This is a genomic window from Streptomyces sp. NBC_01216, from assembly GCF_035994945.1.
Lineage (GTDB): Bacteria > Actinomycetota > Actinomycetes > Streptomycetales > Streptomycetaceae > Streptomyces.
Window position 1 is genome coordinate 1204923 of record NZ_CP108677.1, and the last position, 113743, is coordinate 1318665.

Annotated in this window: 99 protein-coding genes (2 of these 99 only partly in view); 50 read left to right on the forward strand and 49 right to left on the reverse strand. The window is 71.8% G+C overall.

Going from position 1 to position 113743, the window contains the following annotated elements; all coding sequences use genetic code 11:
• Nucleotides 1-2261, forward strand: partial view of a polysaccharide lyase 8 family protein gene (locus OG393_RS05155; RefSeq protein WP_442817263.1) — the 3' portion only. The gene continues 175 nt to the left of window position 1, outside the view; the window shows 2261 of its 2436 coding nt (coding positions 176-2436); the start codon falls outside the window, past its left edge; the stop codon is at nt 2259-2261.
• A gap of 42 nt (nt 2262-2303) precedes the next feature.
• On the opposite strand, the gene OG393_RS05160 is transcribed toward OG393_RS05155, so the two are convergent.
• The 4 genes from OG393_RS05160 to allB form a co-directional block, all read right to left on the reverse strand.
• A complete protein-coding gene (locus OG393_RS05160; RefSeq protein ID WP_327378316.1) occupies nt 2304-3221 on the reverse strand; it encodes a DMT family transporter in 918 nt (305 codons plus the stop codon).
• A 273-nt stretch (nt 3222-3494) separates the two neighbouring features.
• A complete protein-coding gene (locus OG393_RS05165; protein WP_327373394.1) occupies nt 3495-4106 on the reverse strand; it encodes a dihydrofolate reductase family protein in 612 nt (203 codons plus the stop codon).
• A 230-nt stretch (nt 4107-4336) separates the two neighbouring features.
• Entirely contained in the window at nt 4337-5452 is a 1116-nt protein-coding gene (alc, locus tag OG393_RS05170; protein ID WP_327373395.1) for an allantoicase, read from the reverse strand.
• Nucleotides 5453-5455: 3 nt separating this feature from the next.
• Nucleotides 5456-6790: an allantoinase AllB gene (gene allB / locus OG393_RS05175; RefSeq protein ID WP_327373396.1), complete on the reverse strand. Its 1335-nt coding sequence runs from the start codon at nt 6788-6790 to the stop codon at nt 5456-5458.
• Nucleotides 6791-7125: 335 nt separating this feature from the next.
• On the opposite strand from allB, the gene OG393_RS05180 reads away from it, so the two are divergent.
• Nucleotides 7126-7935, forward strand: coding sequence for an IclR family transcriptional regulator (locus tag OG393_RS05180; protein ID WP_327373397.1), 810 nt, complete (start codon nt 7126-7128; stop codon nt 7933-7935).
• A gap of 103 nt (nt 7936-8038) precedes the next feature.
• Here the strand turns inward: OG393_RS05180 and OG393_RS05185 are convergent, their stop codons facing one another.
• Together OG393_RS05185 and OG393_RS05190 are read right to left on the reverse strand one after the other, a co-directional pair.
• Nucleotides 8039-8719 (reverse strand): ABC transporter ATP-binding protein, encoded by a 681-nt coding sequence (locus OG393_RS05185; RefSeq protein ID WP_327373398.1) that lies wholly within the window; start codon nt 8717-8719, stop codon nt 8039-8041.
• A complete protein-coding gene (locus OG393_RS05190; RefSeq protein ID WP_327373399.1) occupies nt 8716-9801 on the reverse strand; it encodes an ABC transporter permease in 1086 nt (361 codons plus the stop codon). Before OG393_RS05190 ends, OG393_RS05185 begins: the two co-directional genes overlap by 4 nt.
• Nucleotides 9802-9912: 111 nt before the next feature.
• On the opposite strand from OG393_RS05190, the gene OG393_RS05195 reads away from it, so the two are divergent.
• The gene (locus tag OG393_RS05195; RefSeq protein WP_327373400.1) at nt 9913-11103 is read left to right on the forward strand and encodes a sensor histidine kinase; all 1191 of its coding nucleotides are present in this window, start codon (nt 9913-9915) and stop codon (nt 11101-11103) included.
• Nucleotides 11100-11726, forward strand: coding sequence for a response regulator transcription factor (locus OG393_RS05200; RefSeq protein WP_327373401.1), 627 nt, complete (start codon nt 11100-11102; stop codon nt 11724-11726). The genes OG393_RS05195 and OG393_RS05200 overlap by 4 nt, the downstream gene beginning before the upstream one ends.
• A gap of 259 nt (nt 11727-11985) precedes the next feature.
• Here the strand turns inward: OG393_RS05200 and OG393_RS05205 are convergent, their stop codons facing one another.
• Complete coding sequence (locus OG393_RS05205) at nt 11986-12189, reverse strand: hypothetical protein (RefSeq protein ID WP_327373402.1); 204 nt, start codon at nt 12187-12189, stop codon at nt 11986-11988.
• Nucleotides 12186-12506 carry a DUF5955 family protein gene (locus tag OG393_RS05210; protein WP_327373403.1) on the reverse strand — a complete coding sequence of 107 codons (321 nt, stop codon included), beginning with the start codon at nt 12504-12506 and terminating at the stop codon, nt 12186-12188. The genes OG393_RS05205 and OG393_RS05210 overlap by 4 nt, the downstream gene beginning before the upstream one ends.
• A gap of 178 nt (nt 12507-12684) precedes the next feature.
• Here OG393_RS05210 and OG393_RS05215 point away from each other — a divergent pair, with 178 nt between their 5' ends.
• The 3 genes from OG393_RS05215 (at nt 12685) to OG393_RS05225 (ending at nt 16576) form a co-directional block, all read left to right on the forward strand.
• Entirely contained in the window at nt 12685-13299 is a 615-nt protein-coding gene (locus OG393_RS05215; protein WP_327373404.1) for a nucleotidyltransferase family protein, read from the forward strand.
• 227 nt (nt 13300-13526) lie between these two features.
• Nucleotides 13527-15158 (forward strand): malate synthase A, encoded by a 1632-nt coding sequence (gene aceB, locus OG393_RS05220; RefSeq protein WP_327373405.1) that lies wholly within the window; start codon nt 13527-13529, stop codon nt 15156-15158.
• A 251-nt stretch (nt 15159-15409) separates the two neighbouring features.
• Nucleotides 15410-16576, forward strand: coding sequence for a GDSL-type esterase/lipase family protein (locus tag OG393_RS05225; protein ID WP_327373406.1), 1167 nt, complete (start codon nt 15410-15412; stop codon nt 16574-16576).
• Between the two features lie 51 nt (nt 16577-16627).
• Here the strand turns inward: OG393_RS05225 and OG393_RS05230 are convergent, their stop codons facing one another.
• Entirely contained in the window at nt 16628-18475 is a 1848-nt protein-coding gene (locus OG393_RS05230; protein WP_327373407.1) for a hypothetical protein, read from the reverse strand.
• A gap of 82 nt (nt 18476-18557) precedes the next feature.
• Nucleotides 18558-19520: a fibronectin type III domain-containing protein gene (locus OG393_RS05235; protein WP_327373408.1), complete on the reverse strand. Its 963-nt coding sequence runs from the start codon at nt 19518-19520 to the stop codon at nt 18558-18560.
• Nucleotides 19521-19663: 143 nt separating this feature from the next.
• Here OG393_RS05235 and OG393_RS05240 point away from each other — a divergent pair, with 143 nt between their 5' ends.
• Nucleotides 19664-20242: a hypothetical protein gene (locus tag OG393_RS05240; RefSeq protein WP_327373409.1), complete on the forward strand. Its 579-nt coding sequence runs from the start codon at nt 19664-19666 to the stop codon at nt 20240-20242.
• Nucleotides 20243-20552: 310 nt separating this feature from the next.
• Here OG393_RS05240 and OG393_RS05245 read toward each other — a convergent pair whose 3' ends face one another.
• The 8 genes from OG393_RS05245 to OG393_RS05280 all read right to left on the reverse strand — a co-directional run bounded on the left by OG393_RS05245 (nt 20553) and on the right by OG393_RS05280 (nt 26862).
• Nucleotides 20553-21902: a nucleobase:cation symporter-2 family protein gene (locus tag OG393_RS05245; protein ID WP_442817402.1), complete on the reverse strand. Its 1350-nt coding sequence runs from the start codon at nt 21900-21902 to the stop codon at nt 20553-20555.
• A gap of 414 nt (nt 21903-22316) precedes the next feature.
• Nucleotides 22317-23705 (reverse strand): 8-oxoguanine deaminase, encoded by a 1389-nt coding sequence (locus tag OG393_RS05250; RefSeq protein WP_327373411.1) that lies wholly within the window; start codon nt 23703-23705, stop codon nt 22317-22319.
• A gap of 48 nt (nt 23706-23753) precedes the next feature.
• Entirely contained in the window at nt 23754-23933 is a 180-nt protein-coding gene (locus OG393_RS05255) for a hypothetical protein (protein WP_327378626.1), read from the reverse strand.
• A gap of 202 nt (nt 23934-24135) precedes the next feature.
• Nucleotides 24136-25059, reverse strand: a complete 924-nt coding sequence (gene pucL, locus OG393_RS05260; protein WP_327373412.1) for a factor-independent urate hydroxylase — start codon at nt 25057-25059, stop codon at nt 24136-24138.
• 5 nt (nt 25060-25064) lie between these two features.
• Entirely contained in the window at nt 25065-25454 is a 390-nt protein-coding gene (gene uraH, locus OG393_RS05265) for a hydroxyisourate hydrolase (RefSeq protein WP_327373413.1), read from the reverse strand.
• A complete protein-coding gene (gene uraD / locus OG393_RS05270; protein WP_327373414.1) occupies nt 25451-25966 on the reverse strand; it encodes a 2-oxo-4-hydroxy-4-carboxy-5-ureidoimidazoline decarboxylase in 516 nt (171 codons plus the stop codon). The genes uraH and uraD overlap by 4 nt, the downstream gene beginning before the upstream one ends.
• Nucleotides 25967-26212: 246 nt before the next feature.
• Nucleotides 26213-26551: a helix-turn-helix domain-containing protein gene (locus tag OG393_RS05275; protein ID WP_327378317.1), complete on the reverse strand. Its 339-nt coding sequence runs from the start codon at nt 26549-26551 to the stop codon at nt 26213-26215.
• Between the two features lie 56 nt (nt 26552-26607).
• Nucleotides 26608-26862 (reverse strand): hypothetical protein, encoded by a 255-nt coding sequence (locus tag OG393_RS05280; protein WP_327373415.1) that lies wholly within the window; start codon nt 26860-26862, stop codon nt 26608-26610.
• A gap of 137 nt (nt 26863-26999) precedes the next feature.
• On the opposite strand from OG393_RS05280, the gene OG393_RS05285 reads away from it, so the two are divergent.
• The 3 genes from OG393_RS05285 (at nt 27000) to OG393_RS05295 (ending at nt 30414) form a co-directional block, all read left to right on the forward strand.
• Nucleotides 27000-27833: a TIM barrel protein gene (locus OG393_RS05285; protein ID WP_327373416.1), complete on the forward strand. Its 834-nt coding sequence runs from the start codon at nt 27000-27002 to the stop codon at nt 27831-27833.
• Between the two features lie 41 nt (nt 27834-27874).
• Complete coding sequence (locus OG393_RS05290) at nt 27875-28789, forward strand: 2-hydroxy-3-oxopropionate reductase (protein ID WP_327373417.1); 915 nt, start codon at nt 27875-27877, stop codon at nt 28787-28789.
• Nucleotides 28790-28956: 167 nt separating this feature from the next.
• The gene (locus OG393_RS05295; protein ID WP_327373418.1) at nt 28957-30414 is read left to right on the forward strand and encodes a catalase; all 1458 of its coding nucleotides are present in this window, start codon (nt 28957-28959) and stop codon (nt 30412-30414) included.
• Between the two features lie 1096 nt (nt 30415-31510).
• On the opposite strand, the gene gcl is transcribed toward OG393_RS05295, so the two are convergent.
• Nucleotides 31511-33298 carry a glyoxylate carboligase gene (gene gcl / locus OG393_RS05300; RefSeq protein ID WP_327373419.1) on the reverse strand — a complete coding sequence of 596 codons (1788 nt, stop codon included), beginning with the start codon at nt 33296-33298 and terminating at the stop codon, nt 31511-31513.
• A 743-nt stretch (nt 33299-34041) separates the two neighbouring features.
• On the opposite strand from gcl, the gene OG393_RS05310 reads away from it, so the two are divergent.
• From OG393_RS05310 to OG393_RS05320, 3 genes are all read left to right on the forward strand, one after another.
• On the forward strand, nt 34042-34785 hold the full coding sequence (locus OG393_RS05310) for a hypothetical protein (RefSeq protein WP_327378318.1): 744 nt from the start codon (nt 34042-34044) through the stop codon (nt 34783-34785).
• Between the two features lie 144 nt (nt 34786-34929).
• Entirely contained in the window at nt 34930-35772 is an 843-nt protein-coding gene (locus OG393_RS05315) for a TIGR04222 domain-containing membrane protein (protein WP_327373421.1), read from the forward strand.
• Between the two features lie 19 nt (nt 35773-35791).
• The gene (locus OG393_RS05320; RefSeq protein WP_327373422.1) at nt 35792-36337 is read left to right on the forward strand and encodes a GNAT family N-acetyltransferase; all 546 of its coding nucleotides are present in this window, start codon (nt 35792-35794) and stop codon (nt 36335-36337) included.
• A 129-nt stretch (nt 36338-36466) separates the two neighbouring features.
• Here OG393_RS05320 and OG393_RS05325 read toward each other — a convergent pair whose 3' ends face one another.
• Nucleotides 36467-38056, reverse strand: a complete 1590-nt coding sequence (locus OG393_RS05325) for an AMP-binding protein (protein ID WP_327373423.1) — start codon at nt 38054-38056, stop codon at nt 36467-36469.
• Nucleotides 38053-39732 carry an AMP-binding protein gene (locus OG393_RS05330; RefSeq protein WP_327373424.1) on the reverse strand — a complete coding sequence of 560 codons (1680 nt, stop codon included), beginning with the start codon at nt 39730-39732 and terminating at the stop codon, nt 38053-38055. Before OG393_RS05330 ends, OG393_RS05325 begins: the two co-directional genes overlap by 4 nt.
• Nucleotides 39733-39823: 91 nt before the next feature.
• Here OG393_RS05330 and OG393_RS05335 point away from each other — a divergent pair, with 91 nt between their 5' ends.
• Nucleotides 39824-40648 (forward strand): LuxR C-terminal-related transcriptional regulator, encoded by an 825-nt coding sequence (locus tag OG393_RS05335; protein ID WP_327373426.1) that lies wholly within the window; start codon nt 39824-39826, stop codon nt 40646-40648.
• A gap of 59 nt (nt 40649-40707) precedes the next feature.
• Here OG393_RS05335 and OG393_RS05340 read toward each other — a convergent pair whose 3' ends face one another.
• Nucleotides 40708-41823, reverse strand: coding sequence for a winged helix DNA-binding domain-containing protein (locus tag OG393_RS05340; protein WP_327373427.1), 1116 nt, complete (start codon nt 41821-41823; stop codon nt 40708-40710).
• Nucleotides 41824-41991: 168 nt separating this feature from the next.
• Between OG393_RS05340 and OG393_RS05345 the strand changes: the two genes are divergently transcribed.
• Both OG393_RS05345 and OG393_RS05350 read left to right on the forward strand, forming a co-directional pair.
• A complete protein-coding gene (locus OG393_RS05345; protein WP_327373430.1) occupies nt 41992-43119 on the forward strand; it encodes a magnesium and cobalt transport protein CorA in 1128 nt (375 codons plus the stop codon).
• 431 nt (nt 43120-43550) lie between these two features.
• Nucleotides 43551-44966, forward strand: a complete 1416-nt coding sequence (locus tag OG393_RS05350) for an amidase (RefSeq protein WP_327373432.1) — start codon at nt 43551-43553, stop codon at nt 44964-44966.
• Nucleotides 44967-45140: 174 nt separating this feature from the next.
• On the opposite strand, the gene OG393_RS05355 is transcribed toward OG393_RS05350, so the two are convergent.
• Nucleotides 45141-46412 (reverse strand): mannosyltransferase family protein, encoded by a 1272-nt coding sequence (locus OG393_RS05355; protein WP_327373434.1) that lies wholly within the window; start codon nt 46410-46412, stop codon nt 45141-45143.
• Nucleotides 46413-46983: 571 nt separating this feature from the next.
• The gene (locus OG393_RS05360) at nt 46984-47484 is read right to left on the reverse strand and encodes a SigE family RNA polymerase sigma factor (protein ID WP_442817403.1); all 501 of its coding nucleotides are present in this window, start codon (nt 47482-47484) and stop codon (nt 46984-46986) included.
• A gap of 332 nt (nt 47485-47816) precedes the next feature.
• Here OG393_RS05360 and OG393_RS05365 point away from each other — a divergent pair, with 332 nt between their 5' ends.
• Complete coding sequence (locus OG393_RS05365) at nt 47817-48617, forward strand: IS1096 element passenger TnpR family protein (protein ID WP_327373436.1); 801 nt, start codon at nt 47817-47819, stop codon at nt 48615-48617.
• Between the two features lie 158 nt (nt 48618-48775).
• On the opposite strand, the gene OG393_RS05370 is transcribed toward OG393_RS05365, so the two are convergent.
• Nucleotides 48776-49282, reverse strand: coding sequence for an RNA polymerase sigma factor (locus tag OG393_RS05370; RefSeq protein WP_327373438.1), 507 nt, complete (start codon nt 49280-49282; stop codon nt 48776-48778).
• Nucleotides 49279-50580, reverse strand: coding sequence for a phthiocerol/phthiodiolone dimycocerosyl transferase family protein (locus OG393_RS05375; RefSeq protein WP_327373439.1), 1302 nt, complete (start codon nt 50578-50580; stop codon nt 49279-49281). The genes OG393_RS05370 and OG393_RS05375 overlap by 4 nt, the downstream gene beginning before the upstream one ends.
• Nucleotides 50581-51421: 841 nt before the next feature.
• Between OG393_RS05375 and OG393_RS05380 the strand changes: the two genes are divergently transcribed.
• From OG393_RS05380 to ccrA, 3 genes are all read left to right on the forward strand, one after another.
• The gene (locus OG393_RS05380) at nt 51422-60199 is read left to right on the forward strand and encodes a non-ribosomal peptide synthetase (protein ID WP_327373440.1); all 8778 of its coding nucleotides are present in this window, start codon (nt 51422-51424) and stop codon (nt 60197-60199) included.
• Nucleotides 60192-64040 carry a type I polyketide synthase gene (locus tag OG393_RS05385; RefSeq protein ID WP_327373442.1) on the forward strand — a complete coding sequence of 1283 codons (3849 nt, stop codon included), beginning with the start codon at nt 60192-60194 and terminating at the stop codon, nt 64038-64040. The genes OG393_RS05380 and OG393_RS05385 overlap by 8 nt, the downstream gene beginning before the upstream one ends.
• 276 nt (nt 64041-64316) lie before the next feature.
• Nucleotides 64317-65540 carry a crotonyl-CoA carboxylase/reductase gene (ccrA, locus tag OG393_RS05390; protein ID WP_327373443.1) on the forward strand — a complete coding sequence of 408 codons (1224 nt, stop codon included), beginning with the start codon at nt 64317-64319 and terminating at the stop codon, nt 65538-65540.
• Nucleotides 65541-66706: 1166 nt separating this feature from the next.
• On the opposite strand, the gene OG393_RS05395 is transcribed toward ccrA, so the two are convergent.
• From OG393_RS05395 to OG393_RS05405, 3 genes are read right to left on the reverse strand one after another with little or no spacing between them, the layout of a single operon-like run.
• Nucleotides 66707-67513: a 4'-phosphopantetheinyl transferase family protein gene (locus tag OG393_RS05395; RefSeq protein ID WP_327373445.1), complete on the reverse strand. Its 807-nt coding sequence runs from the start codon at nt 67511-67513 to the stop codon at nt 66707-66709.
• Complete coding sequence (locus tag OG393_RS05400) at nt 67506-68975, reverse strand: class I adenylate-forming enzyme family protein (protein ID WP_327373446.1); 1470 nt, start codon at nt 68973-68975, stop codon at nt 67506-67508. Before OG393_RS05400 ends, OG393_RS05395 begins: the two co-directional genes overlap by 8 nt.
• Nucleotides 68975-69223 carry an acyl carrier protein gene (locus OG393_RS05405; protein WP_327373447.1) on the reverse strand — a complete coding sequence of 83 codons (249 nt, stop codon included), beginning with the start codon at nt 69221-69223 and terminating at the stop codon, nt 68975-68977. The genes OG393_RS05400 and OG393_RS05405 overlap by 1 nt, the downstream gene beginning before the upstream one ends.
• Nucleotides 69224-69442: 219 nt before the next feature.
• On the opposite strand from OG393_RS05405, the gene paaA reads away from it, so the two are divergent.
• From paaA to OG393_RS05445, 8 genes are all read left to right on the forward strand, one after another.
• Nucleotides 69443-70462, forward strand: coding sequence for a 1,2-phenylacetyl-CoA epoxidase subunit PaaA (gene paaA / locus OG393_RS05410; protein WP_442817264.1), 1020 nt, complete (start codon nt 69443-69445; stop codon nt 70460-70462).
• Nucleotides 70459-70761 carry a 1,2-phenylacetyl-CoA epoxidase subunit PaaB gene (gene paaB / locus OG393_RS05415; protein WP_327373448.1) on the forward strand — a complete coding sequence of 101 codons (303 nt, stop codon included), beginning with the start codon at nt 70459-70461 and terminating at the stop codon, nt 70759-70761. Before paaA ends, paaB begins: the two co-directional genes overlap by 4 nt.
• Nucleotides 70751-71527, forward strand: coding sequence for a 1,2-phenylacetyl-CoA epoxidase subunit PaaC (gene paaC, locus OG393_RS05420; protein WP_327373449.1), 777 nt, complete (start codon nt 70751-70753; stop codon nt 71525-71527). The genes paaB and paaC overlap by 11 nt, the downstream gene beginning before the upstream one ends.
• Nucleotides 71521-72021 (forward strand): 1,2-phenylacetyl-CoA epoxidase subunit PaaD, encoded by a 501-nt coding sequence (paaD, locus tag OG393_RS05425; RefSeq protein ID WP_442817404.1) that lies wholly within the window; start codon nt 71521-71523, stop codon nt 72019-72021. Before paaC ends, paaD begins: the two co-directional genes overlap by 7 nt.
• Nucleotides 72022-72029: 8 nt before the next feature.
• Complete coding sequence (locus tag OG393_RS05430; protein WP_327373451.1) at nt 72030-73172, forward strand: 2Fe-2S iron-sulfur cluster-binding protein; 1143 nt, start codon at nt 72030-72032, stop codon at nt 73170-73172.
• A 66-nt stretch (nt 73173-73238) separates the two neighbouring features.
• A complete protein-coding gene (locus OG393_RS05435; RefSeq protein WP_327373452.1) occupies nt 73239-74027 on the forward strand; it encodes an SDR family oxidoreductase in 789 nt (262 codons plus the stop codon).
• A gap of 42 nt (nt 74028-74069) precedes the next feature.
• Complete coding sequence (locus OG393_RS05440; RefSeq protein WP_327373453.1) at nt 74070-74903, forward strand: tryptophan 2,3-dioxygenase; 834 nt, start codon at nt 74070-74072, stop codon at nt 74901-74903.
• Nucleotides 74896-75729 (forward strand): alpha/beta hydrolase, encoded by an 834-nt coding sequence (locus OG393_RS05445; RefSeq protein ID WP_327373454.1) that lies wholly within the window; start codon nt 74896-74898, stop codon nt 75727-75729. Before OG393_RS05440 ends, OG393_RS05445 begins: the two co-directional genes overlap by 8 nt.
• 237 nt (nt 75730-75966) lie before the next feature.
• Here the strand turns inward: OG393_RS05445 and OG393_RS05450 are convergent, their stop codons facing one another.
• Complete coding sequence (locus tag OG393_RS05450; protein ID WP_327373455.1) at nt 75967-77184, reverse strand: MFS transporter; 1218 nt, start codon at nt 77182-77184, stop codon at nt 75967-75969.
• 206 nt (nt 77185-77390) lie between these two features.
• On the opposite strand from OG393_RS05450, the gene OG393_RS05455 reads away from it, so the two are divergent.
• Both OG393_RS05455 and OG393_RS05460 read left to right on the forward strand, forming a co-directional pair.
• Nucleotides 77391-78197 (forward strand): hypothetical protein, encoded by an 807-nt coding sequence (locus tag OG393_RS05455; RefSeq protein WP_327373456.1) that lies wholly within the window; start codon nt 77391-77393, stop codon nt 78195-78197.
• A gap of 139 nt (nt 78198-78336) precedes the next feature.
• Entirely contained in the window at nt 78337-79020 is a 684-nt protein-coding gene (locus OG393_RS05460; RefSeq protein WP_327373457.1) for a sigma-70 family RNA polymerase sigma factor, read from the forward strand.
• Between the two features lie 254 nt (nt 79021-79274).
• On the opposite strand, the gene OG393_RS05465 is transcribed toward OG393_RS05460, so the two are convergent.
• Together OG393_RS05465 and OG393_RS05470 are read right to left on the reverse strand one after the other, a co-directional pair.
• A complete protein-coding gene (locus OG393_RS05465) occupies nt 79275-80297 on the reverse strand; it encodes a hemolysin family protein (protein WP_327373459.1) in 1023 nt (340 codons plus the stop codon).
• Nucleotides 80294-81610 carry a hemolysin family protein gene (locus OG393_RS05470; protein WP_327373460.1) on the reverse strand — a complete coding sequence of 439 codons (1317 nt, stop codon included), beginning with the start codon at nt 81608-81610 and terminating at the stop codon, nt 80294-80296. Before OG393_RS05470 ends, OG393_RS05465 begins: the two co-directional genes overlap by 4 nt.
• Nucleotides 81611-82027: 417 nt before the next feature.
• On the opposite strand from OG393_RS05470, the gene OG393_RS05475 reads away from it, so the two are divergent.
• Nucleotides 82028-83035, forward strand: a complete 1008-nt coding sequence (locus tag OG393_RS05475) for a sporulation protein (RefSeq protein ID WP_327373461.1) — start codon at nt 82028-82030, stop codon at nt 83033-83035.
• A 152-nt stretch (nt 83036-83187) separates the two neighbouring features.
• The gene (locus OG393_RS05480; RefSeq protein WP_327373464.1) at nt 83188-83643 is read left to right on the forward strand and encodes a tellurite resistance TerB family protein; all 456 of its coding nucleotides are present in this window, start codon (nt 83188-83190) and stop codon (nt 83641-83643) included.
• Between the two features lie 73 nt (nt 83644-83716).
• On the opposite strand, the gene OG393_RS05485 is transcribed toward OG393_RS05480, so the two are convergent.
• Both OG393_RS05485 and OG393_RS05490 read right to left on the reverse strand, forming a co-directional pair.
• Complete coding sequence (locus tag OG393_RS05485) at nt 83717-84649, reverse strand: M56 family metallopeptidase (RefSeq protein WP_327373465.1); 933 nt, start codon at nt 84647-84649, stop codon at nt 83717-83719.
• A 4-nt stretch (nt 84650-84653) separates the two neighbouring features.
• On the reverse strand, nt 84654-85073 hold the full coding sequence (locus OG393_RS05490) for a BlaI/MecI/CopY family transcriptional regulator (protein ID WP_327373466.1): 420 nt from the start codon (nt 85071-85073) through the stop codon (nt 84654-84656).
• Between the two features lie 240 nt (nt 85074-85313).
• Between OG393_RS05490 and OG393_RS05495 the strand changes: the two genes are divergently transcribed.
• Both OG393_RS05495 and OG393_RS05500 read left to right on the forward strand, forming a co-directional pair.
• The gene (locus tag OG393_RS05495) at nt 85314-85889 is read left to right on the forward strand and encodes a TerD family protein (RefSeq protein ID WP_327373467.1); all 576 of its coding nucleotides are present in this window, start codon (nt 85314-85316) and stop codon (nt 85887-85889) included.
• Between the two features lie 82 nt (nt 85890-85971).
• Nucleotides 85972-86292, forward strand: a complete 321-nt coding sequence (locus tag OG393_RS05500) for a twin-arginine translocase TatA/TatE family subunit (RefSeq protein WP_327373468.1) — start codon at nt 85972-85974, stop codon at nt 86290-86292.
• A 117-nt stretch (nt 86293-86409) separates the two neighbouring features.
• Here the strand turns inward: OG393_RS05500 and OG393_RS05505 are convergent, their stop codons facing one another.
• Nucleotides 86410-86766 (reverse strand): STAS/SEC14 domain-containing protein, encoded by a 357-nt coding sequence (locus OG393_RS05505; protein WP_327373469.1) that lies wholly within the window; start codon nt 86764-86766, stop codon nt 86410-86412.
• Nucleotides 86767-86978: 212 nt separating this feature from the next.
• Nucleotides 86979-88322, reverse strand: a complete 1344-nt coding sequence (locus tag OG393_RS05510; RefSeq protein WP_327373470.1) for a hypothetical protein — start codon at nt 88320-88322, stop codon at nt 86979-86981.
• A 161-nt stretch (nt 88323-88483) separates the two neighbouring features.
• Between OG393_RS05510 and OG393_RS05515 the strand changes: the two genes are divergently transcribed.
• The 5 genes from OG393_RS05515 to OG393_RS05535 all read left to right on the forward strand — a co-directional run bounded on the left by OG393_RS05515 (nt 88484) and on the right by OG393_RS05535 (nt 93440).
• The gene (locus OG393_RS05515; RefSeq protein ID WP_327373471.1) at nt 88484-89140 is read left to right on the forward strand and encodes a 4'-phosphopantetheinyl transferase family protein; all 657 of its coding nucleotides are present in this window, start codon (nt 88484-88486) and stop codon (nt 89138-89140) included.
• Nucleotides 89141-89713: 573 nt separating this feature from the next.
• On the forward strand, nt 89714-90865 hold the full coding sequence (locus OG393_RS05520) for an acyl-CoA dehydrogenase family protein (protein WP_327373472.1): 1152 nt from the start codon (nt 89714-89716) through the stop codon (nt 90863-90865).
• A gap of 28 nt (nt 90866-90893) precedes the next feature.
• Nucleotides 90894-91679 carry an electron transfer flavoprotein subunit beta/FixA family protein gene (locus tag OG393_RS05525; RefSeq protein ID WP_327373473.1) on the forward strand — a complete coding sequence of 262 codons (786 nt, stop codon included), beginning with the start codon at nt 90894-90896 and terminating at the stop codon, nt 91677-91679.
• Nucleotides 91680-91713: 34 nt separating this feature from the next.
• Nucleotides 91714-92670, forward strand: coding sequence for an electron transfer flavoprotein subunit alpha/FixB family protein (locus OG393_RS05530; RefSeq protein WP_327373474.1), 957 nt, complete (start codon nt 91714-91716; stop codon nt 92668-92670).
• Nucleotides 92671-93248: 578 nt separating this feature from the next.
• Entirely contained in the window at nt 93249-93440 is a 192-nt protein-coding gene (locus OG393_RS05535) for a hypothetical protein (RefSeq protein WP_327373475.1), read from the forward strand.
• Nucleotides 93441-93851: 411 nt separating this feature from the next.
• On the opposite strand, the gene OG393_RS05540 is transcribed toward OG393_RS05535, so the two are convergent.
• Nucleotides 93852-95195, reverse strand: a complete 1344-nt coding sequence (locus tag OG393_RS05540; RefSeq protein WP_327373476.1) for a tetratricopeptide repeat protein — start codon at nt 95193-95195, stop codon at nt 93852-93854.
• Between the two features lie 146 nt (nt 95196-95341).
• Here OG393_RS05540 and OG393_RS05545 point away from each other — a divergent pair, with 146 nt between their 5' ends.
• The 4 genes from OG393_RS05545 to OG393_RS05560 all read left to right on the forward strand — a co-directional run bounded on the left by OG393_RS05545 (nt 95342) and on the right by OG393_RS05560 (nt 97678).
• Nucleotides 95342-95527, forward strand: coding sequence for a hypothetical protein (locus tag OG393_RS05545; RefSeq protein ID WP_327373477.1), 186 nt, complete (start codon nt 95342-95344; stop codon nt 95525-95527).
• Between the two features lie 79 nt (nt 95528-95606).
• Nucleotides 95607-95759: a hypothetical protein gene (locus OG393_RS05550; protein WP_327373478.1), complete on the forward strand. Its 153-nt coding sequence runs from the start codon at nt 95607-95609 to the stop codon at nt 95757-95759.
• A gap of 250 nt (nt 95760-96009) precedes the next feature.
• The gene (locus tag OG393_RS05555) at nt 96010-97131 is read left to right on the forward strand and encodes an adenosylhomocysteinase (RefSeq protein ID WP_327373479.1); all 1122 of its coding nucleotides are present in this window, start codon (nt 96010-96012) and stop codon (nt 97129-97131) included.
• Nucleotides 97132-97135: 4 nt separating this feature from the next.
• Nucleotides 97136-97678 (forward strand): NUDIX hydrolase, encoded by a 543-nt coding sequence (locus tag OG393_RS05560; protein ID WP_327373480.1) that lies wholly within the window; start codon nt 97136-97138, stop codon nt 97676-97678.
• Between the two features lie 66 nt (nt 97679-97744).
• Here the strand turns inward: OG393_RS05560 and OG393_RS05565 are convergent, their stop codons facing one another.
• Entirely contained in the window at nt 97745-98008 is a 264-nt protein-coding gene (locus tag OG393_RS05565; RefSeq protein ID WP_327373481.1) for a GntR family transcriptional regulator, read from the reverse strand.
• Between the two features lie 173 nt (nt 98009-98181).
• Between OG393_RS05565 and OG393_RS05570 the strand changes: the two genes are divergently transcribed.
• Both OG393_RS05570 and OG393_RS05575 read left to right on the forward strand, forming a co-directional pair.
• Nucleotides 98182-98568, forward strand: a complete 387-nt coding sequence (locus OG393_RS05570; RefSeq protein ID WP_327373482.1) for a hypothetical protein — start codon at nt 98182-98184, stop codon at nt 98566-98568.
• The gene (locus OG393_RS05575; protein WP_327373483.1) at nt 98565-98786 is read left to right on the forward strand and encodes a hypothetical protein; all 222 of its coding nucleotides are present in this window, start codon (nt 98565-98567) and stop codon (nt 98784-98786) included. Before OG393_RS05570 ends, OG393_RS05575 begins: the two co-directional genes overlap by 4 nt.
• A 79-nt stretch (nt 98787-98865) precedes the next feature.
• Here the strand turns inward: OG393_RS05575 and OG393_RS05580 are convergent, their stop codons facing one another.
• From OG393_RS05580 to OG393_RS05600, 5 genes are all read right to left on the reverse strand, one after another.
• The gene (locus OG393_RS05580; RefSeq protein WP_327373484.1) at nt 98866-99219 is read right to left on the reverse strand and encodes a VOC family protein; all 354 of its coding nucleotides are present in this window, start codon (nt 99217-99219) and stop codon (nt 98866-98868) included.
• A 282-nt stretch (nt 99220-99501) separates the two neighbouring features.
• Nucleotides 99502-99876, reverse strand: coding sequence for a Zn-ribbon domain-containing OB-fold protein (locus OG393_RS05585; protein ID WP_327378320.1), 375 nt, complete (start codon nt 99874-99876; stop codon nt 99502-99504).
• Nucleotides 99877-100110: 234 nt separating this feature from the next.
• Nucleotides 100111-100842, reverse strand: coding sequence for a TetR/AcrR family transcriptional regulator (locus OG393_RS05590; RefSeq protein WP_327373485.1), 732 nt, complete (start codon nt 100840-100842; stop codon nt 100111-100113).
• Nucleotides 100843-100951: 109 nt separating this feature from the next.
• A complete protein-coding gene (locus OG393_RS05595) occupies nt 100952-101713 on the reverse strand; it encodes an SDR family NAD(P)-dependent oxidoreductase (RefSeq protein WP_327373487.1) in 762 nt (253 codons plus the stop codon).
• Nucleotides 101714-101756: 43 nt separating this feature from the next.
• On the reverse strand, nt 101757-102908 hold the full coding sequence (locus OG393_RS05600) for an acyl-CoA dehydrogenase family protein (RefSeq protein ID WP_327373488.1): 1152 nt from the start codon (nt 102906-102908) through the stop codon (nt 101757-101759).
• 124 nt (nt 102909-103032) lie between these two features.
• Here OG393_RS05600 and OG393_RS05605 point away from each other — a divergent pair, with 124 nt between their 5' ends.
• The 3 genes from OG393_RS05605 (at nt 103033) to OG393_RS05615 (ending at nt 104714) form a co-directional block, all read left to right on the forward strand.
• Complete coding sequence (locus OG393_RS05605) at nt 103033-103638, forward strand: TetR/AcrR family transcriptional regulator (protein ID WP_327373489.1); 606 nt, start codon at nt 103033-103035, stop codon at nt 103636-103638.
• A 183-nt stretch (nt 103639-103821) separates the two neighbouring features.
• The gene (locus OG393_RS05610; RefSeq protein WP_327378321.1) at nt 103822-104484 is read left to right on the forward strand and encodes a TNT domain-containing protein; all 663 of its coding nucleotides are present in this window, start codon (nt 103822-103824) and stop codon (nt 104482-104484) included.
• On the forward strand, nt 104481-104714 hold the full coding sequence (locus OG393_RS05615; protein WP_327373490.1) for a hypothetical protein: 234 nt from the start codon (nt 104481-104483) through the stop codon (nt 104712-104714). Before OG393_RS05610 ends, OG393_RS05615 begins: the two co-directional genes overlap by 4 nt.
• Before the next feature lie 6 nt (nt 104715-104720).
• Here the strand turns inward: OG393_RS05615 and OG393_RS05620 are convergent, their stop codons facing one another.
• The 6 genes from OG393_RS05620 to OG393_RS05645 all read right to left on the reverse strand — a co-directional run bounded on the left by OG393_RS05620 (nt 104721) and on the right by OG393_RS05645 (nt 112890).
• On the reverse strand, nt 104721-105899 hold the full coding sequence (locus OG393_RS05620; RefSeq protein WP_327373491.1) for a glycoside hydrolase family 6 protein: 1179 nt from the start codon (nt 105897-105899) through the stop codon (nt 104721-104723).
• A gap of 199 nt (nt 105900-106098) precedes the next feature.
• Nucleotides 106099-107235 carry an XdhC/CoxI family protein gene (locus OG393_RS05625; RefSeq protein WP_327373492.1) on the reverse strand — a complete coding sequence of 379 codons (1137 nt, stop codon included), beginning with the start codon at nt 107233-107235 and terminating at the stop codon, nt 106099-106101.
• 42 nt (nt 107236-107277) lie between these two features.
• Nucleotides 107278-108753, reverse strand: coding sequence for an NCS2 family permease (locus OG393_RS05630; RefSeq protein ID WP_327373493.1), 1476 nt, complete (start codon nt 108751-108753; stop codon nt 107278-107280).
• A 233-nt stretch (nt 108754-108986) separates the two neighbouring features.
• Entirely contained in the window at nt 108987-111389 is a 2403-nt protein-coding gene (gene pucD, locus OG393_RS05635) for a xanthine dehydrogenase subunit D (RefSeq protein ID WP_327373494.1), read from the reverse strand.
• Between the two features lie 2 nt (nt 111390-111391).
• Nucleotides 111392-111997 carry a (2Fe-2S)-binding protein gene (locus OG393_RS05640; RefSeq protein ID WP_327373495.1) on the reverse strand — a complete coding sequence of 202 codons (606 nt, stop codon included), beginning with the start codon at nt 111995-111997 and terminating at the stop codon, nt 111392-111394.
• A gap of 2 nt (nt 111998-111999) precedes the next feature.
• The gene (locus OG393_RS05645) at nt 112000-112890 is read right to left on the reverse strand and encodes an FAD binding domain-containing protein (RefSeq protein WP_327373496.1); all 891 of its coding nucleotides are present in this window, start codon (nt 112888-112890) and stop codon (nt 112000-112002) included.
• A gap of 357 nt (nt 112891-113247) precedes the next feature.
• Between OG393_RS05645 and OG393_RS05650 the strand changes: the two genes are divergently transcribed.
• On the forward strand, nt 113248-113743 hold the start of the coding sequence (locus tag OG393_RS05650) for a PucR family transcriptional regulator (RefSeq protein WP_327373497.1). It continues 1202 nt past the right edge of the window; the window shows 496 of its 1698 coding nt (coding positions 1-496); it begins with the start codon at nt 113248-113250; the stop codon falls past the right edge of the window.

A 113743-nucleotide genomic window follows, 5' to 3' on the forward strand; every position in this document is an offset into this window, starting at 1 on the left:
TCCCGCCGGCCGCCGCACCCTTCGCTTCGAAACTCTCGGAGCTCGGCGACACGGCCCGCGGCCTGCGCGCCTCGATGGTCCCGGCAGCCGGTTCCCTGTGGCCCGACCTGCCGTACGCGGACCCCGACCCGGACACCGACGCCGAGTCGTACGCCTTCTCCGGAAACCTGGCCGTCAGCTACCGGCGGCTGCGTACCCTCGCCGAGGCGTACGCGCAGCCCGGTACCGGCCTCACCGGTGACGCCGACCTGCGGGCGGACCTGCTGGCCGGGCTCGACCAGCTGCACGACGAGGCGTACCACGCGGGCCAGGCCCGCTACGGCGACTGGTACGACTGGCAGGTCGGCATCCCGCAGACGCTGCTCGACATCGACGTCCTGCTGTACGACGCGCTCGGCCCGGCCCGGATCAGCCGGCACTGCGCCGCCGTCGACCGCTTCGTGCCGGACAGCGCCGTCGCCCGCTACAGCGGCACGTCCACCGCGGCCAACCGGGTCGACCTGTGCCGGGTGTTCGCGCTGCGGGGCGTCGTCGGCGGGTCCGCCGCCAAACTGTCCCTCGCCCGCGACGCGCTCTCGCCCGTGTTCCCCTATGTCACGGCCGGCGACGGTCTCCACGCCGACGGCAGCTTTGTGCAGCACACCTGCGTCCCTTACGCCGGCGCGTACGGGGCCGTCATGCTCGGCGGTCTGTCGCTGCTGCTCGCCCTGCTCAGGGGTTCGGCCTGGGAGGTCACGGACAGCGGACGCCAGGCCGTGTTCGACTCCGTCGAGAAGGCGTACGCGCCGTTCCTCTTCAACGGCCTGGCGATGGACACGGTGTCGGGGCGCGCGGTCAGCCGCGGAGTGCGGACGTCGGACACGCGCGGTGTCCGGCAGGACGACCATCTGCGGGGTCACGCGGTCATGGCGTGTGTGGCCCTGCTCGCGCGGAGCGCCTCCGGGGCCGAGAGGGCACGCTGGGAGGGCCTGCTCAAGGGCTGGATCGCCCGCGACCGGGTCAGTCCGGTGCTGGACAGCCCGGCCCTCGGTGTCGCCGCGCTCGCCCGGCTCAAGAGCGTCGCCGACGGCACGGCCGCCGCGAGCCCCGAACCGTCCGGGCACCGGCTGTTCCCCGGCATGGACCGCGCGGTGCACCGCCGTCCCGGCTGGGCGGCCGGCCTGTCCATGGCCTCGCACCGGATCACGTACTACGAGAACGGCAACGGCGAGAACCTGCGCGGCTGGCACAGCGGTTCGGGAATGCTCTACTGGTGGGGCGACACCTTCGCCAACGACCAGTACACGGACGACTTCTGGCCGACGGTCGACCCCTACCGGCTGCCCGGCACCACCGCGTCCCGCAAGCCGCTCGCCGACGGAGAGGGGGGCGCCTGGGGCGCGGCCCGGCCTGACGTGCGCTGGGTCGGGGGGACGACCGACGGGACCTACGCGGCGGTCGGCCAGCACCTGAAGGGCCTGTCCTCCACCCTGCTGGCCAGGAAGTCCTGGTTCTTCCTGGACGATTGCGTCGTCTGCCTGGGCTCCGGCATCCGGGGCCGTGACGGCACGGGGGTCGAATCGGTCGTCGACAACCGCAACCTGGGTGCGGACGGCGTCCACGCCTTCACCGTGGACGGTGCCGTCCAGCCCGCCGAGCCGGGCTGGACCGCCTCCCTCACCGGGGCCCGCTGGGCTCATCTCGCCGGACACGCCGGATACGTCTTCCCCGGCGGAGCCGCCTCCCTGAAGGCGCTGCGGGAGACCCGTACGGGACGGTGGTCCGACATCAACCGGGGCTCCGTGACCGATCCGATCACCCGGAGGTACCTCACGCTCTGGTTCGACCACGGCACCGACCCGACAGGAGCGGCGTACGCCTACCTCCTGATGCCGGGCGCCGGGCGGGACCGGACGGCGGCCCGCGCCGCCGACACCGGCTGGCTCACCGTCCTCGCCAACACCGCCGAAGGGCAGGGTGTCCGCGTGCCGTCGCTGGGCTTCACCGGGATCAGCCTGTGGTCCGCGGGCACGGTGGGCGAGGTCACGACGACCGCTCCGGCGTCCGTGCTGATCCGTGAGTCCGGTGCCACGGCCACCGTCTGCGTCTCGGGTCCGACGCGCGACGGCGCGACGATCGACCTCACCTGGAACCGTCCGGTGTCCTCGGTGACGTCGAGCGACCCGGGCGTCCGGGTGCGGGGGACGGGCTCCGCGCTCCGGCTGCGCATCGCCCCGGGCGCGCTCGGTGCCACCCACCGGTCGGTGGTCGCCCTGACGTGACGCCCGCCGGGGCGGGCGCGCGGGGCGTGGGCGCCCGGGCCGCTAATCGTCGACGGCGCGGCGGCCCCAGGCGGTCCCCGAGAGGACCAGGACGGCGCCCGCGACGCCGAGCGCGCCCAGGCGGTCGCCGCCGAGCGCGATACCGGTGGCGGCGGCCCACAGCGGTTCGGTGCCCAGCAGGAGGCTGACGCGGGACGGGGAGGTGCGGCGTACGGACCACATCTGCACGAAGAAGGCGACGAGGGTGCAGAACACCGAGAGGAAGAGCAGCCCGGCCCATTCCGCGGGGCCGAAGCCCGCCGCCACCGCCCAGGGGGCGGCGCCGGTCCCCGGGACGGCGACGAGGAGCGCGAAGACGGCGACGGCGGAGCCGAGCTGGACTGTGGTGAGGGACAGCGAGTCGGCACCCCGAACCGCCTTGATGCGGGACATGGCGAGGACGTGAACGGTACGGGCGAGGGCCGCGAGGAGCATCAGCAGATCACCGAGGGAGGGTGCGGTGAAACCGCCGCCCTGCGTCAGCAGTACCACGCCCGCCACCGACAGCGCGGCGGCGGCCAGGAAGGCGCGGGGCGGGCGGACGCGGGTGACGGCGGCCTCGGCGAGCGGGGTGAAGATCATGGTGAGGCTGATGATCAGCCCCGCGTTGGTGGCGGAGGTGTGGACGACCCCGTATGTCTCCAGCAGGAAGATGCCGCTGAGGACCAGGCCGAGCAGACCCGCGCCGCGCCACTGTGCGGCGGTGAGCGCCCGCAGCCCGCGCCACCCCGCCACGGCGAGCACCGGCAGCACCACGGCGAACCGCAGGACCAGGACCGCGATCACGGTGTGGCTGGTGGTGATGCCCTTGGCCGCGAGATAGCTGGCGCCCCAGACCACGGCGACGAGGAGGACCGGAAGATCGGTCAGCCAGGCGCGGCGCGGGGCACCGAGGGGGACGGGAACGGCGGTCGAGGACATGGCGGCCTGCTCCGACTCGTACGACGGGGTGGAGGCGTCGGCGGCTCGCACGCGGGACGATCACCGTACCCGGACGGGCGGATGGTGGCTACACCTTTCCGCCGGGCGGGACCGGAATCCGAGGTGCCGTCGCCGCCACCGGGCCGGCCGGGCGGGTGACCGGGCGTCCTCGTGACGGGTGGCCGGGCGTGACCTCCGGCCGGGGAGGGGTCCGAGGCCGCCCCCGGCGATCCGGCCCGGCGGGGGGCGGCCCGAGCTGTCTCGCGTCCGGGATCAGTAGTCGCCGTACGAGGGCCGACCCGCGAGCGCGTACGTGTGGATGCCGACCCCCGCGCCCGTGGTACTCGCCTCGATGTGCCGGAAGGCGGTGGGACGGGCACCGTCGGCGAAGAGACGACGGCCCTTCCCGAGGACGACGGGGAAGACGAGCAGGTGCAGCGTGTCGATCAGGTCGTGCTCCATGAGGGACCGGGCGAGGCCACCACTGCCGTGCATCTGGATCTCGCCGTCGGTGCGCTCCTTGAGCGTGGCGACCTCCTTGGCCACGTCGCCGCCGAGGAGGGTGCTGCCCGCCCAGTCGGCGGTGTCGAGTGTGTTCGAGGCGACGTACTTGGGGAGGGTGTTGAGTTTGCCGGCGACCGGGTCCGCGGGGTCGGTCTGCTTCGGCCAGTAGCTCGCGAAGATCTCGTAGGTGCGCCGGCCGAGGAGGAACGCCGTGGGCCGCTCGAACACCTCGGACACGAAGCGGCCGAAGTCCTCGTCCCCGTACGGCACGGACCAGCCACCCAGGTCGAAGCCGTCGCTGGGGTCCTCCTGTGAGCCCCCGGGGGCCTGGCAGACGCCGTCGAGCGTGAGGAACTGGGTGAGGCTGAGCGTGGCGGCCATGACGACTTCCTCTCGGTTTGTCCGGGAATACCGGGTCCATGGTGTCTCAGATGCTCTGACTCCACCGCCCGGCGGAACTCATCGGAGTCACCTCGGATGCCGTGCGCCGCCGCCCCGGCCCCCGGCCCCGCCCGTCCTCACCGGCCGGAGAGGACGGGCGGGAGAGATACGCGGGAGGCGTACCGGTGCTGTCGGGCCGGTGCGCCCCCCGCGTGCCGAGCGGGGTGTCGTCACCCGCCCAGTTCCTGATGGCGGGCGGTCAGCCGCGCCGAACCCGCTTCGGTCAGGGAGCCGAAGAGGCGGAGGCGGGAGATTCCGCCGTCGGGGTAGATGTCGACCCGGACCCGCGAGCCGACCGCCGGGGTGTCCAGCACGAAGCGGTGGTCGGTGTCGGGCTGGAGGCGGGTCCGGGGCAGGATCTCGGTCCACTCCTCGGAGCCTTCGGCCGCGACGGACAGGGCCGCCCAGCCGGCGCTGTTGCCCTTGAGATAGGCGGTGTCGATCTCGACGGCGCGGATCTCGGCCTGGGCGACCAGGCTGTAGCGGATCCAGTCGTTGCCCCGGTCGCGGCGCCGCCGGGTCTCCCAGCCGTCGTCCATCTTGCGGGAACGGCCGGGCTGGATGGTGTTGGTCGCGGGCGAGTAGAACCGGTCCGAGGCGTCCTCGACCTGGCCGCCGTTGACCAGCGCGGCGAGGTCGAAGGTGCCGAGGACACCGAGCCATCTGGGGTCCGGGGCCACCTCGCCGTGGACACGCAGCCGCGCGATGCCGCCGTCCGGGTGCTGGTTGACCCTGAGGTGGGTGAAGCGCCGCTCGACGTCCACGACGAAGCCGTTCGCCGCGTGACCGCCGATCGCGGTGCGCGGCACGAGAGTCGTCCATGTGACGTCCCCGGCGAGGAGTTCCTCCGGGGAGGGGACGCCCGGGACGGACGCCGCCTCGACCGAGACGGCCTGGGGGTAGTTGCCGCGGAAGTGCGCGGTGTCGACGACGACGCCGCGGACGACTCCGGGCGCTCCGAGGCGTACCAGGGCCCAGTCGTGGTCCTCGGCGGTGGGGTGCGGCTCCCGGGCGGAGACGCCACGGCGGCGGCGGGTCTCCCAGCCGTCCATGATCTTGCCTTTGTGGCCGAAGTGCTCCGGGTCGAACTCCGCGGCCTCCGGCTTGAGCATGTTCTCGCGCTCGGCGAAGAACTCGTCGTTCGCGGCGATCACGCCGGCGCCGAGCCGCCGGTCGGCGAGGTCGGCGTAGCGGGTGAAGGGGAAGTCCGCGGTGCGGTAGTCGGCGTACGGGTCGCCGCCGCGGTAGGGGCTGGCGTCGCCGGTGAAGGAGGGTATGCCGGTCACGGGTCAGTCGTTCCTTTCGAGGAGGCGGCCGGAGGGCTCTGCGAGGGTGCCGTCGACGGCGACGCGCGCGCCGCGCAGCCAGGTCGAGCGCACCACTCCGTGCAGGGTCCGGCCGGCGTAGGCGGTGACCCGGTTGCGGTGTTCCAGCTCGGCGGGGTCCACGGTGAAGGTCGCGTCGGGGTCGACGACGGCGAAGTCCGCGTCCCGGCCGGCCTCGATCGCGCCCTTGCGGTCCAGCCCGGCGAGCCGGGCCGGGCCTTCGGACATCCAGCGGGCGACGTCCTCCAGGCCGTGGCCGCGGCGGCGGGCCTCGGTCCAGATGGCGGGCAGGCCGAGCTGGAGGGAGGAGATCCCGCCCCAGGCGGACGCGAAGTCGGACGTCTTGAGGTCGGCCGTGGAGGGCGAGTGGTCGGAGACGACGCAGTCGATCGTGCCGTCGGCCAGGCCCTGCCACAGGGCGTCCTGGTTGGCCGCCTCGCGGATCGGCGGGCAGCACTTGAACTCGGTGGCGCCGTCGGGGACCTCCTCGGCCGTGAGGGTGAGGAAGTGGGGGCAGGACTCGACGGTGACGGAGAGCCCCTCGGCCTTGGCGGCGGCGATCATCGGCAGCGCGTCCGACGAGGACAGGTGCAGGACGTGGACCCGGGCGTCGAGGCGGCGGGCCTGGTCGATGAGGTTGCCGATGGCGGTGTTCTCGGCGCCCCGGGGCCGGGAAGCGAGGAAGTCGGAGTACCGGCCGCCGCTCTTCTGCGGGGCGGCGGCCAGGTGGTGCGGGTCCTCGGCGTGCACGATCATCAGCCCGCCGAAGCCGGCGATCTCGGCGAGGGAGTTCGCCAGCCGCTCCTGGTCGAGTTCGGGGAACTCCTCCACGCCGGACGGCGACAGGAAGCACTTGAAGCCGAAGACCCCGGCGTCGTGGAGGGGGCGCAGGTCCTTCACGTTGTCGGGCAGCGCGCCGCCCCAGAAGCCGACGTCGATGTGGACCTTGGACCGGGCGACCTCCTGCTTGGTCCGCAGGTGCTCGACGGTGGTGGTCGGGGGGAGGGAGTTGAGCGGCATGTCGAGGAGGGTCGTGATGCCGCCGGCCGCGGCGGCGCGGGTGGCGGTCCAGAAGCCCTCCCACTCGGTGCGGCCGGGGTCGTTCACGTGCACGTGCGTGTCGACGAGCCCGGGGAGCACGACGTCGTCGCCGACGTCCTCGAGCCGGGTGCCGGCCGGCACCTCGGCGTCGTGCGGCAGCACCGCGGCGATGGTTCCGCCGGAGACGGCGATCGACGCGGGGCGTGCCCCCTCGGGGGTGATGACGCGTGTCGAGCGCAGTACCAGGTTGACGTCCACCCGTACCCCTTCTTCTTCCACCCAGCAGAAAATTCAACGAACTGTTGAAGGAGTCTTCACTCAGGACGACATGCCGTCAAGGGCACACTCCCAGGATGGCCCGACCCCGGCCGGACGCGACCGGACTCCTTGGATGTTTCCATGAAGTGGAATATATTTTTCGTAAGGTAGAACGTAGCTCCGCACATGCGGCCCGGAGCCGGACACCTCCGGGTGGCCGCCGACGCCGGACAAACACCCCCTGACCGGCCCGGACAGCGGGCCCGTGGCCGTGTGTCCCACGGGACCGCCCGGTAGGCTGCAGCCTTGCCCGCCCGCCTCGAAAGGACCTCGACGTGCCGACGTCCAGCGCCAGCGCCACCGACTCCGCCAAGCCCGCTGCCGCGAGCGGCGGCGTCCAGTCCCTTGAGCGTGCCTTCGATCTCCTGGAGCGGATGGCCGACGCCGGCGGCGAGGTCGGACTGAGCGAGCTCTCCGCCAGCAGCGGGCTGCCGCTGCCCACCATCCACCGGCTGATGCGGACCCTGGTGGCCTGCGGCTACGTGCGCCAGCAGCCCAACCGCAGGTACGCGCTGGGCCCCCGGCTCATCCGGCTCGGGGAGTCCGCCTCCCGGCTGCTCGGGACCTGGGCCCGCCCCTACCTGGCGCGGCTCGTCGAGGAGACGGGCGAGACCGCGAACATGGCGTTGCTCGACGGCGACGAGATCGTCTACGTCGCCCAGGTGCCGTCCAAGCATTCGATGCGCATGTTCACCGAGGTCGGGCGGCGCGTGCTGCCCCACTCGACGGGCGTGGGCAAGGCGCTGCTCGCGCACACCCCGGCGGACGAGGTCCGCGCGCTGCTGGCCCGCACGGGCATGCCGGCCGCGACGGACAAGACGATCACCACGCCGGAGGGATTCCTGGACGCGCTGGCCGTCGTACGCGACGCCGGGTACGCGGTCGACGACAACGAGCAGGAGATCGGGGTCCGGTGCCTCGCGGTGTCGGTGCCCGATTCCCCGACGGCGGCGGCGATCTCCATCTCCGGGCCGGCGGGCCGGGTGACGGAGGCGGCGACGGAGAAGATCGTCCCCCTCCTCCTGGAGGTCGCGCGGGAACTGTCGACGGCGCTCGCGAACCCCGCGGGCAACGGCCAGGTCTGAGCTGAGAGCCTGTCGGCCGAAGGCCACCCGACGGGCTTCGAGGACCGCCCCGCCCGCCCCGCCCGGGACGGCGGGCGGGGAACGGCCGCCCCGGGCGGGCCCGTCAGGCCGCCGCCGGCGCCGACAGCCGGCCGTCGCGGACCAGCACCGTCCGGTCCGTGCGGTCCAGGTGCGCACGGTCGTGGGTCACCAGGACCGTCGCCGTCCCCCGGCGCGCGGTCAGCGCCACCAGCAGGTCGACGACCGCCGCGCCCCGCTCGTGGTCCAACGCACTGGTCGGCTCGTCGACGAGCAGGACGGCCGGCTGGTTCATGAGGGCACGGGCGATGTTGACGCGCTGGCGCTGACCGCCCGAGAGCTGGTGGGGGCGGCGGCCCGCCAGGTCCGCGAGCCCGACCGCGTCGAGCAGCTCCCGGGCCCGCTCCCGCGCCGCCTGCGGACGGCCGCCCGAGAGGTGGGCCATGACCTGGAGCTGTTCCAGCGCCGTCAGCGAGGGCAGCAGGTTCGGCTGCTGGAAGACGATCCCGATCCGCTCCCGCCGCAGCGCCGCCCTGGCCCCGGGGGCCAGCGTCCCCGTGTCCGTCCCGGCCACGACCACCCGCCCCCGGTCCGGCGCCACGAGCGTCGCCGCGACCGCGAGCAGACTGGACTTGCCGGAACCGGAGGGCCCCACGACCGCCGTGACGCTGCCGGCCGGCACCTCGAGGCCCACGGAGTCGAGGGCGGTCAGCCGCCCGTCTCCGTCCGGGTAGGTCAGCGTCACGTCTTCGAGGATCAGGCTCATCGGGCACTCCCGAGTGCGGTGAGGGGGTCGACGGCGGTGATCCGCCGGATGGACAGGGCCGCGCCGAGCATGCCGAGAGCGATCATCACGGCGGCCGGACCGAGCACGGTGAGCGGTTCCAGGACGAAGGGCACGTTCCCGCCGCTCACCACCGCACCGACGGCGACCGCGAGTGCGGTGCCCAGCACGGTGCCCGCGCCGAGCATCAGCACCGCCTGCCCCAGCGCGTCCTTCAGCAGGTAGGGAGTCGAGGCCCCGAGGGCCTTCAGGACGGCCACGTCGGCGCTGCGCTGGATCGTCCAGACCGTGAAGAAGGCGCCTATGACGAGCGCGGAGATGGCGAAGAGGAAGCCTCGCATCAGCTGCAGGGAGCCGTTCTCCGCCTGGTAGGACCCTATGGCGGTGAGCGCGGCGTCGACCGTCCGCGTCCGCGTCCCCAGGGACTCGTCGCCGGCCCCGAAGGCGGTGCCGTCTTCCGCCGTGAGCGCGACGACGGTGGCCACCCGCTCGGTGGCGGCGCCCTCCCGGCCGAGTGTCTGCCAGTCGTCGAGCGAGGTCCACACGACCGGCGTGTGGCTGTACGAGGCGTCGCCGGCGACGGCCGCCACGGTCGCCTCCAGCGGGCCGAGGCGTACCGTGCCGCCCACGCCGGTCCCCAGCTCCTCGGCGGCCGACTCCGACAGCACGACCCGGCCGGGCCCGAGCCGCCCGCTCTCCGGGGCGAGACCCGACCCGGACTCCGTGCCGAAGGCCGACAGGGCGGCCGTCCGGTCCCCCGCGGCGCCGTTGACGGTCCGGATGCCCAGCGGCTCCGCCCTCGTCACCCCGGGCCGCTCCGCCCATCGCCGCCACTGCCGCTCGGTCACCGTGGACTCGGTGAAGGAGACCGACCGGCCGGCGGGCGGGGCGGCGAAGGCGAGCCGGTCGGCCGGCAGACCGGTGATCGCCGAGGTGTTCTCCCGGGCGAGTCCGGCGGTCAGCCCGGACAGCAGTCCGACGAGCAGTGTGATCAGCACGATCACGGTGCCCATCAGGGTGAATCGCCCTCGGGCGAATCTCAGGTCTCTCCATGCCACGAACATGGACCAAGACTGCGGGCCGGACCCGGGGCGCGACATCGCGCCACGGATGGCTCCGCAATCAAACTTTCGGTTGAGTGCGGACCGTCCGCTCCCGCCTACGCTGGAGAGATCATGGACCCGCGTTCCCTCACCCCCGCCCTGCGCGTGCTGCGCCTCTGCCTGCACCTGCTGATGGCGGGCCTGCTCGTCCTGGCGGCGGTCCGGGCGGACTCGGCGGCAGGGGTCACCGCGGCCGCCGTGACCGGCGCGGTCTACGCGGCCGGTTCGCTGCTGCCGCCGGTGCGCGCCTCGCAGCGGTCCGCCGGGCTCTGGCTGGTGGCGCTGTGCGCGTCCTGGCTGGTGCTGCTGTGGCTGACGCCGGAGGGCCTGTGGGTGGCGTTCCCGCTGTACTTCCTCCAGCTGCACCTGCTGCCCGCCCGCTGGTCGCTGCCCGCGGTCGCGCTCACCGCCTGCGCCGCCATCCTGTCCTACCTGCGCCACGGGGACGAGCTCAGCCCGGGAGTGTTCATCGGGCCACTGCTCGGCGCGGCGGTGGCCGTGGCGACGGTGCTCGGATACCAGACCCTGTACCGGGAGAGCGAGCGGCGGCGTCGGCTGATCGAAGAGCTGCTGTCGACGCGGGCGGAGCTGGCGGCGGCCGAGCGGCACGCCGGGACGCTGGCGGAACGGGAGCGTCTGGCGCGGGAGATCCACGACACGCTGGCGCAGGGCCTCTCCTCGATCCAGTTGCTGCTGCGGGCCGCGCAGCGGACGCTGCCGGAAGGCTCCCCGGCCTCCGGGCACGTCGAGCGGGCGCGTCGCGCCGCTCAGGACAATCTGGCCGAGGCCCGGCGCTTCGTCCGGGCGCTGACGCCGCCGGACCTGGAGCACGGCTCGCTCGCGGCGGCGCTGGAGCGGCTGTGCGAGCAGGACCCGCAAGGCTTGTCCGCGGCGGGGCAGGAGGGCCCGCCGCGGGCCCGATTCACGCTGAGCGGCACTCCGGTGGAGCTGCCGACGCCCTACGAGGTGGCGCTGCTGCGCATCGCCCAGTCGGCGCTCGCCAACACGGTGCGGCACGCGGACGCCTCGCGGGCGGAGATCACGCTCTCGTTCATGGACGCCTCGGTGACGCTGGACGTGGTGGACGACGGCCGGGGATTCGAGCCCGCGCGGCTCACGGCTCCGGCACAGGGCGGCTTCGGTCTGCCGGCGATGCGCTCGCGGGCGCATTCGCTCGGCGGCACGTTCACGGTCGAGTCCGCCCCTGGTCAGGGCACGGCCGTCGCCGTGTCCCTCCCTCTGCCCGCCGGAGCGCCGGAATGACGATCCGTCTTCTTCTGGCCGATGATCACCCGGTGGTCCGGGCGGGGCTGCGCGCGGTTCTCGACACGGAGCCGGACTTCACCGTCGTCGGCGAGGCTGCGACGGCCGAGCGCGCGGTGGAACTGGCCGCGGCGGGAGGGGTGGACGTGGTGCTGATGGACCTCCAGTTCGGGCCCGGCATGCATGGCTCGGAGGCGACCGCGGCGATCACGTCCGTACCGGACGGGCCCCGGGTCCTGGTGCTGACCACCTACGACACCGACGCCGACATCCTGGCGGCGGTGGCGGCGGGCGCCGCCGGATACCTGCTGAAGGACGCGCCGCCGGAGGAGCTGGCGGCGGCGGTGCGTACGGCGGCGGCCGGCCAGTCGGCGCTCGCCCCGACGGTGGCCCACCGGCTGATGGACCGGATGCGGACACCGGCCCAGGCTCTGACGAAGCGGGAACTCGAGGTGCTCCAGCTGGTGGGCGAGGGCCTGTCGAACCAGCAGATCAGCAAGCGGCTCTTCCTGAGTCAGGCGACGGTCAAGTCCCACCTGGTGCACGTCTTCGCCAAGCTGGGCGTGGACTCACGCACGGCGGCGGTGGCGGCGGCGACGGCGCGACGGCTGATCAGGCGCTAGAAGAATGATGAACGTACTGATGAAGGTCACCTCGATCGAGAGGCTGTCCGCCCGGAGGCCGGGCAGCCCCTGGTGGTCATGTGCCGGCTGAGGTCGAGGGCGGCTGCTCGGGTGTGGAGTGGACGCCTGTCCCACCGCCCGATGCGGCGACGGAGTGCTTCGGCCAGGCGCCGGGGTGCTTCGTCGGCGTAGGCGAGAAAGAGGAAGGGCTCGATCAGCTCGGCTTCGACCACGAGTGGGCGCCCCGACCCGTCGCGGATCAGGTCGATCCTGGCGTAGAGGGGGTGTCCGGGTCGGGGAGACTGTCGAGGACCTGCCGGGCTGTGGCGAGGTGGTCGGTGTCCGGGGCGCAGGGGTGGGCTGTCCCGTCGGCCCCGGGTTCGGGGAGCAGGATGTCGGTGCGCAGGGAGTCCGCCGCCAGGTGGCGGTCGGCGCGGTGCCCTCCGGGCGGGCTCGCGGTCATTCCCCCCGCGATGCCTCTCCGAAGAGTTCCACGGCGTCACGAACCCCCGTGAGGGCGTTCGACAGGGCGCTGACCGAGCCGACCGCTCCCGCGACCAGCAGCAGGGACCGGCGCAGCCGCCGGATCTCCGGTTCTCCGCCGGCGGCCATCGCGTCCAGCGAGGCGAGCTCGTCCTCGGCGATGCCGCGGTCGGCGAAATCGGCGCGGTGACCGGCCAGTTCACGTCGGAGCCGGGACACGGCGGCGCGCAGCTCCGCCACTCTCGGGTCCTCGTCACCGCCGGTCGTCACACGCCTCTGCCCCACACTCCGTAACAAGGTTCCCCCTTCGCGCGGTGGCGCGCGTCGCACTCCACACCCCGGCCCGGCCCCGTCGTGCCGCGGCCGGGCACCGGGAGACGCGGGCCAGTTAACGCCATCGCGCGGGCGGCGCGCCACTCCGCGGACGTGATTGCGGGCATCCGTGTCCCCCGCCCCATGGGGTATGCACGTCCTTATGACGGATACACGCGACACCCGGCCCCTGGTGGCCGGTCTCCTGCTCGCCGCGGGGGGCGGACGGCGCCTCGGCGGGCGGCCCAAGGCCCTGCTTCCGCACCGAGGGCGGCCCTTGGTCGAGCATGCGGTGCGGGAGCTGCGGGAGGGCGGCTGCGAGGTGGTCCACGTGGTGCTCGGCGCCTCGGCCGGGCTGGTGCGCGAACGGGCGCTCCTGCCCGGCTGCGTCCTGGTGGACAACCCGGACTGGGCCGAGGGGATGGGCTCGTCACTGCGCGCCGGTCTGGGATCGCTGGCCGCCGAGGCCCTGCCGGTGGACGCGGCGCTGGTGAGCCTGGTGGACCAGCCGGGAATCGGGGCGCGGGCGGTGGACCGGGTCCGTTCGGCGTACCGCTCGCGCGCGTCGCTGGTGGCCGCCTCGTATCACGGGGAACGGGGCCATCCGGTGCTCTTCGGCGCGGACCGCTGGGCCCGGGTGGCGGCGTCGGCGGTCGGCGACCGGGGAGCGCGCGACTACCTGCGGGCGCACCGGGATGCGATCACGCTGGTGGACTGTTCGGATGTGGCCGAGCCCTACGACATCGACACGGAGGCCGACCTGGCGCACCTTGAGTGAAAGGGGTGGCACTCAGCGCCACGGTCTGTCGATCCGGAGAATCTCGACATCAACAAACCATTGAACTTCCACTATGAGGAAACTACTATCCACTGTTCAGAAGCGCCTGCTACCTCTGACGGCGCTCGCGGCCGTATCCCGGCACCGTGGCACGCAGTGCCGCTTCCGTGACGCCCGGCGGTCGCAAAGGCATCGCCCGTGAAGCCCGCTGAAGGAAGTGACCGTTCATGTCCGCACCAGCGCCGTCCCCCTCGGCCGTCGTCGAAGCCGAGCCCCTGCCGCGGCAGGAGGAGGTGCTCACCGATGCGGCCCTCGCCTTCGTGGCGGAGCTGCACCGGCGGTTCACGCCGCGCCGCGACGAGCTTCTCGCCCGGCGTGCGGAGCGCCGCGCCGAGATCGCCCGCACCTCCACCCTCGACTTCCTGCCGGAGACCGCGGCCATCCGCGCGGACGACTCGTGGAAGGTCGCGCCGGCCCCGGAGGCCCTGAACGACCGCCGCGTGGAGATCACCGGCCCGACCGACCGCAAGATGACGATCAACGCGCTGAACTCGGGCGCGCGGGTGTGGCTCGCCGACTTCGAGGACGCCTCCGCACCGACCTGGGAGAACGTGGTCCTGGGGCAGGTCAACCTGATCGACGCGTACGCCCGGAACATCGACTTCACCGACCCGGGGTCGGGCAAGACCTACGCCCTGAAGCCGGCCGAGGAACTGGCGACGGTCGTCATGCGTCCGCGCGGCTGGCATCTGGAGGAGCGTCACCTGACCTTCGAGGGCCGGCCGGTCCCCGGCGCCCTGGTGGACTTCGGCCTGTACTTCTTCCACAACGCCAAGCGCCTCATCGAGCTCGGCAAGGGCCCGTACTTCTACCTCCCGAAGACCGAGTCACACCTGGAGGCCCGCCTCTGGAACGACGTCTTCGTCTTCGCGCAGGACTACGTCGGCGTCCCGCAGGGCACCGTGCGCGCCACCGTCCTGATCGAGACGATCACGGCCGCGTACGAGATGGAGGAGATCCTCTACGAGCTCCGCGACCACGCGGCGGGCCTGAACGCGGGCCGCTGGGACTACCTCTTCTCCATCGTCAAGAACTTCCGCGACGGCGGCCCCTCGTTCGTCCTTCCGGACCGCAACGCCGTGACGATGACCGCGCCGTTCATGCGTGCCTACACCGAACTCCTCGTCCGGACCTGCCACAAGCGCGGCGCCCACGCGATCGGCGGCATGGCCGCGTTCATCCCGTCGCGGCGCGACGCGGAGGTCAACAAGATCGCCTTCGAGAAGGTCAAGGCGGACAAGGACCGCGAGGCCGGGGACGGCTTCGACGGCTCCTGGGTGGCCCACCCCGACCTGGTCCCGATCGCGATGGCCTCCTTCGACGCGGTGCTCGGCGGCAGGCCGAACCAGAAGGACCGCCTGCGCGAGGACGTCCACGTCGAGGGCCCCGAGCTGATCGACATCGCCTCACTGGATGCCCGTCCCACCTACGACGGGCTGCGCAACGCGGTCCAGGTCGGTATCCGGTACATCGAGGCGTGGCTCCGGGGCCTCGGCGCGGTCGCGATCTTCAACCTGATGGAGGACGCCGCCACCGCCGAGATCTCGCGCTCGCAGATCTGGCAGTGGATCAACGCGGGCGTCGAGTTCGAGCACGACGGCGAGACGGTCAGGGCGACACCCGAGCTGACCCGCCGGGTCGCCGCCGAGGAGCTGGCCGCGATCCGCGCCGAGACCGGCGAGGCGGCCTTCGCGGCCGGAAAGTGGCAGCAGGCCCACGACCTGCTGCTGCACGTCTCCCTGGACGCCGACTACGCCGACTTCCTCACCCTCCCCGCATACGACCAGCTGGTCGGCTGATCGCACGGCGGCCGAGCGGCGACGCACCCGTTCGGGGCGCCGCGTACGCACCTCCGCGGACGGGCTCCGCCCCCGGTGACGCAGGTCACCGGGGGCGGAGCATTTTCGCTCCCGTGCGTTTCACAGGGCATGTGACGCAACCGAGATACGCAGCTACCTAGCGGTAACAAGCCACGGCATGCGAGATTCCGCCATGCCACCGGCCGGCGGCTGTCCCCCACTCCTCTGCACCGACGCAGGAGAACACAGCCATGCCCTCCACCCCCCCACGCGCGCTCCACAGACTCATCGGCACCGCGCTCGCGCTGCCGCTCGTCCTCGGCGGGCTGCTCGGACCGGGCGTCTCCCCCGCCGCCGCGAGCCCCGGCTCCGGGTCCACCACCGTCGTGACCATGGGCGACAGCTACATCTCCGGCGAGGCCGGACGCTGGCGGGGCAACAGCCTCACCAACAGCGGCAGCCGCAACGGCACCGACCGGGCATGGACGGGCGGCGCGTACGACCCCGCTCGCGTCTACGGATCCACCGCCGCCAACGGCTGCCACCGCTCCGACTCGGCCGAGGTGCACAGCGCCGGGGCGATCGCCTCCCAGCTGATCAATCTGGCCTGCTCCGGAGCCACCACGAAGAACGTCTTCCGGGCGGCGAACGGCGGACAGTCCTACAAGGGCGAAGCCCCCCAGGCCGACCGTCTGGCGGCGGTCGCCTCGGCGCACGACGTCAGGATGGTCGTGCTGTCCGTCGGCGGCAACGACCTGGGCTTCTCCGACATCATCCGGACCTGCGCGACGGACTACATCGTCTGGTACTCGTACTGCCACGACGACCAGCAGGACGCGGTCGACGCGAAGATCGACGGCGCCATGGCGAACGTCGCCAAGTCGGTCGATGAGATCCGCGCGGTGATGTCCGGCGCCGGCTACGCCTCCTCCGACTACCGGATCGTCCTCCAGTCGTACCCGTCACCCATCCCTCGCGCCGCGGAGAACCGCTACCCGGAGAGCGGCTGGAGCCGTGTCACCACGGGCGGCTGCCCGTTCTGGAACCGCGACGCCGACTGGGCGCGGGACTCGCTGGTCCCCCAGGTCGCGAACCGCCTGAAGGCCGTCGCCGCCGCCAAGGGCACCCAGTTCCTGGACCTCCGCGACCTGCTGCAGGGCCGCGAGGTGTGCGCGAAGTCGTCGAAGCTGGTGACCGCCTCGGTGCCGCCGTCGGCCGCGGGCAGCGAGTGGGCGCGCTGGATCGACAGCAACGGGACCCAGGGCCCGGTGCAGGAGTCGGTCCACCCCAACTACTACGGCCAGCTCGCCCTCGGCCGGTGTCTGGGGCTCATCCACGCCCGGCCCACCGGCGACTACAGCTGCCGCAACACGGCGGGGGCGGGGACGTCGGGCGTCTACCTGTCGTCGCTCTCCTGAGCGTCCTCCGCGCGCACGGCCGTCCTCTCCCCCTCACGCCCCCCACGGGGTTCAGCGGGCGCGGCGCCTTCCCCGGCGCCGTGCCCGCCGCTCCGTGCGCGCCTGCGCGCGGGCGACGCCGAGGCGGTGCAGGACGCGATCGGCCCGGTACGGATCGGCCGCCGTCATCTCCTTGGTCAGTGCGGCGGCGCCGCCGGGCCAGCCCGCGGCGGCGGTGTCGAAGGTGGTGCGATGCGGCGACCGGGCCAGCTGGTCGAGCACGGCGACGGCGTAGGCGGACAGGGGCACCGCGCCCTCGTCGGCCTCCTCGTCCCGGTCCAGCAGCATCTCGCGCGCGTACGCGCCGATGACGGGGTCGGCGAGGGCGCCGCGCAGGGCGTCGACGGGGGCGCCGGCGGTGTCCAGGACGGCGAGGAGTCCACGGGTGCCGGCGGCGTGGATGGTACCCGCGTTGACGGTGCCGAGAGCGGCGAAAAGCCGGGCCCAGGCGTCCGCGGATCCGTCGCGCGCGCGGAGCCAGCCGGCGAGGATCCGCGCGGCCGCCGGGGCGGACCAGCCCTCCGCGGCGGCGACCACCGTCGTGGCGTCCCATGCGGCGGTCTCGGCCGCGTCGGGCGCCGCGATCCTGCCGACGCGCAGCAGGTACCGGACGACCCCGGCGCCCCGCGGGGTGAGTCCGAAGGCGTCGCCGACCCGGAAGACCATCGCGGTCCCGGCGAGCCGGTCCACCGTCTCGGCCATGGCGCGCGCCGAGGGCGCGAGGGCGGCCCGCTCCTCCTCGGTGACCGGCGTGCCCAACAGGCGGGACAGCTCGTCGGCGGGCGGCACCACATACGTCTCACCGGCCGGGACGGAAGCCACCACCGGGGCGTCCTCAAGGGCCGGGTCGACCTCCCACGCCTCGAACTCCGCCACTCTGCGGGCGACCGACTCGGGACAGGACCCCCGCTGGTAGAGGGCGTACAGCAGATGGGCCGCCTCGCCGTCGTAGGGCCCGCCGGTCTCGCTCCGCATCTCCTCGACGGCGGCGGCCAGCAGGTCGGCGGCGGCCTCGACCTCCCGCTGCGGCTCGTGGACCTCCTCGGGCGGCGGAGGCACGGGGGTCCAGGAGTCGCCGTAATAGTCGAGGTGCTCGTCGACGAGGATGTCGGCGAGGACGAGATGGGGGAAGGCGTCGGGGCCGGGCGCCAGCCGGATGTGGGGCCCCTCGAGCTGCTCGGCCAGCCCGGCGGCGGTCCAGCGGTCGACGAGCGCGCCCGCCAGCCTGCCCACGCCGTGGGACACGTCCGCGTCGGTCAGCAGCGGACCGGCGGGCGAGGGCTTCTCGGCGTCCCGGACGTACGCACCGGTCAGCAGTTCGGCGAGGACCATGTCCGCGAGGACGCTCCGGTTCATCAGATCGGCCCGCCGCAGACCGTCCGGCGGTGTCACCGCCTGATGGGCGGCCAGCCACTCCCGTACGGCCGCGGGGTCCCGGGGGTCGGTGCCGTCGGCCCGCAGCAGCGAGGCGTACCAGCGCTGCCAGGTCAGGTTCCCCGGGTCGTTCATCGCACGTTCGAAGTCGGGCACGGTCTCCTCGACCGCCGCCACGATCCGGGCCTGCCGCTTCCCGTTGAGCCGGCCGGCCTCGCGCACCCGGGCGGCCAGGTCCACCAGCACGGCCGGGTAGTCCGCCAGTTCACCGGGCGCGGCGTACACGAAGGCGGGCACGTCCTCGACGAGCAGGTGCCGCACCAGTTCGACGGTCGGCTCGGGCAGTCCGCTGCGCCGGTCCGCCCCGCGGAGCGCGAGCAGCCCGAGGACGGCATCGGCCGCCCGCAGGTAGGAGGGATCACGGCGACCTGGGTTTCCGTCGAGGAACGCGTCGAGCCCGGTGTTGGAGAGCACGGTGACAGCCACGCCTCCAGGGTAGTTCCGCGGGGTGCGGGAAGCGGTTCGCCGGGCCCGGGTGTCGGTGCCCCGCGCGCCGTGTGGCGGCCGGTCACCCGGCGGTGTCGCCCACCACCACCGTGCGCTGCGCCGAGAAGTCGCCCCAGGTGCCGTCGGGGAGCCTGGCGCGGAGTTTGACGCTGTAACGGGTGCCCGGTGGGTCGGTGACCGCGAAGGTGTAGGTGGCGCGGCCGGCCGGGGGCGTTGCGCCCCAGATGACGGTCGTGGCGAAGGCGCCGTTGAGATAGAGCTGGTGGCGGTCCACCGGCCCGTCGGTCTTCGGCGGGTTCCAGGTGAGGGTGATCTCGCCCCGGCCGGCCGTCACGCGCAGGTCCGTGGGGGCGGTGTCGGGGGGTGCGCCGGGCGACGGCGCGGTCGTGAGGTCGAGGGTGCCGCTGTCGGCCGAGGAGTTCTCGGCGGCGTCGCGGGCCCGGACGGTGAAGGAGTAGATCGTGCCGGGGCTGAGCATGGTGAGGCGGGTGGTGGTGACGGTGCCGGGGACCGTGTGGACGCGCGTGTCGGCATGGTAGATGTCGTATGCCGTGACCTTCGTGTCGTCGCGGGACGGGGTCCAGGTCAGGGTGGCGGCGCGGCTGCCGTCGGCGGCGCCGCGCAGGTGCGTCGGCGTGGTCGGGGGCGTGGTGTCCGCCGTGGTGGCGGCGAGGGTGGTGGCGGGGACGGGAGCGCTGTGCGGGGAGCGGTTGCCGGCGGCGTCGCGGGCTCGGACGGTGAAGGTGTAGGGGGTGGCCGGGGTGAGGCGCACGATGTCCGTCATGAGGGTCGTGGCGGGCAGGTCCCGGACCTTGCGGCCCTGTGCGTAGACCTCGTACCCGGTGACGGCGCGGTCGTCGGCGGCGGCACTCCACATGACGTGGACGGTGGTCGCGCTGCCGGAGGTCGCGGTCACGCCGGTGGGGACGGTGGGGCTCCGGGTGTCCTTGCCGGGGCCGGTCGAGCAGGCCGCCACGCAAAGCAGGGCGAGGGTCAACAGGCTTGTGGCGAGTGGGCGTTGCATGGGAATACCTCCTCCCTCGACATGGTCCAGACCTTTATGGCACCTCGGTGCGCGGGAGGGCAAGGGGGCGACCCGAGGGTGTTGTCAGTGGGGTGCGCTTCACTGGAGTCGTCACTCTACGTAACCAACCCTGGGAGGGAATCGTGACGGAGTGCACGACCTATGTGACGCTCGGCGGACTGCGGGAGCGGGGCTGGTCCGATGCGATGGTGCGGGACCTGTTGGGCCAGGCCGACGTCCAGGGGCGGGACCCCCGGCGGTGGTCGCCCGCGCCGGTCCGCCTCTACCGAGTGTCGCGGGTGGAGGCCGTCGAGCGGACGCCGGAGTTCATGCGGTGCGCGGCGGACTCGGGGCGCAGGTCGGCCGCCGCGACCGCGGGCGCCGAACGGAGGCGGCGGGCGGTGCTCGCGGCGATCCGGGCACAGCCGATCGACGTGCCCCGGCTGCCCGCCCCGGAGCTGGAGCGCAGGGCGGTACGTCACCGGCACCTGCTCGGCGCCCGGGCCCCGGGCGGAGTGGCGTCCGGCGCACTGGTGCGGTGGCAGGTCGGCTATCTCCGTCACGCGCTCTCGCGGTACGAGACGCTGCTCGACGGACTGTACGGGGCGACCGGACGGGCCGAGGCCGAACGCCTCCTGAACAGAAGGCTGTACGAGGCGATCGCCGAGACCTACCCGGGGCTGACGACGGAGTGCCTGCGCCGGATCGGGAGCGAGCGATGAACAGCGGGCGGCCCTGGGCACCGTGCGCCGTCTGGCCGGCCCCCGGGCCGGTCAGGCACGGCCCGGACCGCATGCCTCCACGGTGCCGGAGCGCCGGGCCGGGCGGGGCGGGGCCCTCCGGAGCCCCGGCGCGGCGGGGGCCGGAGGGCGGATCCGGCGGCAGGCGGCCGGGACCGGCTCGATCACCCGTGTCCCGAAGCGGGCACGCAGGCACTCGGCCGCTTCGCCGAGCGGCCCGCCCCCGATGACGACGGCCCGGACCTCGCGGCGTCCGCGGGGACCGGGCCGGCGGGGGCCGGGTGTGGCGTGCTCAGTGGACGTGCGCCGCCTTCCCCGTCCGGGCGCCGGAAATCTCCTCACCGGGCTCCATGGGCGCGGTGACCATGTCGTCGTCCCGGCCGCGCCCCAGGTGGTTGAAGACCAGGTTCAGCAGCACGGCGGCGACACAGCCGGTGGAGATACCCGAGTCCAGGATGATCTTCGCGGTCTCCGGGAACGCGTGGTAGAACTCCGGCTCCGCGATCGGGATGATGCCGACGGCCAGCGACACCGCCACGATCAGCACGTTGTTGTCCTTCTCCAAGCCCGCCTTCACCAGCGTCTGGATGCCGCTGGCGGCGACGGAACCGAAGAGGACGACGCCCGCGCCGCCCAGCACCGGCCGTGGGACGACGGAGATGAGCGAGGCGGCGATGGGCGACAGGCCCATCAGGACGAGGAATCCTCCACCGCACGCCACCACGAAGCGGCTGCGGATCCTCGTCATCGCCACCAGGCCGATGTTCTGCGCGAAAGCGCTGCACATGAAGCCGTTGAAGAGCGGGCTGAGAGCCGAACCGAGGGTGTCGGCCCGCAGCCCGGCCGCGATCGTCCGCTCGTCCGCCGGCCGTTCCACGATCTCGCCGAGGGCCAGCATGTCCGCGGTCGACTCGGTCATCGACACCAGCATGACCACGCACATGGAGACGATCGCGGCGAGTGCGAACCGGGGCGCGCCGAAGTGGAACGGGCTCGGGAAGCCCACGACGGCCGCCTCGGTCACCGGGCTGAAGTCCGTCACGCCGAAGGGGACGGCTATCAGCGTGCCGACGGCCAGGCCGACGAGCACGGCGATCTGCTTGAGGAAGCCGCGGGTGAAGCGTCGCAGCACCAGGACCACGACGAGGGTGAGGGCTGCGAGGGTGAGGAAGGTGGTGGAACCGTAGTCCTCCGCCCGGGGGTCGGGCCCCTGGGCCCAGCCGAAGGCGACCGGCAGCAGCGAGACGCCGATGAGGGTGATCACGGTGCCGGTGACGACCGGCGGGAAGAAGCGGACCAGCTTCGAGAAGTAGGGAGCGGCGACGAAGCCGAGCATCCCGGCGACGATGATCGCCCCGAAGATGATCGGCAGGGCGTCGGACTTGTCGTCCGTGGTGTCGACGATCGCGAGCATCGGGGCGACGCCGGCGAAGGTCACTCCGTTGACGAAGGGAAGCCGGGCGCCGATCTTCCAGATCCCGAGTGTCTGGAGGAAGGTGGCGAGTCCGGCGGTGAAGAGGCTGGCTCCGGTGAGGAAGGTCAGTTCGGTGCCGGAGAGCCCGACGGCCGATCCGACGATCAACGGCGGGGCCACCACCCCCGCGTACATGGCGGCCACGTGCTGGAGGCCGCTGGTGAACATCTTCAGGGGCGGCAGCGTCTCGTCGACCGGATGCTCCCGGTCCTCGGAGTCGGCGGCGGCGCTTTCATCGTGAGCATCATTGCGAAACCTGGGCTGGGTGGCCACGGGCGGTTCCTCCGGTCGGTTACACGTCGGCGGTGACGCGGATGTCAGGGAGGTGGTGCAAAGTGGTGCGATCGTGCGCCTCACGACGTGCGGCTCATGAGGAGGTGCGGGCCTGCGTGGTGGGGGGTCCGGTCGCGCGGCGCGAGGTGCCGTGCCGGGTGTCCCGGGAGGAGGACGTCGATCACCGTCCGGGGGGCGCCTGTGCGTGGTGTTCGTACGGGCGCCCCCCGGTCCGGCTGCCACGGACCCCGCTCGGGTCCGCGGCGTCCGACCGAGGGCCGTCCCCCTCGGTCGGACGTGGTGGGGAGGTCAGCCCTGGGCCGCGATGCGGGCCAGACGCTGTGCCTCGGCGCGCGCGTCACGCGCGATCGCCTCTTCGTCGGCGAGGAGCAGGCGGTTGTTCTCGACGATCTGCCGGCCGTTGACGAACGAGGCGGTCACGGGGGCGGCGGCCCCGAACACGATCGCGGTGACCGGGTCGGCGATCGAGGAATGGCCGAGGCCGTCGATCTTCCAGAGGACGAAGTCCGCGAGCTTGCCGGCCTCCAGCGAGCCGATCGAGTCGGCGCGGCCGAGGACCTGGGCGCCCCCGTACGTGCCGAGACGCAGGGCCTGACGGGCGTTGAGCGCGGCCTCGCGGTGGGCGCCGAGCCGGTTGATGAGCAGCGCGTTGCGCAGTTCGGTGTGCAGTTCGCCCGACTCGTTGGAGGCGGTGCCGTCCACGCCGAGGCCGACCGGGACGCCCGCCCTGAGCATGTCGGGGACCCGGGCGATACCGGCGGCGAGGCGCGCGTTGGAGGAGGGGCAGTGGGCCACACCGGTCTTCGTCCGGGCGAAGGCGGCGATGTCGGAGTCGTTCATGTGGACGCAGTGCGCCATCCACACGTCCTCGCCGAGGAAGCCGGTCGACTCGAAGTAGTCCGTGGGGCCCATGCCGAAGAGCTCGTGGCAGAACTTCTCCTCCTCCACGGTCTCCGAGCCGTGCGTGTGCATCCGCACGCCGAGACGGCGGCCGAGGGCCGCGCCCTCCCGCAGCAGGTCGGTGGAGATGGAGAACGGGGAGCAGGGGGCGACGGCGACCTGGGTCATGGCGTCGAAGGAGCCGTCGTGGTGCTTCCGGACCGTCTCCTCGGTCGCGGCGAGCGCGCCCTCGGTGGTCTCGACGGCGAAGTCCGGCGGCAGACCGCCGTCCTTCTCGCTGCGGTCCATCGAGCCGCGGGCGAGGGTGAAGCGGACACCCATGTCGGAGGCCGCCCCGATGATGGCACCGGACAGGTCGCCGGAGCCCTTCGGGTAGACGTAGTGGTGGTCCATGGCGGTGGTGACACCGCCGCGGGCCATCATGGCCAGCGACCCCTGGGCGGCGACGCGGACCATCGCCTCGTCGATACGGGCCCAGGTCGGGTAGAGCGCGACCAGCCAGTCGAAGAGGTTGTGATCGGTGGCCAGGCCCCGGGTGATCCACTGGTAGAAGTGGTGGTGGGTGTTGACCAGGCCGGGCGTCACCAGGTGACCGGTGGCGTCGATCCGGCGGACCACGTTCTCCAGCCCTTCGGGCGCCTTGCCGGCGCCGATGGACTCGATCCGGTTGCCGGCGACGACGAGGTACCCGGAGGCGTACTCGGTGTCGTCGGCGTCCACGGTGGCGATCGCGCAGTTCTCGATGACGATGCGCTGGGGTGCCGAAGGTGCTGCCATGGCGGTGGTTCCTTCATTCCTCTTCGGTGGTGTGGGCACGGCAGGACCCTAGGAGGATTTGAGTGCCGGGGCCTGGTGGCGGCTCCGGGTGCCGAGATGGTGGAAGAACAGGTCGAGCAGGACGGCGACGAGCGCGCCCGCGCTGGTGCCGGCTCTGAGGGTCCGTCCGTCGGTGCGGCGTCCGCGGATCTCGCCGAGGGCGAGCGTGCCGGCGCTGGACTCGGTCATCACGACCAGCACCACATCCACGGGGTGGACCGGGGCCCCCGCGGGGTCGGAACACGGACCTTCGGTGGATGCCGGCCCCGTCGCAGGCTGTGCCATGGTGGATTCCCTCCGGACTGGTGGCGGCCCCGCCCGACTGCGGGCGGGCGGGGCCGCGCTCAGGGCCGCTGAGAGCCTGTCGGGTGGCCTTCGACCGACGGGGCTCTCAGAGGTTGGTCATGTCGACCGGGATGTGCGCCGTGGCTCCGTCACGCAGCACGGTGGCCTCGATGAGCCCGTACATGCGGTCGGCGGCGTAGTAGACCTCGTTGTCGTTCTTGAGCCCGAAGGGCTCCAGGTCGACGAGGAAGTGGTGCTTGTTCGGGAGCGAGAAGCGGACCTCGTCGATCTCCGAACGGTGGTTGATGATGCGCGAGGCCATCTGGTAGAGCGTCTGCTGCAGCGAGAGGGAGTACGTTTCGGCGAATGCCTGCAGCATGTGCTTCCTGGTCTCGGCGTACGACTTCTCCCAGTTGGGCATCCGCTGGTCGTCGTCGGTCCAGTTGAAGCGCCACAGGCCGGAGACCTGGGTGGCCAGAATGCGGTCGTACGCCTCCTGGAGCGTGGTGTACTTGTCCTTGATGTAGCCCCAGAACTCCGAGTTGGTGGAGTTCATGACGACGAGGTCCTTGAGGCCGGAGATGACCTCCCACTTCTCGCCGTCGTAGGTGATCTGGCTGACCCGCGTCTCCTGGCCCTTACGGACGAAGGAGTGGTTGACCTCGTCGGAGCCGATGAACCGGGAGTTGGAGTCCGAGGAGGCGATCCGCTCCCAGGAGTACTCCTCGATCCTGATCCGGGCCCGGTGGATGGGCTCCTGGCTGGTCACGAAGTGGCGGGCCAGGTGGATGCCGAATTGTTCGGCCGACGCGATCCCGTGTTCCTTGGCGAAGGCGAACACGGTGTTCTTGGTCGTGTCGGTCGGCAGGCAGTGGGCGTTGGAGCCCGAGAGGTGGACGTCGTCGAGGTCGCCGGAGAGCGCGACGGAGACGTTCAGGTCCTTGATGTGGTGGGTGTCGCCGTCCCGCGTGATCTTGACGACGCGGTTCTCTGCTTTGCCGTACTGGTTCTGGCCGAGAATCGTGGGCATGTCTGCTAGCTCCCTCGGTATACGGAGTAGCCGAACGGGTTGAGCAGCAGCGGTACGTGGTAGTGCTCGCCCGGTGTGACGGCGAACGTGATCGCCACCTCCGGGAAGAACGCACCGCTGTCCCTTACGCGGGGGGCGTCCTGCTGCGCCTCGGCTTGCTTCTTGGAGAAGTACGCCTCGGTATCGAAGTCGAGACGTACGTGGGTGGTGCCTTCCGGCAGCGCCGGAAGGTCCTTGCAACGCCCGTCCAGGTCGGTGGCCGAGCCGCCCAGCGTGACCCAGGCCGCGTCGGAGCCGGCCCGGGCCGCGAGCGTGACGGCCACGGCTCCGGCCGGTCGTCCGACGCTGGTGTCCAGGATGTGGGTGGACACCGATGCGGTGGTGTCGGTGCTCATGCGGCGCTCTCTTCCTCTACGAGACGGCTCAGGCGGATGCGGTTGATCTTGCCCAGTTCGGTGCGGACGATCTCCCGCTCCTGTTCGGGCGAGTGCGCGATCCGTTCCCGGACCGCGTCGCGCATCTGCTCCCCGGTCCGGCCGGTGGCACAGATCAGGAAGACGTGCCCGAACCTCTCCTGGTAGGCCAGGTTGAGTTCGAGCATCTCGGCTCTGAGCGCGTCGGAGGCGCCGGCCATCCCGCTCTGCTCGCGGGAGGAGGTCGGGTCCCCTGCCTTCGGACGACCGATCGGCGGGTGGCCCGCCATCGCCTCGGCCAGGTCCTCGACGGTCAGCTCGGCCATGGCGGCGTCGCTTGCGAGGAAGAGGGCTTCGGCGGTGGCGTACGGGCGCTGGGCGAGAATCCTGCTCCCCCACGCCGAACTGGAACACACCTCGTGGAGGGCGGCGACGGTGTCGCCGTCCGCCGAGGTGTTGAAGCGGGCGAGGCCCGGTGTCGTACCTGAAGTCACGGGAAGCCTCCGTGGCTGTTTTTCGCTGTGCGTCGGACGGGCTGCGGATAGCTAACGCCCTCCACCACACAACGTCAACACTTTGTTGAAAAGTCGGCCGACAGGAGAGCCGTCGTCCCGACATCCGGACGACGGCTCGTGGCCCCCGTGATCAACCAGTGCCGCATCAGGCGATGTTCGCCCGTCGAGGAGCGGCGTCCGGTGCACTGGACCGCAAGGCGCCGGATTCACCTCATTGACGCGGCACTAGCCGTTCTCGGCGGCCTTTTCCCTGCTCAGAGCGGTCTCCCTGTTCAGGTAGTTGTACACGGTGAAGCGGCTGACACCCAGCGCTCCGGCCACCGTCTCCACCCCGTGTCGCACCGAGAAGGCGCCGCGCGCCTCCAGGGTCCGCACGGCCTCCTGCTTCGTCTTACGGTCGAGCTCGGACAGCGGCCTCCCGTGCCGACGCTCCATCGCGGCCAGGATGTGGTCCAGGGACTCGGAGAGCTGCGGCAGCCGCACGGCGCACACATCCTCCCCCTCCCAGGCGAGGACCACGTCTTCGGCCCCGGCCTGACCAGGGCCGAGTATCTCGGCGCCCATCGCGTCGACCAGCGGCTTCACCGCGGCGACCAGCGGGTGCCCCAGGGGCTGCTCGGTCACTTCCGACCCTCCCCGACCACGTTGACCTGGAGCGAGACGCGGGTGGCACCCGCCGCCAGAGACCTGCGCAGCAGCGCGTCCACGGCCGTCAGCACCGCGTCGGCGCCGCCTTCCGCCGTGTTGCCGAAGGGGCCGACGTCCACGGCGTCCAGCTCGGCCGCCTGGATGACCTCACGGGCCACGACCGCGTGCGCCGGCGCCTCGTCGAGGTCGAACGGCTCGGTCGTGAACTCCACTCTCAAACGCTCCATGCCCCCACGCTACTGGCCCGGTACCAGCCCGCGGCAGCCCCGGCCCGACGAACCCCCTTGACAAGCGAGCCGCTCGACTTGCAGCATTCCGTCAGACAGAAACTTACTTCCGCGATACGGAAGGAGCGCCGCCCCTCATGGGATACACGGACCAGCGCTTCGATGTGAACCTGTCGATCCTCTTCACGGAACTCCCGCTCCTGGAGCGCCCCGCGGCCGCCGCCGCGGCGGGCTTCACCGCGGTCGAGCTGTGGTGGCCCTGGATCGACACCGCCACCCCTGACCAGAGTGAGCTCGACGCTCTCAAGCAGGCCCTGGACACCGCCGGCACCCGGCTGGTGGGCCTCAACTTCTACGCCGGACAGCTGCCCGGCCCGGACCGCGGCGCGCTCTCCGTGCCCGGCGAGGAGTCGGACCGCTTCCGCGCCAACATCGAGGTGGCGGCCGACTTCGCCGCCTCGGTCGGCTGCACGGCACTCAACGCGCTGTACGGCAACCGCGTGGAAGGCGTCGACCCACGGCTCCAGGACGCCCTCGCCCTGGAGAACCTGGTCCTGGCCGCCCGCGCGGCCGACCGGATCGGCGCGATCCTGCTGGTCGAGACCCTCAACAAGCCGGAGTCGCCGCTCTATCCGCTGGTGAGCGCCCCCTCGGCGATCGAGGTCGTCGACAAGGTCAACGCGGCCACCGGGCTCGGCAACGCCAAGTTCCTCCTCGACATCTACCACCTGTCGATGAACGGCGAGGACGTCGCCGAGGTCATCGCGCGGTACGCCGACAAGACCGGTCACGTCCAGATCGCGGACAACCCGGGCCGTGGCACGCCGGGCACCGGGGCCCTCCCGCTGGAGCGGCTCCTCGACGAGCTCAGAAAGGCCGGCTACGACGGCTGGGTCGGCCTGGAGTACAAGGCCGCCGACGCCGCCTCGTCCTTCGAGTGGCTTCCGGCCGAGGCACGCGCGGCCCTCTGACTTCTTCCCGTACCACCAGATTTCCGAGAGGCACCCTCCCCATGAGCAACCCCGCTGGCTCCTCCCAGCCCACCCGTCCCTCGATCGCCTGGATCGGCCTCGGCATCATGGGTTCGCCCATGTCCGAGAACCTGCTGAAGGCCGGCTACCAGGTCACCGGCTTCACCCTGGAGCAGGACAAGCTGGACCGTCTGGCCGCGGCCGGCGGCACGGCCGCCGGATCGATCGCCGAGGCCGTCGGGGACGCCGACGTGATCATCACGATGGTCCCGGCCTCCCCGCAGGTCGAGGCGATCTCGTACGGCCCCGAGGGCATCCTGGAGAACGCGAGGTCCGGCGCGCTGATCATCGACATGTCGTCGATCACCCCGCAGACCTCCGTCGACCTGGCCGGGAACGCCGCCGAGAAGGACATCCGCGTCATCGACGCCCCGGTCTCCGGCGGCGAGGCCGGCGCCATCGAGGCCGTCCTGTCCATCATGGTGGGCGGCGAGCAGGCCGACTTCGACGAGGCCCTGCCGATCCTCGAGGCGCTGGGCAAGACCATCGTGCTCTGCGGCCCGCACGGCTCCGGTCAGACGGTGAAGGCCGCCAACCAGCTCATCGTCGCGGTCAACATCCAGGCATGCGCCGAGGCCGTCGTCTTCCTGGAGAAGTCCGGCGTGAACCTCCAGGCCGCCCTGGACGTCCTCAACGGCGGACTGGCCTGCTCCACGGTACTGACCCGCAAGAAGGACAACTTCCTGAACCGGGACTTCAAGCCCGGCTTCCGGATCGATCTGCACCACAAGGACATGGGCATCGTCACCGACGCCGCCCGCAACGTCGGCGCGGCCCTCCCGGTCGGCTCCGTCGTCGCCCAGCTCGTCGCCTCCCTGCGCGCGCAGGGTGACGGCGGCCTGGACCACTCGGCCCTGCTGCGCGCCGTCGAGCGTCTCTCCGGCCGGCAGGTCTGACCCAGATCTCCGGGCGGCGGCGGCGCTGACACCTGTCCTGTCGCGCCCAGGCGTCGCCGCCGCCCGGAGCACCACACTTCAATTTCAACAAACTGTTGACGTCGCTCCAGGGGCTCCTTACGCTCCAGAGCACCCCCAGCAGTGCAGCTCCCGTACGGAAGGTCACGATGTCGAAGCGCGTGCTCACGACCGAGTCCGGCGCCCCTGTCGCCGACAACCAGAACTCCGCCACCGCCGGCGTCGGTGGACCCCTCCTGCTTCAGGACCAGCAGCTGCTGGAGAAGCTGGCACGCTTCAACCGTGAGCGCATCCCGGAGCGAGTGGTCCACGCCCGCGGCTCCGGCGCGTACGGCTACTTCGAGGTGACCGACGACGTCACCGGCTTCACGAAGGCGGACTTCCTCTCCCAGGTCGGCAAGCGGACCGAGACGTTCATCCGTTTCTCGACCGTCGCCGACTCACTCGGCGGCGCGGACGCCGTCCGCGACCCGCGCGGCTTCGCGCTGAAGTTCTACACCGAGGAGGGCAACTACGACCTCGTCGGCAACAACACCCCGGTGTTCTTCATCAAGGACCCGATCAAGTTCCCCGACTTCATCCACTCCCAGAAGCGCGACCCGTTCACGGGCAAGCAGGAGCCGGACAACGTCTGGGACTTCTGGGCGCACGCCCCCGAGGCCACGCACCAGATCACCTGGCTGATGGGCGACCGGGGCATCCCGGCCTCGTACCGTCATATGAACGGCTACGGCTCGCACACGTACCAGTGGACCAACGAGGCGGGCGAGGCGTTCTTCGTCAAGTACCACTTCAAGACGAACCAGGGCATCCGTTCGCTCTCCGCCGGGCAGGCCGCCGAACTCGTCGGCCAGGACGCCAACTCGCACCAGACGGACCTGCTGCAGGCCATCGAGCGTGGCGTGAACCCGTCCTGGACGCTGTACGTGCAGGTCATGCCCGCCGCCGAGGCGGCGGACTACCGCTTCAACCCGTTCGACCTCACCAAGGTGTGGCCGCACGGCGACTACCCGCTGCAGCGCGTCGGCCGTCTGGTCCTCGACCGCAACCCGGACAACGTCTTCGCCGAAGTCGAGCAGGCCGCGTTCTCTCCGAACAACTTCGTCCCGGGTATCGGCCCCTCTCCCGACAAGATGCTCCAGGGCCGCCTCTTCGCCTACGCCGACGCCCACCGGTACCGCCTCGGTGTCAACCACACCCAGCTTCCGGTGAACGCCCCGAAGGCGACCGTGGCCGAGAACTACGGCCGTGACGGCTTCATGGCCACCCGCCAGGGCTCGCGCCACGACAAGAACTACGAGCCCAACTCGTACCAGGGCCCCGCGCAGACGGACGCAGCGCTCTCCGCGCCGCTCGCCGTCCACGGCTGGACCGGCACCCACGCGGCGCCCGAGCACGCCAAGGACGACCACTTCTTCCAGGCCGGCGAGCTCTACCGGCTGATGTCGGAGGACGAGAAGGGCCGTCTGGTCGCCAACATCGCCGGCGGCCTGTCCCAGGTCTCCCGCGAGGACGTGATCGAGAAGAACCTCGCGCACTTCGCCGCCGCCGACGCGGACTACGGCAAGCGCGTCGAGGAGGCGGTCCGCGCCCTGCGCGAGGACTGACCCCCTCGGTACCCAGACCGCGTGCGGCACATGACGGGAGGTCAGGTGTCGTACGCCGTCCGGACCGCCGACCCGGATGAGGGGTGGCCGGTGGTACGGACAAGCGTGAGGACCGCGGCGGCGAGCGAGCCAGTGCGGTGGTAAGGACGACCGGCTCCCCTTCCAGACCTGAAGGAGGGGGCACGCGCGGAGCGTCCGTCGCCCCCGCCGCGGTCCCAGCGTCCCCTCACGGGGATTCCCCCGAGCACCGCCCGGCAGCGCGAACGTCCTGTCGCGCCGGTCTCGCGCCGTCGGGCGGTCGACGACGAGAGCGCGGAACCAGGTTTACGGTCCCTGGTTCCGCGCTCTTTCGCATGCCCGCGCCACGGGCCCGAGGCGTCGGCAGGCCGCCGGCGCACCCGGGGACACGCCGGTGGACGGGGGTGGTGCCGTGTCGGCGGGACAGGCCGCCACCGGAACGGATCCAGGCAATCTCCGCGGCATCCAGCCTCGCAATCCGCCCGGGAAAGCCGGGAGAGCCGGGAGAGCTCGGCCCCCGCTCCCCTACCCGGGCGTCATCGGCCGGGCACCGCGCCGGTACGAAGCGTTCCCGGGGCTTCCAGGGCGTCGCCCCTCAACCCGCGGGACAAGGAGCGTGGCTGCCGGGGCCACGCTGATGCGTGGTGGTCCCACCGCCTCCGGTATCCCCGTGAGACGTGGTGGCCGCCCCGCCCGGCGGTGGCCGTCGTGCCTCACCCCGGGCGCGCCGGTCCCGCTGTCGACGCCTCTGTCCACCGCGGCGCCCGTGACCCCGTGCGGGCACCCGCCGGACCGCGGTTCCGGACATGGCGGACTCAGGCGGTGCTCGCCGTGAGCGAGAACGGAAGCCGAGAGCGCTTCAGCCCGAACCCGCCGGCCCCCGGTCCGCCGAGAACGACGGCGACGGGCAACAGGCCACGAGCCATACCCAGAGCCCCTGGGCTCCACCGATCCTACGCATGACCAGTTCGAGCCCGCCAAGACGGTATGACGGGCAACGGGCGTGACGGGATACGGCAGCGGCCCCCGCCCCGGTGCTTTCGCACGCGGGGCGGGGGCCGCTCGGTGAACCGTCGGATCAGACGGTCAGGGGCTTGATCGCCGTCGGTGCGTGGCCGGGCTCGGTGGCGAGCTCCTCGAACTCGGTGACATCGCTCATGTCGACCGTCTTGCTCATCGCGATGTTGGTGACGCGCTCCAGGATCGCCTCGACGACGACGGGGACACGGAACTCCTGAGCCATCTTCTTGGCCCGTTCCAGTGCCTCGCCCAGCTCGGCCGGGTCCTCGACGCGGATCGCCTTGACTCCCAGGCCCTCCGCGACCTTGACATGGTCGACGCCGTAGACGCCGATCTCCGGGGTGTTGATGTTCTCGAACTCCAGGTTGACCTCGAAGTTGATGCCCAGACCGCCCTGCGCCTGCCGGATCAGGCCCAGGTAGGCGTTGTTCACCAGGACGTGGACGTAAGGGATCCTGTGCTGGGCGGCGACCGCCAGCTCCTCGATCATGAACTGGAAGTCGTAATCGCCGGAGAGGGCGACCACCGGGGTCTCCGGGTCTGCCGTGGCGGCACCGATCGCGGCCGGGATGGTCCAGCCGAGCGGCCCCGCCTGGCCGCAGTTGATCCAGTGGCGCGGCTTGTAGACGTGCAGGAACTGCGCCGCGGCGATCTGAGACAGGCCGATGGTGGTGACGTAGCGGGTCTCCGGGCCGAAGGCGCGGTTCATCTCCTCGTAGACGCGCTGGGGCTTCATCGGCACGGCGTCGAAGTGCGTACGGCGCTGGAGGGTCGCCTTGCGCTCCTGGGCGGAGGCTGCCCAGGCGCTGAAGTCCGGCAGTTCGCCGCGGGACTTGAGCTCCGTGGCGACCTCGATGAAGAGCTCCAGCGCGGCCTTGGCGTCGGAGGCGATGCCGAAGTCCGGGGCGAAGATCTTGCCGAGCTGGGTGGGCTCGACGTCGACGTGGACGAACGTGCGGCCCTTGGTGTACGCGTCCAGGTTGTAGCCGGTGTGGCGGTTGGCCCAGCGGTTGCCGATGCCGAGGACGAGGTCCGACTCGAGGAAGGTCGCGTTGCCGTAGCGGTGCGCCGTCTGGACGCCGACCATGCCGGCGGCCAGCTCGTGGTCGTCGGGGATGACGCCCCAGCCCATGAGGGTGGGGATGACCGGGATGCCGGTCAGCTCGGCGAACTCGACGAGCAGGTCGGAGGCGTCGGCGTTGATGACGCCGCCGCCGGCGACGATCAGCGGGCGCTCCGAGTCGAGCAGGAAGCGGATCACCTTCTCCGCCTGGGCGCGGGTGGCCCGCGGCTTGTAGACCGGCAGCGGCTCGTAGGTCTCCGGGTCGAACTCGATCTCGGTCAGCTGGACGTCGATCGGCAGGTCGATGAGGACCGGGCCGGGGCGGCCGGAGCGCATCAGGTGGAATGCCTGCTGGAAGACGCCCGGGACCTGGGCGGCCTCCAGCACGGTGGTGGCGGCCTTGGTGACCGGCTTGGCGATCGTGGCGATGTCTACGGCCTGGAAGTCCTCCTTGTGGAGCTTCGAGACCGGCGCCTGGCCCGTGATGCACAGGATCGGGATCGAGTCGGCGATCGCCGAGTAGAGGCCGGTGATCATGTCGGTGCCGGCGGGACCCGAAGTACCGACGCAGACACCGATGTTGCCCGCCTTGGCGCGGGTGTACCCCTCGGCCATGTGCGAGGCGCCCTCGACGTGGCGGGCGAGCGTGTGGCTGACACCGCCGACGTTCTTGAGCTCTCGGTAGAAGGGGTTGATGGCCGCGCCGGGCACGCCGAACGCGTGGGTGACGCCTTCGCGCTTGAGGATCTCAACGGCCGCTGCGGCGGCGGTCATACGGGGCATGGGAGGGCTCCTGCTTCAGCCAGGCGGAGTCGGGTGCGCCACCGTCTCGTGGACTCCGATTCCGTATTGCGGAAGTAATGTTCTGCTATGTGGAAGCAATGTAGGTCGGGGTGGTGAGAACCGTCAAGGGAAAGCTCGGGGACGTTGGCCGAAGTACACCCCCTCCGGTGGCGGATTGAGAGACGATGGGGTGGAACGTCAGGGGGTTCGGAGTGGGTGAGTCGGTACCGGTGCGCTGCCCGGAGTGCCGCCGTACGCACGCGTACACGGCGCCCGCCTTCCCGTGCGCCTGCGGCGCCCCGGTCGCACCCCCCGTGGTCCCGGGCGCGACGTGTGAGCCGGTCACACACCGCAACTGGTCGGACGAGTGGGTCGTGGTGCCCTGCCCCGCCTGCGGGCGGGAGGACGCGTGGCCGCACCCGGAACTCGGGTGCGCCTGCGGCACGGTCCTGCGCGTGCCGGTACGGGGCGCGGGCACGACGGAGGGCGCGCCGGGCGGCGATACGGGATCCGGCCACCGGCCGGCGGACACCTCCACCACCGCCCATGCCGCCCGGGACACCGGCGACGGAGGGGGAGGGAACGCCGGCGCCCCGCCGGAAGGCCACGGGGACGGACCCGCGCACGCCGGAACACCTCCGGGAACCCGCGCCGCCCCCGGGGCGGGCACGACCTGGGGGGCGGCACCGGAGCAGTGGACGGACACGGGGACGACGTCGGGGACGTCATCGTCCGCACCGGGCGTGTCCGGTGCGGTGCACGACGCCCGGGACGCCCGTCGGGCGGGGCCGGACCTCGGCACGGGCACCGGAACACCCGCGGAGCCCGGTCCGGACCGCCAGTGGATCTCGGACCGGACCGTCGACCGCGGCCTCGGCCCGGCCTACGGCCGAACCTCCGAACCAGCCGCGGAACCGCCGGCCGGGGGTGTCACCGGACCCGCCCGTGAGACCGGCGAAGACGGGGGCGACCCACCGCCCCCGGTCGCCCCCGGGACGGGCTACCGCGCCCCGGCACGCGCCACGGGCGGGGGCCACCGACCGTTCTCCGACCGCTACCCCGCCCACATCCCGGTGCCGCCTACCGCGCCGTACCCGCACCCCACGCGCTCCTCGTTCCGGCCGGTGACCATCCGGACCGCCCGGGACGCGGTGGCCGCGTCCGCCGGATACCTGCGTTGGCTCGGCTTCCGGGACGTGGTCCAGCCCGAGGAACGAGTGACCGGCGGGGTCGACCTGCGGGCACCCGGCCTCGTCGCCCAGGTCGACCCGAGCACCCGCCCGGCCTCGCTGCGGGCCGTGGAGTGCCTCTGGCTGAACGGTCTCAGCACCTCGGCCGTGAGCGTCTTCTTCTCACTGGCCGGCTACACCCCGGAAGCGCGGTCCCGCGCCGACGAACTAGGGGTCCCCCTCTTCGTGCTCGATCTCACCGGCACTCCACAACCGGTCAACGGCGCGGCGGGCGATCTCGCCTCCGACGGCGTCTGAGAAAAGCCTCCGGCACCCTTTCCGCCGGGCCGCGCGCGGTGCGCCGACGGCCGTCGCCGGCAGCTCAAATCTCCCTCAGAATTCGGCCATTCACGCGTGATGATCACGGTTCCCCGGGCACAACATCTTCGGGGGTGGGGCTCCATGCCGACGGAGATGTGGTGGTTCATCGGTGCGGCCTGCGGGCAACTGCTGTGCGCCGTGGCCTTGTTGCGAACGCGCAGCATGGACTGGGGGAACCTGGCTCCGCAGGCGCTCGCGCTGCTCCGGGGCGGACGGCGGGCGGCCGTCACCGTGGCACTCGTCGCCCTGCACCAGCGGGGTGCCGTGGCGGCGGGCCGCAGGGGCACGATTCGGGCCAACGGCGGGCCCGGGAAGACCCGGGACCCACTCCAGCTCGGGGTGCACGGTTCGCTGCACCGCGCCCTGGGCATAGGGGTGCTGACCACGCGCCCCCGGGCGCGGCAGGCCCTCGACGCCCTGCGGGCGGAACTCGGCATGGCGGGACTGGTCCGCCCCGTCGGCCGGCTGTGGACCGCGCGCGTGCTGCTCGTCGGCGCTGTCGCGACGGTGCCGGCCGGGCTGCTGGTGACCGAGCCGTCGCGCACGGGACTCGCCCTCGCCCTGGGCCTCGCCGCGGTGCCCGGCGCGGTCGCGCTCGTCCTGCTGCGGCTGCCCGTGACGACCCGCGCCGCCCGCCGGCTCCTGCGAGGACTGCGCGAGCGGCATCCACTGCCCGCCCACCGCGGCGAGGTCACCGACGGCGAACTCGTCCAGTTGTACGTCGCGCTCTACGGCGATCCGGCGCTCGCTCTCTTCCTACCGCGTTTCTCACGCGACGGCGGCCTGCTCGGGCACGGCGGCCGGACCGACGACCACGTCACCGGGCGCGGCTGGTACTCGGCCCGGCACGACGGACCCGGGGACGGAACGGCGGGCGGAGGCGGGAGCTGGAGTGAGGGTGAGGGTGGGGGCGGTTCCGGCTGACTCCGCGCCATACTGGGTCATGCGCATCCGAGCGGCCGCACCGGCCGAACTCCCGCTGCTCCAGGACATCGAACGAGCGGCGGGCGACCCCTTCCGCTCCCTCGGCATGACGGCCGTCGCCGACGACGAGCCCCTGCCCCTGGACGTTCTCGACGCCTACCGCCTGGCCGGACGTGCCTGGGTGGCCGTCGACCCGGGCGACCGGCCGGTCGCCTACCTGCTGACGGACACGGTCGACGGAGCGGCCCACATCGAACAGGTCTCGGTGCATCCGGTCGCCGCCCGGCGTGGCATCGGCCGGGCACTGATCGAGCATCTGGCTGCCGGTGCGGCGGCGCGCGGCCTGACCGCGCTGACGCTGACCACCTTCAACGACGTCCCGTGGAACGCTCCGTACTACCGGCGGCTCGGCTTCCGCGACCTGGCCGCGTCGGATCCGGAACTGACCGAGGGCCTGCGCGCCATCCAGCGGGCCGAGGCCGCGCACGGACTGGCCACCTGGCCGCGGATCTGCATGCGCCGCGACCTGGTGCCGGTCCCCCGGCTCCAGCCCTCGGACGGCTGAGAGCCTGTCGGGCGAAGGCCACCCGACAGGCTCCGAGCCGGGCGTCGGCGTACGACACTGTCCCGCGGGTACCGGCCGCGGGACCGCGTCGTACGCCGGCCGACGACCCTGGCGCGCACCGGCCGGGCCTCAGGCTTCGCCGTACCGCTGCCTCAGTTCGATCTTGCGCACCTTGCCGCTGACCGTCATCGGGAACTCGTCGAGGATCTCCACCGCGCGCGGGATCTTGTAGTGCGCCAGCCGGCCGCGGCAGAAGGCGGTGATCTCGTCCAGGGCCGGCGGGTCCGCCGGGTCGCGCGGGATCACGCAGGCGAGGATCTCCTCGCCGTAGCGGGCGTCGGGAACGCCGACGACCTGCACGTCGGCGATCTTCTCGTGGCCGTGCAGGAACTCCTCGATCTCCCTCGGGTACACGTTCTCACCACCCCGGATGATCATGTCCTTGATGCGGCCGACGATCCGGACGTAGCCGTCCTCGCGGAGCACCGCCAGATCCCCGGTGTGCATCCAGCGGCTCGCGTCGACGGCCTCCGCGGTCTTCTCCGGCTCGTTCCAGTAGCCGAGCATCACTCCGTAGCCGCGGGTGCACAGCTCGCCGGCCGTGCCGCGCTCCACCGTGAGGCCGGTGACCGGGTCGACGACCTTCACCTCGACGTGCGGCATGACCCGCCCGACGGTGCCCGTGCGCCGCTCCAGGTCGTCGTCGCGCCGGGTCTGGGTGGACACGGGTGAGGTCTCGGTCATGCCGTAGCAGATCGACACCTCGGCCATGTTCATCTCGGCGACCACCCGCTTCATCACCTCCACCGGGCAGGGCGAGCCGGCCATGATGCCGGTGCGCAGCGTGGAGAGGTCGTACGAGGCGAAGTCGGGGAGGTTCAGCTCCGCGATGAACATCGTCGGGACGCCGTACAGGGAGGTGCACCGCTCCCGCTCGACCGCGCGGAGGGTGGCCGCCGGGTCGAAGGACGGCGCGGGAATGACCATGCAGGCACCGTGCGAGGTCGCCGCGAGATTGCCCATGACCATGCCGAAGCAGTGGTAGAAGGGCACCGGGATGCAGATGCGGTCCTGCTCGCTGTAGGCGATCATCTCGCCGACGAAGTAGCCGTTGTTGAGGATGTTGTGGTGCGAGAGGGTGGCGCCCTTCGGGAACCCGGTGGTGCCCGAGGTGTACTGGATGTTCACCGGTTCGTCGCAGGACAGCTCCGCCGGGCGCAGGTCCCCCGCGGTCCGGGCGAGCAGGGCGTCCCAGCTCGGGTCGCCGATGTAGACGGCCTCCCGTAGCGCGGGACAGGCGGGCCGCACGCGCTCGACCATCGCGCGGTAGTCGCTCGACTTGTGGCTCAGGGACGCGAAGAGCAGGGAGATACCGGCCTGCTGGAGCACGAACTCCAGCTCGTGGGCGCGGTAGGCCGGGTTGATGTTCACCATGATCGCGCCGATCCGGGCGGTCGCGTACTGCACCAGTACCCACTCGGCGCAGTTCACCGCCCAGATACCGACCCGGTCCCCCTTGGCTACCCCGCTGCCGAGCAGGGCGTCCGCGAGCCGGTCGACGTCCGCACCGAAGGCGGCGTACGTCCAGCGGCGCCCGCTCGCGACGTCGACCAGCGCCTCGCGGTCCGGCCAGGTGGCGACGGCCCGGTCGAGATGGGCACCGATGGTGTCGCCGAGCAGCGGCGTACGGCTCGTGCCGTGCGTGTAGGACAGGCTCATCCCAGATCCCCCTCGGTGTACTCCGTGCCCTCGCCCTTGGCCGTGCGCTCGCGCAGTTCGATGCGGCGGATCTTGCCGGAGACGGTCTTCGGCAACTCGGCGAACTCGATCCGGCGTACCCGCTTGTACGGGGCGAGCACGGCGCGCGAATGGGCGAAGAGCAGCTTCGCGGTGCCGGCGTCCGCCGCCCACCCCTCGGCGAGGACCACGTACGCCTTGGGGACCGCCAGCCGCAGTGCGTCGGGAGCCGGCACGACCGCGGCCTCGGCGACCGCCTCGTGCTCCAGGAGCGCGCTCTCCAGCTCGAACGGCGAGATCTTGTAGTCGGACGCCTTGAAGACGTCGTCGGCGCGCCCGATGTAGGTGATGTACCCGTCGGCGTCGCGGGAGCCGATGTCGCCCGTGCGGTAGTAACCGTCGGCCATCGCCTCGGCCGTGCGTTCCGGGTCGCCGTGGTACCCGGTCATCAGGCCCACCGGGGCGGCGGAGAGGTCGAGGCAGATCTCGCCCTCCGCCACGTCCGCGCGGCCGCTCACCGGGTCGACGAGCGTGACCCGGTATCCGGGACTCGGCCGGCCCATCGAGCCCGCCTTCAGCGGCTGGCCGGGGCTGTTGGAGACCTGGACGGCGGTCTCGGTCTGCCCGAAGCCGTCCCGGATGGTGAGACCCCAGGAGCGGCGCACGGCGTCGATGACCTCGGGGTTGAGCGGCTCGCCCGCCGCGACGACCTCGCGGGGCGGGGTGCGCAGCTGGGTGAGGTCGGCCTGGATCAGCATCCGCCAGACGGTCGGCGGGGCGCAGAAGGAGGTGACGCCGTTGCGGTCCATCTCGGCCATCAGACGGGCGGGGTCGAAGCGCGTGTAGTTGTGGATGAAGACGGTCGCCTCCGCGTTCCACGGCGCGAACAGGTTGGACCAGGCGTGCTTGGCCCAGCCGGGCGAGGAGATGTTCAGGTGGACGTCGCCGGGCCGGAGGCCGATCCAGTACAGGGTGGCGAGGTGCCCGACCGGGTACGAGACATGGGTGTGCTCGACCAGCTTGGGGCGGGCGGTGGTACCGGAGGTGAAGTAGAGCATGAGCGGGTCGTGGGCGTGGGTGACGCCGTCCGGCTCGAAGGTGTCCGGCTCGCCGTACGCCGCCTCGTAACCCAGCCAGTCGGCGCGCGCCCCGCCACCGACGGCGATCCGGGTGTACTCGCCTGGTACGTCGTCGAACTTGGCGGCGTCCTCGGCGCGCACGATCACGTGCCGGGCCCGGCCGCGCTCGACGCGGTCGCGCAGGTCGGCCGGGCCGAGCAGTGGCGTCGCCGGGATGACGACGGCGCGCAGCTTCATCGCGGCGAGCGCGGTCTCCCAGAGTTCCGTCTGGTTGCCGAGCATCACGATGATCCGGTCCCCCGCACGCACACCCCGGGAGCGCAGCCAGTTGGCGGCCCGGTTCGAGCGGGCGGACATCTCGGCGAAGCTCAGCCTGGTCTCGCGGCCGTCCTCCTCGACGATGTGCAGGGCGGTCCTGTCGTTGTCGGCGGCGATGACGTCGAACCACTCCAGCGCCCAGTTGAAACGGTCCGGCCGCGGCCACTCGAAGCCCTCGTACGCCGTCTCGTAGTCCTCACGGTGCCGGAGCAGGAAGTCGCGGGCGGCCCGGAACCTCTCCGTCGCGCTGCTTGCCGTCATGTGTCCTCCTGGTTGCGGGACCGGTCCCGGACATCGTGTAATCGGTGACCCAGGTCTCACTACCCCCGTTCGGGGGTGAAGGAGAGGTTCCGTGTCCGAGCGGACGGAAACGGTGGAGCTGCGCGCCGCGCTGCTGCGGCTGCGCCGCGCCACCGGACTCCCGGTGGTCTTCGGCGGGCTGCTGCACGACGGCCGCCGACTGCGGATCGCCGAGCTGGACGGTGCGGTGACGCCCGCCCTGCGCGGTCTGGCGGTCTCGACGGGCAGCGGACTCGGCGGCAAATGCCTGCGGCTGTCACGGCCCTGCGCGGTCACGGACTATCCGGCGGCCCGGCACATCACGCACGAGTACGACCGTCCGGTCTCGGTGGAGGGTCTGCGTTCGGTGATCGCGGTACCCCTGGTCGTGCGGCGCAAGGTCCGGGGCGTGCTGTACGGTGCGCTGCGCGACGCCCTGCCGATCGGCGAGCGGGTCTTCGACGCCGCGGTCGCGGCGGCCCGGGACGTGGAACAGGCGCTCGCGGTAAGGGACGAGACGCGGCGACTCCTGGCGGCCGAGCGGCAGGCGGTGCCGGGGCCGTCGTGGGAGGAGGTCCGGCAGGCCCACGGCGAGTTGCACGCACTGGCACCCCGGGTCCCGGACCCGGAACTGCGGGCCCGGCTCCTCGCGGTGTGCGGACGGCTGGAGACCGCGGCCACGGGGCCGGCGCGGCCGGTGGAGCTGACGCTCACCCCTCGCGAGCTGGACGTCCTCGCGGCGGTGGCACCGGGGGCGACGAACGCGGCGGCGGCGGACCGGCTGGGGCTGCGACCGGAGACCGTGAAGGGATACCTGCGCTCGGCGATGCGCAAGCTGGGCGCCCGCACCCGCTGGGAGGCGGTCGTGACGGCCCGCCGGGCGGGGCTGCTGCCGTAGGGCCCCGGCGGCCCCTCCGGACCATCACCCCGGCGGCCCCTGGCCCGCGGTCCGGTCGGTCAGCGGGCCACGGTGCCGAAGGCGATCGTGTGGGGTACGCCCGCCGGTGCCATGATCGCCAGCATCCGCTCGGCCTCCTCGGTCAGCTCCGCCCGCCGGGTACGGTTCGGCAGGCCGAAGGGTTCGATGGTCATCGTCGTGCGTTGCTCGGTCTCCTCGATCCGCCAGAGTCCGGCCAGGAAGCCGTCGAGCAGGAAGACGCGGTACGGCTGGTTGCCCTTCCACGTGCGGACCTTGTGCTCGGCGGCCACGACCCGGCTCCGGTCGGCGTGCGAGAGGAGCAGGTTGTCGAACTCGGGAAGGAAGCGCGGCGGCGCGGGGGTCTCCCCGTCGGGGCGTGGCGCGTCCGGCAGGTCGAAGAGCTCGACGCCCTGCTCGTCCCGGAAGGCGAGGAGGCGGGGGCGCAGGCGTTCGAAAGTCTCCCGGAGGCGAGTGAGACCGCACCAGGTCTGCATGTCCTTGACGGACGCCGGGCCGAAGGCGGCGAGGTAGCGCAGCACGGTGTCGTCCGGGGCGGGGACCGGCTCGGCGGGACGGCCGAGCCAGTGCTCGGCGGTCGTCAGACAGACCTGTCCGCCGCGGCGCCACAGGCCGCGCGGGGTCACCTGGACGAGCGGCAGCCGGCAGCGGGCGGCGACGGTGAGGGCCTGCGGGTCGGCGTCCGGCCATTCGGCGAGGAGTGCCTCACGGATCTCCTTCGGGGTCCGGGGACGTTCTTCGACGAACCGGCGGGCGAGCGTCGCCAGCCGGTCGAGGTCGACGCCGTCCAGGCCCTTGCGGAAGATCCTCACCTCACGGTCCCGGGCTCCCTGCACCAAGGGCCGCAGGGTGAGCACGTCAGCGGCGGTGTGGGTGTGGAGGGTGGACCGCAGCGTCACGATCCGGGCGACCGCCCGCTCCTCCATCAGGGTGGACAGGTCCTCGGGCCGGAAGTCCGCGAGCCGGGCGGCGAGTGCGTAGTAGGGCGGCTTGGTGTTCTGCGCCTGGAGGCCGAGGAGATGGGAGACAGCTTCGTCGGGGGCCATCGTGGCACGGCTCAGGAGCAGTTGGCGGGCCAGCGTGGCACGGTTCAGCGCACGGACGGAGAGCACCGGGGGCGTCGTCTTGGGGGCCATGGACGGCACGCTACCCAGCCTTGGGGACAGGTCCGGTCCGCAAGCATGGCCCGCACGGGTCGCCCGGGGAGGTGGCCGAGGCTGCCGCGCCCGCGCGACTCACCCCGTATATCCTGCACGGAGTCCCGACAGCCGACCCCGATCACGCACCACGGAGGTGGAGCCACCGTGTCGGATCGCCACCCCCGCCCCGCGCGGCGCCGCCGGACCGATCCCGCCGCCCCGCGGTCTCGTCCGGAACCGGACACCGGCCCCGAGGGAGCGCCTGAGGACAAAGCGAGCGTGGTGCAGGCGACGCTCTACCGGGGCGGCCGCCAGGTCTCGTCACCCGACACCCTCGCCGAGACCTTCCGCCAGCTGCGCGAGGCACCCGACGGCATGGCGTGGATCGGCCTGCACCGCCCCTCGGAGACGGAGCTCCACTCCCTTGCGGCCGAGTTCGACCTCCACGAGCTCGCCGTCGAGGACGCGATGGAGGCCCACCAGCGCCCCAAGCTGGAGCGTTACGGGGACACCCTCTTCGTGGTCCTGCGCGCGGCGCGCTACCTCGACGCCCCGGAGGAGGTCGACTTCGGGGAGCTCCACGTCTTCGTCGGCCGGGACTTCGTGATCACGGTCCGCCACGCCGACGCACCCGACCTCTCGGCGGTGCGTCACCGTATGGAGGAGAACCCCGAACTCCTCGCCCTGGGGCCCGAGGCGGTCCTGTACGCCATCCTCGACGCGGTGGTGGACGGCTACGCGCCGGTGGTCGAGGGGGTGCAGAACGACATCGACGAGATCGAGACCGAGGTCTTCGGCGGAGACCCGGCGGTCTCCCGTCGCACCTACGAACTCTCCCGCGAGATGGTCGAGTTCCAGCGCGCCACCCGCCCCCTGGTCGGCATGCTGCACGGTCTGATGGCCGGCTTCGCCAAGTACGGCACGGACGAGGAACTCCAGCGCTACCTCCGCGACGTCGCCGACCACGTCACCCACACGAGCGAACGTGTGGACGGCTTCCGCCAGGCCCTGTCGGAGATCCTGACGGTCAACGCCACGCTCGTGACCCAGCAGCAGAACGCGGAGATGCGCGCGCTGGCGGAGGCGGGCTTCGAGCAGAACGAGGAGATCAAGAAGATCTCCTCGTGGGCGGCCATCCTGTTTGCACCCACGTTGGTGGGAACCATCTACGGCATGAACTTCGACCACATGCCGGAACTGCACTGGGCCGGCGGGTATCCGTTCGCAATCCTCCTCATGGCGGGGGTGTGCACAGGGCTGTACTTCGTCTTCAAGCGGCGACGCTGGCTGTAGCCGACCTCCCCGCGACCAGCTGAACGACTTCGCAAACGCGAACGTCTGAGAGGGGTCGTCCGGTGCTCTTGGGGAGAATCCGGGGAGAATGCGCAGCGCCGAGGAGTCGACTTCCACTGCCACCGCCTGCAGTTCTGCGGCCACCACGGGGACGGCCCCACAGGCCAGGTTGAGGGTCGCTGGTCACAGAGGGTGTCCAGTGAAGCCCTGCAGGCCATCCCCTGAACGCTGTTGACGTCCACTCAAGGCACCGCGCACAGGGAGGACCGGCTGGAACCGAGAAGTGCGGCGGCTGCGGGAAGGGGGACCGGCCAACGTCGTTTGACAGACCCGTACAGCGGTACAGCGGCAGAGTCCGAAACCCTCGCTTGTTACTCGATGGTAAGAGATGATGGTGGGCAACCATCCACGCGGTCGAGGCGGAGCCAGCGGTGACGACTTTCGGGGAACAGACCACGGTGCACGTCTTCCGGGACGACGCCCTCGGCGACCACGACGCCGTCGGCCTCGCCGAGGCGATCCGGCGCGGTGACGTCGGCGCCGCCGAGGTCGCCCGTGACGCGGCGGCGCGCGTCGCCGTCGCGGAGGAGCGGCTCCACGCCGTCCAGGTGCACGTCGAGCAACCGGTGACCGGGTCCGTGGCGGGCGGCGCCTTCGCGGGAGTGCCGACCTTCGTCAAGGACAACACCGACTACCTGGGGCTTCCCACCGGTCACGGCAGCGAGGCGTTCACTCCGAGGGCCGCACGGCGGCACGCCCCGTTCGCCCGGCAGCTGGTGAGCAGCGGCGTCACGGTGCTGGGCAAGACCCGGCTGCCCGAGTTCGGATTCAGCCCGACCACGGAGTACGAAGACGCCGAGCCCGTCCGGAACCCGTGGAACACCGGCTTCTCCGCGGGCGGTTCGTCGGGCGGCAGCGCGGCGCTCGTCGCGGCCGGGGCGGTGCCGATCGCGCACGCCAACGACGGCGGAGGCTCGATCCGGATCCCGGCCGCCTGCTGCGGACTGGTCGGGCTGAAGCCGACCCGCGGCCGTGTCCTGCCGAACGCGCAGAGCCGCCAACTGCCCATCGACCTCGTCACCGACGGCATCGTGAGCCGATCGGTCCGGGACACCGCCGTGTTCCTCGCCGCCGCCGAGACGCACTGGCGGAACCCGAAGCTGCCGCCCCTCGGCCTGGTCGAGGGCCCCGCCGAGCGGAGGCTGCGCATCGGATTCCTGCCGGACTCGCCGAACGGTGTCCGCTCCGACACCGCCACCCGGGCCGCTGTCACGGAGACGGCGGAGACTCTCGAACGGCTCGGGCACACCGTGGAGCCGGTCGAGTTGACGATCGACCCCCGCTTCACGGAGGACTTCCTCACCTACTGGGGTCTGCTGTCGTTCCTCCTCGGCGTCACCGGCCGGACCCTCGGCGACGGCTTCGACCGGCGCCGGATGGACGCCCTCAGCCGGGGACTGCGGGAGACCTACCTGGAGAACTGGCGGGGCACCCCAGCTGTGCTGCGGAGACTGAAGCGCACCCGGGAGCCGTACGCGGCGGGCTTCCGCGGGCTGGACCTGATCCTTTCCCCCGTCCTCGCGCACACCACGCCGCCGATCGGTCACCTCGCCCCGGGCGTCGACTACCCGACGCTGATCGAACGGATCCTCGCCTACGTGGCGTTCACGCCCGTCAACAACGTCGTCGGGACGCCGGCGATCTCGTTGCCCGCCGCCCGTGCGACGGAGGACGGGCTACCCATCGGCGTCATGCTCTCCGGCCGCCCCGGTGCCGAACGCACCCTGCTGGAGGCCGCTTTCGAGCTGGAGGCCGACCGTCCCTTCCGGCGCGTCCAAGACCTCTGACGAGTCCAGAAGGAGGCACTCAGCCCCGTGCGGACCACCGGTGACGGCGGGACGAAGCCGGCCGGTCGGCGTGCCCGACCGGGTGTCCCGGGGCGCCCAGGGCCTGGCCGCGGGGCCTCTCCCGATCTCACCGAACCCGGCGAGCCGCCGCGTCCCGCGGTCCGCCGGTCACCCCTATCCGGCCCACCGCCCTGACAGGAAGGTGACGGCGAACACCGTGCCGAGGGGGGCGGCCAGGCAGAGGTACACGGTCGCGACCCGCGGCCGGCGCAGGCTCCAGGCCGCGAGGCCGATCCACAGCGGCCACCACAGCAGCGTGGACCGCGGCAGGGACATGTACCAGTACGAGGTGCCGAGCGCCGCCAGTGTGAGCCCGATGTACACCGCCTCCGACCAGCGCCGCCGCCGCAGTTGGACGCAGCACAGGACCAGTCCGGCGACCATCGACAGGAGCTCGGCCTGGAACATGACGGCGTAGCCGGTGGTGTGCACGCCGTCGAACGCCGCGTCCCAGGTGACGGACCAGCTCTCCCACGGGGTGTGGAACGCGCGGTACCAGCCGCGCTCCTGGGCGTGGTTCCAGGCGAGCCAGTCACCGGTGTGTGCGTGCAGGTACCAGGCGTACAGGGCCGCCGGGACGGCGGGCAGGGCCAGCCACGGCAGCGCCCGCAGGTCGCCTCGGGACCGGACGGCGAGGAGGAAGTGCACGGCCACGGCGGCGGCGAGGAAGAGGCCGCTGACGCGCACGGTGGTCGCAAGGGTGGTCAGGCCGGCCGCGAGCGGCCAGCGGTGGCGCAGGGCGGCGAGCCAGGCGGGCAGGGCCAGCGCGAGGAAGAGCGCCTCCGTGTAGCCGGCGGCGAGGAACACCGCGCATGGGGAGAGCAGGAAGAGCAGGACGGTGCGCCGCCCGGCGCGGGGGTCCGGCAGGTACCAGCGGGCGAGGCGGGCCAGTGCCAGGACCGCGACGGCTCCGGCGACGAAGGAGATCAGCAGACCCGCGCCGGTCCAGTGCGGCACCATCGCGTGCACGGCCCGCAGCGCCAGCGGGAAGCCGGGGAAGAACGCCTCCCGGTTGTCGCCGTCGTCCTGCCCGGAGCCGCCGCCGGCCGGTTCGGGGAAGTACCCGTCGCGGGCTATGTGCAGGTAGTGGTGCCAGTCCCATTGCTCGAACGCGGCGAGGACCGAGCCGGCGGCGCGGGTGTCGGACCGGCCGGGGAACAGCCACCGGGTGCAGTAGGCGGTGACCCACAGGGACATCCGGGTCAGCAGGTACAGCCAGAGCACCTCGCGGTCGGCACGATCCAGCAGGGCGGCCGCCCGCGTCCCGAGCGTCACCCGGGGCGGGAGGCACGGCCGCGGCGGGATCCGCACGCGCGGTGCCTGCGGGCACGGCGCCTTCGGGCGCACGGAGCGGGGGCGGCGCAACGGCGGCGGCGTCAGGGTCATAGTGTCATCTTTCGGGCATCGGTGAGTGCGGCGGGGCGCGGGCGGGCGTGCGCAACCACCCGGTGGCGGTCCGCCGGGGGCGGCGAGAGGGCAGGGTCAGTCCGCTGTGTACGACGCACCGCCCGACTGCGGCTGAGTGGTGGCCTGAGCGGTGCGTGTCGCGGACGGGCCGCCGTCCGGCCGTGGCGAGGTGCCCGGCCGTGGCGAGGTGCCCGGCCACGAGGTGCCCGGTGCTGTGGACGTCGGAGGCGGATAGCCCGGCCGGGTCGACCCCGACGGCGCCAGGCCGGTCGGACTGCCCGACGGTGACTCGCTCGACGGAACGGGAGAGGTGTGAGCGGGCGAGGGGCTGACGGCCGGCGGAGCGGGCACGGGGTCGCTCCGCATCAGCGTGAACGCGGCAGCGCTGCCTCCGCCGACAAGCAGGCACGCGCCTGCCGCCAGCGCGGCGAGGCGCCGCCGGTACGACTGCCTCCCGCGGTCGGTGATGTGCGCGGCGGGCGCGGGGTGGGCACGGCTCCGCCCGAAGTCCCCGGCCGCTCGGAAGAGGGACCGCAGCGGGTCCTGGGGGTCAGACATCGGGGCCCTCCTCGATGCGGGAGTTCCGCAGGCGGTGGGCGAGTGCGGCCCGCCCGCGGACCAGGTGCGTCTTGACGGTGCTGCCGGAGAGTCCGGTCTCGGCGGCGATCTGCTCGACGGTGAGGTCGCAGAGGTAGTGCAGGGTCAGGGTGCGGCGCTGTTGGCCCGGCAGCTCACGCAAGGCGTCGACCAGCACCACCTGGTCCGGTCCCGGTGCCTCGACGTGGGGCGGGGGCGCGCCCCCTCGCTTCCAGGCGTCGGCCGTACGGCGCCGGCCGCGCCACCGGCTGACCGCCAACCGCCAAGCCACGGTGCGGATCCATGCCTCGGGGTGGCCGTCGCGGTCGATCTGCCGCCGACGGGTCCACCCTTTGACGAACGCCTCCTGCACGACGTCCTGCGCCTCGTGCAGGTCGCCGAGCATCACGTACAACTGCCCCGTCAGGCAGGCGACCTTCTGGGCGTAGAAATCTTCGAACTCCTCGACGGTCAACGCGTTCTCCCAGATCTCTTGCTTCACGGGACATACGCCCCCCGCCGGGCGTCCGGTCGACATCGCACGCGAAGAAGCGGAGTGATCGTCGTCACAGGACGTCCGGGTGTCCGAGCCGGCCCGTGGCCGTCCGGGGCCGCGCGCACAGGGCGGGCGGCTCAGGCGATGCTGCCCGCTCGGCACCGCGGGACCGACGGCGACCCACCCGCGCAGCTCCCGGAAGCCCGACGACGACTGCCGGCCCGCCGCCCGGCGCACGGGCACCCCGACACGGCCTGATGGCAAGAAGCGCGCGTCACGAGCCGCTAACGCGGATCGTTCTCGCAGGTGAGATGCCTTGTATCGGGCTGGGACACGGTGCTGATGTCCCGGGAAGAGGGACTGTTCTCTGTCGTGCACTTGCTCCGCCAGGGCGTCGCTGCCAGGAGAGCCTGGCGGCGGCAGGCCGTTCGCCCCGGACGTCGGCCGCAAGCCGGAGCCGCCCTGTCCTGGCCGGCCGCGCGGCGCGGAGTAGACAACGGGCGGACCGGCTCCAGCGGGCAGCTGCGCTCGCCCGCCGTACGGCTCCCGACCGCGAGACCCCCGACGCCCTCGCCACGGCGTTCACCGCGTACGACCTGGACGGGCTGACCAAGCTCTTCGTCGAGGACGCCGTCAGCGAGGTGATCGGCGTCGCCCACGAAGTCGGACGGACCCAGATCGCCGTCGGCTCGCTGCACCACACCCTGGAGCACGGGATCACGCTGGAGAAGACACTGCCGCGTACGGCCGGCGCGGAGCGGGCGGTGCGCTGCGTCGGCGGGCGTCGCGCCGACGTACCGGCCGAGGACATCGGCGGCGTCTGGGGACTGGCCGAGGTGCTGCAGTCCCTCGACACCCCGGGCGGGGCCGGGAGTGGCCCGCACGGTGAGCTTGTCGCCGAGCTGCGGGCGGCCGGTTACGATCCGGCGGCCTTCGACCGGGACGGGATCACCGCGCGGGCGGAAGTCGGAACGGCACCGCGGACGCAGGCCGCCGGACCGGCGTGTCCGGGCTCTACGCCTCGGGGTCTTGACCGGGAGGACCTGGGAGCAGTGCGCCGTCACCCCGGAGTCGCCGCCGCCGACGCCATCCGCTTCGCTACCCTCCGCTGAGCCTCGGCACTGGCGCAGGGGCCGTCCCGATCCGCCCGCCCGGCGCAGGCGCGGCACGGGTGAGGTGGCGGCCGGGGACAGGCGGCACCGGAACCGAGCACGCATCCGGCGCGCCCGGTTCCGGCGACGTACGGGCGGCCGTCCCGCAAGGGGTCCACTCAGGCGGACCGCTGGTGCCAAGCGTCCTGGAAGTTCCTCCGGGCACGGTGCAACCGCGAGCGGACGGTGCCGACCGGCAGCGCCAGGGTGGCGGCCATCTCCTCTTCGTTCATTCCGTAGACGGCGCGCAGGGTGAGCACCTGACGATGCTGGGCGGAGAGCCGGTCCATCGCGTCGCAGATGTGCACCGTGTCGAGCGGGTTCCCTTCCAGGGCGCGGTCGGTCAGGTCGTCGGTCGGCCCTTGGTCCAGGCGCCGAGAGGTGCGCACCGCCTCCCGCACGGTGACAGCGCGCACCCAGCCGTAGAACGCCTCCGGTTCCCGTAGCCCTCCGATGCCCCGGTAGATCGCGAGCATGGCCTCCTGTGCGGCGTCCGAGCTGTGCCGGCGGGCGATCGGAAGGCACAGCCGTCCGACGAACGGAGCTATGTGGAGGAGTATGTCGTTCATCGCTTCGCGGTCCCCTGCCTGGGCGCGGGGCAGCAACGCGGAGGTGACGGGACTCATGCCGGGACCGCCACGCACCCCTCGGCGCCCTCGCCCTGGGCGAAACCGAGCAGGACCGAACGCAGGCCGTCGGTCACCTCGTTCATCTGCTTCTCAGTGAAGCATGCGGTGCTGTAGGGGAGTTCGACGCCGAGTCGACCGTCGAAGGAGACCACGCAACCCATGACCGGACCGCGCCCGGCCTGGGGGAAGTAGTGCTCACGGGCAGGGGCCAGACGGACGTCGTCGATGTCGAGACCGGGCGGGGCGGCGGGCCCCTCCACCCGGCCCATATTGGTGACGATCACGCTCGTGGCCAGGAGCTCGGGGTGCTTGGGCACCGCTGCGAGGATCTGCGTCTCGTGCAGGAAGTCCCCTCGGTCGAGGGCCGCGTGCAGGTTCCGGGTCACCTCACGGGCGAGTTCCAAGGGGTCGTCGTCCGGCGCCACCTCCAGAACGTCCAGACAGGAGGTGACCGCCGGCACCATCATTTCCATGGCCAACGGCGGGGTCAGTCGGGACCGGAGGTCGACCGGAGAGAGACAGCCCAGGGAACTCGCTCCGGGAGTGGCGCCCATCCGGCGGCGAACCGCGAGCAGCATGGCCGCGGCCACCAGGCCGTGCACCGAGACCCCTTCGGCCTTGGCCAGTCGCAGCAGGCGTTCGGTCTGGGCGGCTTCGAGGAGGACCCGGATCACGTTGATCTCGCGGCCGCTTGGACCGCGGTCGGCACCGGTCGCCTCGTAGGGCAGGCAGGCCACCGGGCGGCGGCGTGCCTGCTCGATCCTTCGAGCGAGGTGCTCGGCGGTGTCCTCGGCGGCGACCGGGGGGAGCAGCGCGGAGACGGGAACGGGATAGCTCGTCTTCCGGTCCGTGTCCGCTTCCTGACCTTTACTCAACTCCGCATAGGTGTCCCACAGTCCGCGGAGCAGGGCGATGGCACTGTGCCCGTCGGTCACGGTGTGGTCCACGCTCAGCGTCATCAGGTGCTCTCGCGCGGTGGCGCCGCTGCGCCACAGGGTGGCGCGGATGAGCGGACCACCCACGGGAAGAGGGGAGTTGAACTCCTCGGCGTAGGAGTGGGGGCCGCCCTCGCGTACGAGGAGACGGGGAAGCTCCTCCTCGGTGAGGGGTTCCAGTACGTGAGCAGCGTCCCGCTGGGCGATGCGGCAGCGGAGCGAAGGGTGCTCCGCGAGCTTGACGGCGAACGCCTCGGCGAGGACCTTCTCGTCGAGTGGGCCGCGGACGGTGCAGGACAACACGGCACGGCTGCGCTGCGCCACATAGATGGTCTCCGCCGGGCATAACGTGCGGTGCATACGACTACCCCTCTTGTCCACTGTCCAGCCGGCACGTCCGCCCTGCCTCGGGGCAACGCCAGCGGCTCTGCCGACGGCCATACCGAGTAGCGCTTTCACCGCTGGAAGATTTCTCTGATCCAGATACTTACCAGAAGACAAAGAGGCTGTCCGACGTGATACGCCTCTCATTCGTATCCGGCGTGTCGACCTTGCCTTGTTCATCCGGCACCGAAACGAGCGGGGCGACTATTGCCGGAAGGAACTCCGCGCCCACCCACCGAGGTATCCCCGTCCTCCCGTCGCAGCCTCGATCGCGAATACCGAGGACCGGAGGAACGCTACCCAGCCACACCGACTTCCCCAACCACACAGTGGAATATGGCTCGACTTCGCCGTTCTTCCGCTCTCTTCCCAGGAGCTGCCCGGCAGGGATCCCCGAGGTGGCACATGCCATGAGCATCATCTTGCCCCCTCGACCGGCTTCTTTATGACGAATAGTCAGTCCTCAATCGTGTCCAGAAACGAACTTTCCTCGAACTGGGCAAGCAGATGCCTCAAACCCTTGAACAACTTGGTCTTCCGTGTCCGAACCCACACGCCACGCCAACCGGAACCGCTTGACCATCGCAGATCCCCTCATGCAGGGTGAACTCCCGCAGGATTGTTCCGAACTCACCGGCACTCTGTTTCCTCCATGTGCCGCCCCTATTTCGTCGATGTGCCGATGCCAGGCCGGTAAACAGGTTCCACTCTTCCCGCGATCGGACCGCAGCGGAATCTCACCCCTGCCTGCCGCCACCGCACCACGCGGTTCGGACCCCGCTCACCGAACTACAGACGCCTACTGAGGGTTGGTGCCATGTCCGTCCACCAGGAAGCCAGTCGCCCGCTGACGAAAGCCCAGGAGGGCCTCTGGTTCGCGCAGCGACTCGATCCCACGAACGCCGCCTACAACACGGCCGAGTACATGGAGATCCACGGGCGAGTCGACCCGGGGCCCTTCGAGAGCGCCCTGCGCCAAGCGGTGGCCGAGGCGGGTACGTTCGCTCTGCGCTTCCTCGACACAGGGGACGGGCCCCGCTGCCAGGTCTCGGCATCCGACGGGTGGACGCTCCACCGTGTCGACGTGAGTTCCGAGAGTGACCCGCGCGGGGCGGCCGAAGCCTGGATCCGGGCCGACATGGCGAAGCCGGCCGACCTCACGGACGGTCCGCTCTTCACCCAGGCGCTCTTCACCGTCGCCCCGGACCGGTACTTCTGGTTCCTGCGCGCACACCACATCCTGCTCGACGGATACAGCTACAAGCTGCTCGCCCGGCGGTTCGCCGCCGTCTATTCCTCGCTCGCCTCGGGCCAGGAAGTACCCCAGACCCCCTTCGCCCCGCTCACCCGCCTCCTGGACGAGGAAGCGGGCTACCGGGCGTCCGAACGCTTCGCCCGCGACCGCGCCTACTGGACCGAACGGCTGGCGAACGCCCCCGGAGCGGTCGGGCTCACCTCCGCGAGCGCACCCCCCTCTCCGTCCTTCATCCGCCGGGTCACCCACCTCGACGAACAGCAGGCCCAGCGCTTGACCACCGCCGCCGCCCGCCTGGGCGGTGGACGCAACGAACTCCTCCTGGCCTCCGTCGCCGCCTACCTGCACCGAGCAACGGCCGCCCCGGACCTCACCCTCGGTGTGCCGACCATGAGTCGGCTGGGGTCCAGTGCCCTTCGCACACCGGGCACCACCTCCAACATCGTGCCCCTGCGTCTCACCGTCACTCCCGGCACCACCGCGGCCGAACTGGTCGGTGCCGTCGCCACCGAGCTGAGGCAGGCACGCCGGCACCAGCAGTACCGCGTCGAGGACCTGCGCCGTGACCACCACATGGTCGGTGCGGGCCGGCGCCTCTTCGGCCCGGTCGTCAACCTCATCCCCTTCGACGACGAACCCCCCTTCGGCGGATACCGCACGACCTGGCACCACCTGTCCGGGGGAGCAGTCGAGGACCTCCAGATCAACGTCCGCCCGGGCGCCGGTGGACAGGGACTGTGGATAGCCTTCGACGCCAACCCGGCGCTCTACTCCCAGGCCGAACTCGACGACCACCACGACCGGCTGCTGCTGCTCCTCGACCGACTCGTCGACGGTGGACCTGATTCGACGGTCGCCGCGTTGAGTCTGCTCCACCCGGCCGAGCTGCCCCACGAAGCAGCCGCGGCCACGGCCCCGCCCCCGGCCGACGCCACCTTGCCGGCCCGTTTCGAGGCCCGGGCCGCCCAAGCCCCCACGGCCCACGCGGTGACCCACGAGGGTTTCCGACTGACCTACGGGGAGCTCAACTCCCGCGCCAACCAGTTGGCGCGGCTCCTCGTCGAGCGCGGCGCCGGCCCGGGACAGGTCGTTGCTCTGGCCCTGCCTCGTTCCGCCGAACTCGTGGTGGCGGTCCTGGCCGTTCTCAAGTCGGGGGCCGCCTACCTGCCCCTGGACTCCAGCTATCCGGCGACCCGCCTGCGACTCGTGGTCGAGGACGCCGAGCCCGCGCTCCTGGTGACCGACGCGGGGACCATGCCCCTGCTCCCCCACACGGGGACCGAGGCCCTGGTACTCGGTGACCACGCCGTGGAGAACGAGCTGGCCGGTTGCGCCACCACCGACCTCGACGACGGCGAACGCACCGGCGCGCTCACACCCGACCACCCCGCCTATGTGATCCACACCTCCGGGTCCACCGGACGCCCCAAGGGGGTGGTCGTCCCACATTCCAACGTGATCCGGCTCTTCGAAACGTCCCAACACCACTTCGACTTCGGCGCCGAGGACGTCTGGACGCTCTTCCACTCGTACGCCTTCGACTTCTCCGTGTGGGAACTCTGGGGGCCCCTGCTGCACGGTGGCCGACTGGTGATCGTCCCCTACGAGACGAGCCGCTCACCCCACTCCTTCCGTCACCTGCTGCACAAGGAAGGGGTGACCGTCCTCAACCAGACACCGTCCGCCTTCCAGCAGCTGGCGCAGGCCGACGCGACGATGGGCGAGGGCGCCGAACCGCTCACCCTGCGCTACGTGATATTAGGTGGCGAAGCGCTGGAGCCGGCACAGCTGCGCTCCTGGGTCGAGCGTCACGGAGACCGCGCGCCCGAACTGATCAACATGTACGGCATCACCGAGACCACCGTGCACGTCACCCACCACCGCGTCTCCCGGGCCCTGATCACCGACCCCCGGTCCCGCAGCGTCATCGGGACTCCGCTGCCGGACCTGCGCGTACACGTTCTCGACCACTGCCAACAGCCCGTTCCCGACGGCTGGGTGGGCGAGATGTACGTGGCGGGGCCCGGCCTCGCCCTCGGGTACCTCGGCCGCCCGGACCTCACCGCGCAGCGTTTCGTCACCGACCCCTTCGGAGCGCCGGGCGCCCGCATGTACCGCACCGGTGACCTCGCCCGCCGCCTGCCCGACGGGACCTTGGAGTACGCGGGGCGGGCCGATCAGCAGGTGAAGATCCGGGGGTTTCGCATCGAGCCGGGTGAGATCCAGGCGGTGCTCCTCGGCCACCCCGGTGTCGAGCGGGCAGCCGTCGTGGCCCGCCCCCCGGCGACCTCACGGGAGGCCGACCGCATCCTGGTCGCCTATGTCGTCCCCGCCCGCGGGGCCCGGCCGCAAGCCGCCGAACTGCGGGCCCATCTCGCCCACGCCCTGCCCGAGCACATGGTGCCCAGTGCCTGTGTCCTCCTGGACGGGCTGCCGCTGACGGCGAGCGGCAAGCTGGACACGGCGGCACTGCCGGCACCTGACTTCGCCGCCTCGGCCAGCGGACACACCCCGGCCACACCGGCCCAGGCGCAGGTCTGCGCCCTCTTCGAGGAACTGCTCTCGCTGCCGGCGGGGACGGTCGGCAGCGACGACAGCTTCTTCGACCTGGGCGGTCATTCCCTCCTCGCGGGCCGCCTGATGACCCGGCTGCGCTCGCGGAGCGGCGCCGAACTGTCCATGGCCGACTTCTTCGCGCACCCCACGCCGAAGGAGGTGGCCGCCCGCCTCACCCCCACCGCGGCGGTGGACACCCCTCCGAGGGCTCCCCTGGTGCGGGCCGTGGAGCGCCCCGACCCGGCTCCGCTCTCGTTCACGCAACAGAGCATGTGGTTCCTCAACCAGTTGGACGAGGCCGCCGCGACCTACAACATCCCGCTGGTCGTCCCGCTCGGCGAACAGGTACGGGTGGACGTCCTGAGGGCCGCCCTCTCGGACCTGCTCGACCGCCACGAGAGCCTGCGAACCCTCCTCCCGGAGTCCGGCGGAGTCCCCCGCCAGCAGGTACGCCCGCGGGGAACCGTGAGCCCCGTGCTCCAGGTCGTCGACTGCCCCGCCGAAGAAGTACCGGCACACCTCGACGCGGCCCGCCGCCACCGGTTCGACCTCACACGTGAGCTCCCCCTGTGGGCCGGGGTCTACGGGACGGGACCGGCCCGCACCCTGGTGCTGGTCCTCCACCACTGCGCTGCCGACGGCTGGTCCCTGCGGCCTCTGGCGCAGGACCTCTCGACCGCCTACGAGGCCCGCGCGCGGGGCCGCGCCCCGGTGTGGCGGGAGCTGCCGGTGCAGTACGTCGACTACGCCCTGTGGCAGCGCGCGCTCTTCGAGGGCGCGAGCACCGGCGACGGCCCCATGGGGCGTCAGCTCGCCTTCTGGAAGGACGCCCTGGACGGTCTGCCGGTGGAGATCGCGCTCCGCACGGACCGCCGCCGTCCGGCGCACCCCGCCCGCCAGGGGGGCCATCTGAGCATCGATGTGGACCGAACCCTGCACACCGGCCTGCTGGCTCTCGCCGACGAGGGTGGCGCGAGCCTGTTCATGGTGCTGCAGAGCGCCTTGGCCGCCCTGCTCACCCGGTGGGGCGCCGGCACGGACGTCCCCATCGGCACACCGGTCGCGGGGCGGTCCGACGCGGCTCTGGACGATCTGATCGGGCTGATGGCCAACTCGCTGGTGCTGCGCACCGACACGGCCGGCGACCCGGAGTTCCGGGAGTTGCTGGCCAGGGTCCGGGCCTTCGACCTGGCCGCCTACGACCACCAGGAGCTGCCGTTCGATCAACTCGTGGAGGAGTTGAACCCGCCGCGCGATACCGGCCGCCACCCCCTGTTCCAGGTCATGCTGGCTCTGCAGAACAACACCGAGGCCGTGCTGCGACTGGCTGACACCGCCGTGCCGCTGCGCCCCAGCGCGACCGGGACGGCGAAGTTCGACCTCTTCCTCGACGTGGTGGAGGAGCGCGAGGCGGACGGCTCCCCCGGCGGTCTGCGCTGCCTCCTCGAGTACAGTGCGGACCTGTTCGATCACGCCACCGTGGAACGCTTCGGGCGGGACCTGCACGCGCTGCTGTCCGCCGTCGCCGCGGACCCGGACCTGCGGATCGGTACGCTGCCGGCCCGGGGCCGCGTGGCCGGCTCGGACGAGGAGGACCTGCCCGCTCCCCGCTTCGACCCCGCGGCGGTGGAGCGCCTCCTGCCGGCCCACCCCGGAATACTCGACGCCGTGGTGCTTCCGCCGACCTCGGACGGCGACCGGCCCCTCGCCCTGGTGGTCACCACCCGCCCCGCGGCCGGCGAACAAGCCGCCAAGGCCCTCCAGGGCACCGCGGGTTCCCCCCGCGTGCTGACGGTGGACGCGATACCCCGGCACCCGGACGGCTCGGTGGACGAAGCGGCGTGTCGCCGACTGCCCCTGGTGGACGGCGAGAGCGCCCGCCACTGGGAGGCCGCGATGGCACGGGTGCCGGGCGTCCGCCGCGCGTCGGTCGAGCTGGAACCCGTCACCGAGCCGCTCGGCCGCCGCTACGTCGGCTCCCCGGTGAGCCACGCCCTCACACCGGCGGAGAGTTCCGGACCGGTCCTCGACACCCTCGCCCCCGCGTTCAGCGAGGGGCCGCCGCTGCCCGAGCCCACCGTGGCCGACTGGGCCGGTGCGCTGCGCCGGGCAGCGGCCGGCGGGCCGCACGCCGAGGTGGTGCACGTCCGCGCCGACGGCAGGGAGCGGCGGCGCAGCTACGCCTCCCTCGTAGAGGAGGCATCCCGGGTCCTGGGCGGACTGCGTGCGCGCGGACTGCGACCGGGCGACCAGGTAGTCCTGCAGTGCGAGGACACCGAGGATTTCCTGGCCGCCCTCTGGGGCTGTGTGCTGGGCGGCTTCGTCGTCGTCCCGCTGACGGTGCCCGTCTCGTACGCGACGAGTTCCGCCTCGGTGGCGAAGCTCGAAGGTGTCTGGCGGATGCTCGACCGGCCGTGGATCGTCACGTCCGCCTCCGGCGAGGAAGGCATACGCGGCCTCGCCGACCGCCGGGACTGGCCCGGTGTGCGGCTGGTCACGGTCGATGCCCTCCGGGAGGGCGCCCGCCAGGACGACTGGCACCGGCCGGAGCCGGACGACGTGGTGCTGATGCTGCTCACCTCGGGGAGCACGGGGCTGCCGAAGGCCGTCCGGCTCAGCCATCGCAACGTCCTGACCCGGGCCGCGGCCACCGCCTCGCTCAACTCGCTCACCGAACGGGACGTCTCACTGAACTGGATTCCGCTCGACCACGTCACCGGCGTGGTCATGTTCCACCTGCGGGACGTCTACCTCGGGTGCCGGCAGGTCCACGCGCCGACCGCCTGGGTCCTGGAGGATCCGCTACGTTGGATGGACCTGGCCGACCGGCACCGTGCGAGCGTCATCTGGGCCCCCAACTTCGCCTTCGGGCTCGTCGCGGAGCAGTCCCCGTCGATGGCGGACCGCACCTGGGACCTGTCCCGCGTACGGCTCGTGATGAACGCGGGCGAAGTGGTCGTGGCCGCGACCGCGCGGCGCTTCCTTGAGGTACTGCGTCCGCACGGCCTCCCCCAGGACGTGATGCATCCCTGCTGGGGCATGTCGGAGACCTCCTCGGTGGTCACCGACACGGTGCTCACCGCCCAGCCGCGTGCCGAGGAGGGCACGTTCGTCAGCTGTGGTCTGCCCTATCCCGGATTCGCCATGCGGATCGTCGACGACCAGGACCGGATCGTTTCGGAAGGAACCCCCGGCCGGCTCCAGGTACGCGGTACGACGGTGACCTCCGGATACCACGACAACGCGAGTGCGAACGCGGAGTCCTTCACCGGGGACGGCTGGTTCGAAACGGGAGACCTGGCCTTCCTGCGCTCCGGCGAGCTGTACATCACCGGGCGCGCCAAGGACGTCATCATCGTCAACGGCGTCAATCACTACAGCCACGAGATCGAGTCCTGCGTCGAGGAACTCCCCTTCGTCGTGCGCAGCTTCACGGCCGCCTGCGCCGTACGCTCCGGCTCCGCGGCCGGCACCGACGAACTGGCGCTCTTCTTCCACCTGGAGGACGGGCAGGACGTGGCGGAGGCGCTGCGGGCCATCCGGGGCAAGGTGACCCGGGAGATCGGCGTCAGCCCCGCCCATCTGATGGCGGTCCGGGCGGAGACGATTCCCAAGACGGAGATCGGCAAGATCCAGCGGACCCGGTTGCGCAAACGCTTCGAGGCGGGCGAGTTCGACGAGGCGGCACGGGCCTCCGAGATTCTCCTCGGCAGCAGCGCCACGGTGCCGGACTGGTTCCTGCGTCCGGTGTGGCAGCGCACCGACCGGTCCGAAGTTCCGGAGCCGGCGGGCCACACCCTGGTGCTGGCGGGCCGTCACCCCCGCGCGGCGCAGATCACCGAAGCGGTGGCCAGTCGGCTGCGGGAGCGTGGCGGGCGCTGCACCGTCGTCACCGCGGGATCCGCCTTCGAGCGGGTGGACGCGGCCCACTACCGGTTGCGGGTCGACGCGGCGGAGCACTACGCACGGCTGTGGGACCAGCTGGCGGTGGACGGCCGGTGCGTGGACCGCGTGCTCCACCTGGGAGCCGTGGACCAGGGGGGCGAGGAGCCCGAGACCGTACGGGCACTCCTCGACGCCCAACTCGACGGTGCGGAGATCCTCCTGTGTCTGGCCAAGGCCCTGCACGACCAGCCCGTCCCGTCGGTTCCGGTCACCTTGCACCTCGTCACGGTCGGCGGGCACGCGGTGGTGGCCGCCGACCGTCCCCGCTACGCGCACGGTGCCTCGGGTGGCCTGCTGAAGACCGTGCGGGAGGAACTGCCGTGGCTGCGCACCGTCCATCTCGACCTGGAAGCACCTGGCAGCGGGGTGCAGGAGAGCGCTGAGCTGATCCTGCGTGAGGTGTCGACTCCGGCCTTCGACGCCGAGGTGGCCTTCCGTGCCGGCGAGCGCTGGGTACGCCGCCTCGCCCCTCTGCCCGAAGCTCTGCCGAGCAGCGCTCCGGCACCGGTGGACGGGTTCTTGTTGCTCAGTGGCGGGTTGGGAGCGGTGGCCGGCCGGCTCGGCAGACATCTGCTGCGCACCCCTGGAAGGCGGCTGCTGCTGGTCGGCCGAACCGTGCTGCCCCCGGAGGACTCCTGGGACCGGTGCCTGGCCGAGGGTGACGAGGCGGCCCCGCGCATCCTTCTGCTGCGGGACCTGCGGGAACTGGGCGACGTGCGGTACGCGAGCGCCGACGTCACCGATCCCGACGGGCTGCGTACCGCGGTCGTGGAAGCCCGGGACGCCTGGTCCGCCCCGCTCGCGGGCGTGGTGCACCTGGCGGGACGTTTCGAACAGCGGTCGGTGGCCGACCTTGACCTGGCCGACTGGCGTGCGGAACTGGCCGCGAAGGTCACCGGTGGCTGGACCCTGCACCGGCTGGCCATGGAGTTCCACGCCCGGTCCTTCGTGTCCTTCTCCTCGGTCAACGGGTTCTTCGGCGGCTCGATGAGCGGGGCCTACGCCGCGGCGAACTCCTTCCTCGACGCGCTGGCCGCCAGCCAGCGCGCCCGCGGGGTCGATGCGCAGAGCCTGGCCTGGAGCATGTGGGACGAGCTGGGCATGAGCGAGGGCTTCGGTCTGAAGTCTCTCTCCGAGGCGCGCGGCTACCGCGTCCTGGATTCCGCGGCGGCGCTGCGGTCCTTCGACCTCGCCCGCGCCGTGGACGCATCCCATGTCCTGATCGGTGTGGACCGCTCCCGGCCCTGGGTGCACGGACACGTACGCTCGGCGGGAGCTGCTTCGCACCGTCTGGTGGCCCGGGTGACGCTCGAGGACGGGGCGGACCTGCGCGTGCTGTACGGCGCGGCGCGGTCGGCGGCTCGCGCCGGCGGGGTGGCTGATGCCTGGGCACTGCGCGCGGCGGGCGCACCTGCCGGCGTCGGAGCGGCGGAACCGGGCGACGAGGCCGCGGAGGAACGGCAACGGCTGGAGAAGACGCTCTCGGACCTCTGGTGCGAGGTGCTCGGCCGCGACCACGTCGGCTTCGAGGAGAACTTCTTCGACCTCGGTGGACACTCCCTGCTGTTGGTCCGTGCTCAGGGTGCGGTGAACGCCGCACTGGGCTGTGAGTTGAGCGTGGTCGATCTGTTCAGTCACCCGAGCGTCCGGTCGTTGGCCCGGCACCTGGCGGACTCGGGCCTAGCGGCACGCGCCACGGTCGTCGGAGCCCCCGCCCCAGCGGGCGGCCTGGACCGGGTCCGTGAACGTGCGGCACGCCAACGGGCTGTCCGTTCCGCCCGCCGCTCGGCACCTGGCACCGGCACCATCGAGCGTGAGGGATACCGCGACGATGCATGACTCCACGCACACCCCCCACGAGGCGGAGCCGGCCATCGCCGTCATCGGAATGGCGGCCCGCTTCCCCGGCGCCGACACCGTGGAGGAGTTCTGGGACCTCCTGGCGCAGGGCCGCGAGTCGATCCGGCCGATCACCGACGAGGAGTTCCTGGCGGCCGGCGGCGACGCGGCGCGCTTGACCGATCCGGACCTGGTGCGGATGGCTTCGGTGGTCGACGGGATCGAACGGTTCGACGCCGCCTTCTTCGGCTACGGCCCCGCCGAGGCCGCCGTCATCGACCCCCAGCAGCGGCTTCTGCTGGAGTGCGCCTACCACGCCTTGGAGGAAGCGGGCTACGCCAAGGGGCACGGCGAGTCACAGGTCGGCGTGTACGCCGGGGCGGGCGACAGCCGCTACTACCCCGCCCACGTGCACCCGCACTTCGCTGGCCAGAGTGCCTCGGTGGCGCTGGTGCACGCGGCCACCAGCAACTCGCTGGGGACCCTCGCCACCCGTATCAGCTACGAGTTGGGGCTCACCGGACCCAGCCTGTCGCTCCAGACGGCCTGTTCCACGGCCCTGGTCGCCCTGCACACCGCCTGCCAGGACCTCCTGGACCACCGCTGCGACATGGCTCTGGCCGGAGCCGCTTCACTCAATCCCGCGGCCAAGCTCGGATACCGGCACGTGCCGGACGGTCCGTTCTCCCCGGACGGCCGGTGCCGGGCCTTCGCCGCGGACGCCGCCGGGACCTCCTCGGGTGACGGCGTCGGCATGGTGGTCCTCAAACGACTGGAGGACGCCCTCACCGACGGCGACCGCATCCGGGCCGTCGTCAAGGGCTCCGCCATCAACAACGACGGCCGTCGAAAGGTCGGCTTCACCGCCCCCAGCACCGAGGGGCAGAGCGAGGCGATCCTCGCGGCCCAGATCGCCGCGGGCATCAGCGCGGACACCATCGGCCTGGTCGAGGCTCACGGAACCGCCACCCGCATCGGTGACCCCATCGAAGTGGCCTCCCTCACCAGGGCCTTCAGGCAGAGCACCGACCGCAACGGGTTCTGCGCCCTCGGCTCGGTGAAGTCGAACATCGGGCATCTGGGCGCAGCCGCCGGTATGGCCGGATTCATCAAGGCCGTGCTCGCCCTGGAGCACCGGCAGATCCCACCGACCCTGCACGCGACGCGGCCCAATCCACTGATCGACTTCGCCGCCACTCCGTTCCGGGTGCCCAGCAGGCTTGAGGAGTGGGTTTCGGGCCCCGAGCCCCGTCGGGCCGCCGTCAGTGCCTTCGGGGTGGGTGGCACCAATGCCCACGTGATCCTGGAGGAGCCGCCGCCGCAGGAACCGCGGTCATCGGCCCCCCGGGAGCGACAGGACGGGCGATGGCGGGTGCTCACGCTCTCCGCCCGCACGCCCGGCGCCCTGCGGGGGCAGGCCGACAACCTCGCCCGTCACCTCGACACGCACGCCCACCTCGATGTGGCGGACGTCGCGCGGGCGCTGCGCGCCTACCGTCCCGACCTGCCCCACCGGGCCGCGGTGGCCGTGCGCGGCACGGCACAGGCCGTACAGGCCCTGCGTCACCCGCTGCCCCGGATGCCCGAGGTGCGCGATGGGCGGGACACACCGGTGGCGTTCCTGCTGCCGGGTGGTGGCACCCAGTACGTGGGCATGGGCGCGGAGCTCTACCGTGACCTGCCGGTCTATCGGGACGTCGTCGACGAGTGCGCCCGCGTTCTGCGCGAGTGCCTGGGGCGGGAGATCCGCACCGCTCTCTTCGAGCACGGCGACCCGGGCAGCGTGGACGCCTTCCTCGCTCTGGTGGTGACGGAGTTCGCGTTGGCGCGGTCCCTGATGGAGCGGGGTGTGCGCCCGACGGCACTGATCGGGCACTCGCTCGGGGAGTACACGGCGGCCTGTCTGGCCGGGGTGCTCTCGCTCGAGGAGATGCTGCCGCTGGTCGCCGAGCGGCTACGCCTGATCGCTTCGGCCGGCGGCGCCACGGTCGGTGTGGCCCTGGGCGAGGAGGAGTTGCGCGGCTACCTGGGCGGAGACCTGTCGTTGGCGGCGGTCAACGGTCCTACGGCTTGCACGGTCGCCGGCCGGCCCGAGGCGGTCGAGGCGCTGGAGGCGCGGCTCCTGGCGGACTCGGTGGTCCACCGTCGGCTTCGGATGCCGGCCGCCGCCCATTCACACGTCTTGGACCCGGTGCTGCCGGCCTTCGCCGCATGCCTGCGCGGCGTCACCCTGCGGGCCCCTGACATCCCGTACGTCACGAACGTGAGCGGCACCTGGGTGACACCGGAGCAAGCCACCAGCGTCCGGCACTGGCTCGACCACACCCGTAGCACGGTGCGTTTCGACGCGGGCATCGCCGCCCTGTGGGAGCGCGGTCGGCCGCTGCTGGTGGAGATCGGGCCCGGCGACAGCCTCGCGAAGCTCGCCGGCGCCCGGCTCGCCGGCGAACCCGCGCTCACCGTGCCCACGATGCGGCACGCCAAAGGGTCGAGTCCGGACGGTCAGGTGTTCGCCGAGGCTCTGGGCCGGCTGTGGAGCGCCGGGGTGCCGGTAGAGCTGATGCTCGGGGGCGCGCCGGTGCGCTCGCCTCGACGGGTGGACCTCCCCGGCTACGCCTTCGATCGCCGCCGCCACTGGATCGACGCCCCCGCCGCCTCCGCCGCCGCGACCGGAAGCCTGCCATCGGTGCAGGCCGTCCCCGTCGCGGCCCCGGCCGTCCAGGGACGCTTCCCACGGCCCTGTCTGGCGGTCGAGCACAAAGCGCCCCGCACGGACCTCGAGCGTGCCGTGGGCGAGTACTGGCAAGAGGCCCTGGGAATCGACGGCATCGGCGTCGATGACAACTACTTCGACCTCGGTGGCGACTCGATGCGGGCGATGCTGTTGACCGGACGGATGCGAGAGGACGGCGTGCTGGACGTCCCCGTTGCCGCGTTCCTCTCGGCCCCCACGATCGCCGGGCTGATCGCGCGGGCCGGGAGGGGCGGAGCAGCCGGTACGGACGCGTTCGCCCCACTGCTGCCGCTGCGTTCCGAAGGTGACCAGCGCCCCCTGTTCTGCGTGCACCCGGGCGCGGGCATCGCCTGGCGCTACAGCGGCCTGCTGCCTCACCTGGGGGCCCGTCAACCGGTGTACGGCATCCAGGCGCACGGTTTGGACCCGAACCACGCTCCCGCCGCGGACGCCAAGGAGATGGTCGACTCCTACCTCACCCACCTGCGGGAGATCCAGCCCGAGGGTCCTTATCGTCTCCTCGGCTGGTCCTACGGGGGTTTCGTCGCGCACGCCATGGCCCTCGCGCTCCAGCGTCAGGGCGAACGGGTCGAGTTGCTCGCGATGTTGGACGCTCCCCTCCCGCAGGACCAGATCACCGATCAGCGGGAGACGGAGCGCCAGGTGGCGGCGCTCCTCGTACGGGTGGCCGGGCTCGACGTGCCCGTCGAGACGGTGGGCACCGTCGCGGAGGTCGTGCGGCTGTTGTCAAAGGAGGAGGTGGGCCGGGGTCCTTCCGCGGTCACCGTGGACGAGGCCCTGGCCATCGCCCGGGTCATGCGCAACAACCTCCGCGTCGCTCCCGAGTTCGGCGCCGAGACCTTCGACGGGGACGTGTTGTTCTTCAGTGCCGACGCCGACCGGGAGAGTGGAGCCGACCCGGCCGATCTCTCGCTGGCGCCGGGCAAGGCCGATGCCTGGCGAGCTCGTGTCTCGGGACGCTTCGAGGACCACGTGCTGCCGTGCGGTCACTACGAGATGACCGAGCCGGAGCCGATGGCCCGCATCGGCGCGACCCTCGCCCGAGTCCTGCGTCCTTCCGGCCCCCGGGACCCCGATTCGGCATGACCTCCGGTGCCGTCCGCTGCCCCCGTGCACACGGCGCAGCGGGGGCGAGCGCCGCACACCGTCCGCTCCCGCCCCCCGCGGGAGAGGACCCCGGCCTCGGACCGGTCCCTGTGGTCACAGACCGATCCCCGAGGCCCGCCGTAGCCCCAGCGGGTGGCGGGACCGCAGCCGGTCCGGCCCACCCGTCCCCCGCCGTTGCCTCGCCCGAGAGGGCCGGCCGGCCCACCCACAGGGGTCTCGTGCCCCTTTCACGCCCGCACCGTCAGGAGCCACCTCATGAACAAGGACCTGTACGAACTCGGTGACGCGCCTCCGCTCGGCGAGGTCCCGCGCCGCATGTACGCCTCCCTGATCCGTCCGGAGCGCTACGGACAACCCGTCGACGCCTTCCGCACCGAGGTGGTGGACGTACCCCCCGTCGGACCAGGACAGGTCCTCATCAAGGTGATGGCGGCCGGCGTCAACTACAACAACGTGTGGGCGTCGCTCGGCGATCCGGTCGATGTGGTGGCCGCCCGGCAGAAGCGCGGGGAGCCCGAGGACTTCCACATCGGAGGTTCGGACGCCTCCGGCGTCGTCTGGGCCGTCGGCGAAGGCGTGCGCAGCGTCACCCCCGGTGACGAGATCGTGCTGCTGGCCACCGTCTGGGACGAGAGCGCCGAGGACATCCGCCTCGGCGCCGACCCCTGCACCTCGACCTCGCAGCGGGTCTGGGGCTACGAGGAGAACTACGGCTCCTTCGCCCAGTTCGCCGTGGTGGAGGAGTACCAGTGCCATCCCAAGCCCAAGCGGCTCTCCTGGGCGGAGGCCGCCTGCTACATGGCGACCGGGGCCACGGCCTACCGTCAGCTCTTCGGCTGGCAGCCGCACACGGTCCGCCCCGGTGACCCGGTTCTGATCTGGGGCGGAGCCGGCGGTCTGGGCTGCATGGCGATCCAGTTGGTCCGCCACGCCGGCGGCATCCCCATCGCGGTGGTCTCCAGCGACGAGCGCGGCACGTACTGCCAGGAGTTGGGCGCCAAGGGCTACATCAACCGCAGCGGTTTCGATCACTGGGGCCGTCTGCCCGACACCTCCGACGATCAGGCCATGGGCCAATGGCTGAAGGGGGCTCGCGCCTTCGGACGAGACTTCTGGGAGGCGTTGGGCGAGCGCCGGGCCCCGCGGATCGTGGTGGAACACTCGGGCGCCGACACCATTCCCACCTCCATGTACATGTGTGACAACGCGGGCATGGTCGTCATCTGCGGCGGTACCACCGGCTACAACGGTGACGTGGACCTGCGCTTCCTGTGGATGCGCCAGAAGCGGCTCCAGGGCTCACATGTCTCCAGCTCCCGCGAGGCCCGCGAGATCACCACGCTCATCGGCCAGGGGGTCATCGACCCCTGTCTGTCGCTGACCCTCGGCTTCGAAGAGATCGGCAAGGCCCACCAGTTGCTTCATGACAACGAGCACCCGGCGGGCAACATGGCCGTGTTGGTGAACGCCCAGGGCTAGCGCTTGTTCCAGGTTCGGATCATGTTGGCCGGAGGCTGCGGATCCAGATCACGGCACCGCGTAGGTGGAGTCCGGCGAGGTAGCTGGTGGCGGTCTTGTCGTAGCGGGTGGGTGCGCCACGAGGCGCCATGGAATCGAGTGAGGTGAGAGACCTTCACCACCGGGTTGTCGTAGCAGTCCGGTCGAAGCCGGGGGCAGTTCGGTTCGGGGGATGTCGAGCCTGGCGGTATGCAGCCCCGACAACGCCGGGACGGGTTGGTGCTGCCAGACGACCCGGGTCCGGCTGGCGAGACAGGAAGGTGCACGCGAGGAATCAGTGCCTGACGCCCCGTAACTACGACCCCGGCTCGAACCTGGCGGATCCGGGCCGGACGCAGTGCACGACCACCGGCGCTCGTCGGTGGTCGACTCCGAAGCCGACTCTACTCATCGGTGGGGAGGCCACGCTGAAAGTCCGCGGCGTAAGCGTGGCGATGCTGCCGGGGTAGAGCTGTGCACCTCACCTGTCGATCGATTCGTGGTGAACGTGGGGACTGTCCGCGCCCGCCCCCGATCGGACATCCAGTCCGATCGGGGGCGGGCGCATCGCCGGCTGATGGCCGCCGGGCAGGACGGAGGCTCCGTAGTGCTCCGAGGCCGGGAAAGCCGGTCACATGGGGAAGGGGGCCGGCAAGTCAGCGGTGAGGAGACTGGAATGCGTGGATGAGGGTGACACGCCGGATCCGACGCAAGCACCCCGGGATCACTTGGAAACAGCTCCGCCGACGCTTTTACGGCGGCGGCTGGTGGCCCGTCACAGAAGAAGCGGAACTGTTCAACCCGGCCAAGGTAAGCACGCCCGGATACCGATACCGGGAAAACTCGTTCCGGCTCCGTGGCCCACTACGGCATGAGGAACTGAACAGCCCGGAACGGGATTTGCCAAGAGCCCGGTGCCCGGAGACGGGCACGCCGGGTTCGGGAGGCGGCTCGGGGAAACCCACTGGTGGAAACACCAGCAGGGCGCCCCGAGTCGACCTCACCCAGCGCCACTCCTTGCCGCGCGTGCACGGGACGTGAGGGGCACCCGACGACGGGACGTGCTCGGGTGCCTCGGCAACGCGCGGTGTCATGACCGTCGCCCCGCACCCGCCGGGGGCCACCGGACTGGCCTCAGCGGAGCCTGGTCAGGTGGGGTCGGGCTGTTCCCGGCCCCACCGAGCCCGCTCGCGTCCGGCGACCGTCGTCCAGGCGAACGCGCCATGGGCCACCGCGCGCACCTCCACCGCGAGCAGCCTCCCGGGGCGTGATCCGGGCCAGGCGTGGAATCCGCCGGCGATCGGCCGGACCGCGATGCCCAGCAGGGTGCGGGGCGCCTGCCCCTCGGGCAGCAGGACGCTGAACGCCTTGTAGGCCGCCTCCTTGGCGCAGAACGCCTGGAGCAGACGCCACCAGGCCCGCGCCTCGTCGGGAGCGGACACGGTCCAGGCCCGTTCCTCGGGGGTGAGGACGAGATGCGCCGCGGCCAACGGAAGCCCCCGCAGCTCGAGGTCGCAACCCAGCGCCGCATAGCGTTCGGCCCGCGCGGCCAGGGCCACGGCCAGCCCGCCATCGTGGCTGATGGAACCCACACTGCCGGCCGGGAAGACCGGCTTGCGGCCGGCCCGGAGGATCTCCCCGGCCGGCAGATCGGCCTCGGTCAGTGCGCGGCGCGCCGCGCAGCGCCCGGCGAGGAAGTCACCACGGCGCGGCGCCGGCATCGCGCGCGCCTGGGCGTCCTCGAACGGGCCCGCCGGCTCCGCTTCGCTCTCCCCCGCCACCGCGGTGCCCAGGGTCAGCCCTCGCGGACCGAGGAGGGGCCGCAGCTTCGACAGCGCCGCGGCGGCGCTCGTGTGCACCCCCGCTGGGCCCTGCTCCGTCCGGAGCGCCGCGCGGTGGACGGCCCGGCCCGTGGACGTGGCGTCATACCGGGCCGGACCGCGCGGGTCAGGCACGCAGCAGCTTCTTGATGATCTTCCCGGCGGGGTTGCGGGGGACCTCCTCGATGAACCGCAGGGTCTTCGGACGTTTGTAGGCCGCGAGACAACCGGTCAGATGGCGTTGCAGAGCGGCTGCGGTGGTGCCGTCATCGGCCACCACGTAGGCGAGCGGGACTTCCCCGTAGTCCGCGTCGGGGACCCCCACCACCGCGGCGTCCCGCACCGCGGGGTGCGTGCGAAGGGCCCGCTCGATCTCGGAGGGGTAGACGTTCTGTCCGGCCCGGATGATCAGGTCCTTGCTTCGGTCCACCAGGTGGATGTAGCCGGCGGTGTCAAGGTAGCCGAGGTCGCCGGTGCGCACCCAGCCGTCCACGGTGATCTCCGCGGTCGCCGCCTCGTCGCCCCAATAGCCCTGCATCACCCCCGGCCCGCGCACCCAGACCTCCCCGATCCCGCCCGGCTCCGACTCCTGTCCACCGGAGTCCACCGCGCGGGCCGACATCCCCGGGATGACCCGGCCCGCCGGAATGATCTCCGGGACGGCGTCGGGGTCGGGATGCTCCTCCGGCCCCAGAGTCACGAACGGGCCGCCGACCTCGGTCATCCCGTAGACCTGGCGGAATCCGCACCCCAGGCGTTCGGCGGCTTCCGCGTAGACCTCGGAGGGCATCGGCGCGGCACCGTACAGGACCTCACGCAACCGTGACAGGTCCGCGGTCTCCGCCGCCTTGGCCCGCAGGAGGAAGCGCAGCATCTGCGGCACCAGCCAGACGTGGGTGGCCCGGTGGCGTTCCAGGGCGGCGAGCGCGGTCTGGGGCTTGAACCCGGGCATCAGCACCACGGTTGCGCCCGCCGCCAGGTAGGTCAGCGACACGACCATGCTGCCGTGGTAGAGCGGGCAGCAGTTGACCAGCACCATGTCGCTCTCGGGGCGGGCCACGGCGAGCCAGCCGAGCGCGATGGCCCGGAAGGACGCCTGGTCGACGGTGACGCCCTTGGCCTGGCCGGTGGTCGCCGACGTGTGGAGGATCGCCACCGGCTCGGTGTCGGAGACTTCCGGCAGGGCCTTGCCGCCGTGCAGGCCGAGCTCCGCGAACTCCGGTTCGTCCAGGCAGATCCGCCGGCGCACGGGAAGCCGGGGGTGACGGGCGAGCAGCTCCTTCTCACCGATCACGGCGACGGCCCCGGTGCGCTCGAGGATCCCGGCGACCTCCACGGGCGTCAGGCTGTGGTTGACGGGGACGAACAGCGCGCCGATCCGGGCCAGCGCGAAGTAGGACTCCATGACCTCGATCCGGTCCAGGGACAGCACCGCGACACGGTCCCCCCGGCCGATTCCGAGCTCCGCGAGGCCCTGTGAGAGACCTTCCACCCGGTCGTGGAACTCCGCCCAGGTGACGGAGCGCCTGTCGTCCACCAGAGCGGTGCGCTGCGGGAAACACTGGCGGTTGCGCTCCACCAGCTGCGTCAGCCACATCAGTTGGCGCCCGACTGCGCGGTGGTCTCCCGATCGGCGAGGTAGCGCTCGAAGTCGGCGATGGTGGCGAGCCCCTCCATGTCCTCGGCCGTGACCTCCGCGCCGGTCCGCTGCTCGATGAGCAGGACCAGGCGCACGAGGTCTCCGGAGTCGATGCCGCTGGCACTGAGGTCCTCGTCGTCACCGACACCTTCGGCGAACTCCGGCGTCCCCGTCAGCTCAACCAGCATCGTCCTGATGGTGCTCATGGCGTAACCCCTCTCAGCGCGTTCACGCCGCGCCGGTTTCCGTTGGCACTGACTACCGGAGAGAGAGACGGGGGACGCCGCGCACACTCCCCGGCCGTGCCGTGACCTTCATCACGCAACGTCCTGCCGCGCCCAGGGATTGTCACCCGGCTCGCCCGTCTCTTTCCTTCCGAGAGGCACTGCCGCGACGGCGGTGGCGCGGACGAAGGGTGATCCGAGGTGAGCGCGCAACCCGCCGGACCGGAAGGTCCCGCGCACGACGTGCAGGAGCTGACCGAGCACTTCGAGGCGCTCCTTGCCGCCGGTGAACAGATCGAGCCCCGGGACTGGATGCCCGACGGATACCGCCGGATGCTGATCCGTCAGATCGCGCAGCACGCGCACTCGGAGATCATCGGTATGCAGCCCGAGGGGAGTTGGCTCACCCGGGCACCCTCACTGCACCGCAAGGCGAGCCTGCTGGCCAAGGTGCAGGACGAGGCGGGTCACGGACTGTACCTGTACTCCGCGGTGGAAACCCTGGGTGTCAGTCGCGCCGACCTCCTCGACGCCCTGCACAGCGGTCACCAGAAGTACGCCGCGACCTTCAACCATCCGGCGTTGACCTGGGCCGATACCGGTGCCATCGCCTGGCTGACCGATGGCGCCGCGGTGGTGAACCAGGCCCCCTTGTGCCAGACCTCGTACGGCCCTTACGCGCGGGCCATGCGACGGGTCTGCCAGGAGGAGGCGTTCCACGTCCGGCAGGGCTACGACGTGCTGTGGACGCTGTGCCGGGGAACACCGGCGCAGCGGCAGATGGCCCAGGACGCGGTGAACCGCTGGTGGCTTCCGGCGGTGGCGTTGATGTTCGGGCCGCCGGACACCGTCGCCCAGGGCGCGGACGCGCGGACCGCGGCCATCGGCGCCTCGGTGTCCAGGCGCTCCCTGGCCTGGGGCATCAAGCGGCACACCAACGACGAGTTGCGCCAACGCTTCGTCGACAACTGCGCACCGCAGGCGGCGCGGTTGGGGGTGACGCTGCCCGACCCGGCGATCCGCTGGAACGAGGAGCGCGGGCACTACGACTTCAGCCCGATCGACTGGCAGTCGTTCCGCGGCGCGCTCGGCGACGGCTCGCACTGCGCCCGTCAGCGCCTCTCCCGCCGGGTGGCGGCACACCGGGAAGGAGCCTGGGTCCGCGAGGCGGTCGACGCCTACGCTGCGGGACTCACCGAAGAGGAAGGGCACGTCGCGTGAACGAGCGGCCGGTGCGGGTGCAGACCCCGTGGGAGGTGTTCGTCCGGCCGCGCCGCGGTCTGGCACACCAGCACGTCGGGGCGGTGCACGGGGCTGATGCCGAGATGGCCCTGGCCAACGCCCGTGAACTCTATACGCGTCGGGGCGAGACGGTCTCCCTGTGGGTGGTGGCCTCCGCATGCGTACACGCGGCGTCACCGGACGAGAAGGACCCCTTCTTCGCCAACGCGGCCCACAAGCCGTACCGCTACCCGGAGCACTACATCCCCTTGAACGAGGACGGCGGGCATGAGCTCTAGCACCGCACCCGCGGTTCAGCTCGACCTGGCCGAGTACGTGGTCCGGTTGGGCGACGACGCCCTCGTCCTCAGTCAGCGGCTGTGCGAATGGGTCACCCGGTCCCCCACCATCGAGGAGGACCTGGCGTTCGCCAACCTCGCCCTCGACCTGCTCGGCCACGCCCGGACGCTGCTCGACCACGCCGGTCGACTCGACGGCACCGGTCGCGGCGAGGACGATTTCGCCTTCGACCGCACCGAACGGGATTTCCGCAACACCCTGCTGGTGGAGCTCCCCCGCGGGGACTTCGCGTTCACGATCGCGCGGCAACTGGTGTACGCGCACTACAGCGCGCTGTTGTGGACCGCGCTGGAGAGCTGCGCGGACGAGGTACTGGCGGCGTTCGGCGCCCGGGCGGCCCGCGAGGTGGAATACCACCGGCTGCACGCCGCGCAGTGGACGGTCCGGCTGGGACGGGGCACCGCCGAGAGCAGGCTACGGATGCAGCGGGGGCTGGACGAGGTATGGCCTTACGCGGACGAACTGTTCGCCTCCGACGCGCTGTCGGACCGCCTTGACGCGGGCGGCATCGTGATCGCGCCGGCCGGCTTGCGTTCCGACTGGCAGCGCGCGGTCAGCGCCGTGATCGAAGAAGCCCGGCTGAGCCCGCCGCGGCCCTCCTGGCGCGCCTCCGGTGGGCGGACGGGGCTGCACAGTGAGGCGTTCGGGCCGCTCCTGGCCGAGCTTCAGGCGGTCCGCCGCCAGCACCCGGGGGGCACCTGGTGAGCGCTGTGGAACGGCTGTCTGCCGAACGCGTGAGGGAGCGGGTGAACCGGGTACCGGATCCCGAACTCCCCATGATCTCCCTGGGTGACCTGGGAGTGGTCCGCTCCGTCGAGGAGGCGTCGGACGGGGCGCTGGAGGTCGTCGTCACGCCGACCTACCTGGGCTGCCCGGCCATGCCCGCGATCGAGGCAGGCATCCGTGAGGCGCTGGACTCCACCGGTCACCCGGACGGCCGCGTCCGCAAGGTCCTCGCGCCCGCGTGGAGCACGGACCGGATCAGCGCCGAAGGGCGCCGCAAGCTCGCCGCGCACGGCATCGCGCCTCCAGGTCCGGCCGGCGACCCACTGCCGGTCCGAATCGGCCTGGGCGCGCCCTGCCCGCACTGCGGATCGACGGCGACCCGGCCGCAGAGCCCTTTCGGGGCCACCCGGTGTCAGGCCGTGCTGGTCTGCACGGCCTGCCGCGAGACCTTCGCACATCTGAAGGCGATGTGAGTGCGCCCGTGTCGACCTCCACGACGACCTCGGTGCCGACCGCCGGGGACCAACATCCGGCGGCAGGGCCCGGGGCGGCACAGGTCCGGCGCGCCACCGGCTGGTACCGGCTTCGGGTCAGCCGGCTGGAACACGTCGGCGAACGGACGGTGGCGATCAGCCTGGACGTCCCCGACCGGTGGGCGGACGTCTTCGCGCACCGGGCCGGGCAGCATGTCGCGGTCCGCCACCACAGGGGCGGAGACGAACTGCGCCGCAGCTACTCGCTCTGCCTCCCGCACGGGGCGTCGGCCGGGATACGCCTGGTGGTCAAGCGCCTGGGGGCCGACGGATTCGGGGACTTCGCCACCAGCACGCTGAGCGTCGGCGACCACCTCGAACTCGCGCCGCCCAGCGGCGACTTCCGGCTCGCCGAAGCGTCCGCGGCCCATCATGTCCTGGTGGCCGGTGGCAGCGGCATCACCCCGCTGCTGAGCATGGCAGTGGCGGCACTCCGCTCGGACCCCCGTTGCCGGGTCTCGCTCCTCTACGCCAGCCGAACGGCCCAGTCCGTGCTTCTCGCGGACGAACTGGCCGACCTCAAGGACGCCTATGCCGACCGCTTCTTCGTCCTGCACGTCCTGTCCCGGGAGTCCCAGGGGAGCGAGCTGCTCTCGGGGCGCATCGACGTCGAACGGCTGCCCGGGCTGCTGCGCCTGCTCGGTGCCACGCCCGGCGACGCCTCGCACTTCTATCTCTGTGGGCCCCTGGGTCTGGTGGAGACCGTTCGCACAGCCCTCGCCCGATGGGGCGCGGCTCCCGGTCAGGTGCGCTTCGAGCTCTTCACCACGGGGGGTGCGCCGCGGACGCCGCAAGAGGAACCACTGGGGCGCACCGGCCGCATCACGGCACGACTGGACGGCCGTACCACGGAGGCGGTGATGTTTCCGGAGGACCGCGTGCTTCTCGACGCGGTGCTGCGTGCGCGGCCGGAGACCCCGTACTCCTGCCGGGACGGCCTGTGCGGTGGTTGCAGGGCCAAGGTGACCGGCGGAAGCGTACTGATGGGCCGCCAGTACGCCTTGGGGCCCGCGGAGATCTCGGCCGGCTACACCCTCACCTGCCGGGCGCGACCGGAGTCGGACGAGGTCGCCCTCGATTTCGACGCCTGAAACCCGGGGGCTCGCACCCCGCGCGTCCCCGATCCCTCCCCCTTCCTCCTCAGGAGCGCTGCAAGCATGACGATCACCCCAGGTAGGCTCACCGGCCGTACGGCCCTGGTGACCGGCGGCAGTCGAGGGATCGGACGGGCGATCTCGCTGCGGCTCGCCGCCGAAGGCGCCTTGGTGGCCGTGCACTACGGGCACGACGCCACCGCCGCCGACGACACCATCAGCGATATCGAAGGGGCCGGTGGCCGGGCGTTCGCCGTGCACGCCGAGTTGGGTGTCTCCGGTGACGCCGAGACCCTGTGGGCCGCCTTTGACAAGCAGGTGTCGGAGTTCGGAGCGGGCTCCGGTGTCGACATCCTCGTCAACAACGCGGGTATCACCCTGCCCAGGCGGATCGCGGACGTGAACGAAGAGGACTACGACCGGCTGTTCGCCGTGAACGTCAAGGCACCGTTCTTCGTCCTCCAGCGGGCCCTCGGTCGGCTGCGGGACAACGGCCGGGTCATCAACATCTCCTCAGGTGTGACCCGGATCGCCATGCCTCAGATCGTGGCCTACGCGATGACCAAGGGAGCGCTGGACACCCTCAGCCTCACCCTGGCGCAGGAGTTGGGCCCCCGGGGCATCACCGTGAACACGGTTGCGCCCGGCTTCACGATGACGGACATCAACCCGACCCTGCAGGTGCAGCGGGTCCTCGACGCCTACGCTTCCGCGTCCGTCTTCAACCGGATCGGACAGCCCTCCGACATCGCCGACGTGGTCGCGTTCGTGGCGAGCGATGACGCCCGCTGGGTCACCGGGCAGTGGTTGGACGCCACCGGAGGCACCCACATCGGACTGCCCGCCTCGTGATCCCTCCGCCCCCGTGCCTCACCTGACCTGCGAAGGAAGCCCATGAACGGATTCTGCCCGGCCGCCGCCGAAGCACCAGCCCTGGACTTCGAGGGGACGACACCCTACGAGGACTACGTCCGCGCATCGGTGTTGTCCTCTCTCCAGCAGCCCCTGACCAGCGACCAGGGCGAGATGGCCTTCCTGGTGACCACCCAGGTCATGGAACTGTGGTTCACCCTGCTCGTCCACGAGTGGCGCACCGCCAGGGACGCCTTGCTCAAGGACGACTTCGAACAGGCCATGGACGCGCTGCGTCGCAGCCGGCGCACCCACCAGGCGCTCAACGACTCCTGGCAGCCGATCGCGGCCATGACCCCGGGGCAGTTCAACGGTCTCCGGGATGCCTTCGGCGCGGCCTCCGGCTTCCAGTCGGCGATGTACCGGCACATGGAGTTCCTCCTCGCCGACAAGTCGCGGTCCCTGGTGCAGGCTCATCGAGGACACCCGGCCACCTACGCCGAACTCCAGGAGGCGCTGGCCCAGCCTTCCCTGTACGACGAGGTCCTCGGCTACCTGCACCGACGTGGTCTGCCGGTCCCCGAGCGGGTCCTCTCCCGGGACCCTCGCGAGGCATACACGCCGGACTCGCAGGTCGAGGAGGTCTGGCGGCAGATCTACTCCGGCCCGCCGCATGACCCTCTGGTGCGTCTCGGCGAGGAGCTCACCGACATCGCGGAACTCGTCCTGCGCTGGCGCAACGACCATCTGTTCGCCACCCGTCGTGCCCTGGGCAGCAAGGTGGGAAGCGGCGGCTCCGCGGGCGTCGCCTGGTTGGAGAAGCGGGCCGACCGTTCCGTGTTCCCCGAGCTCTGGAGCGCCCGCAGCCATGTCTGACGCACCGTCCGCCCAGCGGCGCACCGCATCCGCCTTCGCGTTGGAGGAAGAGCGCCGGGTGCTGAGCCTGAAGCCGGTACTGGCGCCCCGGCACCACCGGTACGGATCGCACCCGAACCAGGTGTACGACCTCTGGCCGGCTGACGACCCCGACGCCCCGCTGGTGATGTTGCTGCACGGCGGCTACTGGCGTTACGACCGCATGCACCTGACGCCGTTCGCCGCCTACGTGGCACGGCACGGATTCACCACCGTGCTGCCGGGATTCCGGCGGTCAGGTGGCGCCGGTGGGTATCCCGCCACCTTCGACGACATCGCCTTGGCCGTCGAGACCATCCCGCAGGGTCGCCCGTTCGTACTGGCCGGCCACTGTTCCGGAGGCCATCTCGCGCTGTGGGCCGGGGCCCGCTCCCTGTTGCCGGCCGACTCCCCCTGGTACACGGGGACCGCCCTCCCCACGGCGGTACTGGGGCTGGCTCCGTTGACCGACCTCGCGGCGACGATCCGCGACGACCTCAGTGAGGGCGCCGGCCTGCAACTGCTCGGCGGTGCCGCACACGTAGCCGCCCGGCTTCCGCTGGTCGACCCCCTGACCATGCTCCGGGGTAAGGGCACGACGGGGGTGCGCACCGTGCTCCTGCACGGCACGAAGGACGAGGAGGTGCCGCTCCACCAGTTCTCCGACTACGCCGCGGTGCACTCCGACGCGGAGGTCGTGACCCTGGCCGGCATCGGTCACTACACCCTGATCGAACCCGGCGCGCCGGCGGCGGACGCCGTCATCGACGTCTTGCGCCTCCTGTCGTCCCCCGCTCCGACGCTCTGACCCCGGCGGCCGGTCGCCACGGCCGGACCCGCCTCCAGGTGACCGGTGGCGGCACGCCGGCTCCGTCACGGCCACGGCCGTCTTCTCGCGGCCCGGGGCCCGGCGGGCGGCGATCGCCACCGGGGCCGGCGGTCAGGCGGGCCGCGCGGAGGAGGAAGGGGTCGCCCGCCTGCGCGGCGGTCACCGCGACGCGGCCGAGCGGGAGGTCGAGGGCGTCCTCCGCCGAGGCGGTGGCGGTCATGCCGGGACGCCCGTGCGGGTACGGCGGTCCCGCATCGCCCAGGCCCACGCGACGGCGCCGGCGGCGGCGAACTCCGCCGCGACCAGCATCCACCCCTGGCCGTACCGGCCCCGCTCGGCGAGCATCCCGAACAGGGGCGGCCCCACCGCGAATCCGGCGAAGAAGCCGGCGGCGACCAGCGCCGAGTCCTGCCCGGCGCGGCCGGGTGCGGAGCGCTGCATCACGAGCACCATCGAGACCGCGTTGCCGGACACGGCGAACAGTCCCACCGTCACGGCCCCGGCCCAGACCAGCGGTCCGGCCCGGTCGGCCGCGGCGAGGAGTACGGCGGCGCCGACGGCGCCGCCCGCGAGGAGGCCCGGAAGCCAGGGGGCGCGGCCGGGTGTGGCGGCGCGGGACCAGCCGACGCGGCCGGCGATCCCGGCGACGCCGAGGACGGCGACCAGCGCGCCCGCCACCGCCGGTCCCATGCCGAGACCTTGGGCACCGAACAGCGCGAGGTAGGTGTTGACGGAGGCGATGCCCGCTCCCAGGAAGAGCGAGAAGGCCGCCAGCCAGGGCACGGGGCCGTCGGGTGGAGCGGACGCGCGCGGCACGGCGGCGCCCTTCGGTGGCGCGTCGGCCGGCAGCACCCGCCAGGCCCACCCGGCCGCGAGGAGCGCCGCCCCGGCGGCCACCCACACCGCGCCCCGCCAGCCGAGGACGCCCGCCGCCGTGGCGAGCGGCAGCCCCGCGACGAAGGCTCCCAGCTGGACGCCCGACTGCTTGGTCCCGGTCACCGCGCCGCGTCTCGGTGCCGGGACGGTGGCGAGGATCGCCTTGTTCGTCGCCGGGTTGGCCAGTGCCTGCGGGAGACCGCCGAGCGCGACGGCCGCGAGCAGCAGGGCGGGGCCCGGTGCCGCGCCGATCAGGGCGAGCGCCACCGCCGAGGTCGTGAGCAGCGCGACGAGCGCGCGCCGGGGTCCGATACGGTCCACGACCCGGCCGCCGACCGGTGAGAGCACCGCCGCCGTACCGAAGCCCACCGTGGTGGTCAGCCCCAGCAGGGTCTCCGACACGCCCAGACCGTCGACGAGGCGCGGACCGAGCGCTCCGAGCAGGAACAACTGCATCATCGAGAAGGCCATCGCCGTGGTCAGCAGCGCGGTCGACCCCCGTACGGCTCCGTGGCCGGACTCGGCCGGCGCGGCCCCCGCCGTGCTCGCGGTTCCCACCGGGTGCCCCCTCTCCCCACACGACGTCCGGGCCTTCCGTCGCCGACATCGAGAAGTCGTCTCCGGAGTGACGGGAGTTCCCGAGGGGCCCTTGTGGGGTGTGCCACAGTCGCGTAGGCATGACCCGACGGGTCGAGGGGGGGCGGCCCCGGCACGGTCGCACCCGCCCTCACACCTCGGGAGAGGGTTGCAAGGATGGGCGCGCCATGACACCAGGCCGATGTTCGCGGGGAGCGCGGGCCGCGATGTTCGCGGCCGTCTGCGTGCTGCTCGCCGCCACCGGTCACATCCTGATGTCCGGGCGGCCCCTGCCTGTTGGGACGCTGTCGGCGGCGTTCGTGGGGGTCGCGGCGGTCGCCTGGGGCCTCGCGGGCCGCGAGCGCGGCCTGTACGCGGTGACGGCGGCGGCCGTCACCGTCCAGAGCGCGCTGCACACGGCGTTCGCCTGGTCCCAGCCGGCCGAGGCGCCGGACGCGGTCACCGCGCGCGCGGCGATGGGTCACACGCACCCGGCTCCCGGCGTCTCGCCCTCCGCGGCGACGGGGCACGAACCCCTTGCGCAGGCCGCCGCCGGACACGGCCTCCGTTCCCACGCCGCGATGGGCCAGGACGCCATGGCGCACGCCGCGATGGGCCAGGAGACCGTCGCGCACGCCGGCGTGCGGCACGACGTCCTCGCACACGCCGGTGCGGCGATCACCGGCGCGCCGGGCGGGCACGACATGGCGGACATGTCCGCGTCCCTCGGCATGCTGTCGGCGCACCTGATCGCGGCGCTGCTGAGCGGGCTGTGGATGGCCTGCGGTGAACGGGCCGCCTTCCGTATGCTGCGGGCGCTGCCGCTGGGTCTCTTCCGGCCGTTGCGCCTGCTGTTCGCCGTCGCCGTTCCGGTACCGCGGGAGCGGCCTTGTCCCCGGACCGTACGAGCCGGTGACGAGCGTCCTCCCCGCCGGCTCTTCCTCGCCCATTCCGTCATCTCACGGGGTCCGCCGCCGGCACTCGCTGTCCTCTGACAGCCGGCTCCCCGAGCCCGACGGCGTCCCGCCGTCGCTCGGGCCCTCGGCCCCGCCGTCCCGGCCGGCCGACCCCCTCACCGGCGTCGCCCTTCGCGCGCGCCGCCGGATTCACCTTTCCCGCAAAGGACTTGTGGCGATGACTCCTGCCCACGACACCCTCGACCAGGGACCGGCGAAGCCTTCCCGTTCCGCGCACACGGCCGACGGCGACGCCGCGACGACGCTGCTCGCGCTCGCGGCGCGCGACGGCGACCCGGCCAAGGCCGACCTGTTCGTGCGCGCCCTGCACCGCGACGTCTGGCGGTACGTGGCCTATCTCAGCGCGGACCGCCAGGCCGCCGACGATCTCACCCAGGAGGTCTTCCTGCGCGCCCTCGCCGCGCTGCCCCGCTTCGAGGGGCGCTCCTCGGCCCGCACCTGGCTGCTGTCCATAGCTCGTAGGACCGTGGTCGACAGTCTCCGGCGCGCTGCCGCCCGGCCCCGGCTGTCCGACCGCGACGACTGGCAGAGGGTGGCCGAGCACACGCAGCCGCGGGGCCTCCCCGGCTTCGAGGACGGCATCGCCCTCGCCGAACTCCTCGCGGCCATCCCGGCGGAGCGGACGGAGGCGTTCGTCCTCACCCAGTTGCTGGGCCTGCCCTACGCCGAGGCCGCGGAGGCCATCGGCTGTCCGGTCGGCACGGTCCGTTCGCGCGTCGCGCGGGCCCGCGCCTCGCTGGCCGCTCTGCTGCGCGGCGAGGAGACCTCCCGGCCGGTCCCCACACAGCCCGGGGCGGCGTCGGCGGGCCGGAGGTTCACCCGGGTGCCCGCGCTCGCCTGAGAGCCTGCCAGGTGGCCTCCGGCCGACCGGAGGACGTGGCCGGTGCGCGCGATGCCAAGGCGTCGGGATGCCGCTGCAGCGGAGTCACCGGGGCATGGCGGCAACGCCGCCAGCGCGCGTGTGAGGGCGTGACCGCCCGGTCGGAGGCCACCCGACAGGCTCTGACGCTCCCGGCCCGACGCGCGGGGTCGCGGGAGGGGCGGCGGACGGGGGTGGGCTCGTGATGTGCCGCGAGCCCGCCCCCGTGCCCGGGGTCACGGCGTCGACCGCGGCCCCAGGATCCGGACCAGCAGGTCGTCGAGGCTCACCAGCCCGCTCGGCGTTCCGTCCGGTCCCTGGACGAGGGCGAGTGAGGCGCGGCGATGGCGCAGCTGTTCCAGCGCGTGGGAGACCGTGTCGGTGGGCGCCAGTCGGGGCACCGGACGGGCGAGGTCGCGCGCGGTGACCTGTCGGCCCCGTGTGCGGGCGACGAGGGCGTCCCGGGCGTGCAGGGTGCCCAGGACGTGGTCTCCGTCGTACACCAGGAGCCGGGACCGGTCGGCTTCGGCGGCGCGGGCGATGACGGCGTCCGGGCCGGCGTCCGCGGGGACGGCGACGAAGTCGGCCGCCGGAGTCTGGAGTTCGGCGACCGGGGTCTGCGGTTCGGTCAGGGAACGGGTGATGAGCTGGGAGTCCGTCGAGTCGATCAGACCGAGGCGCTCGGACTCCGCCACCAGCCGGCCGAGCTGCTCGCGGTCGTGCACGGTGGCCAGTTCTTCGCGAGGACGGACGCGGCACAGCCGTACCAGCGCGTTGCTGACCTTGTCGAGCAGCCGGATCAACGGGCGGACGCACCTGACCAGCGCCCGGAACGGCGGAGTGAGGATCATCGCCGCGCGCTCGGGGTGGGCGATGGCCCAGGACTTGGGCGCCATCTCGCCGACGACCATGTGCAGGAAGACCACGACGATCATGGCGACGGCGAAGGAGATCCCCGAGCTGAGCGCGGTCGGCAGGCCGAGCCCCACCAGCAGCGGGTCGAGTTCGTGTGAGACGGCCGGCTTGGAGATCGAGCCGAGGCCGAGGGTGCAGACGGTGATGCCGAGTTGCGCTCCGGCGAGCATCAGCGACAGTTCACGCATGCCGGCGAGGGCGGCCCCGGCGCCGCGGCGGCCCTCGGCGGCGGCCTTCTCGACACGGTGGCGCTTCGAGGCGACGAGCGCGAACTCGGCGGCGACGAAGAAGCCGCTGCCGATCAGGAGCAGGAGGGTGACGAAGACCGCCACGGGGAAGCTCACGCCTGGGTCTCCTCGGCGGTCGGCCGCACCTGTTCGAGGCGGACGCGTTCGGGTACGTGCCGGTCGAGGCCGAGCACCTCGATGTGGACGTCGTCGATGACGAGCCGGTCCCCGATCGCGGGGAAGCGGCCGAGCCGGTCGATGATCAGCCCCGCCACGGTGTCGTAGTCGTCGTCCTCGGGCAGGGTGATGCCGGTGGCCTCGTCGATCTCGTCGAGGCGCCGGCCCGCGTCCACACGCCAGCCGGAGCCGTCGGGTACGGCGAGGTCGACGACGGTGTCGCTCTCGTCCGCGATGTCGCCGACGAGTTCCTCGGCGATGTCCTCGTAGGCGATGATGCCGGCGACGCCGCCGTGCTCGTCGAGGACGACGGCGAACTCGTCGCCGCGTTCCCGCATCCGTGCCACGGCACCCGGCAGCCGCAGTGTGTCGGGGAGCAGCAGGGGGTGCCGGGCGGCCTCGCCCGCGGTCGTGGTGGCGAAGGTTTCGGCGGGCAGGCGGACGAGCTCCCGCACACCGACCACTCCGGCGATGTCGTCCGGATGGTCGCCGAGGACCGGGTAGTTGGAGTGTCCGTGGCGGCCGATGAGCGCGACGGCCTCGGTGAGCGGGGCGTCCTTGCGTACGAACACGGCGTCGGCGCGCGGCACCATGACCTCGTCCAGGGTCCGCTCCGAGAACGCCAGTGCGTGGTCGAGGAGTTCGGCGGTGTCGGCCGGAAGACCGCCCCCTTCGTGCGATGCGCCGATCAGATGGCTCAGCTCCTCCAGAGTGGCCCCGTGGTGGAGTTCCTCGACGGGTTCGATGCCCACGGCGCGCAGCAGCCGGGCGGCGGCGCCGTCGAAGACGCGTACCGCGGGTCCGACGATCTTCAGGTACAGGAGCGTGGAGGGGGCCAGGGATTTGGCGAGCCGTTCGGGGACGGCGAGTGCGAGGTTCTTCGGGGCCAGTTCGCCGAGGACCATCTGGAGGAAGGTGGCGAGCGCGAAGGCGAGCACGACGGAGATCGCCGAGACGGCGCCGTCCGGCAGCCCGGTGCCCTCCAGGGCCGGCCTGAGCAGCGCGGAGACGGACGGTTCGGCGAGGAAGCCGACGACCAGGCCCGTGACGGTGATGCCGAGCTGGGCACCGGACAGCATGAAGGAGAGGCGTTCGAGGACCGTCAGCGCGCGGCGGGCGCGCTTGTCCCCCGCCTCGGCCTCGCGGGCGAGGGCGAGGCGGTCGGCGGCGACGTAGGCGAATTCCTGGGCGACGAAGTATCCGGTGCCCGCGGTGAGGACGAGAACGGCCAGCAGGCCGAGAACGGCGCTCATCGGGGGCACCGCGCCGGGTCGGTGGTCGTCGGGCGGGCGGGCACGGAGGGTCTCCTTCGGGAAGGCCGGGCAAGGGTCGGTCGGGTTCGAGTATCGGGGTGCGGCCGGCCGCGGGTGCCCCCGGGGCGCGGTGGGCGGCGCGTCGCGGGGCGGAGTGGGGCGGACGGACGGACGGCGGGAGCGCGGTGCGAGGGGGCCGGCGGCGGGCCCGGAGCTCCTTCGTGTCCGTGCGACGGGAGGCGGGACAGGTCCTCCCGCGCTCGGCACCCACCGTAAGGGAGGGGTCGGGACGCTTGTGCGGTCGGGGAGTTGAGCCGCGCGAGACCCCCCACACCCCTATGCTCTACAGGCATGTAGAGGAGCGGTGGATCACCGTTCCACCACACCACGCGTACAGACGAAGGAGTGAACGCCACGATGGTGTTCAAGAAGCTGCTCGGCTCGCTCGGCGTCGGCGGTCCCGCCGTGGACACGGTCCTCGACCCGGGCGCCGTCGCACCGGGAGGCATGCTCGGCGGCCGGGTCCATCTGAGGGGCGGCGGGGCCGACTTCACGGTCGAGCACCTCACCCTGGAGCTCGTGGCCCGTGTCGAGGCGGAACACGAGGACGGGGAGTCGGAGGGTTTCGTCGCCTTCCACCGCGAGGTCGTCGGCGGAGGCTTCCGTCTCCCGGAGGGCGAGGAGTACAGCGTGCCGTTCTCCCTCACGCTCCCCTGGGAGACGCCCGTCACGGAGCTGTACGGCCAGGGGCTCGGCATCACGCTGGGCGTGCGCACGGAGCTCGGCGTGGCCGGCGCGAGGGACAAGGGCGACCTCGACCCACTGGCGGTGCGGCCCCTGCCCGTCCAGGAGGCGGTCTTGGAGGCCCTCGGACGGCTGGGATTCGGGTTCCGGTCCGCCGACCTGGAGCTCGGCCACATCCGGGGCACCGGCCAGCGGCTCCCCTTCTACCAGGAGATCGAGCTCACTCCGGCGCCGCAGTACGCGCACCAGGTCAACGAGATCGAGCTGACCTTCCTGGCCGGGCCCGGCGGCCTGGAGGTCGTCCTGGAGGCCGACAAGCGCGGCGGGTTCCTCTCCGAGGGACATGACGTGGTCACCCGCTTCGCCGTCGGCCACCACGACGTCGAACACCTCGACTGGAACGCCGAGGTGACCGGCTGGATCGAACGGCTCGTCGGTCACCACGCCGGGGCAGGCTACGGGGCGCACGCGTCCTACGACCACGGACAGCACGGGTCTCACGGGTTCGACGAACGGCATCACGGACACGGCTCCGGAGCGGGCACGGCGATCGCCGCGGGCGCGGCCGGTCTGGCCGTGGGGGTCGTCGGCGGCATGGTCGCCGCGGAAGTCGTCGACGAGGTGGGCGACTTCTTCGAGGGGGACGACGAGGACGAGGAGGAGGGTGGGGACGAGGACTGATGCCCGGCCAGAGGGCCGGACACGCCCCCGGCGGCTGCCCCGCGCGGCGCACGGAATGCTGATAACTTCTACAATATTGTAGAAACCAAGTGGGCGTCAGGGCCGTCACTCGAGTCGGCCCGGACGGCCTCCGACACGCAACGGAGTTCTCGATGGCCCTGTGGGACCGCGTCAAGGAGTCCGCATCGACGATGCAGACCCAGCTGATCGCGAAGAAGAACGACCTCAAGAGCGGCGCGTTCCGCGACGCGAGCATGGCGATGTGCGCGCTCGTGGCCGCCGCCGACGGAACGATCGACCCGTCCGAGCGGCGCCGGGTCGCCCAGCTGATCTCCACCAACGAGGTGCTCCAGAACTTCGACGCGCTCGACCTGCAGCGCCGTTTCGACGACAACCTGAACCGCCTGACCGCCGACTTCGACTTCGGCAAGGTGAGTGTGCTCCAGGAGATCGCCAAGGCGAAGAAGAAGCCCGCCGAGGCACGCGCCGTCATCCAGATCGGCATCGTCATCGGCGGCGCCGACGGCGACTTCGACAAGACCGAGCAGGCCATCGTCCGCGAGGCCTGCTACGCGCTGGACCTGCCGCCCCACGAGTTCGACCTCTGACAGAAGGTCAACAGACCGGTACGCCCCGGCACGGGCGCTTCGCGAGACGCGCGCCCGCGCCGCGGCCTGCCCGCTACAAGGGCGTGGCCGCGTGCAGGATCGCGCACAGCGTGACCGCCGAGTTCGCCGAGGCGACGGCGGACACCGTCGTCCCCACCGCCGCACCCCACGCGGCCAGCCCCACCGCGGTGAACGCCGGGGGCCAGGCGCGCGGGGCCGGTGGCGGCGCCAGCAGCGCCGCCACCCTCCTCGGCACCGGGCCGGCGACGGACGCGAACCCGGCCAGCGTCGGCACGGGCGCGCCCGACGAGACCAGGGCCGACTTCCCGACGGCGCGGGCGACCGTCCGGCGGCTGCCGATCCTGGCGGCGGCCTCCTCGTCCGCCCAGCGCTCGGCCGTGTAGGTCACGGCGGTGCACAGGGGACGCAGAAACGGGTTGGCCCGTGCCGCCACCCGGACGACCAGCAGGAATCGGTGGTGCCGCCGCTCCAGGTGGGCGCGTTCGTGCGCGAACAGCGCCCGGCGCTCGGCCGCGCTCAGCCCCGCCAGGATGCCGCGGCTGACGACGACCCGGCCGGGCCGCCCGGGGAGCGCGTACGCGTAGGGGGCGTCGTCGGGCAGCACGGCGACCGAGCGGGAGGGCAGCGAACCGAGCGCCCGCTCCGCCCGTCTCCGGGCACGCCCGTGCCGTCGCAGGGTGCGTCCGACGGCAAGCACGACCGCCAGCAGAGCGGGGATCGCCGCCCGGCCGGCGATCTCGTCGTACGGGACCGCCGCCCGCACCTCCGGGTCCGACCAGCCGTCGGGCAGCGGATTGCCCGGGAGCTGGGCCGTGCCGACGACCATGAGCAGAGCGAGACAGAGCGTGCTGCACAGAGCCAGCACGGCGGCGACCCCGGTCAGCATCCGCGTCGCCGTACGCGGGTGCAGATGCTGCTCCGCCAGCCGGGCGACGGGCCACGCGGTCAGCGGCAGGACGAGCGGAAGGAAGACGAAGACCCCCATGGCGTCAGTCTTCCCCCTCCTCCCCGGCCTGCGCCAGCAGCCCCCGGAGCAGTTGCTCCTCCGTCGCGGACAGGCCGGTCACGAAACGTGCGAGCACCGCCTCACGGTCGCACTCGGCGTCCAGGACCTTGCGCATCCGCAGCGCGGCGAGCCCTGCCTGGTCCGCCACGGCCGTCCACTCGAAGGACCGGCCCGACCGCTCCCGGGCCACCGCGCCCTTGGCGTGAAGGCGCGTCAGGATCGTGATCACCGTGGTGTAGGCGAGATCACCGCCGAGCAACTCCTGGACCCGGCCGGCGGTCGCGGGCCGGCCGGACGACCGCACGGCGGCCAGGACGAGGGCCTCCAGCTCGCCCTGCCCGCGCCGCCGCGGCGCCGGTCCGGCGTCGCACCGGCCCCGGTCCGCCGTCCCGTGGTCCGTCATCCGTCAGCCTCCCGCCTGTCCCTACCACAGCCCCGATGCCCCGGAGAGCCGCGCTCGGGGGCTCGGGGCGGTTCATCGTACTGACCCGATACCCGCCGTCCCACCGCCGTTCGCCCGCGCGTCCGCGCGCCGACCGCGGGCGGACGTACAACGAAGCCACGACGGCACCCGGCGCTCCGGTTCCCCCGGCTTCTACGCCACTGTAGATTTATGCGCACGACTCGGGGAAAGGAACACGACATGGGTGTGAGTCTGGGCAAGGGCGGCAACGTCTCGCTGAGCAAGGAGGCACCCGGACTGACGGCGGTCCTGGTCGGCCTGGGCTGGGACGTCCGCACGACGACCGGCGCCGACTACGACCTCGACGCCAGCGCGCTGCTCCTGAACGACACGGGGAAGGTCGCCTCCGACCGGCACTTCGTCTTCTACAACAACCTGACCAGCCCGGACGGTTCGGTCGAGCACACCGGCGACAACCTCACCGGCGAGGGGGAGGGAGACGACGAGTCGATCAAGGTCGACCTGTCGACCGTTCCGGCGGACATCAGCCGCATCGTCTTCCCGGTCTCCATCCACGACGCCGACAACCGCGGCCAGAGCTTCGGCCAGGTCCGCAACGCGTTCATCCGCGTGGTCAACCAGGCCGGCGGCGCGGAACTCGCCCGCTACGACCTCTCCGAGGACGCCGCCACCGAGACCGCGATGATCTTCGGCGAGCTCTACCGGCACGGCGCGGAGTGGAAGTTCCGCGCGGTCGGGCAGGGCTACGCCTCCGGACTCGCCGGAATCGCCGGGGACTTCGGCGTCAACGTCTGACCTCGTCCACCGGCCGGCGACAACCACGCGTCGGTCGACGGCCGGCACCCCGGCCCCTCGCACCGACCGGAAACGGAGCCCCATGTTCGGCATCAGCGAGATCGCGATCCTCCTGATCGTCGTCATCATCGTGCTCGGCGCCAAGAAGCTGCCCGAGCTCGCCCGGAACGCCGGCAAGGCCGCCCGGATCCTCAAGAGCGAGACGAGGGCGATGAAGAGCGACGACGGCCAGGGAGAGCCGCAGGCCGTGTACGAGGTGAGCACGCCCCCCACCGCGGCGAGCGGGACGGCGGCCGGCGGCGCGGCGGGTGCCACCGCACCGGCGCCCACCGCCTCCGCCACGTCCCCGACACCGCCCTCCCCGGCGCGGCCCGGCATGCCGGGTGCCTCGCCCGCGGAGTGAACCGGCCCGGCCGGTGCGGGAGCGGCGCTCGCGCACCGGCCGGCGGGAACTCCGAACGGCGGCACGCAGGCCGCGGCCGGGGGCACGGCAGCGGGGTACGGCAGCGGGATCGCCTGATCAGCCGGCGACCCAGGAGAGCGCCTCGTCGCGCGCGGCGAGCGGGAAGGTCTTGGTCTCCCCGGGCGACATCCACCCGAACAGGGCGGTGAGGTGGGCCATCCACTCGATGTCGGTCACCAGCGCGGTGCGCTTCCAGGCCCGCAGATGCTCGACACCGAGCTTGACGTCCTCCCGGACCGCGCCGCCCGTCATGCCCTCGAAGTCGCTCATGACGAGGAGGAGGCGGATCTCCCCACTCCGGGCGGCCTCGACCACCGCCGGGAGCAGGGTGTCGCGATAGTCGTCGGCGGAGATCTTCCCGAACGCCTCGAATCCGACGACACCCGCCGGCATGTCCTCAAGTTCCCTGATCACCCTTGCTCCCTCGCGTCGCAGGCCGCGTCCCGGCCCGTACCGAGCCTCACACCACCCCGGGCAGCGCGCGAGCCCAGGAGGTGCCTCCGGGACCGGACGGCACGGCCGCCGGACCCGGTTCCGCGGGTGCGGGGCTTCCGGGCCGCGGGCTTGGGGGTACGGGCTCGATGGTGCGCGCGGCGAGCGGCGGCGGGAGCGCGCGTGACCACCGGCTACACGTCCTCCGTGTCCCCAGCGCCCTCCGCGTCCTCCGTCCCCGCTGCCTCGCCCGCGGCGGTCGTCGGCTCGTCGGCGGCGTACGGGTGCACGTACCGGTCCTCACCGAAGGGCGTGAACCAGGTGGCGAAGGACATCGGCGCGATGACCGGCGGTTCCGCGGCCGGGCCCCCGTCGATCCCGTCCGTGGCGTCGTCGGTGCCGTCCGTCACGTCGACGTAGAGCCACTCGAAGTCCCGGTCCTCGTGGACCGTGGCGGCGAAGGCGTCCAGCGCGGCCACGGCGCCGTCGTCCAGGAGGCCGTACAGATCGAGCGTGATGTGCGCCTGTTCCAGCAGGAGCTTCAGCACGAGTTGCTCGGCGAGGCAGCCGAGCCCCCGGAATCCGCCGTCGGTGAATCGGGTGGTCAGGGCGATCGCCGTCACGAGGAAGCGGCGGGCGAAGTGTTCGTCGTACCGGAGGGCGTAGCGCGGCGGCAGGTCTCCCAGGTGCCAGAGGTGCCCCTCGCAGGCGGCGGCGTTGGTGTCCTCCTCGGCGAGGAGCTGGACGTCGTCGAGAAGCTCGTCGACGAGCAGTTCGGCGGCGTGGACGACCGCTCCCGCGGCGACCTCGGCGCTCTCCGGCGACACTCCCTCCGTCCTGACGTCGCCCGGCGCGGCGTGCGCCGCCGGGGCGTCGCCCGTCGCCCCGTCGCCCCGCGGCAGTCCTCCGGTCGTCGCCTCGCCCGTCGCGAGGTCCGCCGTCCGGCCGTCGGCTCCTCCTCCGGCGGGCCGGGCTTCGCCACCCGCCCCGGGCCGGAACGCCGCGCCCTCCGCGCCCCGCACGCCGAAGGCGGCCGGGCGGAAGGACCGCAGCCTGGGGGCCGTCGCACGGAACCCCTCACGGGGTGCGGGGGTGTCGGCGGTGGCTTCCTCGGCCGCCGCGGCGCCCGCCGTATGCCGGGCCCGGCGCGCCTCGGGGTCGCTCGGCGGCGCGTCCGGCCCGTCGGCCGCCTCCAGGCTCTCGCGGGCGCGATCCGTGTGCAGCCTCACCTCACTGCTGCGGACCACCCACTCGGCCAGCAGGTCCGAACGTTCCAGGACCTCCTCCGCCACCGAGCCGACCGCCTCCTCGGCACACTCCAGCGACACCGCGTCCACGTACACCTGGAGGACCGCACCGCCCGGATGGACCTCCACGACGGTGTCGATGAGGTCCACTTCGGCACCGTCGGGCCCCTCGATCCCGGCCACCGCGTCGAAGCCCCTCCGCAACAGGGTGGCAGCTCCGACCCGATGCAGTTCGTCCAGTTCCGGAGCGTCCTCCGGCAGGTGTGTCTCCACCGTCACGACATAGGTCACGACGGCCAGCCTGCCAGGCCCGACCCGTCGGTAACGGGTGAACGGGAAAGCCGGAACGAGGGCGGGACGCACCGCTTCGCCCTCGCCCGCGTCCTGACGGACCGTGGAGCGATCGGCGCGATCGCCGGTGGGCGCCGATCACCAGGGATACGGTGGAGCCCGTGATCGAAACGATTCTTCCCCCGGGCACCGCGACTTCCGAAGCGTTCGGGGACCCGGCGGAGGCCGCCTTGTTCCCCGGCGAGGAGGCGCTGATAGCACGCGCGGTGGAGGGGCGCCGCCGAGAGTTCACCACGACACGGCACTGTGCCCGCCTCGCGCTGCGGGAACTCGGGTACGAACCGGTGGCGATCCCGAGCGGCGAGCGGCGCGAGCCGATCTGGCCCGAGGGGGTCGTCGGGGCGCTGACCCACTGCCTCGGGTACCGGGCCGCCGCGCTGGCCCGGGCCGAGCACGTTCCCTCCCTCGGCATCGACGCCGAGCCCCACCTCCCGCTGCCTCACGGCGTGCTGGACTCCGTGTCACGGCCCGAGGAGCGCGTCCACCTCGCGGAACTGACGGCCGCGGCCCCCGAAGTGCACTGGGACCGGCTGCTGTTCAGCGCGAAGGAGTCCGTCTACAAGGCGTGGTTCCCGCTGGCGCGCCGCTGGCTCGACTTCACGGAGGCGACCCTGGAGTTCGACCCCTCCGGCCGCGGGTTCCGCGCCACCCTCCACCAGGAGGGTCCGCGGGTGGGCGGATCGCCCCTGGTCTCGATGACCGGGCGCTGGCTCGTCGACAACGGTCTCATCGCCACGTCCGCCGTCGTCACGGCCTGACCGCCCGCCACGTCCTGCTCCCGGATCAGCTCCGGCCGCCGGGCTCGACTGCCGCACCGTTGAACGGCGCGGCGAGGACGGCGGCGCCGCGCGAGGCGATCCACTCCGTGGGGTCCACGGGGCTCCGGATCGTCCGCCCGGCCCCTCCCGGGTGCGGCGGCCCCGACGCCCGGAGGACCGACCCGTCCTTGGCGGCGCGCTCCCGGCGGGGAGACGACGGCCGAGGGGCCCGGCAGACGCACACAGGAACCGCACAGGCGTACGGGTGCGCCATCCGACGAGGTGCCCCGTCCGCGGCGACCACTTCCGCGTGCCGTCGCGGCGCCTCCGGGCGTCTCGGGGATTCGCGGCGCGCTGCCCGCCCGTATCCACGGACGGCACCCCATGGACCGGGCCGTGGACGTGCCCGGGAAAGCCAGGTGGCAGCCGGACACGCCGCCCGCCGGGCCGCCGGACGGCGAAAGGCCGCACGCCACGGCACCGCTACTGGCATCATGGCACTGAGTGTGTTTTGCTGAGGGTACTCAGTGCCAAAAGCAGCTTGACGACAGCGTTCTAGGGGAGCTCCAGATCATGGGCAAGGACTTCGACCTGTACCGTCCGTCCGAGGAGCACGAGATGCTCCGGGAGACGGTCCGCGCGCTGGCGGAGGCGAAGATCTCGCCGTTCGCCGCGGCGGTGGACGAGGAGGGCCGCTTTCCTCAGGAGGCCCTGGACGCGCTGGTCGCGGCCGACCTGCACGCGGTGCACGTGCCGGAGACGTACGGCGGTGCGGGGGCGGACGCGCTGGCGACGGTCATCGTGATCGAGGAAGTGGCGCGCGTCTGCGGCAGTTCGTCACTGATCCCGGCGGTCAACAAGCTCGGATCGCTGCCCGTGGTCCTGTCGGGTTCCGAGGACCTCAAGCGGCGCTACCTGGGCCCGCTGGCCCAGGGTGACGCGATGTTCTCCTACGCCCTGTCCGAGCCGGACGCCGGCTCGGACGCGGCCGGGATGAAGACCCGGGCCGTGCGTGACGGCGACTTCTGGGTCCTCGACGGCGTGAAGCGGTGGATCACCAACGCCGGGGTCAGCGAGTTCTACACGGTGATGGCGGTCACCGACCCCGAGAAGCGGTCCCGGGGCATCTCCGCGTTCGTGGTGGAGAAGTCCGACGAGGGCGTGTCCTTCGGGGCGCCGGAGAAGAAGCTCGGCATCAAGGGCTCCCCGACGCGCGAGGTCTACCTCGACAGCGTCCGGATCCCCGCGGACCGGATGATCGGCGAGGAGGGTACCGGCTTCGCCACCGCGATGAAGACCCTGGACCACACCCGGATCACCATCGCCGCCCAGGCCATCGGCATCGCCCAGGGCGCCCTCGACTACGCCAAGGGGTACGTCAAGGAGCGCAAGCAGTTCGGCAAGCCGATCGCCGACTTCCAGGGCGTGCAGTTCATGCTCGCCGACATGGCCATGAAGCTGGAGGCCGCCCGTCAGCTCACCTACGCCGCCGCGGCCAAGTCCGAGCGTGTCGACGGCGACCTGACCTTCTTCGGCGCGGCGGCCAAGTGCTTCGCCTCCGACGTCGCCATGGAGGTCACCACGGACGCCGTCCAGCTCCTGGGCGGCTACGGCTACACCCGCGACTACCCCGTCGAGCGCATGATGCGCGACGCCAAGATCACCCAGATCTACGAGGGCACCAACCAGGTCCAGCGCATCGTCATGGCCCGCAACCTCCCGTAATCGTCTGTCACTTGAAAGGAGCCAGGCTGTGACCCTGAGGATCGCTGTCTGTGTGAAGTACGTACCCGACGCCACGGGCGACCGGGGTTTCGCCGACGACCTGACCGTCGACCGCGACGAGGTCGACGGCCTCCTCTCGGAGCTGGACGAGTACGCCGTCGAGCAGGCCCTGCAGATCTCCGAGGAGTCCGACGACGCCGAGGTCACCGTCCTGACGGTCGGCCCGGACGACGCCAAGGACGCCCTGCGCAAGGCGCTCTCGATGGGCGCCGACAAGGCCGTTCACGTCAACGACGAGGACATCCACGGCTCCGACGTCATCGGCACCTCGGCGATCCTCGCCAAGGCGCTCGAGAAGACCGGCTTCGACCTGGTCGTGTGCGGCATGGCGTCGACGGACGGCACCATGGGCGTGCTGCCCGCGCTGCTCGCCGAGCGCCTGGGCCTGCCCCAGATGACGCTCCTGTCGGAGCTGTCCGTGGCGGACGGCCTGGTCAAGGGCCGCCGGGACGGCGACGCCGCGACCGAGCAGGTGGAAGCCCCGCTGCCGGCCGTGGTGTCCGTCACCGACCAGTCCGGCGAGGCCCGGTACCCCTCCTTCAAGGGGATCATGGCCGCCAAGAAGAAGCCGGTCGAGGAGCTGGACCTGGACGACCTGGGCATCGACGCCGACGAGGTCGGCCTGGCCGGGTCCTGGACCCTGGTCGACTCGGCCGCGGCCCGCCCGGCCCGTACCGCGGGCACCATCGTCACGGACGAGGGCGACGGCGGCAAGCAGCTCGCCGCGTTCCTGGCCGCGCAGAAGTTCATCTGACCGTCACCGCTCACCGTTTCAGGAGCAATGAATCATGGCTGAGATCCTGGTTCTCGTGGACCACGCCGACGGTGCGGTCCGCAAGCCGGCCCTCGAACTGCTGACCCTGGCCCGCCGGATCGGCGAGCCCACGGCCGTCGTGCTGGGCGCCGGCGAAGCCGCGGCCGCTGTCGCGGCCAAGGCCGCCGAATACGGCGCGTCCACCGTGTACGTCGCGGACGGCGCCGAGTTCGCCGAACACCTCGTCGTACCGAAGGTCGACGCGCTCACCCAGATCGCGAAGGACAAGGGCGTCGCCGCCGTCCTCGTGACCTCCTCAGGCGAGGGCAAGGAGGTCGCCGCGCGTACGGCGCTGCGCCTCGGCTCGGGTCTGATCACCGACGCCGTGGAGCTGGAGGCCGGCGAGAACGGTCCCGTCGCCACGCAGTCCGTCTTCGCCGCCTCCTACCAGGTGAAGTCGACCGTCTCGCACGGCGTCCCGGTCATCACCGTGAAGCCCAACTCCGCCGCTCCGGAGGCCGCCCCGGCCGCCGGCTCGGTCGAGAACGTGACCGTCGCGTTCACCGGCAACGCCGCCAAGGTCGTCTCGCGGACCCCGCGCGTGTCGACCGGACGCCCGGAGCTGACCGAGTCCGCGATCGTGGTCTCCGGCGGCCGGGGCGTCGGCGCGGCCGAGGGCTTCGAGGTCGTGGAGAAGCTGGCCGACTCGCTCGGCGCCGCCGTGGGTGCCTCGCGCGCCGCGGTCGACGCGGGCTGGTACCCGCACTCCAACCAGGTCGGCCAGACCGGCAAGCAGGTCTCGCCGCAGTTGTACATCGCCTCCGGCATCTCCGGCGCGATCCAGCACCGAGCGGGCATGCAGACCTCGAAGACCATCGTCGCGGTCAACAAGGACCCGGAGGCGCCGATCTTCGACCTGGTCGACTACGGCGTGGTCGGCGACCTCTTCACCGTACTGCCGCAGCTCACAGACGAGATCGCCTCGCGTTAGCGCCGCGTCAGGAGCTGTTCGCCCGTCGAGTCCGGCGTCCGGTGCGGTGGATCGCAGGACGCCGGCTCGACCTCGTAGGGAACCTGCCCGGTTGATCCGGCAATGCCGCGAGCCGCCGTGCCGGGCGTCGCGACAGGGCGAAGGCCGCCTGACGCGGCACGAGGACCCGGCCCGGCGGACCACGCCGCGGCCCGCGGTGTCCCCGCGGGCCGCAGCGTGACCGCGCTCGGCCCCAGAGGCTCGTCAGAGCGGCTTGATGCGGGCCTTGAGCAGGCAGAACTCATTGCCCTCGGGGTCTCCCAACACACGGAACTAGACGTTCTGGAGTGTTGCCGTGGGTACGTCGGTGCTGGTCAAGAGTGGTTCCGGGACACCTCTGCCCCCTACAGGGGGCATGGAGAATCGAGAACGTAGGAATTCCTCGGTCCCTACCGGGCCCATGGAAAGCAACCCTCTCGCGGGGACGGTCTACACACTCCGGCGACGACGCCCACGAGCGGTTCATAAAGGCCCTGTCGGCCGAACCGTGGTTCGCCGCCTATGTTGAATACCGCGCGGCTCGTTACCGGCGCGGACACGTGCTGACCGAAGCGCAGCGGGCACAGCGGTCCATCGGTGAACCGATCACGGCGCCCGAACAGCGCTGGTACAACGCGGAGATCCTGGACGCGATTCGGCGGGCGGTCGAGAAGCAGGCGGCTGAACTCGGCGCACAGTTCGCCGAGGAGCTGACACAGGCGCGCGAGGACCACATTTCCGAAAATGGCTGAACGCGCGCTGTCGATGTGGTGCCGCGACGGCTTCGGCGAATATGAAACGCTCGCCGGCTCGCCACCATTCGAGGATAGAGTGAAGCTCGACCAGGGGAGTACTCCCGATTCCTCGCCTGCCAGATCGGCAGTGAGGTGAATCTCGCGCGCCGCAACTGCCGCCCTTTGCGCGGGCGCTTGCTGTAGCTCGCGATAGGCCGAGGCTCCACCGTAAAGCTAGTCGAACCGGTACGGCGTTGAATGCGCTCCGGGCGAACCAGGGGGGTACTCCCGACTTCCCTGGCCCCAGATCGGCAGGGAGGCAAAAAACTCGCACGGCTCATTAGAGCGTTTCTGCGGAAGCGATTCCGTGGGCAGAATGAAGCAACCCCGCCGTACACTCCCATGACCGGAGGTGCGGCGGGGCTATCGTCATGAGGGGACCAGTTCGGGCCGGACGATTTCGCGGGCACGCTCGTACAGAGCTTGCACGTCATGGTTTCGGGCGTGGGGGCGAATGAGTTTGAACATGTCCGTCATGCGCTTATCAATGCGCCCCGAGTTGACTAGAGGGTAATCGTCCAGCGCAAGCCCCCAGGTCTGGCAGGCGGCTTCAAGATGCCCCACGGCTAGTTGCCGCTCGGCGAGAATCGCCCGTTCCTTGACGCGTGTGCGTCGATAGATGCTGTACCGAAGCCGGTCCGATTCCTGCATGGCGGCAACCGCCCCGTGCACATCGCCCATTTCGAAGCGCACCTGACTGGTGTGGTAGTTGAGCGATGCGGGGTCGTACGAGCCGAACGCCTTCCCGCCGGACTCTGCCTTGTCCATGGCCACTTCGGCTTCCTGCAAGAACATGAGCGCGGACCGCCGGTCCCCGATCTGTGCGGCTGCATGTGCCTGCTGGCCGGCGAGGAAAGCGCGCATTCGCGGCCCAGCCTGCGGCGAGGATGCTGCGGCAGCATCGGCAAGCCGCTTAGCCATCGGCCCTTGGTTCAGGTCCACGGCTTGCACACTCATACCGCGAAGCGTGGTGCAGTACGTCAGGTGGTCTTCTGACGCGCCCGCAAGCTCCAACGCTTTGAGGTAGTAGCGCTGTGCGAGACCATGCAAACCCTCGTCAACAGCCATGTAGCCGGTGAGGTAGCAGAGATCGGACGCCGCAGACATCATCGCTTTGCGTACGTCCTCGGGACCGTCCGTCCGTAGGAACGGGGCAACCGTGTTCACCAGGAAGGTTGCGGCAAGGGGGCGAGCGGTGCGCCCCCCAAATTGGTCGTCCATGGACGAGAGTTGTTCCGTCATGGCAGAGACCGTGTGCACGTCCGCCATACCGATGCGGGTCCGTGTGCCTCTCTGGGCCGCTTCCATGCGCCCCACCACGTCCGGCCACTCGGGAACTGTCAGCGCGACGGAGAACAGAGCGACGCTCAGCACGCTACGGCGGGACGGGTCCATGTCTTGCCTCCCCAGGTCTAACAGCCCCTCCACCGTACTGGGGTCGCGTCGCTGATCTGCGGGAGCCGTGGGGAACCTGGCCTCGCTGTGCGCCACGGGGCGCCGCAGTCTGCGTGCGAGTGCTTCCAGGATCAGCGGCCGTACGTCCTCTTTCGGCATGTGGCCTTTGAGCCACTGATGCACCGATGGCTCTCGGTAACGCAGGGGAGTTCCGCGCTCCGTCCCCAATCGGTTGATCTCTTGCGCAAACTGCCGCAGCGTCCACCCGGTTTCCCGGTACAGCCGCTCAAGCCCCGCGTTCGGTTCCGGGTTGGCCACCGGTCCTCAACTCCCCGCGCTTTGAAGACGCTTAAAGCTCTTAAGTCCTGCCCCTGTTGCAACGGTACCGCTGTGCGTGGTCGGACGGTTGCCTAGTGCGAGGAGAGATCACCGCAAGGGACGACGCCGAAGCGAAGGGCCCGGACATGGATCACAAGCCCGCCCACGAGACCGATGACGTGGACGAGTTGGCCGCCCTGATACAGGCGGGCGGGTTCTGGCGGCTCGCACCGGAGTGGGTGCCCCGAACCGGCTACGCGCCGCCCACGCGACCGGTACTGCTCCGGGTCCATGACGGCCTGGAACGAAGGGGGCGCCATGGGCACGCCTGAGAACCCGCGAGAACACCCGCGAGTGTGGGAGCCGGGGGAAACCGCTCGGGACACCGCTACGGGCCGGGTGGGGCGCGTCATGGGGCACGTCGGCCCGTGCTACCAGCTTCGTCCGCTGAACGGGGGCAAGGAGTGGGAAGCCGAACCCGACGACATGCTTCCGGCCATGCAGTCCGACGCTCTGAGCGGCGCCGTGGCCGAGGTGAACGCCCGCACGCGCCAGGGCTGCTGAGTGCCGGACGAGAGCACGGCCGCCAGCCCATTCGCGGGAACTCCATACGAGAACAGCCCCGAAGGGTGGTGGACCGAGTACCGGGGAGCGCTGGACGTGAAGTCCGGAGTGGTCTACCTCCCTCCTGGTTCCAAGCACATTCCGTGCCGCTGGGAATCGTGCAAGCACGGATGCCGATAACAGGAGAACGCACCGCGAGAAGCGTCTACTACCGAGTCCCGCAACTACTACAGACAGAAAGGGAGTGCCAATGGAAACCACCGAGCGCGCGAGACTTGACGCGTTCTTCGGCAAGGTCACCGCGACGTTCGCCCCGAGCGAGCGTCCGTCCTCGCTGCTGATCACCCATCTCTTGCCCGAGCGTCCCTCGTTCGTCGAGGCCGTGGGCAGGGTGACGCAGCTCCGCGCGGTGCTGCCCAAGCCCAAGTCCATCCACGCGAGTGCCCGCCGCGAGATCGAAAGGGCGCACCCGTGCGACGAGCTGTCCCGGGAGCTGTTCAGCGACCCCGACACGGCCGTGAGCTACCTGGAGAACAGAGCAGCCGGCGAACGGCTCGTCTTACTCGATGTGGGCGGCTACTTCGCTCCCTCGCTGGACGCGATCTGTGAGCGGTTTTCGGGAACGATCCTCGGCGTGGTCGAGGACACCGAGAACGGCCACCGCCGCTACGCCGAGCGGGACAAGTTGCCGTGTCCCGTGATCAGCGTGGCTCGGTCGCCGCTCAAGGAACCGGAAGACTTCCTGGTCGGACAGTCCGTCGTGTTCTCCACGGAAGCGCTGCTGCGGCAGCGGAACGACATCCTGCACGGGCGTCCCGCCCTGGTGATCGGCTTCGGCAAGCTGGGCAGCTCGATTGCCCGCCTGCTGCACGTCAAGGGCGTACGCGTCATCGTCCACGACGTGGACCCCGTGCGGCGGGCACAGGCAATGTCGCAGGGGTTCGAAGTGGCCCGAGACCGCGACCAGGCCATTGCGGCGGCGGGTCTCGTGCTGTGCGCGACGGGTCAACTGTCGCTGCGTGGCGAGGACTTCCCGCAGCTCAAGAACGGTGCCTACGTCGCTACCGTGACCAGCTCGGAAGACGAACTGGAGTTGAGCGGGCTTCCCTCGGGCTACGCCCGTGACAGCGCCGGCGAGCACGTCACCTGCTACAGCACTCGGGGGCACTACTTCTATCTGCTGAACGGGGGTGAGGCGGTCAACTTCATCCACGGCGCGAGCGTTGGACCGTTCATCGCGCTCGTTCAGGGCGAACTCTTGGCGGGCGCCGCCAAACTCGCCCGGGGGGACCTGGACAGCGCTATGCATGAGGTGTCCACCGCCGACCGGGAAGCCATCGCGGCTGCCTGGCTCCACTACTACAACAGGTGATCGAATGCCCATCACGGCAGACCACATCCGTACGACCGTCGTCGAGTACGCCGACGCGCACCCCGAGGACAAACACTCGCTTGCCCCGCTCGGTGAGCTGCTGGACCAGGGCGCCGACGTGACGAGCCGGAAGGAGTTCCGAGGTCACGTGACCGCCGGAGCGGTGCTCGTCAACGACCAGGGGGAAGCGCTGTTCATCCATCACGTGGCGCTCGACAAGTGGCTGACCCCCGGCGGACACCTGGAGCCCGAGGACGTGAACCTGATGGGCGCGGCGCTGCGCGAGCTGATCGAGGAAACGGGAATCACGCTCAGCATCTCCCCCGTGCAGGCGACCCCCGTGCACGTCGACGTGCACCCCATCCCCGCCAACGAGAGCAAGGGGGAGGGCGCCCACTGGCACGCGGACTTCCGTTACCTCTTCCGCGCGAGCGGCGACCAGGCCGTGAAGCTGCAAGAGGAGGAGGTCAGCGGGTACGCGTGGCGCAGCGTGGACACGATCGCTGATGAGGTTCTGCGTTCACGGGTCGCCGCCGCGCTCCGCTAGGTAGTCGCTCACAGTCGGCCCCGCATGTCCGTGCCCCCGTCGCGGACATGCGGGGCCGCGTGCTGTCTAGTCCTCGCCCTCGCCCTTACTGCGATCCCGGACGTACGTGCCCCGCTGCGGCACCGTGAAGACGTGTCCCTCTTCGCGCAGGAATCGCACCGCATTGCGAACGGTCTCTCGGGCCACCCCGAAGCGCTGCACAAGGGACGCCTCGGAGGGAATCCGCCGGTTCACGGGCAGAGTGCCGCTCTCAATGTCGGCGATGATCACTGCCGCGATTTGCCGGTAGACCGGCGTTGGGGATTCGTGGTCAATCTCAGGTGCAGCCATGAAGGCAAGCGTAGACAACCGGCCACGTTGCCTTCCGAAGGCAGACGTCTATCTACTGAGGTAGACGAAGGTAGACCAGTTCCCTTACCGTCGGATACGAAAACGCCCCGACAGACCGATTAGGCCCGGTCCATCGGGGCTTGCCGAACAGCTTGCTAAGGAGCTGCACGACCATGCGCGATCTTATCGCCCTCGCATCCATCGGACTCGGGTCCATGCTCGTTCTCTGGTGCGCCCTCGCACTGACGCCGAGCCGGCCCGGACGCCACTCCGCCGCCTATCAGGCGCCCAAGACCCTGCCGACCCTTCCAGTGCCCCGAGTGAGGCCGCTTCCCCCGACCCCCGCGCACGTCCGTGCATGGAACGTTCCACTCCGTGGCGAGGACACCGCACTGATTCGCCCCTACGTCCACGCGGACGACACGTTGGAACTCGGCGTGATCCGGGAACGGCGCACCGCCGCCGTCCTCGCCACGCTCGGCGTGGACTACGCGTACGGCTACGCGGGCGATCACTTCGAATCCCTCTCCGCCCTCGCCGCTGCGGGGGTGACCGCATGACCCGCGAGGCGGTCACCAGCAAGACGCCCGAGTCCGACCGCTCCGTGTTCACGGTCTGTGGTCACTGGACTGACGCACCCGTGATGATCGGCGATGTGCAGAGCCAGAGTGGCGGCGCCTGGTTCACTCACTACGCCTGTGCCGAGCATGCCCACAAGTACCCGCAGCTTGCCCAATGGGACGAGCTGCCCGTGATGCGCCGGACCCCTCAGCGCTGACCAGCCCCAGACAGCAAAACGCCCCGTGCGGCCAAGTGCCGTGCGGGGCTCTGTCGTTGGCGCTGACGTGCGCGTATGCTCAGAACTGGTAGTCAGGAGTGTCGGGGTCGGCCAGGACATGCCACTGCTCGTCCCCGGTCTGGCCGACATCGGCGCGGCGGGCGCCCAGCTTCAGGAGGCGTTCGAGCTCGGCGTCCTGGTCGCGGTCGGTGGGGTTGACGTCGATATGCAGCCGCGACTTCCCCGGCTCCGGCTCTTCCCGGACGCTGAAGAAGATCGTGGGCTGCGGACCGCCGAAACCTTCCGGCGTCCCGATCTCCACGCAGCCCTCCTCGCGGCCCACCACGACGTAGCCCAGCACCTCGCACCAGAACCGCGCCAGCGGTTCCGGGTCGCGGCAACCGAGTACGAGCTCACCGATACGACATGCCATGAGGGGCGAAACCTGCTTTCAGTCAGTGGGATGCCGGGCCCACGGGCGCAGTTCCGGGGCTCCCGGCAGCGGGACGACGCCGTGACCGTACCGGACGGGGCACCTACGGAAAAGATCTTTTCCGTACCGGTGACCTGCCGGGGTGATCCGGCGCGAACGCGGGCCGTGCGGTCGGCGTCACGCGGGACCGGTGGGGTGTGCCCGTCGGAGGTCCGCTTTCCGCGGTACGCGAAAGGGCCTGCTGGTGGCACGGGGTGCCACCAGCAGGCCCTTTTCGGGCGGTCAGAGCCAGCCGTCGAGCGGGACTTCTTCACAGAGGCGGACGACCGGCTGTGTCGGCGCAGTACCGCCCGAGGAGAGTTTGACCCGCACCCCGGGGCGCACCGCGTGCAGCGGGCCGTCGACCCGGCAGCGGACGACGAACCCCTCCGTCATATGCACCGGCCAGAGGTCGGCGTCGGCGGCGGTGACCCCGCGGCGCACGGTGATCACCCCCTCCCCCTCGCTGCGTTCGGGCGACAGGTCGGTCGACCCGCAGGTCGGGCAGAGCAGTCGCTGGAACGTCGTGGTGTGGCACCAGCGGCAGCGCTGGAAGTAGAGCTCGGCGCCGGCGGCCGATTCCTCGGTCCGGACGGCGCCGCCGTTCCTCAGTCCCATCTGGAACACGAAGCCTTCTCCTCGCACTCGGCGGCTCAACCGTGCATGGAGCCAATGTATGGCACTGAGTGCCATAGAATAAAGAGTTCGGGAGACCTGAGTTCCCCCATTCGAGGACACTGAGATCCCTGTGACCCCTGAGGTTCCCGGGACCCGGACGCCGCCGCTCCCCTTCCCGTGGTCGGCCGCTCGCCCGGGGGAGACACCGGTGGGTCCGCGAGGCACGGCAGGGTCCTACGGCCGAGGTTCCCGGCCGTCCCCGATGCTGGACTCCACCTCCCGCACCACCCGCCACATGGGCGTGGAACGCTTGGTGATCACCACGACGACCTCCTCGGCCTCCTCCCCGGCCGGCGTGCCGGGGACGCGGTCGGGGCTCCAGGTGTCCCGGACGAACTCCAGCGCCCGGTCCACCTCGTCGAGCGGGTCGCCCTCCCCGCCCGAACGCAGCCAGTGGCGCAGCGCGTGGTTGTGCGCGGCGACCACCCCGGCCGCGGCCACGTTGGCGCGCAGGGTGCCGTCGCGACGGTCGGCCCAGCGGGTGCGCAGGTAGTCGCCGAGGGTCTTCTCGTACCGCCAGACGACCGAGAGCTCGTACGTCCGCAGGCCCGCCACCTCGCGGGTGAGGCGGTAGCGCTGCACGGAGAAGGTGGGGTTCTCCGCGTACATCCGCATGACCAGGCGGGCGGCGTCGCAGACCCGGACGATGGGGTCGTCCGCGTCCGCGCTGGCCGCCAGGAACTCGGTCATGTCGGCGAGGCACTGCTCGTGGTCGGGGAAGACCACGTCCTCCTTGGACGGGAAGTACCGGAAGAAGGAACGCCGGCCGACTCCGGCCGTCCTGACGATGTCGTCGACGGTGGTCTGTTCGTACCCCCGCTCGAGGAAGAGCTGGAAGGCCGCGGCGATGAGGGAGTCCCGCATCCCGGGTTTCGCGGAGTTCGTGGACGCTGTTGCCGTTCCCATGGCCCGAACCTAGCACCAGGACACCGCGATCACGGCACTTGGTGCCATCTGGGGATGGCACCAAGTGCTGCACGCCTCGTGTCCCGGGAGCCCGGCGGAGCCGGGGGTCTCAGCGTGCCGTCATCCGCAGGGCGCCGTCCATCCGGATCGTCTCGCCGTTGAGGTAGTCGTGCTCGACGACCATGGTGACGAGACGGGCGTACTCCTCCGGGCGGGCCAGGCGCTGCGGGAAGGTGACGCTCGCACCCAGGCCGGCCCGGACCTCCTCGCTGAATCCGGCCATCATCGGGGTGTCGACGATGCCGGGGGCGACGGTGACCACCCGGATGCCGAACTGGGCGAGGTCACGGGCGGCCGTGACGGTCATGCCGGCGACCCCGGCCTTGGAGGCGGCGTAGGCGATCTGCCCGACCTGGCCCTCGAAGGCGGCGATCGAGGCCGTGTTGACGACCAGACCGCGCTGGCCGTCCCCGTCCGGCTCCTGTCGGGCGATGACCTCGGCGGCCAGGCGCATCACGTTGAAGGTGCCGAGCAGGTTGACGTCGAGGACCGCGCGGAACAGGTCCAGGTCGTGCGGGCCCTTGCGGCCCAGGACTCGGGCGGAGGGTGCGATGCCCGCGCAGTTCACGGCGAGCCGCAGCACGGCGCCGTCGGCCTCGATCCTGGCCAGCGCCTCGCGGACCGGGCCTTCCTCGGTCACGTCCGCGGGCAGCAGGGTGACGCCGTCGGGCTGGTCGCCCGCAGCGGCGACGGCCTTGTCCAGGTCCAGGCCGTAGACGGTGGCGCCGCGGGCGGCGAGGGCGGCGGCGGTGGCGGCGCCGAGGCCCGACGCCGCGCCGGTGACGAGCGCGGCGGAACCGGCGATGTCCATGGATCTCCTCGTTCGTGTGCGGATGGTCGGCGGATGTCGGGCGTCAGCGGGCGAGGCCGCGACTGATCACCAACCGCTGGATCTGGTTCGTCCCCTCGAAAATCTGCATGATCTTCGCCTCGCGCATGTAGCGCTCGACGGGGAAGTCCCGGGTGTAGCCGTACCCGCCGAGCACCTGTACCGCGTCCGTGGTCACCTTCATGGCGGCGTCGGTCGCCGTCAGCTTGGCCACGCTGGCCTGGCGGCTGAAGGGCCGGCCGAGGTCACGGCGGCGGGCGGCGTCGAGGTAGGTGGCGCGAGCGGAGTCGACGGCCGCGGCCATGTCGGCCAGGAGGAAGCCCAGGCCCTGGTGGTCGATGATCCGGCGGCCGAAGGTGGTGCGCTGGTTGGCGTAGTCGACCGCGGCGTCCAGGGCGGCCTGGGCCAGACCGGTGGCGCAGGCCGCGATGCCGAGCCGTCCGGAGTCGAGCGCGCTGAAGGCGATCTGGAGACCCTGGCCCTCGTCCCCGATCAGCCGCCCGGCGTCGATCAGGGCGCCGTCCCAGTGGGCGGAGGTGGTGGGCACCGCCTGGAGCCCCATCTTCCGCTCCGGCTTGCCGAAGGTGAGACCCTCCACGGCGCCCGGGGCCAGGAAGCAGGAGACGCCGTGACTGCCGGGGGCCGTACGGGCGAACAGGGCGTAGAAGCCGGCCTTGCCGCCGTGCGTGATCCACGCCTTGTTGCCGGTGACGCGGTACGCGGCGTCCGCGCCGGCGGTGGTCCGCTCGGCCTTGCAGGCGAGGGCCGCGGCGTCCGAGCCGGCCTGCGGCTCGGAGAGGCTGTAGCCGCCCACCAGGTCGCCGGACAGCATCGCGGGCAGCCAGCGGCGCTTCTGCTCCTCGGTACCGAAGGCATGCAGCGGATGGCAGGCGAGTGTGTGGACGCTGGTGGCGACGGCGACGGCCGCCCAGCGGGCCGCCAGTTCCTCGAGTACCTGGAGGTACACCTCGTACGGCTGGCCGCCGCCGCCGTACTCCTCGGGGTAGGCCAGGCCCAGCAGGCCGGCGTCACCGAGGGTGGTGAAGAGACCCTCCGGGTAGGTCTCGGCGGCCTCGTGCGCGTCCACCCGGGGCGAGAGCTCCTTGTCGGCGATCTCCCGGGTGAGGGCGATGAGGTCCGCCGCCTCGGGGGTGGGAAGCAGGCGGTCGACATCCATGGCGACTCCAGTGACACGCGGCACCGCTTGAAACGGTACTCCGGGCGGTACGTCAGTACCGTCGAGAGTAGCGCAGATATGGGGCTCCGTAACCCCCGGCGGAGGCGCCCGGCATACTGTCCGGGTGATCGAGACCTCAGCCACCGAGGCGCCCCGGCCGTCCGGCCGCGGCGCGGCCCGCAGGTCCGCCCTGTTCGAACAGCTGGTGGCCCTGCTGGTGGGCGAGGGCTTCGCCCGGCTGACGCTCGACGATCTCGCCGCCCGCCTGCACTGCTCCAAGCGCACGCTGTACGGCCTGGCGGGCAGCAAGGAGCAGCTCGTCCGGGCCGCCGTGGTCCATTTCTTCCGGCGGGCGACCACCCGGGTGGAGGCCGTCCTGGCCGCCGAGACCGATCCGGCCCGGCGCCTCGCCGCCTACCTGCGGGCCGTCTCGGCGGAGCTGGCACCGGTCTCGCCGCGGTTCTTCGACGACGTGGCCGCCTTCGGTCCGGCCGCCGAGGTCTACGAGCGGAACACCCGCGCGGCGGCCGGACGCGTGCAGCAACTGATCGAAGAGGGCGTGCGGGCGGGCGTCTTCCGGGAGGTGCACGTGACCTTCGCGGCCGATGTCATCGCCTCGGTCATGGTCCGCATCCAGCAACGCCAGGTGGCGGCGGCGACCGGACTCGCGGACGCGGAGGCGTACGAGCACCTGGCGGAGCTCCTGCTGAACGGCCTGACCCGGCCCTGAACGGGGCGCCACGGCGCGTCTCCCCGCGCGACACGAACGACCCCCTGGCCGGTTCCCACCCCAGGATGGTCACCCTCCGCCACCGATCCACTACGGTATGCCGCACACCGACCCGTGACACAGGGAGAACTCCGCGTGGAGCGCAGCCGTACCGACCTCAGGATCCGTGCCGTACTCGCCGCGATGGGCGTCACCGCCGCGCTGGCGACGGCTCCGTCCGCGCAGGCGGCCCCCACCCCCGCCCCCGCGGCGAACACGACCCACACCGTGCGGGCCGCGGGTGCGCACGAGCCGTGCACCGGGGAGTTCCGGGGCGACCCGCGCCTCGGACCCAAGCACCTGCCCGCCAAGTGGCAGCCGCCCGTCGGCCCGCTGGTACGTCGGTACCACCGCACCGGGACGCTCTCCCCGGCCGCCTTCCTGGAGAAGTACTGGGAGGGCCCGGCCGGCACCGGCGGCTGGAAGTACCCGCCGAACGACGGCTTCGCCGAGGTAAACGGCGTCCCCGACAAGGCACCCGGGCTGCTGGCGGAGGGGGAGCGGCTGGACCGTTTCGGGTCGGAGTACGGCTCGTACCTCGCGCCGGCCGGGGACCCCTACCCCCGGCGCGCGCTGCCGCCGCAGAACCTGAACACCCGGGACGCGGCCTTCCCCTGTGACTACCACCTGTACGAGGTGACCCGGTCGTTCACCGTCTGGGAGGGATCGATCGCCCCCTGGTTCGAACAGCCGGGAGGCGGCCGTCAGATCAAGCTCGATCCACTGTTCCTCGACCCGGGCGAGGGACAGCGCCTCAACGTGAAGTGGCTGCTGGACCACGGCTATCTGGTGCGCGTCCCCGCGTGAACCGGCTGACGCTGGCCCGGGTCCTGCGCGAGGCCGGAGTACCCGGCGATCACTACCGGATCGAGGACGCCCACGAGCCGGTGCCGCCGCCGCCGGACTTCGTCTACCTGCGCAGGGAACCCGGCGGTGCGGGCTGGGAGACGGGCGTGTACGAACGGGGCACGCATCACGCGGTCGCCACGCACGCCACCGAGGCCGAGGCGTGCGCGCATCTGCGGACCCTGCTCTGACCACCGCTACCCGGCGGGCGGGACCGCCGGGTTCGCGAGCCGTACGAGTTCCAGGGCCTGGTCCGGGAACCACTGCCCGGCCGGGGGGCCGGCGGTTCCGCGCTCCGGGTCCAGCGGCCCGGCCGTCCCGCGCAGGCACGGGCCGTCCGACTCGCCAGGGGCCTTGATCCAGAGCCGCGCGTCGTGGAGCGGGTGACCGGTCGCCGTCGTGGGCGGGGCGCCGAGACCCCGGCCGGGCGGGTTGCACCAGTCCTGCGGGTCCGGGTAGCGGCCGGCCGGCGGGGTCCAGGGGCCGCGGCCGTTGCGGCCGGAGTCGGTGACGTAGTGCTTCATGCGGTCCGACGGCGTGCCTGCGTGGGCCGCCAGCCAGGCGCGGGCCCGTGCGCGGGGCACCGTGCGGTCCGGACAGTCGACGGGGTCGCCGCCGCTCTCGGCGTAGGCGAGGCAGGAGGCGATGAGGTCGCCGTACCAGCGGGTGTCCTCGTCCGTGCGGTGGTTGGAGACGTTGAGGGCGAAGCCGGTGGCACGCCCGACTCCCGCGCGGAGCAGGCGGGCGACCACCGTGGGTACGGGGTGCCACGCGGAATGTCCCGCGTCGACGTACACGCGGGTGGCGGGGAGCGGTTCGAGGGTGCCGACGGCTCCGGCGAGGGAGGCGTAGCGCTCCTCGGTGCGGGAGGCGGCGCCGCCGTCCGGGCCGCAGTCGGAGGGAAGCAGGGCGAGCCCGTCGGGTTCCAGGACGACCAGGGCCCGGCGGGTGCCGATACCGCGCGCGACGGCCTCGGTCCACACCGTGTACGCGGTCGTGGTGTCCGTGCCGCCCCGGGAGTACCGGCCGCAGTCCCGGCCGGGAACGTTGTAGAGGACGAGGACGGGGAGGCTGCCGTCCCGTTCGGCCGCGGAGACGACCCGGCGCACCTCGCGCTCGGTCGCTTCCGGGGCCGCGTCGCCGAACCAGACGGCGCGCGGCGTGTTCGCCAGGGCGAGCAGTCCGTCCGCGGACGCGTCGCCCCTGGCCGCGAGTTCGTGGTACTGCGCGAGGGCGGCCGGGCCGGGTCCGGGCGCGTACAGCCGGGGCACGGGGTCGTCGCCCGGGGCTGTCGGCCGCTCCGGCAGGAGGGCGAGCAGTCCGAGGAGTCCGAGGCAAGCGGGCAGGAGGAAGAGCGGCCTGACGCGTCGGAGCATGGGGACCGTCCTTCCCGCACACCACGGTTCCCGGGACCGTGTCAGGGTGCTTCCCGGATCTCCGGGGAGCGTCTCCCCGAGCGTCGCCGCTCCTGTCCGGGAGGGCAACCGCGCGAACGGCCGGCCCGCCGGTGGGATCCCCGTGGCGCGCCCCGCCGGACGCTCCTGCACTCCGCCCGGCGACCCGTCAGGCGACCCGTCAGGCGACGGAGCCTATGCGTCCGTCCGGGGGCCGCGGGCCGTCGTGGTGGATCGGCGTGTGGGCGCCGGTGAGTGAGACGCCCGTGCCGCCGCGGCGGTCGGCCACGATCTCGGCGGCGATCGACAGGGCCGTCTCCTCCGGGCTGCGGGCGCCGAGGTCGAGCCCTATCGGGGAGCGCAGCCGCGCGAGTTCGAGCTCGGTGACGCCGACCCCGCGCAGTCGCTCGTTGCGGTCCTCGTGGGTGCGGCGGGAGCCCATCGCACCGACATAGGCGACCGGGAGACGCAGAGCGGTCCTCAGCAGCGGCACGTCGAACTTGGCGTCGTGGGTCAGGACGCACAGCACCGTGCGGCCGTCGACCTCGGTGGACTCCAGGTAGCGGTGGGGCCATTCGACGACGATCCGGTCGGCCTCGGGGAAGCGTGCGGGCGTCGCGAAGACGGGGCGGGCGTCGCACACGGTCACGTGGTAGCCGAGGAACTTACCCACCCGCACCAGGGCCGAGGCGAAGTCGATGGCGCCGAAGACGATCATGCGCGGCGCGGGGACGGAGGATTCGACCAGGAGGGTGAGCGGACGGCCGCAGCGACTGCCGTCCTCGCCGATCTCCACGGTGCCGGTCCGGCCGGCGTCCAGCATCGCGCGGGCCTCGCCCGCCGCGTTGCGGTCCAGCTCGGGGTGGCCACCGAGCGCGCCCTCGTACGTCCCGTCCGGCCGGATCAGCAGGGCCCGTCCGAGCAGGTCGGCCGGGCCGTCGACGATCCGGGCCAGGGCCGCCGCCTCGCCCGAGACGGCGGCTTCCAGCGCGGCGGGGTAGAGCCCGCCGGACGCCGGGGTGACGAGGATGTCGATGATGCCGCCGCAGGTCAGACCGACCGCGAAGGCGTCCTCGTCGCTGTATCCGAAGCGCTCGACGACGGTCGTGCCGTCCTCCAGGGCCTGTCGGCACAGTTCGTAGACCGCGCCCTCCACACAGCCTCCGGAGACCGAGCCGATCGCCGTGCCGTCACTGTCGACGGCGAGCGCGGCGCCGGGCTGACGGGGCGCGCTCCCGCCGACGGCCACGACGGTGGCGACGGCGAACGTGCGTCCCTGCTCGACCCACCGGTGCAGCTCTTCGGCGATGTCCAGCATCTCGGTCTCCTCAGGAGGTGTGTGGAGGGCGGGGTGCGGGCGTCAGCTGACGCCCAGCCAGCTCTCGAGCGGATGGATCGCGAAGTACACGACGAAGATCGCCGTCAGGCCCCACATGAAGGCGCCCACTTCGCGTGCCTTGCCTTGCGCCACCTTGATGACGACGTAGGAGATGACACCGGCCGCGACACCCGTGGTGATGGTGTACGTGAACGGCATCAGGACCACGGTGAGGAACACCGGGATCGCGACGGAGCGGTCGCTCCAGTCGACATGCCTGGCGTTCTGCATCATCATCGCGCCGATGACGACCAGGGCGGCGGAGGCGACCTCGGCCGGCACGATCGCGGTGAGCGGGGTGAAGAAGAGGCAGGCCGCGAAGAACGCGCCGGTGACCACGGAGGCCAGACCCGTACGGGCGCCCTCTCCGACGCCGGTCGCCGACTCGACGAAGACGGTCTGGCCTGAGCCGCCGACACCGCCGCCGAGGATGCCGCCGGCTCCGTCGATGAACAGCGCCTTCGACAGGCCCGGCATGCGGCCCTGCTCGTCGGCGAGCTTTGCCTCGGAGCCGACGCCGATGATGGTGGCCATGGCGTCGAAGAAGCCGGCGAGCACCAGGGTGAAGACGATCATGGTGATCGTGATGTAGCCGACGTCGCCCCAGCCGCTGAAGGACACTTCGCCGATGAGCGAGAAGTCCGGGGCGGAGACGGCGCTGCCGTGGAGCTCCGGCGGACCGGAGAACCAGGCGCCCGCGCCCTTCTCGGGGATGTCGGCGACCGCGTTGACGACCGTGGCGATGACGGTGCCGGCGACGATGCCGATGAGGATGGCGCCGGGGATGCCGCGGGACTGGAGCGCGAAGATCAGCAGGAGGGTGACCGCGAAGATCAGGACCGGCCAGCCCGCGAGTTCACCGGCCGGGCCGAGAGTGACGGGGCCGCCGCCCGGGGCGGGGTTCTCGTGCACGAAGCCGGCCTTGACGAAGCCGATGATCGCGATGAAGAGGCCGATGCCGATGGTGATCGCGTGCTTGATCGCCAGCGGGATGGCGTTCATGATCATCTCGCGTAGGCCGGTGACCACCAGGAGGCAGATCACCGCACCGTAGGCCACACACATGGCCATCGCCTGGGGCCAGGTCATCACCGCGATGACCTGCGAGGAGAGCACACCGGAGACACTGAGGCCGGCCGCCAGGGCGAGCGGGACCTTGCCCCAGAAGCCCATCAGCAGGGTGGTCAGGGCGGCCGCCAGAGCGGTCGCGGTGATGAGCGCGGGCTGGCTGAGGACGTTGCCGTCCACGTCCTTGCCGCCGAGGATCAGAGGGTTGAGCAGGAGAATGTACGCCATCGCCATGAAGGTGGTGACGCCGCCGCGTATCTCCGTCGCGACGGAGGATCCTCTCTCCGAGATGTGAAAGTACCGGTCGAGCCAAGAGCGGCCGGCGGGGACGTTCGAGCCGGAGCCCGCGTCCTCCGAGGCGGTCTTGGGCTCCACTGACGACTGGGTCATGGGGCCTACTCCCAAGGTTCAAAGGGGCACCCGCATCGGCCGGGGAAGGTCCGAGGAACTACGGGATTTGGGATGGTGCGTTGGCTGCACGACCCGGGGGACGGCCCGAGACGAATCAGGATGAAACGGTCGAACTGATGGTGCGCGGTACTGCGGGTGGTGCTGGGGGGTACTCCGGGCGGTGGGGGCGGGGAAGTGTGACGTTCCCGGGGGCACGCACCGCCCGGAGAGTCCTACAGGGTGCCGGTGAGCGCCTCGGGGCGGACCGGCGTCTTGTTGAGTTCCAGACCCGTCGCCTGCCGGATCGCCGCGAGGACGGCCGGCGTGGACGAGAGGGTCGGGGCCTCGCCGAGTCCCCGCAGGCCGTACGGCGCGTTGGGGTCGGCGAGCTCGAGTACGTCGACCGGGATGGTCGGCGTGTCGAGGATCGTCGGGATCAGGTAGTCCGTGAAGGATGGATTGCGCACCTTCGCGGTCTTCGGGTCCACGATGATCTCTTCCATCACCGCGACGCCCAGGCCCTGGGTGGTACCACCCTGGATCTGGCCGACGACGGAGAGCATGTTGAGCGCCTTGCCCACGTCCTGGGCGGTGGCGAGCTCGATGACCTTCACCAGGCCGAGCTCGGTGTCCACCTCCACCACCGCGCGGTGCGCGGCGAAGGTGTACTGGACATGGCCGTCGCCCTGACCGGTGACCAGGTCGAACGCCTGGGTCGGGCGGTGGCGGAACTCGAGCTCGATGTCGATGCTCTCGTTCTCCAGGACGTCCGCCAGGTCGGCGAGGACCTCGCCGCCGTCGGTGACGACCTTGCCGTTCTCCAGGAGCAGCTCGGCGGTGGCCCAGGCGGGGTGGTACGAGCCGAACCTCGCCCGGCCCATCTCCAGCACCCGCTCGCGGACGGCCTCGCAGGTGTTCTTGACCGCGCCTCCGGTCATGTACGTCTGCCGGGAGGCGGACGTCGAACCGGCGGAGCCGACCTGGGTGTCGGCCGGGTGGATGGTGACCTGCGTGACACCGAGCTCCGTGCGGGCGATCTGCGCGTGGACGGTGACACCGCCCTGGCCGACCTCGGCCATGGCCGTGTGGACCATCGCCACCGGCTCGCCGTTGATGACCTCCAGCGTCACCCGCGCGGTCGAGTAGTCGTCGAAGCCCTCGGAGAAGCCGACGTTCTTGATGCCGACGGCGTAGCCGACCCCTCGGACGACGCCCTCGCCGTGCGTGGTGTTGGACAGGCCACCGGGCAGCGCGCGGACGTCCGCGCCCTCGCCGGCGGTCTCCCACTGACGCTCCGGCGGCATCGGACGGGCCTTGACCCGGCGCAGCAGCTCGGCTACCGGGGCGGGCGAGTCCACGACCTGGCCGGTCGGCATGATCGTGCCCTGCTCCATGGCGTTGAGCCGGCGGAACTCGACCGGGTCCATGCCCAGCTTCGCCGCGAGTTTGTCCATCTGCGCCTCGTAGGCGAAGCATGCCTGCACGGCGCCGAAGCCGCGCATGGCTCCGCAGGGCGGGTTGTTGGTGTAGAGCGCGACGGCCTCGATGTCGACGTCGTCGACGACGTACGGGCCGACGGACAGCGAGGAGGCGTTGCCGACGACGGCCGGGGAGGCCGAGGCGTAGGCGCCGCCGTCCAGCACGATCCGGCACCTCATGTGCGTGATCTTGCCGTCCTTGGTGGCGCCGTGTTCGTACCAGAGCTTCGCCGGGTGCCGGTGAACGTGTCCGAAGAAGGACTCGAACCGGTTGTAGACGATCTTGACGGGCTTGCCGGTACGGAGGGCCAGGAGGCAGGCGTGGATCTGCATCGACAGGTCCTCGCGGCCGCCGAAGGCTCCGCCGACGCCGGAGAGCGTCATCCGGACCTTCTCCTCGGGCAGGCCGAGGACGGGAGCGATCTGGCGCAGGTCGGAGTGCAGCCACTGGGTGGCGACGTAGAGGTCGACGCCGCCGTCCTCCGACGGCACGGCGAGGCCGGACTCCGGGCCGAGGAACGCCTGGTCCTGCATGCCGAAGACGTACTCGCCGGAGACGATCACGTCGGCGCGCGCGGCGGCCGCGTCCGCGTCGCCGCGGATGATCGGCTGGCGGTGCACGATGTTCGGGTGCGGGACGTGCCCGGCGTGGTGGTCGTCGCGGCCGGGGTGGAGCAGCGGCGCGTCGGCGGCGAGGGCTGATGCCTCGTCGGTGACGAGCGGCAGTTCCCGGTAGTCGATCCTGATCTTGGCCGCCGCGCGACGGGCGGTCTCCGGGTGGTCGGCGGCGATCAGGGCGACCGGCTCGCCGTGGTGGCGTACCCGTCCGTTGGCGAGGACGGGGGTGTCCTGGATCTCCAGGCCGTAGTTCTTCATCGCGGCGGGCAGGTCGTCGTACGTCAGCACGGCGTGGACACCGCCCATCGCGAGGGCCTCGGAGATGTCGATGGAGGCGATCTCGGCGTGCGCGACGGTGGAGCGGAGCGTGTGGCCCCACAGCATGTCCTCGTGCCACATGTCCGAGGAGTACGCGAACTCGCCGGTGACCTTGAGGGTGCCGTCCGGGCGGAGCGTGGACTCGCCGATGCCGCCCTCGTTGTGGTTCTGGGTGACGTTCGTCGGCGTTCCCGCCGGAACGCCGCGCGTGTTCTGCGCCATGGTCAGACCGCCTCTCCCTGACGGGCGGCCGCCAGGCGGACCGCGTCGAGGATCTTCTCGTAGCCCGTGCAGCGGCAGAGATTGCCGGAGAGGGCCTCCCGGATGTCCTGGTCGGACGGGTCGCTCTGGCGCTCCAGGAGCTCGTCGGCGGCGATCAGCAGTCCCGGGGTGCAGAAGCCGCACTGGACCGCGCCGGCGTCGATGAACGCCTGCTGGACCGGGGAGAGGGCCAGCGGGTCGCTGCCGGCCTCACCGGTCCGCGAGTCCTGGCCGGGCTTCGCCTCCCACTTCTTGGCGGCGTCGAGGGACGTGCCGCAGGCACCGGTGGCGCAGCCGTGTCCGGCGTGGTCCTCGCGCTGCCTGGCGAAGTCGGCGAGGCCCTCGACGGTGACGACCTCGCGGCCCTCGACCTGACCGGCGGCGACCAGACAGGAACAGACCGGCACGCCGTCCAGGCGGACCGTGCAGGAGCCGCACTCCCCCTGCTCGCAGGCGTTCTTGGAGCCGGGCAGGCCCATCCGCTCACGCAGCACGTAGAGCAGGGACTCGCCCTCCCAGACGTCGTCGGCTTCCTGCGGACGACCGTTGACCGTGAAATTGACGCGCATGGTTATGCAGCTCCCTCAAGCGTGCGGCCGGTGCCGCGGTACTGCTCCCAGGTCCAGCCGAGCTGGCGGCGGGCCATGATGCCGACGGCGTGGCGCCGGTACTTGGCGGTGCCGCGGACGTCGTCGATCGGGTTCGCGGCGCCCGAGCACAGGTCGGCGAACTGCTTGGCGATCGACGGGGTGATGATCTTGCCGCTCTCCCAGAAGCCGCCTTCCTCGAGGGCCGCGTTCAGGAAGGTCTCGGCCTCCTTGGCGCGGATCGGGGTCGGCGCGGCCGAACCGATGCCGGTGCGGACGGTCCGGGTCTCCGGGTGGAGCGCCAGGCCGAAGGCGCAGACCGCGATGACCATCGCGTTGCGGGTGCCGACCTTGGAGTACTGCTGGGGGCCGTCCGCCTTCTTGATGTGCACGGTCTTGATGAGCTCGTCGGGCTCCAGCGCGTTGCGCTTCACCCCCGTGTAGAACGCGTCGATGGGGATGAACCGGCTGCCGCGCACCGATTCCACCTCGACCTCGGCGCCCGCCGCGAGGAGCGCGGGGTGCGCGTCACCCGCCGGGGACGCGGTGCCGAGGTTGCCGCCTACGCCGCCGCGGTTGCGGATCTGCGGGGAGGCCACCGTGTGCGAGGCGAGGGCCAGACCGGGAAGCTCGGCCCGCAGGTCCTCCATGATCCGGGTGTAGGGGACGGAGGCGCCGAGGCGTACGTTCTCCTCTCCGACCTCCCACTCGCTCAGCAGCTCGATACGGTTCAGGTCCAGGAGGTACGCGGGACGCCGGTGGTCGAAGTTGATCTCGACCATGACGTCGGTGCCACCCGCGATGGGCACGGCCGTGGGGTGCTCTGCCTTGGCGGCGAGCGCCTCCTCCCAGCTGGCGGGGCGAAGGAAGTCCATGGTGGCTCTCTTCTTGTGCTTCTAGTGATCGGGGGACGGTCGTACGGGCCCGGGGGGACGGCCGGCCCTCGACTTCGAATTCGTGTTCATGTGCTGTTCAGCGATGTGTGGCCTAGTACACAAGCCCGGCTCGCCCCGGTGCAGTCACCGAAAACATGAAGGAGTTGGCTGGCGACCTTCCTCGTCTTGTAGATTCGAACGAAAGGCGAGGCTCGGTAACCTCGCTGTTTTCCCCTGGAAACCCCGGCACCGGGCCACCGTCGACAACGCGACACTCCCCCGGGTCGCGAATCCCGGGAAACGGTCTATGTATGTCTTACCCACGAGTGACTGACGAGAAGGAACGGCGGCGACGAGATGCGGCTGCGCGCACTGCTGGAAACCGACGCGCTGGGGCTGCGCCTGCTCGGAGGCGAGGAGGAACTGGACCGCACCGTCCGCGGCGTGATGACGACGGATCTCAAGGACCCCAGCCGCTACCTGTCCGGCGGCGAGCTGGTGCTCACCGGCCTCGCCTGGCTGCGGGAACCGGCGGACGCGGAGCCGTTCGCCCGGATCCTGGCCGCCGCCGGGGTGGCGGCCCTGGCGGCCGGGGAGGCGGAGCTCGGGGACATCCCCGACGACCTCGTACAGGCGTGTTCGCGCCATCGGCTGCCCTTGTTCGCGGTGAACGAGTCCGTTGCGTTCGCGACCATCACCGAGCACGTTGTTCGACAGGTGTCGGGTGAGCGGGCGGGCGACCTGGCCGCCGTCGTCGACCGCCACCGGCGCCTGATGACCTCCGGCCCGGCGGGCGGCGGCCCCGAGGTGGTCCTCGACCTGCTCGGCTCCGACCTCGACCTGCGGGCCTGGG

What these genes read in the sequence shown, in the direction of transcription:
- OG393_RS05160 (WP_327378316.1), bottom strand. Translation starts at nt 3,221, where the DNA reads ATGTCCTCGACCGCCGTTCCCGTCCCCCTCGGTGCCCCGCGCCGCGCC.
- OG393_RS05165 (WP_327373394.1), bottom strand. Translation starts at nt 4,106, where the DNA reads ATGGCCGCCACGCTCAGCCTCACCCAGTTCCTCACGCTCGACGGCGTC.
- OG393_RS05185 (WP_327373398.1), bottom strand. Translation starts at nt 8,719, where the DNA reads ATGAGCCTGATCCTCGAAGACGTGACGCTGACCTACCCGGACGGAGAC.
- OG393_RS05190 (WP_327373399.1), bottom strand. Translation starts at nt 9,801, where the DNA reads ATGTTCGTGGCATGGAGAGACCTGAGATTCGCCCGAGGGCGATTCACC.
- OG393_RS05195 (WP_327373400.1), top strand. Translation starts at nt 9,913, where the DNA reads ATGGACCCGCGTTCCCTCACCCCCGCCCTGCGCGTGCTGCGCCTCTGC.
- OG393_RS05200 (WP_327373401.1), top strand. Translation starts at nt 11,100, where the DNA reads ATGACGATCCGTCTTCTTCTGGCCGATGATCACCCGGTGGTCCGGGCG.
- OG393_RS05205 (WP_327373402.1), bottom strand. Translation starts at nt 12,189, where the DNA reads ATGACCGCGAGCCCGCCCGGAGGGCACCGCGCCGACCGCCACCTGGCG.
- OG393_RS05215 (WP_327373404.1), top strand. Translation starts at nt 12,685, where the DNA reads ATGACGGATACACGCGACACCCGGCCCCTGGTGGCCGGTCTCCTGCTC.
- aceB (WP_327373405.1), top strand. Translation starts at nt 13,527, where the DNA reads ATGTCCGCACCAGCGCCGTCCCCCTCGGCCGTCGTCGAAGCCGAGCCC.
- OG393_RS05225 (WP_327373406.1), top strand. Translation starts at nt 15,410, where the DNA reads ATGCCCTCCACCCCCCCACGCGCGCTCCACAGACTCATCGGCACCGCG.
- OG393_RS05235 (WP_327373408.1), bottom strand. Translation starts at nt 19,520, where the DNA reads ATGCAACGCCCACTCGCCACAAGCCTGTTGACCCTCGCCCTGCTTTGC.
- OG393_RS05245 (WP_442817402.1), bottom strand. Translation starts at nt 21,902, where the DNA reads ATGTTCACCAGCGGCCTCCAGCACGTGGCCGCCATGTACGCGGGGGTG.
- OG393_RS05250 (WP_327373411.1), bottom strand. Translation starts at nt 23,705, where the DNA reads ATGGCAGCACCTTCGGCACCCCAGCGCATCGTCATCGAGAACTGCGCG.
- OG393_RS05255 (WP_327378626.1), bottom strand. Translation starts at nt 23,933, where the DNA reads ATGACCGAGTCCAGCGCCGGCACGCTCGCCCTCGGCGAGATCCGCGGA.
- pucL (WP_327373412.1), bottom strand. Translation starts at nt 25,059, where the DNA reads ATGCCCACGATTCTCGGCCAGAACCAGTACGGCAAAGCAGAGAACCGC.
- uraH (WP_327373413.1), bottom strand. Translation starts at nt 25,454, where the DNA reads ATGAGCACCGACACCACCGCATCGGTGTCCACCCACATCCTGGACACC.
- OG393_RS05275 (WP_327378317.1), bottom strand. Translation starts at nt 26,551, where the DNA reads ATGGGCGCCGAGATACTCGGCCCTGGTCAGGCCGGGGCCGAAGACGTG.
- OG393_RS05280 (WP_327373415.1), bottom strand. Translation starts at nt 26,862, where the DNA reads ATGGAGCGTTTGAGAGTGGAGTTCACGACCGAGCCGTTCGACCTCGAC.
- OG393_RS05285 (WP_327373416.1), top strand. Translation starts at nt 27,000, where the DNA reads ATGGGATACACGGACCAGCGCTTCGATGTGAACCTGTCGATCCTCTTC.
- OG393_RS05290 (WP_327373417.1), top strand. Translation starts at nt 27,875, where the DNA reads ATGAGCAACCCCGCTGGCTCCTCCCAGCCCACCCGTCCCTCGATCGCC.
- OG393_RS05295 (WP_327373418.1), top strand. Translation starts at nt 28,957, where the DNA reads ATGTCGAAGCGCGTGCTCACGACCGAGTCCGGCGCCCCTGTCGCCGAC.
- gcl (WP_327373419.1), bottom strand. Translation starts at nt 33,298, where the DNA reads ATGCCCCGTATGACCGCCGCCGCAGCGGCCGTTGAGATCCTCAAGCGC.
- OG393_RS05315 (WP_327373421.1), top strand. Translation starts at nt 34,930, where the DNA reads ATGCCGACGGAGATGTGGTGGTTCATCGGTGCGGCCTGCGGGCAACTG.
- OG393_RS05320 (WP_327373422.1), top strand. Translation starts at nt 35,792, where the DNA reads ATGCGCATCCGAGCGGCCGCACCGGCCGAACTCCCGCTGCTCCAGGAC.
- OG393_RS05325 (WP_327373423.1), bottom strand. Translation starts at nt 38,056, where the DNA reads ATGAGCCTGTCCTACACGCACGGCACGAGCCGTACGCCGCTGCTCGGC.
- OG393_RS05330 (WP_327373424.1), bottom strand. Translation starts at nt 39,732, where the DNA reads ATGACGGCAAGCAGCGCGACGGAGAGGTTCCGGGCCGCCCGCGACTTC.
- OG393_RS05340 (WP_327373427.1), bottom strand. Translation starts at nt 41,823, where the DNA reads ATGGCCCCCAAGACGACGCCCCCGGTGCTCTCCGTCCGTGCGCTGAAC.
- OG393_RS05355 (WP_327373434.1), bottom strand. Translation starts at nt 46,412, where the DNA reads ATGACCCTGACGCCGCCGCCGTTGCGCCGCCCCCGCTCCGTGCGCCCG.
- OG393_RS05365 (WP_327373436.1), top strand. Translation starts at nt 47,817, where the DNA reads ATGCCTTGTATCGGGCTGGGACACGGTGCTGATGTCCCGGGAAGAGGG.
- OG393_RS05370 (WP_327373438.1), bottom strand. Translation starts at nt 49,282, where the DNA reads ATGAGTCCCGTCACCTCCGCGTTGCTGCCCCGCGCCCAGGCAGGGGAC.
- OG393_RS05375 (WP_327373439.1), bottom strand. Translation starts at nt 50,580, where the DNA reads ATGCACCGCACGTTATGCCCGGCGGAGACCATCTATGTGGCGCAGCGC.
- OG393_RS05380 (WP_327373440.1), top strand. Translation starts at nt 51,422, where the DNA reads ATGTCCGTCCACCAGGAAGCCAGTCGCCCGCTGACGAAAGCCCAGGAG.
- OG393_RS05385 (WP_327373442.1), top strand. Translation starts at nt 60,192, where the DNA reads ATGCATGACTCCACGCACACCCCCCACGAGGCGGAGCCGGCCATCGCC.
- ccrA (WP_327373443.1), top strand. Translation starts at nt 64,317, where the DNA reads ATGAACAAGGACCTGTACGAACTCGGTGACGCGCCTCCGCTCGGCGAG.
- OG393_RS05400 (WP_327373446.1), bottom strand. Translation starts at nt 68,975, where the DNA reads ATGTGGCTGACGCAGCTGGTGGAGCGCAACCGCCAGTGTTTCCCGCAG.
- OG393_RS05405 (WP_327373447.1), bottom strand. Translation starts at nt 69,223, where the DNA reads ATGAGCACCATCAGGACGATGCTGGTTGAGCTGACGGGGACGCCGGAG.
- paaC (WP_327373449.1), top strand. Translation starts at nt 70,751, where the DNA reads ATGAGCTCTAGCACCGCACCCGCGGTTCAGCTCGACCTGGCCGAGTAC.
- OG393_RS05435 (WP_327373452.1), top strand. Translation starts at nt 73,239, where the DNA reads ATGACGATCACCCCAGGTAGGCTCACCGGCCGTACGGCCCTGGTGACC.
- OG393_RS05440 (WP_327373453.1), top strand. Translation starts at nt 74,070, where the DNA reads ATGAACGGATTCTGCCCGGCCGCCGCCGAAGCACCAGCCCTGGACTTC.
- OG393_RS05445 (WP_327373454.1), top strand. Translation starts at nt 74,896, where the DNA reads ATGTCTGACGCACCGTCCGCCCAGCGGCGCACCGCATCCGCCTTCGCG.
- OG393_RS05455 (WP_327373456.1), top strand. Translation starts at nt 77,391, where the DNA reads ATGACACCAGGCCGATGTTCGCGGGGAGCGCGGGCCGCGATGTTCGCG.
- OG393_RS05460 (WP_327373457.1), top strand. Translation starts at nt 78,337, where the DNA reads ATGACTCCTGCCCACGACACCCTCGACCAGGGACCGGCGAAGCCTTCC.
- OG393_RS05470 (WP_327373460.1), bottom strand. Translation starts at nt 81,610, where the DNA reads ATGAGCGCCGTTCTCGGCCTGCTGGCCGTTCTCGTCCTCACCGCGGGC.
- OG393_RS05475 (WP_327373461.1), top strand. Translation starts at nt 82,028, where the DNA reads ATGGTGTTCAAGAAGCTGCTCGGCTCGCTCGGCGTCGGCGGTCCCGCC.
- OG393_RS05480 (WP_327373464.1), top strand. Translation starts at nt 83,188, where the DNA reads ATGGCCCTGTGGGACCGCGTCAAGGAGTCCGCATCGACGATGCAGACC.
- OG393_RS05485 (WP_327373465.1), bottom strand. Translation starts at nt 84,649, where the DNA reads ATGGGGGTCTTCGTCTTCCTTCCGCTCGTCCTGCCGCTGACCGCGTGG.
- OG393_RS05490 (WP_327373466.1), bottom strand. Translation starts at nt 85,073, where the DNA reads ATGACGGACCACGGGACGGCGGACCGGGGCCGGTGCGACGCCGGACCG.
- OG393_RS05495 (WP_327373467.1), top strand. Translation starts at nt 85,314, where the DNA reads ATGGGTGTGAGTCTGGGCAAGGGCGGCAACGTCTCGCTGAGCAAGGAG.
- OG393_RS05500 (WP_327373468.1), top strand. Translation starts at nt 85,972, where the DNA reads ATGTTCGGCATCAGCGAGATCGCGATCCTCCTGATCGTCGTCATCATC.
- OG393_RS05520 (WP_327373472.1), top strand. Translation starts at nt 89,714, where the DNA reads ATGGGCAAGGACTTCGACCTGTACCGTCCGTCCGAGGAGCACGAGATG.
- OG393_RS05530 (WP_327373474.1), top strand. Translation starts at nt 91,714, where the DNA reads ATGGCTGAGATCCTGGTTCTCGTGGACCACGCCGACGGTGCGGTCCGC.
- OG393_RS05545 (WP_327373477.1), top strand. Translation starts at nt 95,342, where the DNA reads ATGGATCACAAGCCCGCCCACGAGACCGATGACGTGGACGAGTTGGCC.
- OG393_RS05550 (WP_327373478.1), top strand. Translation starts at nt 95,607, where the DNA reads ATGGGGCACGTCGGCCCGTGCTACCAGCTTCGTCCGCTGAACGGGGGC.
- OG393_RS05555 (WP_327373479.1), top strand. Translation starts at nt 96,010, where the DNA reads ATGGAAACCACCGAGCGCGCGAGACTTGACGCGTTCTTCGGCAAGGTC.
- OG393_RS05560 (WP_327373480.1), top strand. Translation starts at nt 97,136, where the DNA reads ATGCCCATCACGGCAGACCACATCCGTACGACCGTCGTCGAGTACGCC.
- OG393_RS05565 (WP_327373481.1), bottom strand. Translation starts at nt 98,008, where the DNA reads ATGGCTGCACCTGAGATTGACCACGAATCCCCAACGCCGGTCTACCGG.
- OG393_RS05570 (WP_327373482.1), top strand. Translation starts at nt 98,182, where the DNA reads ATGCGCGATCTTATCGCCCTCGCATCCATCGGACTCGGGTCCATGCTC.
- OG393_RS05575 (WP_327373483.1), top strand. Translation starts at nt 98,565, where the DNA reads ATGACCCGCGAGGCGGTCACCAGCAAGACGCCCGAGTCCGACCGCTCC.
- OG393_RS05580 (WP_327373484.1), bottom strand. Translation starts at nt 99,219, where the DNA reads ATGGCATGTCGTATCGGTGAGCTCGTACTCGGTTGCCGCGACCCGGAA.
- OG393_RS05585 (WP_327378320.1), bottom strand. Translation starts at nt 99,876, where the DNA reads ATGGGACTGAGGAACGGCGGCGCCGTCCGGACCGAGGAATCGGCCGCC.
- OG393_RS05590 (WP_327373485.1), bottom strand. Translation starts at nt 100,842, where the DNA reads ATGGGAACGGCAACAGCGTCCACGAACTCCGCGAAACCCGGGATGCGG.
- OG393_RS05595 (WP_327373487.1), bottom strand. Translation starts at nt 101,713, where the DNA reads ATGGACATCGCCGGTTCCGCCGCGCTCGTCACCGGCGCGGCGTCGGGC.
- OG393_RS05600 (WP_327373488.1), bottom strand. Translation starts at nt 102,908, where the DNA reads ATGGATGTCGACCGCCTGCTTCCCACCCCCGAGGCGGCGGACCTCATC.
- OG393_RS05610 (WP_327378321.1), top strand. Translation starts at nt 103,822, where the DNA reads ATGGGCGTCACCGCCGCGCTGGCGACGGCTCCGTCCGCGCAGGCGGCC.
- OG393_RS05620 (WP_327373491.1), bottom strand. Translation starts at nt 105,899, where the DNA reads ATGCTCCGACGCGTCAGGCCGCTCTTCCTCCTGCCCGCTTGCCTCGGA.
- OG393_RS05625 (WP_327373492.1), bottom strand. Translation starts at nt 107,235, where the DNA reads ATGCTGGACATCGCCGAAGAGCTGCACCGGTGGGTCGAGCAGGGACGC.
- OG393_RS05630 (WP_327373493.1), bottom strand. Translation starts at nt 108,753, where the DNA reads ATGACCCAGTCGTCAGTGGAGCCCAAGACCGCCTCGGAGGACGCGGGC.
- pucD (WP_327373494.1), bottom strand. Translation starts at nt 111,389, where the DNA reads ATGGCGCAGAACACGCGCGGCGTTCCGGCGGGAACGCCGACGAACGTC.
- OG393_RS05640 (WP_327373495.1), bottom strand. Translation starts at nt 111,997, where the DNA reads ATGCGCGTCAATTTCACGGTCAACGGTCGTCCGCAGGAAGCCGACGAC.
- OG393_RS05645 (WP_327373496.1), bottom strand. Translation starts at nt 112,890, where the DNA reads ATGGACTTCCTTCGCCCCGCCAGCTGGGAGGAGGCGCTCGCCGCCAAG.